Origin of the sequence: Streptomyces sp. NPDC006512 (assembly GCF_040611935.1) — a bacterium.
GTDB lineage: Bacteria > Actinomycetota > Actinomycetes > Streptomycetales > Streptomycetaceae > Streptomyces.
Genome location: NZ_JBEXPG010000021.1, coordinates 1 through 115,343, shown reverse-complemented (window position 1 = coordinate 115,343; position 115,343 = coordinate 1). Strand labels below are relative to the sequence as shown.

Annotated in this window: 84 protein-coding genes, 3 pseudogenes and 3 riboswitches (1 of these 90 running past the window's edge); of the genes and pseudogenes, 42 read left to right on the top strand and 45 right to left on the bottom strand. The window is 72.7% G+C overall.

Annotated features, from left to right (window positions below; all coding sequences use genetic code 11):
• Positions 1 to 380, bottom strand: partial view of a DeoR/GlpR family DNA-binding transcription regulator gene (locus ABZZ17_RS16950; protein WP_356876632.1) — the 5' portion only. 376 nt of this gene lie to the left of the window's left edge; only the first 380 of its 756 coding nucleotides appear in the window; it begins with the start codon at positions 378 to 380; its stop codon lies beyond the left edge, outside the window.
• A gap of 72 nt (positions 381 to 452) precedes the next feature.
• On the opposite strand from ABZZ17_RS16950, the gene ABZZ17_RS16945 reads away from it, so the two are divergent.
• The 5 genes from ABZZ17_RS16945 (at position 453) to ABZZ17_RS16925 (ending at position 7,297) form a co-directional block, all read left to right on the top strand.
• Positions 453 to 1,688, top strand: coding sequence for an MFS transporter (locus ABZZ17_RS16945; protein WP_356876630.1), 1,236 nt, complete (start codon positions 453 to 455; stop codon positions 1,686 to 1,688).
• Positions 1,689 to 1,712: 24 nt separating this feature from the next.
• Entirely contained in the window at positions 1,713 to 5,009 is a 3,297-nt protein-coding gene (locus ABZZ17_RS16940) for an amidohydrolase family protein (RefSeq protein ID WP_356876628.1), read from the top strand.
• A gap of 27 nt (positions 5,010 to 5,036) precedes the next feature.
• Positions 5,037 to 5,669: an SRPBCC family protein gene (locus ABZZ17_RS16935; protein WP_356876626.1), complete on the top strand. Its 633-nt coding sequence runs from the start codon at positions 5,037 to 5,039 to the stop codon at positions 5,667 to 5,669.
• A gap of 223 nt (positions 5,670 to 5,892) precedes the next feature.
• Positions 5,893 to 6,423, top strand: coding sequence for an RICIN domain-containing protein (locus tag ABZZ17_RS16930; protein ID WP_356876624.1), 531 nt, complete (start codon positions 5,893 to 5,895; stop codon positions 6,421 to 6,423).
• Positions 6,424 to 6,580: 157 nt separating this feature from the next.
• Positions 6,581 to 7,297 (top strand): intradiol ring-cleavage dioxygenase, encoded by a 717-nt coding sequence (locus ABZZ17_RS16925; protein WP_356876622.1) that lies wholly within the window; start codon positions 6,581 to 6,583, stop codon positions 7,295 to 7,297.
• Here the strand turns inward: ABZZ17_RS16925 and ABZZ17_RS16920 are convergent.
• The 3 genes from ABZZ17_RS16920 to ABZZ17_RS16910 all read right to left on the bottom strand — a co-directional run bounded on the left by ABZZ17_RS16920 (position 7,276) and on the right by ABZZ17_RS16910 (position 10,429).
• The gene (locus tag ABZZ17_RS16920; RefSeq protein WP_356876620.1) at positions 7,276 to 8,580 is read right to left on the bottom strand and encodes an MFS transporter; all 1,305 of its coding nucleotides are present in this window, start codon (positions 8,578 to 8,580) and stop codon (positions 7,276 to 7,278) included. The two genes, ABZZ17_RS16925 and ABZZ17_RS16920, sit on opposite strands and share 22 nt — an antisense overlap.
• The gene (locus ABZZ17_RS16915; RefSeq protein WP_356876618.1) at positions 8,580 to 9,737 is read right to left on the bottom strand and encodes a PLP-dependent cysteine synthase family protein; all 1,158 of its coding nucleotides are present in this window, start codon (positions 9,735 to 9,737) and stop codon (positions 8,580 to 8,582) included. Before ABZZ17_RS16915 ends, ABZZ17_RS16920 begins: the two co-directional genes overlap by 1 nt.
• Before the next feature lie 284 nt (positions 9,738 to 10,021).
• Positions 10,022 to 10,429, bottom strand: a complete 408-nt coding sequence (locus ABZZ17_RS16910; RefSeq protein WP_356876616.1) for a hypothetical protein — start codon at positions 10,427 to 10,429, stop codon at positions 10,022 to 10,024.
• A 276-nt stretch (positions 10,430 to 10,705) separates the two neighbouring features.
• Between ABZZ17_RS16910 and ABZZ17_RS16905 the strand changes: the two genes are divergently transcribed.
• Positions 10,706 to 11,974 (top strand): MFS transporter, encoded by a 1,269-nt coding sequence (locus ABZZ17_RS16905; RefSeq protein WP_356876614.1) that lies wholly within the window; start codon positions 10,706 to 10,708, stop codon positions 11,972 to 11,974.
• A gap of 16 nt (positions 11,975 to 11,990) precedes the next feature.
• Here the strand turns inward: ABZZ17_RS16905 and ABZZ17_RS16900 are convergent, their stop codons facing one another.
• From ABZZ17_RS16900 to ABZZ17_RS16880, 5 genes are all read right to left on the bottom strand, one after another.
• Positions 11,991 to 13,361 (bottom strand): YcaO-like family protein, encoded by a 1,371-nt coding sequence (locus tag ABZZ17_RS16900; protein ID WP_356876612.1) that lies wholly within the window; start codon positions 13,359 to 13,361, stop codon positions 11,991 to 11,993.
• The gene (locus ABZZ17_RS16895; RefSeq protein ID WP_356876610.1) at positions 13,361 to 13,513 is read right to left on the bottom strand and encodes a hypothetical protein; all 153 of its coding nucleotides are present in this window, start codon (positions 13,511 to 13,513) and stop codon (positions 13,361 to 13,363) included. The genes ABZZ17_RS16900 and ABZZ17_RS16895 overlap by 1 nt, the downstream gene beginning before the upstream one ends.
• On the bottom strand, positions 13,510 to 14,826 hold the full coding sequence (locus tag ABZZ17_RS16890) for an MFS transporter (RefSeq protein ID WP_356876608.1): 1,317 nt from the start codon (positions 14,824 to 14,826) through the stop codon (positions 13,510 to 13,512). The genes ABZZ17_RS16895 and ABZZ17_RS16890 overlap by 4 nt, the downstream gene beginning before the upstream one ends.
• A 152-nt stretch (positions 14,827 to 14,978) precedes the next feature.
• Positions 14,979 to 16,898, bottom strand: a complete 1,920-nt coding sequence (locus ABZZ17_RS16885; RefSeq protein WP_356876606.1) for a helix-turn-helix domain-containing protein — start codon at positions 16,896 to 16,898, stop codon at positions 14,979 to 14,981.
• 16 nt (positions 16,899 to 16,914) lie between these two features.
• Positions 16,915 to 18,288 carry an MFS transporter gene (locus tag ABZZ17_RS16880; RefSeq protein ID WP_356876604.1) on the bottom strand — a complete coding sequence of 458 codons (1,374 nt, stop codon included), beginning with the start codon at positions 18,286 to 18,288 and terminating at the stop codon, positions 16,915 to 16,917.
• Positions 18,289 to 19,040: 752 nt separating this feature from the next.
• Here ABZZ17_RS16880 and ABZZ17_RS16875 point away from each other — a divergent pair.
• Positions 19,041 to 19,253, top strand: a complete 213-nt coding sequence (locus ABZZ17_RS16875) for a hypothetical protein (protein ID WP_356876602.1) — start codon at positions 19,041 to 19,043, stop codon at positions 19,251 to 19,253.
• A gap of 133 nt (positions 19,254 to 19,386) precedes the next feature.
• Here the strand turns inward: ABZZ17_RS16875 and ABZZ17_RS16870 are convergent, their stop codons facing one another.
• Positions 19,387 to 20,238 (bottom strand): GNAT family N-acetyltransferase, encoded by an 852-nt coding sequence (locus ABZZ17_RS16870; RefSeq protein WP_356876600.1) that lies wholly within the window; start codon positions 20,236 to 20,238, stop codon positions 19,387 to 19,389.
• Positions 20,239 to 20,547: 309 nt separating this feature from the next.
• Here ABZZ17_RS16870 and ABZZ17_RS16865 point away from each other — a divergent pair, with 309 nt between their 5' ends.
• Entirely contained in the window at positions 20,548 to 21,351 is an 804-nt protein-coding gene (locus ABZZ17_RS16865) for a class I SAM-dependent methyltransferase (protein ID WP_356876598.1), read from the top strand.
• A 304-nt stretch (positions 21,352 to 21,655) separates the two neighbouring features.
• Here the strand turns inward: ABZZ17_RS16865 and ABZZ17_RS16860 are convergent, their stop codons facing one another.
• Complete coding sequence (locus tag ABZZ17_RS16860) at positions 21,656 to 22,165, bottom strand: hypothetical protein (protein ID WP_356876596.1); 510 nt, start codon at positions 22,163 to 22,165, stop codon at positions 21,656 to 21,658.
• 165 nt (positions 22,166 to 22,330) lie between these two features.
• Here ABZZ17_RS16860 and ABZZ17_RS16855 point away from each other — a divergent pair, with 165 nt between their 5' ends.
• The 4 genes and pseudogenes from ABZZ17_RS16855 to ABZZ17_RS16840 all read left to right on the top strand — a co-directional run bounded on the left by ABZZ17_RS16855 (position 22,331) and on the right by ABZZ17_RS16840 (position 26,183).
• Positions 22,331 to 23,149 (top strand): hypothetical protein, encoded by an 819-nt coding sequence (locus ABZZ17_RS16855; RefSeq protein ID WP_356876594.1) that lies wholly within the window; start codon positions 22,331 to 22,333, stop codon positions 23,147 to 23,149.
• A gap of 51 nt (positions 23,150 to 23,200) precedes the next feature.
• Positions 23,201 to 23,490, top strand: a pseudogene (locus ABZZ17_RS16850) (transposase); the annotation flags it as partial.
• A 183-nt stretch (positions 23,491 to 23,673) separates the two neighbouring features.
• Positions 23,674 to 23,880 (top strand): annotated as a pseudogene (locus tag ABZZ17_RS16845) (transposase family protein); the annotation flags it as partial.
• Positions 23,881 to 24,209: 329 nt separating this feature from the next.
• Positions 24,210 to 26,183, top strand: coding sequence for a restriction endonuclease (locus ABZZ17_RS16840; protein WP_356876592.1), 1,974 nt, complete (start codon positions 24,210 to 24,212; stop codon positions 26,181 to 26,183).
• Between the two features lie 78 nt (positions 26,184 to 26,261).
• On the opposite strand, the pseudogene ABZZ17_RS16835 reads toward ABZZ17_RS16840, so the two are convergent.
• Positions 26,262 to 26,565: pseudogene (locus tag ABZZ17_RS16835) on the bottom strand (transposase family protein); the annotation flags it as partial.
• A 1,167-nt stretch (positions 26,566 to 27,732) separates the two neighbouring features.
• Here ABZZ17_RS16835 and ABZZ17_RS16830 point away from each other — a divergent pair.
• A complete protein-coding gene (locus ABZZ17_RS16830) occupies positions 27,733 to 28,116 on the top strand; it encodes a hypothetical protein (RefSeq protein WP_356876590.1) in 384 nt (127 codons plus the stop codon).
• A gap of 430 nt (positions 28,117 to 28,546) precedes the next feature.
• On the opposite strand, the gene ABZZ17_RS16825 is transcribed toward ABZZ17_RS16830, so the two are convergent.
• Positions 28,547 to 28,870, bottom strand: a complete 324-nt coding sequence (locus ABZZ17_RS16825; protein WP_356876588.1) for a hypothetical protein — start codon at positions 28,868 to 28,870, stop codon at positions 28,547 to 28,549.
• Between the two features lie 120 nt (positions 28,871 to 28,990).
• Here ABZZ17_RS16825 and tsaD point away from each other — a divergent pair, with 120 nt between their 5' ends.
• Positions 28,991 to 30,031: a tRNA (adenosine(37)-N6)-threonylcarbamoyltransferase complex transferase subunit TsaD gene (gene tsaD, locus ABZZ17_RS16820; RefSeq protein WP_356876684.1), complete on the top strand. Its 1,041-nt coding sequence runs from the start codon at positions 28,991 to 28,993 to the stop codon at positions 30,029 to 30,031.
• A gap of 7 nt (positions 30,032 to 30,038) precedes the next feature.
• Here tsaD and ABZZ17_RS16815 read toward each other — a convergent pair whose 3' ends face one another.
• From ABZZ17_RS16815 to ABZZ17_RS16770, 10 genes are all read right to left on the bottom strand, one after another.
• Positions 30,039 to 30,845: an ABC transporter ATP-binding protein gene (locus ABZZ17_RS16815; RefSeq protein ID WP_356876682.1), complete on the bottom strand. Its 807-nt coding sequence runs from the start codon at positions 30,843 to 30,845 to the stop codon at positions 30,039 to 30,041.
• Between the two features lie 11 nt (positions 30,846 to 30,856).
• Positions 30,857 to 31,894 (bottom strand): iron ABC transporter permease, encoded by a 1,038-nt coding sequence (locus tag ABZZ17_RS16810; RefSeq protein ID WP_356876680.1) that lies wholly within the window; start codon positions 31,892 to 31,894, stop codon positions 30,857 to 30,859.
• Between the two features lie 56 nt (positions 31,895 to 31,950).
• A complete protein-coding gene (locus tag ABZZ17_RS16805) occupies positions 31,951 to 32,940 on the bottom strand; it encodes an ABC transporter substrate-binding protein (RefSeq protein WP_356876586.1) in 990 nt (329 codons plus the stop codon).
• A gap of 270 nt (positions 32,941 to 33,210) precedes the next feature.
• Positions 33,211 to 33,342, bottom strand: a complete 132-nt coding sequence (locus tag ABZZ17_RS16800; protein ID WP_356876584.1) for a hypothetical protein — start codon at positions 33,340 to 33,342, stop codon at positions 33,211 to 33,213.
• 66 nt (positions 33,343 to 33,408) lie between these two features.
• Positions 33,409 to 33,629: riboswitch (cobalamin riboswitch) on the bottom strand.
• A gap of 158 nt (positions 33,630 to 33,787) precedes the next feature.
• A complete protein-coding gene (locus tag ABZZ17_RS16795; protein ID WP_356876582.1) occupies positions 33,788 to 34,369 on the bottom strand; it encodes a TMEM165/GDT1 family protein in 582 nt (193 codons plus the stop codon).
• Between the two features lie 213 nt (positions 34,370 to 34,582).
• Positions 34,583 to 35,428 (bottom strand): ECF transporter S component, encoded by an 846-nt coding sequence (locus tag ABZZ17_RS16790; RefSeq protein WP_356876580.1) that lies wholly within the window; start codon positions 35,426 to 35,428, stop codon positions 34,583 to 34,585.
• Positions 35,425 to 37,083, bottom strand: a complete 1,659-nt coding sequence (locus ABZZ17_RS16785) for an ATP-binding cassette domain-containing protein (RefSeq protein WP_356876578.1) — start codon at positions 37,081 to 37,083, stop codon at positions 35,425 to 35,427. Before ABZZ17_RS16785 ends, ABZZ17_RS16790 begins: the two co-directional genes overlap by 4 nt.
• Positions 37,080 to 38,264, bottom strand: coding sequence for an energy-coupling factor transporter transmembrane component T (locus tag ABZZ17_RS16780; RefSeq protein ID WP_356876576.1), 1,185 nt, complete (start codon positions 38,262 to 38,264; stop codon positions 37,080 to 37,082). The genes ABZZ17_RS16785 and ABZZ17_RS16780 overlap by 4 nt, the downstream gene beginning before the upstream one ends.
• Positions 38,265 to 38,268: 4 nt before the next feature.
• Positions 38,269 to 39,246, bottom strand: coding sequence for a hypothetical protein (locus tag ABZZ17_RS16775; RefSeq protein WP_356876574.1), 978 nt, complete (start codon positions 39,244 to 39,246; stop codon positions 38,269 to 38,271).
• Positions 39,243 to 42,404: a prenyltransferase/squalene oxidase repeat-containing protein gene (locus ABZZ17_RS16770; protein ID WP_356876572.1), complete on the bottom strand. Its 3,162-nt coding sequence runs from the start codon at positions 42,402 to 42,404 to the stop codon at positions 39,243 to 39,245. The genes ABZZ17_RS16775 and ABZZ17_RS16770 overlap by 4 nt, the downstream gene beginning before the upstream one ends.
• 132 nt (positions 42,405 to 42,536) lie before the next feature.
• Positions 42,537 to 42,606: riboswitch (cobalamin riboswitch) on the bottom strand.
• A gap of 162 nt (positions 42,607 to 42,768) precedes the next feature.
• Positions 42,769 to 42,844, top strand: a riboswitch (cobalamin riboswitch).
• A gap of 146 nt (positions 42,845 to 42,990) precedes the next feature.
• Here ABZZ17_RS16770 and ABZZ17_RS16765 point away from each other — a divergent pair.
• On the top strand, positions 42,991 to 44,403 hold the full coding sequence (locus tag ABZZ17_RS16765) for a hypothetical protein (protein ID WP_356876570.1): 1,413 nt from the start codon (positions 42,991 to 42,993) through the stop codon (positions 44,401 to 44,403).
• A 61-nt stretch (positions 44,404 to 44,464) separates the two neighbouring features.
• Here ABZZ17_RS16765 and ABZZ17_RS16760 read toward each other — a convergent pair whose 3' ends face one another.
• Positions 44,465 to 45,730: an MFS transporter gene (locus ABZZ17_RS16760; protein WP_356876568.1), complete on the bottom strand. Its 1,266-nt coding sequence runs from the start codon at positions 45,728 to 45,730 to the stop codon at positions 44,465 to 44,467.
• Positions 45,731 to 45,880: 150 nt separating this feature from the next.
• Between ABZZ17_RS16760 and ABZZ17_RS16755 the strand changes: the two genes are divergently transcribed.
• The 11 genes from ABZZ17_RS16755 (at position 45,881) to ABZZ17_RS16705 (ending at position 56,260) form a co-directional block, all read left to right on the top strand.
• Entirely contained in the window at positions 45,881 to 46,918 is a 1,038-nt protein-coding gene (locus tag ABZZ17_RS16755; protein ID WP_356876566.1) for an ABC transporter substrate-binding protein, read from the top strand.
• Positions 46,908 to 48,053, top strand: a complete 1,146-nt coding sequence (locus ABZZ17_RS16750; RefSeq protein WP_356876564.1) for an iron ABC transporter permease — start codon at positions 46,908 to 46,910, stop codon at positions 48,051 to 48,053. The genes ABZZ17_RS16755 and ABZZ17_RS16750 overlap by 11 nt, the downstream gene beginning before the upstream one ends.
• A complete protein-coding gene (locus tag ABZZ17_RS16745) occupies positions 48,050 to 48,847 on the top strand; it encodes an ABC transporter ATP-binding protein (RefSeq protein WP_356876562.1) in 798 nt (265 codons plus the stop codon). The genes ABZZ17_RS16750 and ABZZ17_RS16745 overlap by 4 nt, the downstream gene beginning before the upstream one ends.
• 11 nt (positions 48,848 to 48,858) lie before the next feature.
• Positions 48,859 to 49,701 carry a DUF364 domain-containing protein gene (locus ABZZ17_RS16740; RefSeq protein ID WP_356876560.1) on the top strand — a complete coding sequence of 281 codons (843 nt, stop codon included), beginning with the start codon at positions 48,859 to 48,861 and terminating at the stop codon, positions 49,699 to 49,701.
• Complete coding sequence (locus tag ABZZ17_RS16735) at positions 49,698 to 50,756, top strand: GHMP kinase (RefSeq protein WP_356876558.1); 1,059 nt, start codon at positions 49,698 to 49,700, stop codon at positions 50,754 to 50,756. Before ABZZ17_RS16740 ends, ABZZ17_RS16735 begins: the two co-directional genes overlap by 4 nt.
• Positions 50,677 to 51,753 carry a pyridoxal-phosphate dependent enzyme gene (locus ABZZ17_RS16730; RefSeq protein WP_356876556.1) on the top strand — a complete coding sequence of 359 codons (1,077 nt, stop codon included), beginning with the start codon at positions 50,677 to 50,679 and terminating at the stop codon, positions 51,751 to 51,753. The genes ABZZ17_RS16735 and ABZZ17_RS16730 overlap by 80 nt, the downstream gene beginning before the upstream one ends.
• A 310-nt stretch (positions 51,754 to 52,063) precedes the next feature.
• On the top strand, positions 52,064 to 53,452 hold the full coding sequence (locus ABZZ17_RS16725) for a sensor histidine kinase (RefSeq protein ID WP_356876554.1): 1,389 nt from the start codon (positions 52,064 to 52,066) through the stop codon (positions 53,450 to 53,452).
• Position 53,453: 1 nt separating this feature from the next.
• Entirely contained in the window at positions 53,454 to 53,861 is a 408-nt protein-coding gene (locus ABZZ17_RS16720) for a roadblock/LC7 domain-containing protein (RefSeq protein WP_356876552.1), read from the top strand.
• Entirely contained in the window at positions 53,858 to 54,214 is a 357-nt protein-coding gene (locus ABZZ17_RS16715; RefSeq protein ID WP_356876550.1) for a DUF742 domain-containing protein, read from the top strand. Before ABZZ17_RS16720 ends, ABZZ17_RS16715 begins: the two co-directional genes overlap by 4 nt.
• Positions 54,195 to 54,818 (top strand): ATP/GTP-binding protein, encoded by a 624-nt coding sequence (locus ABZZ17_RS16710; protein WP_356876548.1) that lies wholly within the window; start codon positions 54,195 to 54,197, stop codon positions 54,816 to 54,818. The genes ABZZ17_RS16715 and ABZZ17_RS16710 overlap by 20 nt, the downstream gene beginning before the upstream one ends.
• Positions 54,815 to 56,260: a cytochrome P450 gene (locus ABZZ17_RS16705; protein ID WP_356876546.1), complete on the top strand. Its 1,446-nt coding sequence runs from the start codon at positions 54,815 to 54,817 to the stop codon at positions 56,258 to 56,260. Before ABZZ17_RS16710 ends, ABZZ17_RS16705 begins: the two co-directional genes overlap by 4 nt.
• An 84-nt stretch (positions 56,261 to 56,344) precedes the next feature.
• On the opposite strand, the gene ABZZ17_RS16700 is transcribed toward ABZZ17_RS16705, so the two are convergent.
• Positions 56,345 to 57,376 (bottom strand): hypothetical protein, encoded by a 1,032-nt coding sequence (locus ABZZ17_RS16700; RefSeq protein WP_356876544.1) that lies wholly within the window; start codon positions 57,374 to 57,376, stop codon positions 56,345 to 56,347.
• 392 nt (positions 57,377 to 57,768) lie between these two features.
• Here ABZZ17_RS16700 and ABZZ17_RS16695 point away from each other — a divergent pair, with 392 nt between their 5' ends.
• Positions 57,769 to 59,103 (top strand): hypothetical protein, encoded by a 1,335-nt coding sequence (locus ABZZ17_RS16695; protein WP_356876542.1) that lies wholly within the window; start codon positions 57,769 to 57,771, stop codon positions 59,101 to 59,103.
• A gap of 46 nt (positions 59,104 to 59,149) precedes the next feature.
• Here the strand turns inward: ABZZ17_RS16695 and ABZZ17_RS16690 are convergent, their stop codons facing one another.
• The gene (locus ABZZ17_RS16690; RefSeq protein ID WP_356876540.1) at positions 59,150 to 61,117 is read right to left on the bottom strand and encodes a transglycosylase domain-containing protein; all 1,968 of its coding nucleotides are present in this window, start codon (positions 61,115 to 61,117) and stop codon (positions 59,150 to 59,152) included.
• A gap of 417 nt (positions 61,118 to 61,534) precedes the next feature.
• On the opposite strand from ABZZ17_RS16690, the gene ABZZ17_RS16685 reads away from it, so the two are divergent.
• Positions 61,535 to 62,674: an amidase domain-containing protein gene (locus ABZZ17_RS16685; protein ID WP_356876538.1), complete on the top strand. Its 1,140-nt coding sequence runs from the start codon at positions 61,535 to 61,537 to the stop codon at positions 62,672 to 62,674.
• 75 nt (positions 62,675 to 62,749) lie between these two features.
• On the opposite strand, the gene ABZZ17_RS16680 is transcribed toward ABZZ17_RS16685, so the two are convergent.
• The 10 genes from ABZZ17_RS16680 to ABZZ17_RS16635 all read right to left on the bottom strand — a co-directional run bounded on the left by ABZZ17_RS16680 (position 62,750) and on the right by ABZZ17_RS16635 (position 74,322).
• Positions 62,750 to 63,295 carry a nucleoside 2-deoxyribosyltransferase gene (locus ABZZ17_RS16680; protein ID WP_356876536.1) on the bottom strand — a complete coding sequence of 182 codons (546 nt, stop codon included), beginning with the start codon at positions 63,293 to 63,295 and terminating at the stop codon, positions 62,750 to 62,752.
• Between the two features lie 48 nt (positions 63,296 to 63,343).
• On the bottom strand, positions 63,344 to 64,000 hold the full coding sequence (locus ABZZ17_RS16675) for a class I SAM-dependent methyltransferase (protein WP_356876534.1): 657 nt from the start codon (positions 63,998 to 64,000) through the stop codon (positions 63,344 to 63,346).
• Positions 64,001 to 64,045: 45 nt separating this feature from the next.
• A complete protein-coding gene (locus tag ABZZ17_RS16670; protein ID WP_356876532.1) occupies positions 64,046 to 65,929 on the bottom strand; it encodes a hypothetical protein in 1,884 nt (627 codons plus the stop codon).
• A 109-nt stretch (positions 65,930 to 66,038) separates the two neighbouring features.
• Entirely contained in the window at positions 66,039 to 67,268 is a 1,230-nt protein-coding gene (locus ABZZ17_RS16665) for an MFS transporter (RefSeq protein WP_356876530.1), read from the bottom strand.
• An 83-nt stretch (positions 67,269 to 67,351) separates the two neighbouring features.
• Positions 67,352 to 68,611, bottom strand: coding sequence for an ATP-dependent carboxylate-amine ligase (locus ABZZ17_RS16660; RefSeq protein WP_356876528.1), 1,260 nt, complete (start codon positions 68,609 to 68,611; stop codon positions 67,352 to 67,354).
• Positions 68,608 to 69,789 (bottom strand): DegT/DnrJ/EryC1/StrS family aminotransferase, encoded by a 1,182-nt coding sequence (locus ABZZ17_RS16655; protein WP_356876526.1) that lies wholly within the window; start codon positions 69,787 to 69,789, stop codon positions 68,608 to 68,610. Before ABZZ17_RS16655 ends, ABZZ17_RS16660 begins: the two co-directional genes overlap by 4 nt.
• Complete coding sequence (gene blsG, locus ABZZ17_RS16650) at positions 69,786 to 70,952, bottom strand: arginine 2,3-aminomutase (protein ID WP_356876524.1); 1,167 nt, start codon at positions 70,950 to 70,952, stop codon at positions 69,786 to 69,788. Before blsG ends, ABZZ17_RS16655 begins: the two co-directional genes overlap by 4 nt.
• Positions 70,953 to 71,061: 109 nt before the next feature.
• Positions 71,062 to 72,003, bottom strand: coding sequence for a CGA synthase-related protein (gene blsF, locus ABZZ17_RS16645; RefSeq protein ID WP_356876522.1), 942 nt, complete (start codon positions 72,001 to 72,003; stop codon positions 71,062 to 71,064).
• Positions 71,991 to 72,980 carry a cytosylglucuronate decarboxylase gene (gene blsE / locus ABZZ17_RS16640; protein ID WP_356876520.1) on the bottom strand — a complete coding sequence of 330 codons (990 nt, stop codon included), beginning with the start codon at positions 72,978 to 72,980 and terminating at the stop codon, positions 71,991 to 71,993. Before blsE ends, blsF begins: the two co-directional genes overlap by 13 nt.
• Positions 72,981 to 73,068: 88 nt before the next feature.
• Entirely contained in the window at positions 73,069 to 74,322 is a 1,254-nt protein-coding gene (locus ABZZ17_RS16635) for a hydroxymethylcytosylglucuronate/cytosylglucuronate synthase (protein WP_356876518.1), read from the bottom strand.
• A 338-nt stretch (positions 74,323 to 74,660) separates the two neighbouring features.
• On the opposite strand from ABZZ17_RS16635, the gene ABZZ17_RS16630 reads away from it, so the two are divergent.
• Complete coding sequence (locus ABZZ17_RS16630; protein WP_356876516.1) at positions 74,661 to 76,301, top strand: ATP-binding cassette domain-containing protein; 1,641 nt, start codon at positions 74,661 to 74,663, stop codon at positions 76,299 to 76,301.
• Positions 76,302 to 76,317: 16 nt separating this feature from the next.
• On the opposite strand, the gene ABZZ17_RS16625 is transcribed toward ABZZ17_RS16630, so the two are convergent.
• The 5 genes from ABZZ17_RS16625 to ABZZ17_RS16605 form a co-directional block, all read right to left on the bottom strand.
• On the bottom strand, positions 76,318 to 76,911 hold the full coding sequence (locus ABZZ17_RS16625) for a TetR/AcrR family transcriptional regulator (protein ID WP_356876678.1): 594 nt from the start codon (positions 76,909 to 76,911) through the stop codon (positions 76,318 to 76,320).
• A gap of 173 nt (positions 76,912 to 77,084) precedes the next feature.
• Entirely contained in the window at positions 77,085 to 77,873 is a 789-nt protein-coding gene (locus ABZZ17_RS16620; protein ID WP_356876514.1) for an ABC transporter ATP-binding protein, read from the bottom strand.
• Positions 77,860 to 78,903, bottom strand: coding sequence for an ABC transporter substrate-binding protein (locus tag ABZZ17_RS16615; RefSeq protein ID WP_356876512.1), 1,044 nt, complete (start codon positions 78,901 to 78,903; stop codon positions 77,860 to 77,862). Before ABZZ17_RS16615 ends, ABZZ17_RS16620 begins: the two co-directional genes overlap by 14 nt.
• Positions 78,904 to 78,994: 91 nt before the next feature.
• The gene (locus ABZZ17_RS16610; RefSeq protein WP_356876676.1) at positions 78,995 to 79,783 is read right to left on the bottom strand and encodes an ABC transporter permease; all 789 of its coding nucleotides are present in this window, start codon (positions 79,781 to 79,783) and stop codon (positions 78,995 to 78,997) included.
• A gap of 89 nt (positions 79,784 to 79,872) precedes the next feature.
• Entirely contained in the window at positions 79,873 to 80,988 is a 1,116-nt protein-coding gene (locus tag ABZZ17_RS16605) for an LLM class flavin-dependent oxidoreductase (RefSeq protein WP_356876510.1), read from the bottom strand.
• Positions 80,989 to 81,466: 478 nt separating this feature from the next.
• On the opposite strand from ABZZ17_RS16605, the gene ABZZ17_RS16600 reads away from it, so the two are divergent.
• The 5 genes from ABZZ17_RS16600 to ABZZ17_RS16580 all read left to right on the top strand — a co-directional run bounded on the left by ABZZ17_RS16600 (position 81,467) and on the right by ABZZ17_RS16580 (position 88,998).
• Positions 81,467 to 82,207, top strand: a complete 741-nt coding sequence (locus ABZZ17_RS16600; protein WP_356876508.1) for a carbonic anhydrase — start codon at positions 81,467 to 81,469, stop codon at positions 82,205 to 82,207.
• Between the two features lie 197 nt (positions 82,208 to 82,404).
• On the top strand, positions 82,405 to 83,016 hold the full coding sequence (locus ABZZ17_RS16595; RefSeq protein ID WP_356876674.1) for a CatB-related O-acetyltransferase: 612 nt from the start codon (positions 82,405 to 82,407) through the stop codon (positions 83,014 to 83,016).
• Positions 83,017 to 83,036: 20 nt separating this feature from the next.
• A complete protein-coding gene (locus ABZZ17_RS16590) occupies positions 83,037 to 83,912 on the top strand; it encodes an HAD family hydrolase (RefSeq protein WP_356876506.1) in 876 nt (291 codons plus the stop codon).
• A gap of 151 nt (positions 83,913 to 84,063) precedes the next feature.
• Positions 84,064 to 84,480: a TOBE domain-containing protein gene (locus ABZZ17_RS16585; RefSeq protein WP_356876504.1), complete on the top strand. Its 417-nt coding sequence runs from the start codon at positions 84,064 to 84,066 to the stop codon at positions 84,478 to 84,480.
• 276 nt (positions 84,481 to 84,756) lie between these two features.
• Positions 84,757 to 88,998 (top strand): bifunctional nitrate reductase/sulfite reductase flavoprotein subunit alpha, encoded by a 4,242-nt coding sequence (locus ABZZ17_RS16580; RefSeq protein WP_356876502.1) that lies wholly within the window; start codon positions 84,757 to 84,759, stop codon positions 88,996 to 88,998.
• Here ABZZ17_RS16580 and bla read toward each other — a convergent pair.
• Together bla and ABZZ17_RS16570 are read right to left on the bottom strand one after the other, a co-directional pair.
• A complete protein-coding gene (gene bla / locus ABZZ17_RS16575; protein ID WP_356876500.1) occupies positions 88,995 to 89,918 on the bottom strand; it encodes a class A beta-lactamase in 924 nt (307 codons plus the stop codon). The two genes, ABZZ17_RS16580 and bla, sit on opposite strands and share 4 nt — an antisense overlap.
• A gap of 78 nt (positions 89,919 to 89,996) precedes the next feature.
• Positions 89,997 to 91,490 carry an amino acid decarboxylase gene (locus tag ABZZ17_RS16570; RefSeq protein WP_356876497.1) on the bottom strand — a complete coding sequence of 498 codons (1,494 nt, stop codon included), beginning with the start codon at positions 91,488 to 91,490 and terminating at the stop codon, positions 89,997 to 89,999.
• A 73-nt stretch (positions 91,491 to 91,563) separates the two neighbouring features.
• Here ABZZ17_RS16570 and ABZZ17_RS16565 point away from each other — a divergent pair, with 73 nt between their 5' ends.
• The 4 genes from ABZZ17_RS16565 to ABZZ17_RS16550 all read left to right on the top strand — a co-directional run bounded on the left by ABZZ17_RS16565 (position 91,564) and on the right by ABZZ17_RS16550 (position 97,753).
• Positions 91,564 to 92,484: a LysR family transcriptional regulator gene (locus ABZZ17_RS16565; RefSeq protein ID WP_356876495.1), complete on the top strand. Its 921-nt coding sequence runs from the start codon at positions 91,564 to 91,566 to the stop codon at positions 92,482 to 92,484.
• A 118-nt stretch (positions 92,485 to 92,602) separates the two neighbouring features.
• Positions 92,603 to 93,382: a crotonase/enoyl-CoA hydratase family protein gene (locus tag ABZZ17_RS16560; RefSeq protein ID WP_356876493.1), complete on the top strand. Its 780-nt coding sequence runs from the start codon at positions 92,603 to 92,605 to the stop codon at positions 93,380 to 93,382.
• 471 nt (positions 93,383 to 93,853) lie between these two features.
• Positions 93,854 to 94,612 (top strand): alpha/beta fold hydrolase, encoded by a 759-nt coding sequence (locus tag ABZZ17_RS16555; protein WP_356876491.1) that lies wholly within the window; start codon positions 93,854 to 93,856, stop codon positions 94,610 to 94,612.
• A gap of 249 nt (positions 94,613 to 94,861) precedes the next feature.
• Positions 94,862 to 97,753 carry an AAA family ATPase gene (locus ABZZ17_RS16550; protein WP_356876489.1) on the top strand — a complete coding sequence of 964 codons (2,892 nt, stop codon included), beginning with the start codon at positions 94,862 to 94,864 and terminating at the stop codon, positions 97,751 to 97,753.
• A gap of 54 nt (positions 97,754 to 97,807) precedes the next feature.
• Here ABZZ17_RS16550 and ABZZ17_RS16545 read toward each other — a convergent pair whose 3' ends face one another.
• Together ABZZ17_RS16545 and ABZZ17_RS16540 are read right to left on the bottom strand one after the other, a co-directional pair.
• Positions 97,808 to 98,413 (bottom strand): response regulator transcription factor, encoded by a 606-nt coding sequence (locus ABZZ17_RS16545; protein WP_356876672.1) that lies wholly within the window; start codon positions 98,411 to 98,413, stop codon positions 97,808 to 97,810.
• A gap of 19 nt (positions 98,414 to 98,432) precedes the next feature.
• Positions 98,433 to 99,731, bottom strand: coding sequence for a sensor histidine kinase (locus ABZZ17_RS16540; protein ID WP_356876487.1), 1,299 nt, complete (start codon positions 99,729 to 99,731; stop codon positions 98,433 to 98,435).
• 167 nt (positions 99,732 to 99,898) lie between these two features.
• Here ABZZ17_RS16540 and ABZZ17_RS16535 point away from each other — a divergent pair, with 167 nt between their 5' ends.
• The 4 genes from ABZZ17_RS16535 to ABZZ17_RS16520 all read left to right on the top strand — a co-directional run.
• A complete protein-coding gene (locus tag ABZZ17_RS16535) occupies positions 99,899 to 100,519 on the top strand; it encodes a hypothetical protein (RefSeq protein ID WP_356876485.1) in 621 nt (206 codons plus the stop codon).
• Between the two features lie 67 nt (positions 100,520 to 100,586).
• Positions 100,587 to 101,087, top strand: a complete 501-nt coding sequence (locus tag ABZZ17_RS16530; protein ID WP_356876483.1) for a PH domain-containing protein — start codon at positions 100,587 to 100,589, stop codon at positions 101,085 to 101,087.
• The gene (locus tag ABZZ17_RS16525; protein ID WP_356876481.1) at positions 101,084 to 102,643 is read left to right on the top strand and encodes a PH domain-containing protein; all 1,560 of its coding nucleotides are present in this window, start codon (positions 101,084 to 101,086) and stop codon (positions 102,641 to 102,643) included. Before ABZZ17_RS16530 ends, ABZZ17_RS16525 begins: the two co-directional genes overlap by 4 nt.
• Positions 102,644 to 102,971: 328 nt before the next feature.
• The coding region (locus ABZZ17_RS16520) for a type I polyketide synthase (RefSeq protein ID WP_356876479.1) at positions 102,972 to 115,343 on the top strand (12,372 nt) is incomplete at its 3' end.

Below are 115,343 nucleotides of genomic sequence, written 5' to 3'. Positions count from 1 at the left end.
GCGTTGGCGGCGTGCAGGGACAGCGGGACGACGGTCAGCCGGCGGTCGTGCAGAGCGCGGGCCACCTCCAGACAGGTGGTGCCGCTGTCGAGGACGACGGACTCGCCGTCGGCGATCAGGCCGGCGACCTCGGCGGCGATGCGCCGCTTCGCCTCCGGCCCGTCCTGGGCGCGGAGCGCGAAGGGGACCTCCTCCCCGCGCAGCAGCAGGCTCCGCGCCCCGCCCCGGTACCGCTCCAGCACCCCTTGGTCGGCCAGGGCCTCCAGATCGCGCCGGATCGTCATCTCGGAGGCGCCGGTGAGCTCCGCGAGTTCGGCGACGCTGCGCCGGCCGTTCTCGCGCACGGCCTCGGTGATCTGCCTCAAACGGTCTGTACTCATACCCACATTGAACAACATCGATGTTCGAAAGGCAATGTACGAACATGAATCATGTGCGTTATGTTCGTTCGTATGGAGACATCACTGCGCCGGGCAAGACTGGCCACCTTCGTCTACTTCGCCCTGAACGGCTTCGTCATGGGCATGTGGATCGTGCACATCCCCGCCGTGGAGGCCCGCACCGGCATCGGACACGCCCTGCTCGGCTGGCTCCTGCTGCTCCTCGGAGGCGGAGCCTTCGCCGGAATGCGGCTGGCCGGGCCGCTCACCGACCGGTTCGGCGCCAGGGCCGCCGTACCCGTCAGCGCCGCCCTGTGCGGCGCCGCGCTGGTCCTGCCCGCACTCGCCCGCGACGCCTGGACCCTGGGCGCGGCCCTGTTCGTCCTCGGCTTCGGCAACGGCTGCCTCGACGTCGGCATGAACACCCACGCCGTGCGGGTCGAGCGCGGGTACGGGCGGCCCGTCATGTCCGCCTTCCACGCCGTCTTCTCCATCGGCGGCGTCCTCGCCGCGCTGGCCGGAGCCCTCGCGCTGGGCCGGGGACTCGGCGTCACCGCGGCCCTCACCGCCACCGCCCTCGGCGCTCTCGCCGTCGCCGCCCTGGCCGCTCCCGCGCTGCTGCCCGCTTCCTCCCCCGAGCCCGCCACGGCCACCCCGGAACCGGAGACCACCGCCGGGGCCGGCCGGGGCGCCGCCCCGCGCATCGGGTTCCTGGCCGTCCTCGCCTTCATGCTCATGCTGTGCGAGGGCGTGGCCAACGACTGGAGCGCCCTGCACCTGCGGGACGCCCTCGGCGCCCCCGCCGCCACCGCGGCCCTCGCCTACGGTTCCTTCGCCACCGCCATGACCGTCGGCCGCCTCCTGACCGACCGGCTCGCCGCACGGATCGGACCCGCCGCCGTCCTGCGCCACGGCTGCGCCCTCGCCGCCGCCGGCCTGACCCTGGCCGTGGCCGCGCCCGGCGTCCCGCTCGCCCTGGCCGGCTGGACCCTCTTCGGGGCGGGCCTCGCGGGCTGCGTACCGCAGCTGTTCAGCGCGGCCGGACACGCCGACCCGGACCGCGCCGGCGCCAACGTCTCCCGCGTCGCGGGCCTCGGATACCTGGGCATGCTCGCCGGACCCGCCGTGATCGGGCCGCTCGCCGACCTCGTCTCCCTCGACCTGGCCCTCCTGCTGCCCGTCCTGTTCTGCGCGGCCGCCGCCCTCGCCGCCCGGACCCTCCGCGAGGCCCCGGACCCGGCCCCCGTCCGGACGCCCTTGGCACGCGGGCCGTTGCCGGAACCGGGCCTTGATCGTTCGGATGGCTGACGGGGCGGCCGCCGTACGGACTCCGTGCGGCGCAAGCGGGTGCGCGAGGCGAGCGGAGTGGTCGGGTTGCGGGTCGGACGAAGGACGGTACTCCAGGCGGCTTCGGCGGGCGCCCTGACGGCGCTCCTCGGCCGCTCCCCGGCCGAAGCGGTCCCGGCCCCCGCGCACCCGGCGACGACACCGGCCGCCACGGCACCGGCGGCCCCGGCCGGGGCGGCGGCGGCCCTGGCGGCGGCCGCGCCGCCCGGGTACCGGCTCCGGCTCCGCTTCACCCGGGCCACCAACGGCGCGGCGACCGCCACCGCCGACGGGCGGCACGTCGTGGCCGAGGTGCAGAACGTCCTCTGGTCGCTCCCGCCGGACGGCTCGCCCGCCACCGCCCTCACCCCGCCCGACCTGGAACCGGGCCGCCCCGTGTTCTCCCCGGACGGCCGCCACGTGGCGATGAGCGCCTACCGCGGCGGCGCCTTCCACATCTGGGTGATGCGCGCCGACGGATCCGGTCTGCGCCGGCTCACCGACGGCCCCTTCGACCACCGCGCGCCCGCCTGGTCCCCCGACGGCCGCACCCTCGCCTTCTGCTCCGAACGCGGCGGCGACCCCGTGACGGGCTGCCCGTACCGGATCTGGACCGCGGGCCTCACCGGCGGGCCCCCGCGCCGCCTGACCGGTCTGCCCGGGCAGACCGGGCCCGGCCAGGACGGCGCCTGGGAGGACTTCGACCCCGTCTGGTCGGCGGACGGCACCCGGGTGCTGTTCGTCCGCGCCACCCTCACCGGGGAGACCCTGACCGCCCGCACCCTCGCCTCCGTCGCCGCCGACGCGACCGGCACCGTACGGACCGAACACACCGTGAGCGAGGGCGGCCTGCTCGCCCCGGCGCTCTCCCCGGCCGGGCGCACCGCCTGGCTGTCCGCCGCCCCCGGCCCGCGCAAGGCCGAACTCCACACGCTGTACGTGGACGGCCGCCCCGTCGCCCTCGACGGCGACCTGGCACCCGCGCCCCCGCGCTGGACCGGCGACGACAGCCTCCTGGTCACCCTCGACGGCCGGTTCCGGCTGATCCGCCCCCACCGCGACCCGGTCGGCCGGGAGATCCCCCTCGACGCCACCCTCGAAGTGACCCGGCCCCGCTACCGGGTCAAGGAGTACGTCCTGGAGGCCGAGCGGAACCGTCCGGTGCTCGGCATCCACCTGCCCAGCCTCTCGCCCGACGGCCGCAGCGTCGCCTTCGCCGCCCTGAACGCCCTCTGGGTCGCGCCCGTCACCACGGGAGTCCCGCGCAGGATCGTCCAGGCGCCCGTCACCGCCTACGTCCAGGGGCCGGTGTGGACCCCGGACGGCAGGGCCCTGGTCTACACCGACGACCGCGACGGGCTGAACACCGTACGCCGCCGGGAACTCGCCGACGGCCGCGAAACCGTCCTCGCCCCCGGCGGCCGCGTCTACGGAACCCCCTCCCCGGACGGCGGGCGCCTCGCCGCCCTCGACCTGTCCGGCCGCCTCCTCGTCCGCGACCTCACCACCGGCGCCGAGACCCCGCTGGCAACCGCCCTCGGCGGGGGCGGCCTGCCCGGCCCGCCCAGCTGGTCGCCCGACGGCCGGTACGTCGCCCTCTGCGACCGCAACAGGCTCAACCGGCGCTTCCGCGAGGGCCACAACCTGATCCGGATCGTCGACACCGTCACCGGCGCGGACCGCCTCCACCCGCTCGCTCCGCACGCCTCCCTGTCCGACCGCTACGCCTCCGGCCCCGTCTGGTCGCCCGACGGCCGCTTCCTCGCCTGCGTCGCCGAGTCCGCGCTCTGGCTGCTGCCCGTCACCCCCGACGGCGCCCCCGCCGGACCCGCCCGCCAGGTCACCGAGGAGAGCGCCGACCACCCCTCCTGGTCGGCGGACGGCCGCACCCTCCTCTACCAGAGCGGCGCCCGGCTGCGCCTGCTCACCCTCGACGGAACCGGTACGCCCGCCGGACCGCCCCGGACCGTGCCCGTCTCCCTGAACCACCGCCGCCCCGCGCCCGTCGACACCGTCGTCCACGCCGGACTGCTGTGGGACGGCACCGGCTCCCCGCCCCGCGCCGACGTCGACGTCCTCATCCGGGACGGACGGATCACCGCCGTCGAACCGCACCGGCCGCACCGGTCCGCCCGGCGCGCGGCCCGCAGCGTCGACGCCTCCACCGGCACCGTCCTGCCGGGCCTGTGGGACTCCCACGTCCACCCGTACCCGTACACCTACGGAGCCCGCCAGGGCCTGCTCCACCTCGCCTACGGCGTCACCACCACCGTCTCCCTCGGCGGCTCCGCCCACGAACAGGCCCGGCTCCGTGAGGACATCCGCGCCGGGCTGCTCCGGGCCCCCCGGATGCTGGCCGGCGGGGAACTCCTCGACGGCTCCCGGGTCGCCTACAGCATGGGCCGGGCGCACCGCACCCGGGCCGGACTCGCCCGCTCCCTGGCCCGCGCCGAAGCCCTGGACTGGGACTTCGTCAAAACCTACGTCCGGGCCCCGTACGAGCTGATGGCCGAGGCGGCCCGCTTCGCGCACGAGCGGCTCGGCGTCCTCGCCGGCTCCCACCTGTGCGCCCCCGGCATCCAGAGCGGCCAGGACCTGACGACGCACCTCGTCGCCACCGAACGGGCCGAGCACGGCCACGGCGCGACCTCCCGCGGCCACACCTACCAGGACACCGTGGAGGTCTACGCCCACGGCGCGTTCGACCTCATCGCCACCCCGTTCACGGCCCTGCCGCTGCTCGGCGCCGACCCGGCGACGGCCACCGACCCCAGGGTGACCGCCCTGATGCCGCCCTGGGACGTGGAAGCCGTACGGGCCGCGGCCGCCCGGCCGCCGAGCGCCGAGCAGGACGCCGTTCTGGAACGGGAGGTCGCCGCCTACCGCGCCGTCCTCGCGGGCGGCGGCCGCGTCGTCCTCGGCACCGACGCCCCGCTCACCCCGGTCGGCCTCCACCTCCACCTCTGCCTGCGCGCCCTGCACCGGTACGGCTTCTCCCCGGCCGAGGCCCTCACCACCGCCACCCTCGCCCCGGCCCGCGTGTTCGGCGTCGCGGACCGGCTCGGCACGGTCGAAACCGGCAAGATCGCCGACCTCACCGTCATCGACGGGGACCCCTTCGCCGACTTCGCCGACCTGATCCGCGTACGGTCGGCCGTGCGCGGCGGAACCCTCCACGAACGCGCCGGACTCGAAGGCGCCCGGCACGCCCCGGCCACCGCGGTCCCGTCCGGGGAGGGCTGGGGCGCCGTGCTGGACCAGATGCTCCGCGACGGCTGCTGCCCCGCGCACGACGGCCGGTGACGCGGACCCGCAAGGAAGTGAGCGGACATGACCGAAATCGCTGACGAGATCGAACGGGTGCACCGGGCGGTCGGCTCGCGGCCGGCCGGGACGGAGGAGGCCCGCACGGTGCTGCTGCGCCGCACCTACGGAGCCGGCGTCGCCGACGTCTGGGCCGCGGTGACCTCGCCCGGGCGCATCGGACGGTGGTTCCTGCCGGTGAGCGGAGCGTTCGAGGCCGGCGGCCACTACCAGCTGGAGGGCAACGCCGGGGGCGGGATCCTCGCCTGCGACGCGCCGCGGCGGCTGCGGCTGAGCTGGCTGTTCGGCCCCGAGCCCGGATTCAGCGAGGTCGAGGTACGGCTCGCGGCGGAGGGCTCCGGCCGCACGGCGTTCGAACTGGAGCACGCGGCCGTGGTGCCGGAGGAGTTCTGGGGGCGGTTCGGGCCGGGGGCCGTCGGAGTCGGCTGGGACCTGGCGCTGCTCGGGCTCGGCCGGTACCTCGCGGACGGCGGCGTCGACAGGGCGCGGGCCGAGGCCTGGCAGACCTCGCCCGAGGCCCTGGGGTTCATGACCCGGTCGGGCGAGGCGTGGGGCGCCGCCTACGCGGCCTCCGGCGCGGACCCGGAGGCCGCCGCGGCGGCCACGGCGGCGACCATCGCGTTCTACACGGGCACCTGAGACCTGCGGGCTGCCCCCCCACCACGGACCCGCAGGGTTGTCAACAGCCGCCCGCAGGCACCGGAATGACCGATTCGCTATGTACCGCTAAAGCGCTTCATCGGATGGGATGTGCGGTGAGCACGCCGCGACAGCACGTGCTCGCGTCACCTGCCCCGCCCGGAGCCGGCACCAGCCGCTCCGGGCGCCGGGACGCCGCCCTCACCACCCCGGGAGCAAGCCCATGCGTCTACGCGCCACCCGCGCCGTCACCCTGGCCCTGGTCACCGCCGCGAGCCTCCTCGGTGCCACCGGCGCCGCCGGGGCCGCGGACTCCTCCGCGGCCGCCCTTCCGCCCCAGTACCGGTACACGAACGTCGCGAGCGGCAAGTGCCTCGACGTACGCGGCGGGAACACCGGGAACGGGACCGTCGTCCAGCAGTTCAGCTGCAAGGGGGCCACCAACCAGCTCTTCGAGGAGCGGGTCACCCCGCAGGTCACCCTCAACCTGATCTCGCTCGACAGCCACCGCTGCGTCGACGTCAGGGACGCCACCGGAGCCGACGGCACCGTCCAGATCTGGGACTGCCACGCCGGGTTCAACCAGCAGTGGCTGCCGCTCGCCTTCCCCAACGGCACGATCCAGTTCCAGAACGCCGCCACCGGCCTGTGCCTCCAGGACGTGGGCCAGCCCAGCGGCAGCCGCCGGGAGGTCCGCCAGATGCCGTGCGCGAACGTCTCGACCCAGGCCTGGATCCGCCAGCGCGCCGCCTGACCCGCCGGCTCACGGCGCCGGCACCCTCCGCCCGGCCGCTGGGCCGAAGGCCTGGTTGTTGGTGTCGGTGCCGACGCGGGCGCCGGGCGTCCGGCACGGTGGGCGCAGTGGGCGGCCGTCCGCGTGCGACGGTCCAGGAACGCTGCGAGGGGTTCGCATGGCCGAGTACGACGACACCTCCCGGACCAGCCGCCGCGCGGTGCTGCTGGCCGCCGGTTCCGCGGGGGCGGCCGCGCTGACCGCCGCCTGTACCGGCCCGGCCGGGGTCCGCGGATCCGCCGGTCAGGCCTCGGCCGCCGCGCCCGCGGCCGCCCAGCCGTCGGGCGGCAGCGCCGCCCCCGGGTGCGTGCTCACGGCGGAGGCCGGTGAAGGCCCGTACTACCTCGACCTGGACAAGGTCCGGTCGGACGTCACGGAGGGCCGCAAGGGGGTGCCGTTCCGCCTCGACCTGACGCTGGTCCGCATGTCGGCGGGCTGCCGGCCGCTCGCGGACGCCGCCGTCGACATCTGGCAGGCCGACTCCTCGGGCACCTATTCGACGGGCAAGGCCACCTTCCTGCGCGGGACGCAGATCACCGACGCCACCGGCCGGGCCGTGTTCCGCACGATCGTGCCCGGCTGGTACGCGGGCCTGGCACCGCACATCCACTTCAAGGTGCGTCCCGACGCGGGCGCCGGGACCACCTCGCAGTTCTTCTTCCCCGAGGACCTCCTCCTGAAGGCGTACGCGCTGGCGCCCTACGACCGCCGGCGCGCTCCGAAGCACCCCAACGAGCGCGACGACCGCTACCGGGCCTCCGGAGCCGCCATGACCCTCAAGCCCCTCGCCGACGGCTCCGGGTACCGCGCCGCCTACACCGTCGGGATCGCCTGAACCCGCTCCGGGGGCGCCGGAGTCAGGCGGCCGCCGCGGTGCAGCCCGTACAGCGCGGCGGTGCAGCCGACACCGAGGGCGCACAGCACCAGCCAGGGCAGCGCCGACATCCCGGCGGCCCGCGCGGTGTCCAGCGCGGCGCCCGTGAGGAGGTTGCCGACGGCGATGCCGATGCCGCAGACCGTGTTGTAGAACCCGTAGTGCGTCGCCACGAGACGGTCCCCGCTGAGCCGGACGATGGTGTCCATCTCGAAGGGGTAGGCGATCATCGTGCCCAGCGCCAGCATCAGCGCCGACAGCGCCGGCGGCCCCGCGGCCAGCAGCTTCGCCCCCGTTCCGCCGGCCGGGACGGACACCAGTGAGGCGGCCAGCAGCGGCAGGAAGGCCGCCCCCATCGTGAGCAGCCCCCAGGTCAGCGCGCGGCCCGGCTCCATCCGGGCCTTGCACCACGCGGTGACCCGCGTCTGGAACAGGATCGTGCTCAGCCCCGACACGGCGAACAGGCCCGCCACCGCCGCCGTGCCGAAGCCCCCTCCACCGCCCAGGCGCCGGACCTCCAGGGGGAGGGCCAGGTACACCTGGAAGGTCATCACGTACGAGCCGATCATGGCCAGGGAGAACAGCAGGAACGGCCGGTTGGCGAGGATGCCGCGCCACTGGGCGAGCACCTTCTCGCGCGGGCCGTCCGTCCGGCCGGCGGCGTCGTCGCCCCGCCGGGCGGGCAGGGCCCGGATCTGTACGGCGCCGAGCACGGCGAAGACGGCGGCGGCGGTCAGGCAGGTGACGCGGAACCCGATGCCCGTCAGCACCATCCCCACGAGGGGGCCGAGCAGGATGCCCGCCTGGTAGAAGACGTTGAACAGGGCGAACGCCTCGACCCGGCGCCCGCCCGAGGCCGCGGCGAGGTACGCCCGGGTGGCCGGGTTGAACAGGGCCCCGGCCAGGCCCGTCGCGGCGGAGGCGGCGATCAGCGCGGGGACGGAGCCGACCAGCCCGAGGGTGGCGAAGCCGGCGACGCGCAGCCCGAGCCCCGCGATGATCATCGGCTTGTAGCCGAGGCGGTCGGCCAGCGTCCCGCCGATCAGGAACATCCCCTGCTGGCTGAAGTTGCGCACGCCCAGGATCAGGCCGACCGTCCAGCCGGCCAGCCCGAGCGGCCCCGCCAGATGCGCGGCCAGGTAGGGCATGAGCATGTAGAAGCCGAGGTTGATGGTGAACTGGTTCACCATCAGCAGTTGCACGCAGCGGTCGTACGAGCGGACCTGCGCGAGGGTGCCCGCCATCACGCCCGCTCCTTCGCGCCGGCCGCGCCTGCCGTGCCCGCCGCGCCTGCCGTGCCGTTGGTTCCGGCCGTGCCGTTCGGGCTGCCGAGGGTCAGTGGGTCGACGACGGCCGCGCAGCGCGTCCAGCGGGTGACCTCCCGCTCGTCGGGACGGCCGATCGTGTCGGGTTCGGCGGCGGGAGGGGAGTCCAGCAGGCCGTGCGCGGCGCAGTAGTCGTCGTCGTAGACGCTGCCGAGATAGCGCTGCGGGCCGTCGGGGAAGACCGCCGCGATCCGGGAGCTCACGGGCAGGGAACGGGCCAGCCAGCCGGCGACCAGGGCGACCGCGCCGACGCTCCACCCGCCGGCCGCGTAGTGGGAGGCGGCGAGCCGGCGGCAGGTCCAGACGGCCTCCGCCGGGGCGACCCAGTGCACCTCGGAGAACTGCTCGTAGGCGACGTTGCGCGGATGGATGCTCGAACCGAGGCCGCGCATCAGCCGGTTGCGGGCGGGCTGCCCGAAGATGGTGGAGCCCACGGTGTCCACCCCCACCAGCCGCAGGCCGGGGTACAGCTGCCGCAGGACGCGCGAGATCCCCGCCGAATGACCCCCGGTGCCGACGCTGCACACCAGCACGTCGACGTGCCCGAGCTCGGCGGCGAGTTCGAGGGCCAGCGGGGTGTACGCGGTGGTGTTGTCGGGGTTGTTGTACTGGTCCGGGCACCACGACCCCGGATGGCGCCGCATCAGCTCGGCGACCCGGTCGCGGCGTGCCTGCTGCCAGCCGCCGGCCGGGTGCGGTTCGGCGACGACGTCGACCCGTGCCCCGTACGCGGTCAGCAGGCGGGTCATCGACGGTTCCAGTCCGGGGTCGGTGACCAGGGTGACGGGATGTCCGTAGACCATGCCGGCCAGCGCGAGACCGAGGCCGAGGGTGCCGCTGGTGGACTCGATGATCCGGGCCCGGGGCGCGAGATCGCCCCGGGCGCGGGCCCGTTCCACCATGTGGAGGCCGGGCCGGTCCTTGATGCCGCCGGGGTTGAAGCCTTCGAGCTTCGCCCAGAAACCGCGCCCCGTCCGGGACAGCGGATCCGAGACGCGCAGAAGGGGAGTGTTGCCGACCAGCCCGGACAGGGTGGCACGGCTGGGGGGTGTGATGCCGGTGATGGGGGGATGCATCGTTTCCGCTCTCGTTCGATGGAGCCGGGTGATCGCACGTGCGGGTGCCGTCGCACGGGGCGTTCGGCATGCGGAGTACGGCGTGCCGAGTACGCCCCGACGGGGTGGGCCGGGGCGGCGGAGCCCCGCGCGGGGAGGATCGGGACGGGCGTGCCGGTGACCGCCGCCGGGCGGTCGGCGGGGAGGCCCGGGGAGCCGGGGTGCGGTCGACGCCGCCCGGCGCGGGGCCGGAGGACGGGCGCCGAGGGCCCCGGAGGGCGCGGCTCTGCCGGGGCCGGGGGCGGCTACACCCGCAGGACGGCCGAGGTGACGGGGAGCGCCGGCCCCTGCCGGGCGGGGCCGGATCCGGCACGGTGGTCCGGATGAGCGGCCCGGACGCAGCCGGGATCGGCGTGCGGGGCGGTGGACGCGGCGTCCGACACGGCCCCCTGACGCGGCGGCAGCGGCGCGCACTCGTGCGCCGGATGGGCGGGATCGTGACCGGCGGCGGGCGCCTGCGACGGCACGGCACTGCTGACGGCCTGCGTCACCGACGGGCCGGACGCACCGGAACCCGGATGCGCCGCCCCGCTCTGCGCGGCCGTGCCGTGCGCGCAGAACAGGCCCAGCAGCAGCACGGCCAGAGCGAGCAGGCGCGGCAGGCCCGCCGAAGTGCGGGCCCGCGCGGTGCCGTGCGAGCGGTCCGTGACCATGACGCGATGCTAGCGCTCCCTTCCGTCCGACGGTGGATGTCGATTCGGACATTGGAAAACAGGCCTCTCCGGGGTGAAGGGGCGTCAATTCCTGCCGCGCCGCGCCGGTGGGGGCGGCAGAGCCCGGGTACGGCAACCGGACGTTAAATTCGGCAGGGGTCAGTGCATTCCACGTCAAGGACCGCATATTTCCCGCCAGGAAATGGCGACTCGTGGCTACGGTTCCGATCATGATCTGACTGGAGGAGGAGCCGCGATGATCGCCCTGGTGCGGGAGTGAACAGGTTCAGGACCACTTTCGAGGCCCTGTCCGTACGCAACTTCCGGCTCTTCGCGGGCGGCCAGCTGCTGTCCGTCACCTGCACCTGGATGATGATCGTCGCGCAGGACTGGCTCGTACTGTCCCTCTCCGGAGACTCGGGCACGGCACTGGGCCTGGTCACCGCCCTGCAGTTCACCCCCGTCCTGCTGCTCACCCTCTACGGCGGACGGCTCGCCGACCGGTACGACAAGCGCGTACTGCTCATCTGCGCGAACGCCGCGTCCGGAGTCCTGTCCCTGCTGCTCGCCCTCGCCGTCCTGCTCCCGGGCGCCGAGCTCTGGCACGTCTACCTCTTCGCCCTGGGACTGGGCACCGTCAACGCCGTCGAAGTGCCCGCCCGGCTCTCGTTCGTCAGCGAGATGGTCGGCGCCGAGCTGCTGCCGAACGCGTCCGCCCTGAGCGCCGCCTACTTCAACGCGGCCCGCGTCGTCGGCCCCGCCCTCGCCGGCCTGCTCATCAGCCGCTTCGACACCGGCCCCGTCATCGCGCTCAACGCCGTCAGCTACCTCGCCACCGTACTCAGCCTGCTGGCCATGCGGCCCGGCGAACTCCACCGGGGCGGCGCCCCGCAGCGCGCCACGAAGGTCGCGGACGGACTGGCCTACGTCAGGAGCCGCCCCGACCTGCTGCTGCCCATGGCGCTGGTCGCGGTCGTCGGCATGTTCGGCTTCAACTTCCAGCTCACCCTGCCGCTCCTGGCGAAGACCGTCTTCCACGCCGACTCCGCCGCCTTCGGACTGCTCGCCAGCGCACTCGCCGCGGGCTCCCTGCTCGCCGCCTTCGCCACCACCGCCCGCCGCGGACGGCCCTCCGCCACCCTCGTCGTCGCCTCCGCCATCGCCTTCGGCCTGCTGGAGACCCTCACCGCGTTCGCCCCCACCTTCACCTCCGCACTGGTCCTGCTGGCGGCCACCGGCTTCGCGACGATCACCTTCGCGCAGGCCGCGAACCACCGCATCCAGCTCGGCAGCGATCCCCGCTTCCGCGGCCGCGTCATGGCTCTCTACGCCCTGATCCTGCAAGGCTCCACCCCCGTCGGCGCGCTCCTCCTCGGCTGGCTCGCCGAGCACTGGGGAGCCCGCTCCGGCCTCTACGTCGGCGGGCTGGTCTCCCTGGCCGCGGCGCTCGCGGTCCTGGCCGTCCAGCTGCGCCGCACGGACACCGGCGCGCTCCCGGACGAGGACACCCGCCCGAACCGCCCCGGCGTGCCCGGCCACCGCTGAACCGGCGCCGGGACCCCTACCCGTGCGGCATCGGGAAGGTGTTGAGCCCTTCCTCGTCCAGCGGGCGGCCCCGCCAGCCGAGCCGCACCGCGGCGTCCCGGAGCCTGCCGCCGCCGAGCGGCCGGTACGCGGCGGGCGCCGCCCCGGCGGTCCCGGGCACGAGGACCCGTACGACGTACGTGCCCCGCGCCGCCTCCGCGTCCGACGACAGCGGGACCACGACCACGTCGCGGCCCGCCGCCGCGACCCGGCCGACCAGCTCTCCGGCGCTGCGGTAGGCGGGCGCCGCCGGCTCCTCCCAGCGGCCCTCGGGCAGGTCCCACGCCCAGGGGGCGACCCGGTCGGCGGCCCTGCGGTCCAGGAACAGCTGCTGCTGGCACAGCTGCTCGACGACGTCCGTGCCGTCCGGCCGGTAGTCGTCGAGGTAGCGGCGGTCGCGCCGCCACGCCTTCAGCGGGGACCGGCGGCCCGGAGTTTCCGGCCGGGCCGCAGGGTCGTCCAGCGCCCGGCAGGTGAGCTGGAGCGAGTACGCCTCGGCCAGGGCCTTGGCGGCGGCCTCCGCGAAGCCGGCCCGCACGGCGGATCCGTACGTCAGCCAGCCCTCGTCGGTGCTGCGGACCCCCGCGGCCACGACGGGGACGCCGAACTCGTTGCCGACGGGGACCAGACGGACCTCGAAACCGCGCGGGGCGCCCCGCGTCAGCGCACGCAGCTCCTCCGTGAGGGGCAGCGCGGGCAGGGGATGCGCGTTGGCCCACCACACGGCGGTGGCATCGTGCTCGATGACCTCCTCCAGGCCGGAACGCAGCGCGAAGTCCGCCGAGGGCCCCGCGGCGATGCCGCCGAGGGCGGGGAAGGCGTACAGCGGCTCCGGGCTCAGATGGGGCATGCGCGACCAGGCCGCGTACACCAGGAAGGCGGGTACGCGGACGGGACGGCCGTCGACGGCGGAACGCCCCTCCACCCAGTGCGCGGGGGAGTCCGCCAGGAAGGGCCGGAAGGGGAATCCCGGACGGGCGTACTGGCGCGGCGAGTAGAGGACCAGCTCGCGCGGGTCCAGCGCGGGCACACCACGCCGGACCAGGTCCCGGTGGCTGCCGTACAGCATCCGGGACGGCTCGGGGGCCCGCGCGCCGACGTACCGCTCCACCGCCTCGCCCTCGGCGGCGCGCCGGGCCCGCTCCGGCACGTCCCAGGAGGTCCCGAAGGTCTGCGGGACGTCCGCGGCGCCCGTCACGTCCGAGACGGCCAGGTGCAGCCGGGGCGGAATCCCGCCGGGCCCGGCGAACACCCTCGTCCGGGAGACGAAGGCCGGGGACGGGCCGGAGCCCGGCTCCGGACGGCGGTCACCGTCCGGGCCGGGCCGCGCACCGGGCAGGGCCTGCATCAGGCGGCGTACGCCGCGACGCAGGTGTTGACGACGAACTGCTCCTCCTGCTCCGCCACGTACGCGGCGACGCAGGTGTTCGCGACGAACTGCTCCTCCTGCTCGGAGACGTACGCGGCGACACAGGTGTTGACGGCGAACTGCTGGTTCATTGCGTGATCCTCTCGGGTGACGTGCCCCGGCCGGTTCCGGCGGGGGCGGGCGAGGGCGGCAGGACGCCACCGTCGCCTTCCGGTACGGGTGTTGCCGCACGGAAGTTCTTGTGCCGGCGGACGATCAGCGCGCAGCCCGCGCCCGCGGCGGTCCCGGCGACGGCGCACACCGGCCACAGGGCGCCGGGCCCCCAGTGGTCGAGGAGCCGGCCCCCGCCGGCCGGCCCGACGAACGCCGCGCCCGACCAGGCGGCTCCGTACAGCCCGAGGTAGCGGCCGCGCCGGTGGACGGGCGCGAGTTCGACGGCCACCGCGCCGACCGTCGGGGCGAAGAGCATCTCCCCGAAGGTCCAGACGACGACGGTGAACGCGAAGGCCACCGCACTGTCGGCCACCGCGGTCAGCCCGAACCCGCCCCCCGCCAGCGCACCGCCGACCAGCAGCACCAGGGCCCTGGAGCGGCTCCGCAACAGCCGGGTGAGCGGGATCTGCAGGATGACGATCAGCAGGGCGTTCAGCGACATCAGCAGGCCGAACACGGCCGGAGCGTGCCCGTCCTGGGTCATCACGACGGGCAGCGCCGCGGCCTTCTGCTCGTACACGGCGCCGAAGACGAGAACGAGCACCACGAACAGGACGAAGAGCGGGAAGGACCGGTCGGCGCGCGGTGCCACGGGACCGGAACCCTGCGGCAGCGGGCCGGCCGGGGGCGTGGCCGCCCGCTCGGGGCGGGTCTCGGGGACCTTCACCAGGATCACCACGGCGCACAGCAGGGTGGTCGCGGCGTCGGCCAGGAAGAGCGGCGTGTAGCCGTACCCGACGAGCAGGCCCGCCAGCGCGGCCGACACGGCCGTTCCGGTGTTCACGGCCCAGTAGTTCAGCCCGAACGCCCGCTGCCGGTCCTCGGCCGCGACCACGTCCGCGAGCGCGGCCTGGGCGGCCGGACGTACGGAGGCCGCACCGAGTCCGGCGGCGAGCGCCGCCACGGCGAGCGCCCGGCGGTCCTCGCACAGGCCGAGCGCGGTCATGCTGACGGCGGTGAAGCAGTGCCCCGCGAACATGGTGGCCCGCCGGCCGAGCCGGTCGGCGAGCACCCCGCCGACCGCGGACCCGGCCACGGCGCCGGCACCGAGCAGCGAGACGACGAATCCGGCGTAGGAAAGGGAATGTCCCTGGCCTTCGGTGAGGGAAAGGGCCAGCATCGGTCCGGCGAAAGCGCCGAGCCAATTCACCAGAATGCTCGCCCAGATCCACCAGAACGCCGGAGGCAGTCCGCGCAGGCCGACGGGGAGGAGGAGCGCATTCGATTTCACCGGACTCTCCCCCTGATCGCTGGAACAGATGATCAGATTCATCGATCCGGAGTATTGCGGTCAACGGAACAAGGGTTAAGTCATGTGCCTTTGTCGTCAGGGCGATTACAGGAATGTCAGCCCGGCGTGAACGATCTCCGAGGGAGCTCGGATCAAGGTCCGGGGAAGGGCGGGCGGGCCGACACCTGGTGCAGCCTCAGCGCGAGCTGGAGCTCCAGGGCCCGGTCGGGGGACTGCCAGTCCGGGCCGAGGAGCCGGCCGATGCGGTCCAGGCGCTGGACGACGGTGTTGACGTGCACGTGGAGGGCGTCCTTGGCCCGGGACTGGCTCATTCCGGCGGCGAAATAGACCCGCAGGGTGTGCACGAGGTCGCTGCCGCGCCGCTCGTCGTACTCCAGCAGGGGCCCCAGCGTGCTCCGTACGTATGAGGGCAGGTCGGGGCCTTCGCCCAGGAGCACTCCGAGGAAGCCGAGGCCGGCCAGCGTCCCGCCCTCTCCGGACCGGCCCAGTGCCCGCAGCGCCGACAGGCAGCGCAGGGCCTCCGCGTGCGCGGCGGGCAGCGCGGCCACCTCGCCGTCCGCCGCCGCCGCACCGACGGTCACCGGGCCCCCGACCGCCCGCGCGAGGGCCGCGGCGAGCGACTCGGCTTCGGCACCGGGCTCCTCCGAGGGGGCCAGGAGCACGGCGTGGTCGTGGTGGACGCCCGCCAGCCCCCGCCGCGCACGCGCCTGGTGCGCGGCCGCCGCGAGCAGCCGCGGCCGCGGAGCCGCATCGCTGTGCAGGACGAACAGGGCCCGGGGCCTGCCGAGGTCGACGCCCAGCCGGCGGGCGCGGACGGCCAGGCCCGCCGGATCCGCCGCGGGGCTCAGCAGATCACCGAGGAGCTCGCCGCGTATCCGGTCCTCGGTCTCGGCGACCGAACGGCGCAGGAGCAGCAGCAACGCCGTGACCGTGGCCGCGCGTTCGAACAGGCGCCGCCCGGCGTCGCCGAGGCCCGGCCGGCCGGTGAGGGTGACGCTGCCCAGGACCTCGGGACCGGCGAGCACCGCGCACACCCAGGTGCCGTCCAGCGGTACGGCCCGGCCGCCGGCCCGGGAAGCCGCGACGGCCTCGGCGGGCGCGGGACGGGAACCGGTCCGGGCCCGCGCCAGTTCCGTACCGTCGGCGTCGTGGATGAGGGTGCCGCCGTCGAGGAGCGTGCCGATGGCCGCGGCGACCTCCGCGAGGTCCCCGCCGCGCAGGACGAGCCCGGTCAGCCGGTCGTGGGCCTCCTCGGCCCGGCGCATCGCGTCGCTGTTCTCCTGGATGGTGCGGGAGGCGACGCCCAGTTCGGCGAGGGCACCGCGGGTCTCCTCCAGGAGCCGGGCCCCGTCGATGGCGATCGCCGCGTGATCGGCGAGCGAGGACAGCAGCGCCACCTCGCGGGCGGTGAACTCGCGCGGGCTGCGGTCGGCGGCGAACAGGACACCGATCACCTTCGGCCCGAGCCGCAGCGGCACGCCCAGGATGGCGTGCAGTTCCTCCTCGCCGACGGCTCTGTCGATGGGACGCGTGTGCCGGAAGCGCGGGTCGCTCTGGTAGTTCCCGGTGGCGTACGGGCGGGCGGTCTGGGCGACGAGCCCGCCGAGCCCCTCGCCCATGCCGAGCCGCAGCTGCTGGAACGCGGCCGACACCGAACCGTCGGTGACCCGCATGAACGTGTCGCCCGCGCTCTCGTCGTGGAGCGACAGGTAGGTGACGTCCGTGTGCAGCAGCTGCTTGGCGCGGTGGACGATCGCCCGCAGGACGGAGTCCAGGTCGCGCAGCGCCGCCAGGTCGCCCGCCGTGTCGAACAGCGCGGTCAGCTCCGCCTCACGGGTCCGGTGCTGCGCCAGCGTGCGGTGGATCTCCAGCGCCACGCGCGTGGCGTCCTCCAGGTCGGCCAGCTCCCCGGCGGGAGCACCGGCGGCGCGCGCGGCCGCCACCGGCCGGGCCAGGTGCTCGGCGGGAGCTCCGAGGGCCAGCAGACCGAGCAGGTCCCGTACGCCTGCCCGGGTCCGCGGGCCGTCCGGTTCCGTCACGGGGGTGAGCATACGGCCGGCGGCGGGGTCAGCCGCCGACGGGTGCCGACTCGGGGCGGGCGGCTCCGGCGGTGACGGTGTCCGGCCGGGTCAGGCTGCGGCCCTTGGTCTCCCGGGCCAGCAGCACGGTCACCGTCGTGACCAGCGCCGCCGCGCAGAGGTAGAGGGAGACCGGGAGGGAGGAGTCGTAGTCCTTCAGGAGTTCCACCGCGATGATCGGGGCCAGGGCGCCGCCGATGATGGAGGCGAGCTGCGAGCCCATGGAGGCGCCCGAGTAGCGGACCCGCGTGTCGAACAGCTCGGATATGAAAGCCGCTTGGGGGCCGTACATCGCCCCGTGCAGGAGCAGACCGGCCGTGACCGCGACCGCGATCACCGGGAACGACCTGGTGTCCAGGAGGGCGAAGAAGGCGAACGCCCAGCCGGCCATGCCGACCGATCCGACGAGGGTGACGGCACGGCGTCCGATCCGGTCCGACAGCGCCCCCCACAGCGGGATCGTCACGAAGTGCACGGCGGAGCCGATCAGTACGGCGTTCAGTGCGTCGCCCTTCGGCAGCTGGAGGTGGACGGTGACGTAGACGAGGAGGAACGCCGTCAGGATGTAGTACGAGACGTTCTCGCCCAGCCGGGCGCCGATCGCCGTGAGGATGCCCCGCCGGCCGGTCCGCAGGACCTCGACGACGGGCGGCTTGCGCCGCCGGCCCGCCGCTTCCTCGGCCTCGGCCCGGGCCCGCGCCTCCAGGAACGCGGGCGACTCCGACACCGACACCCGGATCCACAGCCCGATCACCACCAGCACCCCCGACAGCAGGAACGGGACGCGCCAGCCCCAGGCGAGGAACGCCTCGTCCGACTGCACGGCCGCGAGCAGCGCGAGGACGCCGGTCGCGAGCAGGTTCCCGCCGGGGGCACCGGCCTGCGGCCACGAGGCCCAGAACCCGCGGTTCTTGTCGTCGCCGTGCTCGGCCACGAGCAGGACCGCCCCGCCCCATTCGCCGCCCAGCGCGAAGCCCTGCACCAGCCGCAGCACCGTGAGCAGGATCGGCGCGCCGACGCCGATGCTCGCGTGCGTGGGCAGCAGCCCCATCGCGAAGGTGGCCCCGCCCATCATCAGGAGGCTGAGCACCAGCAGCTTCTTGCGGCCGATGCGGTCGCCGTAGTGCCCGAAGACCATCCCGCCCAGCGGGCGGGCGGCGAAGCCGACGGCGTAGGTGAGGAACGCGAGCAGGGTCCCCACGAGGGGGTCACTGGCGGGGAAGAACAGCGTGTTGAAGACGAGCGCGGCGGCGGACCCGTAGAGGAAGAAGTCGTACCACTCGATGGTGGTCCCGATGAGACTGGCGGCGACGATCCGCCGGATTCCGGATGGAGCCTTCGGGTCGGTACCGGTGGAGGTCATGTGCACCACTTCCAGGGTGTCTGCGGGGACGTCGGGTGTGGCCACAACGTAGAAGTCCGCAGGTCAGCGGTATATGTGGCGTGCCATCACAATCAACCCCACCTGAGTGTGCCCGAACACCATATGGCCCGAACCGAACCCCTCGGCCCCCTCCGGAAGCGGGTGGGAAGCCCCTGTCGGAATTGCAGAGTTGCGCCTGTTTTGGGGATGCGGTGCTGACTCCCGTGCTGGTTTGGTGCTGGTTCGCTGTCACCTGAACCCCACGTCAGCACCCCTCGCAACCCACCCCGTGCTGGTTCGGTGCTGGTTACGCAGCGTTGACCACGACCCGTTTGGGTTCGAGACGGCGCAAAACGGATGCGGCAGAGAACCGGAATTCACCTCGCCTCGCAGGTCTGCTTTGTGTTCGGCGTCATTGGGCACGTCCCGGTGTCCGGCCCGAGTGCGGCGGCCGTCCCGGTTACCTAAGCAAGCCACCCTTGCCCGCCACGGCGTACCTGGACCTCGCGGCGGGACCAAGCCCCGACTCTCGCTGGACCGGGCTTCGCGTACGTGGTCCTGCCGATGTTGGGCGAGGACCACGTCGACGAATCAACCGCACAGCACGCACTACCTCTGTCAGAGGCATAGCGATGCTCGGGCCAGAGCCCGCCGCGGTAGACGAAGCCAGCCGGTGCGTTCCCCGGTATGGACCCGTCGCCGGCCCGGTCGGGGGACCCGACGACCTGCTCGCAGCCTCAGCGTTCTCCCACGTGCAGATTGCCGCCTTCGAGCAGGCGCTGGAGTTCACCCTGGACGAGCTGGTGGGATTGCAGTTCTCCTTCTCGTACACCAGCCCTGACGTTCTCGGTGGCCGGCAGGCCGCGTACGAGGCCGACCTGCGTAGCGAGCTCGCCCGCTTCGAGCCCGCTGGGCGGTTCTGCGAGACCCGGCAAACGGTGTGCACGATTGCTACCCGTGGCTAGTGTCCCGCGACGCAAGTTCATCAAAGAAGTTCAACGAGGTTCGGCGTAGGAGTCCCCTGGTGGCAGATGTGTTCGCTGCGGTGCGCGCCATGGGGTCCGCAGGAGTTCTTCGCCGGGGACCCGGCGCGCCACACTAGAAGTCGTACACCGCGAAGTCAGCAATCGGGCGATACCCAATTCGCTGGTAGAGGCCGATACTGGTGGGGTTGGCCAGGTCCGCAAACAGCAGGACCTCCGCCGCGCCCGCGGCGAGAGCGGCCCGGCTCACCTCGACTGTCGCGGCGCCCGCGTAACCGCGGCCGCGTAGGTGGGCCGGGGTATAGACGGGGGCCACCCGGATCTGGCCCGCGACCATGGGGGTCCTGCCCGCCATGGACACGGGGGTGCCGTCCGGGGTTTCCCAGAGCGTGACGCGTTCGTGGGCGATGCGCGTGTCCGCCCACGAGCTGTTGTCCGCAGACGGGGTTCCTCCGATGTCGGTGACGAACTCGCGGTGCCAGAGCATGAGCTGCTCGCGGTCCCGTTCGCCCGCGACTCGCCCCCGGCCCCCAGGGAACGGCTCCGGTGGCGTGAGTGTGCCCAGGCGGTACAGGCGCTCCCGCTCGTGCAGCGTCGGAATCGTGCCCGTGTGCCGCTGCCAAGCCTCGGCGAAGGAGATGGCGGTGTCGTGGTCCGCGTTGACGCCGGGGAGGAGGTGGCCGAGGTCGGCCAGGCGGACGGCGAGGCTGTCGGCCTCTTCGGGGGTGAGGGGGGTGACGGACAGGCGGCGGGGCGGGGTGCGGAGGAAGGTCGCGCGGACCTCGCCCGCCTGCTCCAGTAGGCCGAAGACCGGGGCATCGGGGCCGTACGCGTCCCCGCGTGTACGCAGTGCCTCGGTCACCGTCAGCTGGACGGTGTGCAGGGCGGGACGCGACTGCAGGAAGTCTTCGGCGCGAGCGAGAAAGGCGTCGAGGTTTTCGGTGAGGTGCCAGTCATCCGGACTCATGCCTCATGGTCCCGCGTGCCGTCGGCGTGCGCGCGTGGTTTTCCGCTGAGAGAGGCGCGAACACTTCCGCGGTCAAGGGAGCTTCGCCGCCGCACCTCGCTCGACAACTTCAATGCACTTGCGGCGCAGGACGCTAGGTTCCTTCGCGCCCAATCGCGGGCAACCAGCTTCGGTTCTTTTTGGCCACGGCCCTCATACGGCGCGTCCGGCGCAGGCACGGTGCGGTCATCACCATCCGACAGTCCTGCAATGGCGGCCGCGCCGAATCTGGATGACGCCAGCATCTGCTGGGCTCTACTCTCGCCAGGCATGACGAGCATCGATCCCCGCATCATGGGCTTCTACAGCGAGTACGACGAGGCGGCACGGCTGCACTCCACAGCGACGGGTCGTCTCGAATTCGAGCGGACCCGGGAGTTGTTACGGCGCTACCTCCCGCCACCGCCGGCCCGCGTGCTGGACGTAGGCGGGGGCCCAGGTGCCCATGCCCAGTGGCTTGCCGAAGACGGCTACGAGGTAAACCTGGTGGACCCCGTGCCGAAACATGTCGAGCAGGCCCGCGAGCGGGCGCCGGGATGCGTGGCTACGGAAGGGGACGCGCGTCATTTGGCCTTCACGGCCCGCACCTTCGATGCGGTGCTGCTCCTTGGGCCGCTGTACCACCTGGCGGAGCGCGAGGACCGACTGAAGGCGCTGCGGGAGGCCCGACGGGTTGTGGTGCAGGGTGGTGTCGTGGCGGCTGCGGGGATCTCCCGGTACTCCCTGATGCAGGACTACACGGTTAGCGCTGGCCTGTCCCCGGAGCTGCTGGCCGGCGAGGTCTCGCAGGTGGTTCGTACGGGTTCTTACGACGGCAGTAGGGGTTTCACGGTCGTGCACTTCCACACCGCTGCCGAGCTTTCTCAGGAAGCTGGTGAAGTCGGGCTGCGCGGTGTGCGCGTCCACGGGATCGAAGGGCCGGGATGGGCGTACGTCGTCGCGGCCGGACGTTGCGCGGGCCAGGAAGAGGCAGGAGCGCTGGTTGCGGATGCGATAGCGACGGCCCGTCTCGCCGACGAGCACGGCGTGTTTCACGATGCGTCGGCGCACTTGCTTGTCGTCGGCTCGGTGTGATCTGTGCGCTTCTGTCGGCGAACGGTGAGGGTCGCTTCCATCTGGTCATAGAGCTCTCCGTCCGCGTACCTCTTCCTCGATGGTGCGAACGATCTGGGTCCACGGAGTGCGTCAGTCGCTGAAAAGCGGCCAGTAGTTGTGCGCGTCGGCGCCACTGCGGTACTGGTGCCGGCTACGACCACGTCGTAGCCGGCATCGCGGAGCTCGCGCTCGGCGAGCGATGTCCTCCAGGCGAAGTCGCGGCAGGGAGGGCGCCAGAGAGCTGCAGGATCGAGACTTGCTGAATAGGCGAGCATGACCGTTCTCAGTCTGCCGCGTGCCAAGCGGCGACGAGTGAGTGCACGGAGGGGAAGCGGCTCTCCGGGACTGCGGCGCTGGCCTTCCTGACGACGGTTAGCTGGCGGGGGGTGCCACGCCACTGCTTCTCCTCGTCGCCAGCGTCGAGGAGAAGCCGGAGGGCCCGCCCGAGGATGAATACGGTTGTCCTGGTGTCGATGACCGAACCCCGCACAAACTCTTCTGGGGCCATGAAGCGCCTAGAGCCGGGAAGCCGGTCCGCCTCCAGGGTGAACGGTCCAGCCCTGTACTCGTCCAGGTCACACAACATCATTCTGTGACGCTCGAAGTCGTAGAGCATGCAACCGTCGTAGAAGTCGACGGCCACTAAGCCGGCTTGCTCCACAGCGAGGTGGGCGCTGAGGATGGACTCCAGGGCCGCATGGATCCGCGACAGCGGCAGCCCCCGAAACCTTGCCATCGGGCTGCCTGCAAGGGCATCGTCACGTCCAACCGGCCCAAGGAGCATGAGCACCAACACGGCGAACCTACGCGGTCAAAGCACTGGACGATTCTGACGAACCTGGCTGCCGCCCGGACGGGTCAAGTCTCGGAGGTGACAGGCAAGCACAGTTCGCGTGTCCTTGTGGCAGATTCGGCACAACCGGACGGATCTGCAGCGGTGCTTGGCACCATGCGTCGCGTGACATGGGAAGCAGTAGCGGCTGTAACGTCGGCGGCGACCGCGCTGGTTGCCGTGCCGGTGACCCTGGTTGCCGCGCACTGGGCCCGACGGAGCACGGAGAGGGCGGCCGATGCCGCGATGGTTGCGGGGCTCGGCCAGTCTGAGGCCGCGGTGCGGGCCGCGCGCCTTCAGGGGCGCACAGGTCGGGAGCACGCCTTGGAAAGTGATCGTCGGGCGGCCTGTACCGAGTTCCTTCGAGCGGCGGACCTTCTCGTGCGGACCGTACGGGAGTTACCTGCCAGCCCCCTCGAGGCGCGTAGGGAGGCACTCGACAGAAGGGTCACGGCGCTGATCGAAGCCCGAGCGGGCATCGCCGTTCTCGGGCCGGCGGGCGTGTCGTCCCGGGCCCAGGATGTGCTGGAACAGTGCATGCGATTGGAGAGGATGGCGCTGCGTCGGGCGGTGCTGCGGTCTGCGGTCGACGCGCTGGAGCGTCACTGGTGCCGCCGGTGCAACCCGGAAGTCTGTGAGGATCCGCACCATGGTGCCGCGTTCGTCGCCTGGGACCTTCTGGCGGGTTGGGCACGCCTTGAGGATGAGGAACGATGGGAAAAGCTCGACTTTTTGGAGTGGCTATTGGAAGAGAGCCGCGCCTTCACGGCGGACGAGGTGGCCCAGGTCCTTCAGGTGGCTGAATCCGTGGCGCATTGGGACGAGTTGATGGGCGGCCTGGTACGCGATCCGCTGCTCGAGAGATTCCATGTCGTACGTGACGAGTACGCCGCCGCGGCGCGCGGCTCATTGGCCATCACCCCCAGCTATCGCGTATCTCTTTGATGGATTGCTCAGTTGATCGGTGTGTCCGTCTGATTAGTGATCACCGACGTCATGTGGGGCGGATTGCCCTTCTGATGCCGGCCGATCCGGTCCAAGGCCAGCGGTGGGCCGACTGCCGACGCCCCTCGAGGCCATCGCGTGGAGGTGCCGCACCAACTAGCCCTGGCGGGGCCTGCCCGACGAGCTCTGCTCTTTCGGGACCGCCCAGAAACGGCTGATCGGATGGGACATCGACGGCACCTGGGAGATGATCCTCACCGCCGTTCTGGCAGCTGGCGGACGCCGACGCCGACATCGACTGGACGGTGTCGGCAGACCCCGCGGTTGTCCGAGCCAACCAGCCCACCACAAGCGCACGCAAAGAGGGGCGATCCGCTCCGGCGATTTGCCGATCACGGAGCTCTTTCAGAGTGGCCACTGATCGAGTGACCCTGGCCGAGTCAGGATGAGGACCACAGCGCACAGGGCTCCCGCGCCGTTGAGGGAGGTGCTCCAAGCCTCAACCCATCGGCACAGGAGGCCTGTTGGTCTTCCAACCTGCCGCACTCGACCTGCCTCACGCTCTGGTCGAGTGGGTATCCATGCTCATCGTCACCCGTGAGGGTGACCGACGCTGCAAGCTGCCGCCCCACCAGCGTGCCCTCGTCGGCCTGGTCTACCTTCGTCGGCACGACACGCTCGCACAGATCGCCGCCGGCTTCGGCATATCCGTCGGCACCGCCCACGCCTACCACGTGAGCGGTTGCCTGCCAGGCAGTGCCGACAGGCTGTGACGCATTCAATCCGGATCAGCTGTTGTTCGATCAGTTCTATTTGTCCGAGTGGGAGTTGGGTCTCGGCTGTCAGTGGTGGGCAGTAACGTGCGCGCATGGCGGGAGCCTCTGCCGAATTCACCCGACAGTCAGATGAACGGAACGGCCTTACCAGAATGACTCCGAACCTCTTCAGCGCTACCAGCCAACCGGCCACCGCCCCGAGCGCGCTAACTCTCGGGGCACAGCGCAGCAGGTGGATGCAGCAGGCGTCATCCGCACCGAATCTCCAGTGCGGGAAGGACGAGATGTTCCCGCTCACCCTCGAGCTCGTTCGCCGGATCGGCAATGGTGAGGCCACGGATCTCGACGTCCAGCCGCAGCTTTCGAGTGTGGAGTCGTCGAGGTCCTGGCGGCGGTACTCGTACGCGCTGCGTCCGATGGGGTTGGTCCAGATTCGAAAAGGATTTCTTCAACTGACTTCCGAGGGCTCCGAACTGCTCGCGGACGAGTCGCGCTCACGTCTCGCCTCGTTGATGGCCGAGCGGATCCGGCTGTTCGCCGAGGTGCTCGGGCTCCTCGTGCGCGAGCCGCTGACGGTCGAAGAGGCCAGTGCCGAGTTGGTCGAGTCGTACAACCTTGACTGGACGAGCGTCAATAACGCGCGTCTCCGCATGACCTGGCTCGAAGTCTTGGGGCTGACCGAATGGCTGGGAGAGCGGAAGCAGGGCGCGACCGTTGAAGGACGGTCGCTCTTCGCCACCTGGGACGTCGTGACGCCTTCGGCTCTGACCATGCACGACTCGGGCGAAGCAGTCGAGATTCCCGACACACCGGAGGAGATCGCCGCACTCCTCGCGCACCTGGCCGCGACCGACGGCGCCCAGGAGGCCAGGAACACCTACAACATCTGGGTTCCGAGCCCGAAGGAGGACCCCAACAAGATCGAGAACCTGCGGACGTGCATCGCGGCCGCAGAGGACCAGCTGGAGAAGGAGGCACTGCTGGGCTTCATCGCGGACCGGTTCGGCCTGAAGCGCAGCAGCGTGGACAGCATGCTGCCGTTCATGCGGGCCGCCGGGCTACTTCTGGAGGTTCGCCGCGGGGTGTTCACGGCAACGCCGGCTGCCAAGGCGTGGCTGCGGTCGGGATCGGACATCGACTTCATCCGGATCCTTCACGCGAACATGAAGTTCGTCGGCGAGCTGATCCGTGCGGCGAAGGCCAATGTTCCGAGGAACGACGTGTACCAGGAAGGCATCACGTACGGCTTGAACAAGGACAAGGTACGGTGGCTCACGGCCTTCATGGTCGAATCGGGCCTGCTCATCGAGACGTCCTGGTCGTCGGTCCAGGCCACGGCAACCGGGCTGCGTCTCATCGAGACCCTCCCCCTTGCCGAACCGCACCTGCCGGAGGCCGCCGTGGAGCTGGAGCTGTCTCCGGGCCTGGCGCAAACCACGTCGGGCGCGCTGGGCGAACCGGACAAGCTCTCGCTCATCGTGGAATCGCTGACGCGCTGCTCCGTCGACCCAGGCGCCGACGGCGCGGCATCCGGTGCGGCGTTCGAGGTGTCCATCGAGAGCGCGTTCAGGCACATGGGCTTCCGCGCCCAGCGCATCAGCGGTTCCGGTGACACTGACATCCTCGTGCAGTGGTACGACGGCAACGGGTCGTTGCGGACCGCGATCGTGGACGGAAAGTCGACGTCATCCGGTCGGATCACGCACACCAACGTGAGCGACGTGGCAATCGACATGCACAAGGAGAAGCGCTCCGCGGAGTACGTCGCCATCATCGGCCCCGCCTTCAGTGGCGACACGATCAAGAACATGGCCAAGCGGAAGCAGTGGGCGCTCATCACCGCCGACGAGTTGGGCCAGGTCGTCAGCTCCGCTGATGCCCTCGGCTTGCGACCGGCGGATGTCGGGATGCTGTTCGAGACGCCGGACGGGCTGTCCAGGCTCGCCGGGCTCATCGACACGCGGCAGCGCGAGCTCGACATCCTGTCTCTTGTCATCTCCCGACTCAAGACCGAGTCGGAGACGGAGGAGGCCGTTTCAGCCCGCGATGTCTCGCTAATCGAGCGCGGATCACCGTTGGCGCCGAACATCGACGAACTGCTGGACATTTTCAGGCTGTTCGACCGCCTCGACCTGGACATCGTGCGGAGCATTGAGGACGTGCAGGATCCGCGCTATGCGACCTACCGGATCGGTGACGCGCGATCGGCGGCGAAACGCCTTCGCGCCATCGCGGCTTCGATCGAGAGGGGCCTCTAGGTGTGAATCTGCCGGAGCTCGGTTACACCTGGGTCCGGCCTTCTACTTAAAGGGTGTTGTAGGGGTCTAGCTTGGGCGGTTGCGGGATGAAGCGCCGACCGTGCGGTCGCGGACCGGCACGAGGGTGCCGTTCACGATCCATAACCGCTCAACCCGGGCGTCCGGCTGCGGGGCCAGTTCCAGCGCCAGCAATGGCTCAAGGCGCTGGATGACCCGGCAGACGGTGGCCAGGGAGATCCCGCCAGCGGCGCGAGCTGCCCAGGCTGGTGTGGTAGTAGACGGCCACCAGCAGCACCCGGTCCGCCAACGGCAGACACCACGGCCGGCCCCTGCCAGGGCCGTTGCCGCCCCATTCCTGGATCACCTTCGGCAGCCTCGCGAACGGTCCGCGCGGGGTGGAGCGTGTTTGTGACCGGCAGAAGGCCTTCGAGCCGCGGGCGACGCCGCGAGGTGAAGTTTACTTCCCCGGCCAGATGTGCCTCCCTCGGCTGCTCGGCAAGGTGAGGGCTGCGAGGCCCGACGGGCCGCCGAGGTGGAAGACGTTGCCGGTGCCGGTCACCAGATTGCTCACCGGCGCCGCAGTGAGCAGGGAGTGAACCGCCTCGCCTGCGGGCAGGTCCCACAGGCGCAGACCTGTGCCGCCCGCGGACGCGAGCACAGCCGAGCCCGCTCCGAGGTCGAGGGGAGGGAGGGCCGTGACGGAGTCGCCCGCGGGTCGAGATTCGGCGCGGCAGTGAGAACCAGCCGTCCCGCCGGACATCCTTCCAGAGCCAGATCGCGTCGTAGGAGGCCATGGCAAGGGAGAAGTGCTGCTTCCGAGCGGGCAGTACACACAAAGCGCGGATCCAGGACGGATCGCCGACCGGCTCCTCGCCCAGGAACATTCCGTGCTTGAGGTCCCACAGCAATAGGCTCCCACGCACGGCGGCAGCGAGCCCCCCGTCGGGCAGCACGGTCATGCAGGTGATGTCGACCGACGAGCGATCCGCCGGCAGAGGAAGGTCGTGGGGTCCGGAGTCGCCGTGGAGTCGGAGGCGCCCCCTGCCCGCGGTGATCACCCCAGGCTCTACCCCGTCTGCGAGCTCTGTCGTGCACCAGGCCTGGTACTCGCCGGTGGGAATCTCCCGCACCGTCCTTTCCTGTTCCACGTCCCAGAGGGTGGTGGAGTTCGGGCTCGCCACGGCGAGGACCTGCTCGTCGGGTGAGGGGAACGGGCGTACGCCGCGCACGCCGGCGAACCTATGCGACCTACTGACCGCGCCGCTCGCGGCGTCGAAGAGCGTGACGCGGCTGTCGGCGGCCACTGCCAACAGGCCGTGGCCGCTGCTTGACGGCTGATTGTCGTCCAAGTGGCAGCGACTCCCCGGACGTGCCGGCGGGTGGACGACGCGTCGTCCCGCACGCCCCGGCTTGCCTGCGCCGGCAGTGGGCTGACCGGGAACGGTGAGCCGGATGCCCTCTTTGCCGGCGGTGGCCACGGCCCAGGGTCGCTCGCGTCCCGCGACGCCGGCGATCGGCGGCCGAGCGGCAGGGAATTCCGTACGTCGACGTGGCCGAGTTGGTCGGCTCGGTCGTTCCCGAAGCAGCCGAGGTCACCCTGGACGACGGCATCGACTACCTCATCGCCGACCTCGTCGGCGACGCCTTCTGGCACGATGCGACGCCCTCAGCGGCCCCCGAGCTCTACGCCCTGACGGGCTTCGACCACCACCCCGGCGCCGTCCGTATCTACCTCGACCATGAGGGCCGCACCATCGGCGTCGATCTTCCCCTGTCCGATAACGGAACTCTGCGACCGGTCCGGTGGTGGGCCTCGACCAAGTTCATTGCCCTCCTGTACCCGGACGAGCCGACGCCCCTGGCCGCTCACGAGACCCACGACACCCACGACCCCCGGTGCGAAGCCGTCTACGACCTGACCGGCTGGGCTTGACCTCAATGTGGTCTCGCCGCATAACTACGGTGAGCGAGGAAGGTCGGGGTTGGGGTGCGGTTTCGCAGTGACCGTTCTGGTCGGCCCGCAGGACACCAGGAGGTTCGGGCGGGACCCCGTGCTGGTCATGCAGGCGCCAGATGTAAGAACTAGCAGGTCGCAGCCCTGGTCGGATGAGTTGTCGTACCACTCGATGGTGGTGCCGATCAGGCTCGCGCTGATGATGCGCGCGATGCCCGACCGGGCCGGCGCGGCCGTTGCGGGGGAGACCATGTACACCACTTCCAGGTGCTCGCGGGGACGTTCGTGTCGCCACAACGTAGAAGTCCCCGGAGCGGCCTGATATGTGGCGGGCCCTCACAATCGGCGGGCCGCCCATGTACCCGGCCACCACGCTGCCGGGGGTGTTGGCTCCGCCGCCCGCGACCGGTCAGCCGGCGGGGCCGTCCGGCCGGGCCGGATCCCGCCCCTCGCCGGTGCCGCTGCCCGCCCCGCGTTCGGCGAGCATGCGGGGCAGGTCCTCCTGACGTCGCGCGGAGTTGCTGCCGTCGAGCTGTCCGGCGAAGGCCCGGCGGGCCGCCTCCACGAGGCCGTCCGGGACGTTCGGACGGGCGCGGGCGATCGCCCACAGGGCGCTGTCGGTGTAGTCGTCGAAGCCCTGGCAGCTGCGCAGGCCCTGCCCCGCGAGCGCGGCCGCGAGTGCCCTGTCGAAGTTGTCCCGCAGTTGCCGGGGGCTGGGTCGCCCACTGCGCATGGCCGTCTCCGTCCTCGGGTGGATCCGTCGGTCCCCGTCATGGTCGGGCCACCGAGTACCTTGTTGCAAGGATCTTGCAGGTGCATAACGGATGCGAAAGAGGTTGTGGTGGGCTCTCCTGTGGTGCTGGGCATCGAGTCCTCGTGTGACGAGACCGGGGCCGGGATCGTGTCCGGCGGGCGGCTGCTCGCGCACGTGGTGGCTTCGAGTATGGACGAGCACGCCCGCTTCGGCGGGGTGGTGCCGGAGATCGCCGCCCGCGCGCACGTGCAGGCCTTCAACCCCGTCGTGCGCGAGGCCCTGGAGCAGGCGGGGCTGGGCATCTCGGACGTCGACGCCGTGGCCGTGACCACCGGACCGGGTCTGTCCGGCGCCCTGCAGGTGGGGCTGGCCGGGGCGAAGACCCTCGCCTACGCGGCCGGGGTCCCGCTGTACGGGGTGCACCACCTCGCGGGGCACGTCGCCGCCGACACCCTGGAGCACGGACCGTTGCCGAACCCGTGCATGGTGCTGATCGTGTCGGGCGGCCACACGTCGCTGCTGTTCGTACGGGACCTCGTGCGCGATCCGATCCTGCACCTCGGCGACACCGTGGACGACGCCGCCGGCGAGTGCTTCGACAAGGTGGCCCGGGCCCTCGGCCTGCCCTACCCGGGCGGCCCCGCGATCGACCGGGCGGCCCGCGGGGGCGACGGCCGCGCGGTGGCGTTCCCCCGGCCCCTGACACGCCCGGGTGACGCCCCCTACGCCTTCTCGTTCTCCGGGCTCAAGACCGCCGCCGCGCGCTGGGCCGAGCAGCACCGGATCCGGGGCGAGGACATCCCCCTCGCCGACGGCGCCGCCTCCCTCCAGGAAGCCGTCGCGGACGTACTGACCCGCAAGGCGCTGGCCGCCTGCGCGGAGTACGGGGTGCGGACCCTCGTCGTGGTGGGCGGCGTGGCCGCGAACTCGCGGGTGCGGGCCCTGGCCGAGGAACGGTGCGCCGCCGCCGGGCTCGAGCTGCGGGTGCCGCGGATGACCCTGTGCACCGACAACGGGGCGATGATCGCCGCCGTAGGCGACCTCCTGGTCCGCGCGGGCGCGGACCCCGCGCGGCTCGACGTATCGATCGACCCGTCTGCCCCCCTGGAGTACGCGGCCCTGCACCCCGCCGCCCGCTGACGCGACCTCAGCCGGGACCGGCGGACCCCGGCCGTTCGCGGTCCGGCAGGACGCTGACGAAGGGCACCCCGGTGCGCGGATGCTCGATGACCTCGGCCTCGACCTCGTAGACCTCGGACAGGAGCGGCGCCGTGAGCACCTCCCCGGGACTTCCCGTGACGACGACGCGGCCCCCCGCCATCACGCAGATCCGGTCGCAGAACGCCGCCGCGAGGTTCAGGTCGTGCAGCGCGACGACGGCGGTGACGCCGAGCCGCCGGACGAGCCGCAGGGCGTCCAGCTGGTGGCGCAGGTCCAGGTGGTTGGTCGGCTCGTCCAGGACCATCGTCCCCGTGCGCTGGGCCAGCGCACGGGCGATCAGGACCCGTTGCTTCTCCCCGCCCGACAGCCGGTCGAACGGCGCGTGCGCCAGCGCGCCGACGTGGAGCTCCTCCAGCGAGCGCGTGATGACGTCGCGGTCGTCCGCGTCGTCACCCGCGAAGGCCCGCTTGTGCGGGGTGCGGCCCATGGCCACGACGTCGTACACCGTCAGCTCGAAGTCCCCGGACGTCTCCTGCAGCACGGCCGCCAGCCGCCGGGCGAGCCGCTTGCCCGGCATCCGCCAGACGTCCTCGCCGTCCAGCAGCACCCGGCCCGACGTGGGCCGCAGCGCCCGGTAGAAGGTGCGCAGCAGCGTGGACTTGCCCGCGCCGTTGGGGCCGACCAGGCCCACCACCTCGCCGGGTGCGATCCGCAACGACACCCCGTCGACGAGGGCCTTGCCGTCCACGACGACGCTGACGTCCTCGGCGTCGAGGGAACCGGGCTCACAGATCGGTCGGTTCGTCACCGGGCCGCCTTACGTCGCATCAGCCAGAGGAAGAAGGGACCGCCGACGAGGGCGGTGAGGATGCCGACGGGAATCTCCTCGGGGCTCATGAGCGTACGGGCGGCCAGATCCGCCGAGATCAGGAAGGCCGCCCCCAGCAGCGCGGCGGCGGGCAGCGCCCGCCGGTGGTCGGCGCCCACGAGCAGCCGCACCACGTGCGGCATGATGAGCCCGACGAAGCCGATCTGCCCGCTGACCGCGACGATCGTGCCGATCATCAGGGCGACCAGCGTGAACAGGGCGCCGCGGAAGCGGTGGACGTCCAGCCCCAGCGCCGCGGCGGCCTCCTCCCCGGCCAGCAGGAGGTTGAGCGGACGGCACACACCGAGCAACACGCCCGTCCCCACCAGGACGGCGCCGACCGGGATCCACACCGTCGTCCACGTGGTACCGGCCAGCCCGCCGAGCATCCAGCGCAGCGCGGACTGCGTCTTGTGCGGATCGTTCGAGGTGACGATCAGGAAGCTGGCCAGCGCCGACAGCACCTCGGCCGTGGCCACACCCGCCAGTACCAGCCGCACCGTCGTCATCCGCCCGCCGGAGCGGGCCAGGAAGTACACGGCGACCAGCGCGGCCAGGGCCCCGCAGAACGCGGCGACCGGCAGGGTGAACAGCCCGAACACGCTGAGGTTCAGGACCAGGACGAGCACCGCCCCGACCGAGGCGCCCGAGGACACGCCCAGCAGCATCGGGTCGGCCAGCGGATTGCGGACCAGCGCCTGCAGCGCCATCCCGGCCACCGACAGACCCGCGCCCACCACACCGGCCAGCAGCACCCGGGGCAGCCGGACGTCGACGACGATCGTCTCGCGCACCGGCGTCCACGTCGGCTCGGCGAGGGCCGGGTGCACCCGGTGCAGCAGGATGCTCCACACCTGGTCGGCGGGGACGCTGATCGAACCCGCCGCGATCCCGGCCGTGGCGGCGCAGGCCACCAGGACGCCGAGGAAGGCCAGCACCAGACCGTACGGGAGCCCGGGGCGCCGTACGGGCACGGACGGGCCGGCCTCGCGGAGCGCGGCCCCCTCGGCCACGGGCGCCTTCGCACCGGTCACTGGACGCGGCCCGGATGCAGCTGCTTCGCCAGCGACTCGACGGCCGACGGCATCCGGACGCCGAGCACGGTGGAGGACAGGGGCAGGACCGCGAACCGCTGGTTCTTGATCGCGGGGACGTCCTTCAGCGCCGGGTGGGCGAGCAGGAACTTCTTCTTGTCCTCGACGGACTGGTCGCCGTAGTCGTAGATGACGACGGCCTCGGGGGCGCGCTGCGCCACCTGCTCGAACGAGACGTCGCCGAAGGCCTTGTCGAGATCGGCGAAGAGGTTCTCCCCGCCGGCCAGGCGCATCATCTCGTTGCCGACGCCCTTCCCGCCCGCGGTGAAGGCCGTCTTGTCACCGCTGTCGTACACGAAGAGCTTGACCGGGGTGACGCCGGCGAGGCCGCTCTCCACCTTCCCGAGGGTGGCGTGCAGTGCCGTCAGCCGCTCCTCGGCCCGCTCCGGTACACCGAAGATCTTCCCGAGCGTGCGGATCTCCTCGTCCATCGAGGCCACGTTCACCGGACCGGTGGGGCACTCCTCGCTGTTGAGGTGGGTGTTGATCCCGGCCTTGGTGAAGGCGGCCCGGCCGCGCCCCTCCTTCTCGTCGAACGTCGAGGTCCACCCGCCGTACACGAAGTCGGGCTCGGCCTCCAGGAGCGCCTCGAAGGAGGGGTACTCCTTGGAGAGGACCTTCACGCCGTCGTAGGCGGCCTGGTACTCGGGGAGGATCTTGTCGTCCAGGTAGCCGGTGCCCACCATCGACTTCTCCAGGCCGAGCGCCAGCATGACCTCGGTCGCGTGCTGGTTCAGCGATACCGCGCGCCGCGGCGGGCGCTGGTACGTGGTGGTCACTCCGCAGTTGTTCACCGTGACCGGGAAGCCCTTGGCGGGAGCGCCCGCCGGGGGAGCGGCGGCGGGCGTTCCGCCCCCGCCGCAGCCGGATACGAGCAGGGCCGCGGCGATCGCGGACAGCAGGGACTTCGTGGGGTTGCGGGGCATGGATGGTCCTCTCACCGCGGATGGTTCGGATGTCTCTCGCGCCTCGCCGACGGACGCCCCGCGCCCGCTGCCGCACGCCGGGGCCACCGCAGACGGCTCGCGTCGGGCGGGATCCGGGTGGTGAGGGCTCGCGGGGCTGCGCGGGGTCGCGCGCCGAGGCCCGTGCTCCGGCCGACAGGACGGCACGGCAGTGCCCGGCAGGACGCGACGTCCTGGGGCGGGCGCGACGGGGGGTGCCCGACGGAAGCCGGCAGGGGCTCGGCTCCGGGGCTACGGGGTGGTCGGCTCCGGGGCGGCGAACGCCGACGGGGCGGTGGCCGCACCCGTCACGGGCCCCGAGGCGCCCCGGTACTCGTCCGGGGTCCTGGAAACGCACCTCACGGTGGTGGTCCGGTCAGCCACGTCAACTCTCCTTCGCGAGTCGCGCCAGAAGGCCCCGGGGGTGCCCTCGGGACCACCGCACGGCGCATCGCCGTACGGCCAGCGGGCAGGTCTTCGGACTCGCGGGCGCGCCGCCCACTAGGGCGACACCTACTGGCCGTCGCTTCCCGGACCCGTTCGGGCCCAGTGCTCAATGACGGCGGTCGTTCCCACTCACCGCTGCGGGGCAGTCCCGGATTCCCACCGGGTTCCCTCTTACGACGCGTCCCGCCTGGTGGCAGGGGCGAACCAGCTGTGCCGACAGCCTACCCGTGACCACCCGGTGCCCGGCCCCCTCCGGTCCGGTCCGCCGCCGGGCGACGCCGAACGTGCGGACCACGACGCGAACGCACCCCCGGTGCCGCCCACTTGCGGAGCGGGGGACCGGCTCCTGGCCCGACTCCGGGGGCGGAGGCGGGCCACCGGGTCAGCCGGTGAAGGCCTCGACGAGGGTCCAGACGGCGAGAGCGGCCATGCAGAGCGCACCGATGCGCTGGACGGTCTTCAGCGGCACCTTCTTCGCGATGAACTGCCCTGCCACGAGGGCGAGTGCGGAGACGGACATCAGGGCGAGGGCCGAACCGATCGCGGTGGGGAGCCAGCCGTTGGCGGCGGCCAGGTTGGCGGTGGTGATCTGGGTCAGGTCGCCCCACTCGCTGATGAAGACGGCCGTGAACGCGGTGGTGTAGACGGGCCAGAAACCGGTCACGATCTTGCCGGCGCCGTCTTCCTCGTCGTCGTCCCCGCTGCGGAGCAGCACGAACGCACCGAAGGCGAACAGGGCGGCGGAGACCAGCTTGACGGCCATGTCGGGCAGCAGGGAGAGCAGGCTGCCGGCGCTCACGGCGATGGCGACGTGCACGATGAAGGCGGTCGAGGTGCCGAACCACACGTACAGGGGCCGCATACGGGTGCCCATGGCCAATGAGGCGAACATGGTCTTGTCAGGCAGTTCGGCGAGGAAGATCAGCCCGAAGGCGGTGAGGATCGCCACAGGGTCGAGGGACATTCCGGGGTCTTTCTGCTGGGGCCGGGCCTCAGGCTCCGTCGGCACCCGTGCTGGGCGATGGGAAGAACCACTCGGCCCGGCACAACGAAGCAGCCCACATGGTCATGTGGGCCTGGTCATGCCGTAGCCGAAGGTCTCGTCCGCCCAGAATGCAGGGCCCGGTGGCCGGGATGCCCAAGGACATCCAGTGTGTCGACCAGCGGTATCGCAGGACTACTCCCCTTCGCTCCCACCACTGTAACCCCCCGGCCGGGATCCCCGGTCAGGGGGTTCGAAGCGGACCGGTGCCTGGAAGCGGGCCTTGCGGGCGGCGCGGCGGAACACGGTCAGCACGGCGGGGCCGGCCAGGCAGACGCAGACGAAGTTGGTGACGGCCCGGCCGGTGTCCCAGCCGAGGGAGGTGGCCAGGTCGAAGGCGAGGTACCGCTGGAACTGCTCGGTGAAGGGCAGGCCCGGCAGGTAGGCGACGGAGCTGTTGGGGTCGAGGGAGAACGGCCAGAAGGAGAGGTTCAGGAGGAACCCGAAGAGATACCCGGACATCGATCCGTAGACCGCGAGCATCGCGACCTCCTTGCGGCCCGTGGCCCGGGGGAGGAAGCCGGCGAGCATGCCGACGAAGGCGCAGCCGAACATCTGGTATGGCATCCAGGGCCCCACCCCGCCCGTGATCAGGGCGGAGGCGAACAGGGACGTGCAGCCGAGGGTGAAGCCGAAACCGGGGCCGTACACGCGCCCGGCGAGCACCAGGATGAAGAACACCGTCTCGATGCCGGCCGTGCCCGCGCCGAGCGGGCGGACGGCCGCGTTGACGGCCGACAGGACGCCCAGCATCGCCAGGGCCTTGGAGTTGATGCCGCCCTCGGCGATCTCCGAGATGACCACGCACAGCACGATGACCAGCAGCACGCCGAAGATCAGGGGCGGGGCGTAGTGGGAGCCGAACTTGCCCGGAGCGACGAGGAACGGCCAGAAGAACGCGACGACCCCGAGGAACGCGGCCATGGCGATGACGATCCCGGCCCGCGCGTTGATCCGGATGGCGGCGGCGCGTGCGGTCATGAGGCCGGGTCCGTCTCGTCGGCGGGAAGGGCCGCCGCCACCTGGGCGACCGTGAGGTAGGGGAGGGGGGCGAGGATCTTGGCCGTCTGGGGGGCGAAGACGGGGGAGGCGACGATGACCTCGCTGGTGGGGCCGTCGGCGACGACCTCCCCCTCGGCCATCACGACGACCCGGTCCGCGGCCCGCGCCACGAATTCCACGTCATGGGTGGAGATCACGACCGCCCGCCCTTCGGCGGCGAGGCCGTCCACGATCCGGATGAGCTCGCTCTTGGCGCGGTAGTCGAGTCCGCGGGTGGGTTCGTCGAGGAGCAGGACGCGCGGGGCCGCCGCGAGCTGGATCGCGAGGACCAGGGCGAGCTTCTGGCCCTCGGAGAGGTCGCGGGGGTGGGTGGCGCCGGGGATGCCCGGCGCCAGCCGGTCCAGGATGCTCCGGGCCGACGCGGTGGCCGCCGACGTCACGCCGGACTCGGTGTCGGCCTGGTCGAGCTCCTGCTCGACGGACTCCAGGTAGAGGAGGTCGGTGGGGGTCTGCGGGACCAGGCCGACCAGGCCGCGGGCCGCTGCCGCGGACAGCTTCTGCGGATCCCGCGGCGTGGAACCGGCGGGACCTCCGACGGCCACGGAGCCCGCCTTGCGCGGCCCCGAGCCCTGGAGGGCCCACAGGAGGGAGGACTTCCCCGATCCGTTGCGGCCCATGAGCGCGGTGATCTCGCCGCCGTGCAGGGTCAGGCCGACCTCCCGCACCGCCGGTACGCCGTGGTACGCCACGGTGACGCCGCGAGCCGTGAGGAGCACCGGCCGGCCGGCCGGGGGCGCGGGCCGGACCGGCGGGGGCGTGCGGTCGGTCAGCCGGGTGCGCAGCGGGGCGGCGGCGCGTCGGGCGTCGCGGACGGACAGCGGCAGCGGGGACCAGCCCGCGGTCCGGCCGAGTTCCACGACGGGCGGCGCGATGGAGGACGTACGGAAGATCTCGGCGGGTGCCCCGGAGACGACGAGGCCGTCCCCCGGCAGGTGGATGACGCGGTCGGCGTACTGGACCACTCGCTCCAGCCGGTGCTCGGCGAGCAGGACGGTCACGCCCAGGTCGTGGACGAGGCGGGTGACGGCGGCCAGGACCTCCTCGGCCGCGGTGGGGTCCAGCGCCGAGGTCGGCTCGTCCAGGACCAGGACGCGCGGATGGGCGGTCAGCACGGAGCCGATGGCCACCCGCTGCTGCTGGCCACCGGAGAGCTCGTGCAGGGCGCGGTGGCGCAGGTCGGCCAGCCCGAGCAGATCGAGGGTCTCCTCGACGCGCTTGCGCATCGTGGCCGGCGGCACCGCCAACTGCTCCATCGCGTACGCGAGTTCCTCCTCGACGGTGTCGGTGACGAAGCCGTCGAGCGGGTCCTGGCCCACGACCCCGACGACGTCGGCGAGTTCACGGGGCGGGTGCCGGGCGGTGTCACGTCCGTCGACGAGGACGCGGCCGGACAGGGTGCCGCCGGTGAAGTGCGGGACGAGGCCGTTGACGGCGCCGAGCAGGGTGGACTTGCCGACGCCGGTGTGGCCGACGACGAGGCACAGCTCGCCCTCCTCGACGGTCAGGTCCACGTCGCGGAGAACGGGTCCGGCCGTGTCCTCGTACTGGACGGTGACCTGGTCGAAGGTGATCACTTGGGTTCCTCGGTGCGCTGTGCGGGTACGGCCGCCCGGGCGGGCGGGCTCGGGGGCGGTGCCAGGAACCCGGCGGTGCCCGCGAGGAGGACCGCGGCCGCGGGTACGAGCGGCAGGGTGGGCCAACTGAGCGGATAGATGGAGGGGTTGAGCTCGGCGGCGTTGAAGCCGACGTTCGTGAACAGCAGGACGGCGGAGAGGACCCCGCATCCGGCGACGGCCCATTCGGCGAAGCGCCAGGGATCGGGGCGGTACGTGGTCCGGGTGACGCGGCGCCCGCCCAGGCGCAGGCCGGCGAAGCACAGCAGCGCGCCCGCGCCCATGGCGGGCAGGCCGAGCAGCTTGGGGGCGGTGGCGTCGAGGAGGCCGTACGCCCCGGCGCACAGTCCGCACATGCCGAGCAGCATGAGGGCGCCGGTGGCGCGGCGGGAGCGGCGGGTGGCCGTGCCGGCGCGGCCGTAGCCGCGGGAGTCCATGGCGGCGGCCAGGCGCAGCGAGCGCTCCAGGGCGTCTTCGAGTACGGGGACGACGATCCCGCGCAGGGCCCGGAGGCCCTTGGAGCGGCCGGCCCGCAGCCGCTTGGCGCGGTGCACGCGCTGGACGCTCTGCACCAGTTGGGGCGCGACGCTGATGGACACGGTGACGGCGACGCCCAGCTCGTAGAGGGCTCCGGGCAGGATCCGCAGGGCCCGTTTGGGGTTGGCGAGGGTGTTGGCGGCGCCGATGCAGCACAGCATGCAGGCCAGGCGCAGCCCGTCGGTCGCGGCGGAGAGCAGCGCCTCCAGGGAGACGGGGCCGCCGAGCTGGATCCCGGCGTACCAGTCGGGGGTGGGGATGTGGGGGAGCGAGAACAGGAAGTGGTCGCGCGGGGTGATGCCGGTGGCGAAGACGGCACGGAAGAGCACCCGGATCGCGACGACGGTGAGGGCGAGGTAGAGGTAGTACTTGAAGCCGCGGGCCCAGGGGGCTTCGGTGCGGCGCATGGTGATGACGTAGCCGAGGACCGCGAGGACGAGGAAGAGCAGCAGCGGGTTGTTGGTGCGGCTGACGGCGGTGGCGAGGGCGAGCGCCCAGATCCACCAGGCGACCGGGTGCAGGGTGCGGGGCAGACGGCGGCCGCCCGCGTCCGGCGCGGGGCCGGATACGGGCGGCTTGGCCGCGGCCGTGGTGGTGCGTGACACGCGGCTACTCCGTACGACGGCGGCGCTTGGCCGCGTACACGGCGGCGGCGCCGATCAGCAGCACCAGCGCTCCCGTGGCGACGGCGGGCAGGTACGAGCCGGCGTCGTGCTCCGCGTCGGCGGCGGGCGCCGCGTCGACGACCTGGGGACCGGGGGCGGGCGCGGCGGCCGCTGCCGGAGCCGAGGGGGTCGGCGACGGCGAGGGCGTGCCGGTCGCGGTGGGCGGGGGCGGGGCGCTCTCGGAGGCCGTCGGCGAAGGGCTCTCCGCGGTCGGCGGGGCCGGTGTCGGGGTCGGGGACGGAACCGTCCGGGCGGCCGGCGGATCGGCCGGCGGCGGGTTCTCCGGCCTGGGGCCCGTGTTGACGTCCGGGGGCAGGGGTGCCGCCGTGCGGGTGTCCTTCGGCACCGGCCGGCTGCCGCCGGCCGGCTGGGCGTTCTTGGCGCGCAGCTGGTCGGGCGTCACCCTCGGACGCCCCTCGGTGCCCTCGATGTTCGTGCCGCCGAAGACCCACAGGTCGACGCTGCCGGGCTTCGGCTTGTAGAGCATGGCGCCGAGCTGGCTGTACTCCCAGGTGTTCTGGCCGGGGTTCGCGTGCCAGTACGACCAGTAGGCGGAGGCGGGCGGGGTCAGGACGCAGTCGTCCTGCTGCGGGGTCGGGTACTGCCGGCCGCCCTGGTGGCCGCTGTAGCCGATGCGGCAGATGAACGCGGGGCCGTCGTGGCCGGTGCCGGTGGTGGCCCAGCCGCCCTGGTTGAGGAGTTCGTAGCCGGTGGTGGGCGTCGTACCGCACGAGCGGTAGACGGGGCCGCCCCAGTGGCTGAAGTCCACGGCGAGGACGACGCCGGAGGAGGTGGTGCACTGGCCCATCGGCTGCGGGGCCGCCCCGGCCGGGGCCGCGGTGGCGGCGAGGGCCGCCACCGTCAGCCCGAGCGCGGCGGCCGCACGGGCCAGGGCGCGCGGCAGTACGCGGTTGCCGTTCACGCGCGGCCTCCGGTGGTTCCGCTGCGGCGCTTCGCGGCGCGGGTGACGCCCCAGCCCCCGAGGACCAGGACCACGGCCGCGGCGGCGAGGCCGCCGACCTGGGCGCCGGTGGAGGCGAGGACGCCGCCCGGGGCGGGGGCCGGGGCGGAGCCCGAGCCCGAGCCCGAGCCGCCGGCCGTTCCGCCGGAGGTACCTGTTCCGCCGGAGGTGTTCGTTCCGCCCGAGATGCTGGTTCCGCCCGAGGTGTTCGTCCCTCCGGAGGTGTTCGTCCCGCCGGTCGAGCCCGTCCCGGCGGTCTCCTCGCCCGGGGTCACGATCACGGGACCGGAGGAAGAACCGGAGGACGAGCCGGCCGTGCTTCCTGTGGTTCCGCCAGTGCCGCCGGTGGTGCTTCCCGTAGTGCCGCCGGTGCCACCGGTGGTGCCGCCCGTGGTTCCGCCAGTGCCACCAGTGGTTCCGCCAGTGCCGCCGGTCGTTCCGCCGGTCGTGCCGCCCGTGGTGCTGGGGACGGGCTCGGGGGTGGTGCCGTCGAGACTGCGGGTCAGGGTGCCGAAGGAGATGCCGGTGGTGCCGCTGATGGCCTGGGTGGAGGCGCGGACGTCGGAACCGGGCTGGCTGTCCTTGGCGACGTTGAAGCCGCCGTCGGTGTTCTGCTGGCTCGCGAGGAACGCGCGGGCCTTGGAGATCTCGGCCCCGTACTTCCGCGCGTCCAGCGAGAGACCCTGGATCGCGAGGGCGGCGGAGTTGACGGAGTTCCCGGACGCACCCTTGAAACCGCCGTCCTCCTTCTGCTGCGCCGCGAGCCAGGCCAGTGCCTTGTCCACGGCCCGCTGCGAGTCGGCGTCGGGCAACAGGTCCACGGTCATGGCGGCCATGGCGGTCGAGTCGACCTCGGTGGCGCTGGGTTCGCCGATCAGGCTGACCCAGCCGCCGGAGGGGTCCTGGAGGCTCTTGAGGTAGGCCATCGGCTCGGCCGCGGCCGCCGTCTCACCGGCGCGGATCTGCGCCATGATGCCGAGCGACTGCTTGAAGACGGAGGTGGCGTACGCGTAGTTGCCCTTCGCCGCGCACTCCTGGCGAGTCGAGGTCTTGGCCTGGCAGGTGATCTTGGAGAGCGAGGCGATCAGGTCCTGGCCGCCGAAGTTCCGGGGATCGCGGCCCACGGCCTCGGCGAGCACGGCCACCTTGCCGATCGAGCCGCCGCTCGCGTACTTCGTGCCGATGAGGGTCCAGTCGTGGATGCCCCGGTTCTGGCCGTCCCGGCCGCCCTTGTCGAGGAAGTCGACGATGTTGCGCAGCGTCGCGTCGTCCCCGCCGGTGGCCGCGAGGGCGTAGGCGCCGTCGATGGTCATGCCGTAGTCGGCACGGCGCCCGCCCGGCTCGCTCTCGTAGAAGCGGCCCTGGATCAGGCGTGCGGGGCCGGTGAGGTACGTCACGCCCTTCTTGACGTCCGGTCCCTCACCCGGCGGGACCGGCGGGGTGGGGCCGGTGGGCGTGGGCGTGGGCTTGGGTTCGGTCGGCGTCGGCGTCGGCGTCGGCGTCGGGGTCGGGGTCGGGGTCGGCGTCGGGGTCGGCGTCGGCGTGGGGGTAGGCGTGGGTGTCGGCGTCGGGTCGGTCTTGCCGGTGGTCAGCGCGACCAGGTCGCTCTTCGCCCCCGCCACGACGACGGGGGTGGTGCCGAACACGCGCGATTCGGTGTCGTCCTCCTCGAAGCCGAAGCCGCCCTCGGGGAACTGGTGCCGGGACAGCCAGGAGGTGCCGGCGTCCGCGTGGCCGGTGTCGCCGAGCGCCCGCAGGGCCTGCGCGGCCCAGCCGGTGGAGTTCGGGCTGCCCGTGGTCATGTACGCGGCGGAGGGCCAGGAGCCGGTCGCCAGCTGGGACTTCTTGAGGTAGGCGCGGGCCTTCTCGACGGCGGCGTCGTGGCCGCCGGCCCGCTTGAGGGCCAGGGTGATCAGGCCGGTGGAGGCGGCGTCGCTGTCGCACCAGCCGCCGGAGCGGATGAGGATGCCGGTGAAGCCGCCGTCCTCGCACTGGAGGCCGGTCAGCCGGTTCACGGCGTCGGCGGGGGGCGTCACGCCGCCGTTCAGCAGGGCGATCACGGCCATCGCCTGGGCATCGGACTGGCCCGTCGTGCGGAAGTCACCCTTGGTGAGGCAGCCTTCGACGGTGTCCCCGTCACCGATGTCCCTGGGGCAGACGTACTTGACCAGGTCCCCGAGCAGGTCGTGCCCGCCGAAGGCGCGGGGGTCCTTCCCCGTGGCCTCGGCGACGAGTGCCAGCCGGGCGGCGGCGGTGGCGTCGGGGATCCCGTCCTTGCCCGCCGGGTAGGCGTACGCGTCCGTCTCCGCGGGCGTGGCGAGGAAGTCGGCCGCCTTCCGGGCCGCCGGGTTCTTCCTGTCGGCGGCGGCCAGCGCGTACACGACCTCGGTGGTGAGGAAGTGGTTCGGGGTGGTGGAGCCCTCGTCGACGACGCGCTCCCCGTCCGTCAGCTTCCCGGTGAGCCAGCGGGTGGCGGCGGCCACGTCGACCCCGCCCGGGGGCACCGTCGGAGGTCCGGTCGGACCGGTCGGGTCCGGCGAGGGGGAACCGCCTCCGGCGCGCACGTCGTCGGGGGAGAAGGAGGGTTTGCCCGAGGTGCCGCCGATGTCCGTGCCGCCGAACACCCAGGCGTCGACGTCACCGGGCTTCGGGGTGCGCGACATGGCGCCGAGGGGGCTGTAGGTCCAGCTCTTCTGACCGGGCGAGGCGATCCAGTACGACCAGTAGGCGGTGGCCTGCGGGGTGAGGACGCAGTCCTCCTTGTCCGGAGTGGGGTACTCCGTACCGGTGTTGAAGGAGCCGGTGCCTATCCGGCAGATGAACCCGTCACCGTCGTGGACGGTGCCCTTGGTGGTGAAGCCCCCCGTGTGCAGGAGCTCGTACCCGGTCGTCGGGGTGGTGTCGCAGCCGCGCTCGACCTTGCCGCCGAAGGGGCCGAAGTCCACTGCGACGACTGCGCCGTTGGCCGCGGTGCACTGGTCGAGCGGATCTGCGTTCGCGGACGAGGGAACCGTGACGAAGGCCACTCCCGACCCGAGCGTCAGGAAGGCCGCGGTCACGAGGGAGAAGAACCGCCGTCTCGTTCCCGACTGCCGTTTCGCCTGCTGTTCGGTCCCCACCGCGGCCCCTCGTCTCTGCCGGGCGGCTGCGCACGTGGCGAGGAACCCCCGCACGGCTCTCGGGCCATGGGGAGGCTGCGACGACCACACCGCAATCCGCGACGGCGTTCTTCGTACTGTGACCCGGCCCCAGGCAATCCGGCTCGCCCGGACGTACCGGGCCTACGGTTGCGGGTCAGCGCCGGAATTCGACCGGCTTCCCCTGGTGCTGAGCAGTTATCAGCCGGAGTGCAACACGGATCCCGACGACGCGTCAAGGTGGCATGAGTCTCAGCCGACCGATCCTGGACCGCCGCGGTCCGCCCCCGGAAGCGGAGGCTGGCGGTCCCCTGACCGCTCGGGTAGCGTCCTGGGCTGCCACATGGGGGAATCCGGTGCGATGCCGGAGCTGACGCGCAGCGGTGTGGAACGGCGGGGGCCGTTTCCGAGCCCGAATGCCCATACGGCGATGCACCACAGGAAGCCGTACCACGCGTTCCGGACGGCGGTTCCCCGGCCTTGCCCTGCCGTGCCCCGAGCTCCGTGCGCGGTGACGCGCGGCGTGAGCGGGGAGGGACCGGCGTCCGCCGATTTCCAGGAGCAGGCCATGTCCCGTCCCCGTACCTCCCGCCGCCTCGCGCTGGCGGTGCCCGCCGCGCTCGGCGCCTTCGCCCTCACCGCGCTGCCCGCGTCCGCGACCTCGTCGCCCGCGCAGATCTCCACGTCCAAGACGAACGGTGTCGCCTACCTCAAGTCGCTCCAGGCGGCGGACGGTTCATATGCCGGCTCCGGACTGTCCAACGAGTGGGCGTTCACCGCCTTCGCCGCGGCCGGTACGGCCGTCGTCGACGTGGCGCCGGGCGGGGACACGACGAAGAACGCCCGGACCGTCTACCGCAACCTGCTGTCCACGGCGGGCTGGCCCTCCGGCGCACCGGTGGTCACCGACTACGAGCGCGCCGCCCTGAACGCGTACGCCGCCGGCATCGACCCGGCCCGCGTCTCGGCCTCCCGCAACCTCGTGGCGCACGTCTACTCCTACTGGCAGACGGCCGAGGCGGGCTACTTCGGTCCGTCCGGGAACTTCAACGGCACCGTTTTCGCGGCCCTTTCGCTCGGCGGAGCCAAGACGCAGGCCGGCGGCGCCCGCGTCCCGCAGGCCCTGACCGACTCGATGGTCACGCGCATCCGCGCCAACCAGCACGTGGACGGCGGCTGGACCTACAACAAGGCCGAGGGCAACCCCACCGTCCTGAACTCCGCGAGCGACGTCGACATGACCGGCGCCGCGATGGCCGCGCTCTGCGTCTCCGGCGTCCCGAACACCGACGCCGACGTCGTCCAGGCCAAGAACTTCCTGAAGAGCAAGCTCGTCGCCAACTCCGGTGCCTTCAACTCCCTTTACGGCGTCAACACCAGCTCCAACGGCTGGGGCGTCGCCGGCCTCAACGCCTGCGGCATCAACCCGCAGACCGGGGACTTCCTCACCGCCAACGGCAAGACCCCGATCGACTTCCTGATCGCCAACCAGTACAACCCGGCGGGCGGCTTCAAGTACAAGCCGTCCGACACCGGCCCGACCGCCTACGCCTCCATCGACGCGCTGCGCGGCGTCGTCGGCGGCGGCTTCACCGCCGCCCCGCCGGTCCCGGTCACCCCCGGCGCCCCGCAGTGGGTCGCCCAGTCGACGTTCACCGCGGGCACCGCCACCAAGCTGGCGCTGACCGTCGACGACGGCGCCGGCAACCTCAAGGTGTGCTCGGTGGCGTTCACGCCGACCGGGACGACCACCACCCTCGGCGACGTCCTGGCCGCCGCCACCAGCGCCGCCACCCCGTCGGGCTGCGTCACGGGCGTGACGCCCTCGTCGGGCACCGGCACGATCACCGCCGTCAACGGCAAGGCCAACAGCGGCGCGAACACCTGGAAGGTCAGCGTCGACGGCTCGGCCTTCGCCGGCGCCCTGCGCGAGAAGGTCATCAACGTGGGCGACACCATCGCTCTGCGCTGGGGCGCCTGACCCCGGCGGGCGGGCGGCCCCGGCACGGGGCCACCCGCCCGTGGCGCGGCGGCCGCCGCGGTCAGTCCGTCGGCGCCGGGGCCGCCCGCGCGAAGTGGCGGGCGGTGGGCACGAGCGCCGCGGCGGCCGGTACGAGGAAGCAGGCGGCGGCGCACACGGCGAGTACGGCGGTGACCCCGAACGCGTCGATGGCCGGGGCGATCAGGGCCAGGCCGACCGGCGCCAGACCGTAGGACACCAGGAAGTCCAGCGAGGAGACGCGGGCGAGTTTGTCCGGGGCGGCCTCCCGCTGTGTCGCCGTGAACCAGGGCACGTTGAACAGCTCGATGCCGATCCCCGCCACCGCGTACGCGGCGACGACCACGACGGGGTGCACGGGCAGCACGAGGCTCAACGGTGCGAAACCGTACGCGGCCAGACCGGCGAAGGCGGCCCAGCCCTGGGAACGCGGGCGCAGGCGGGCGATGATCAGGGCCCCGCCCAGCGCGCCCACCGTGTAGGCGGTCATGGCGGCGGCCAGCACCCACTCGGTGCCGTAGCGGTCCCGGCTGATCAGGGGCAGCGCGACGCTGGTGGCGGAGTACCCGAGGCCGATGACCGCGACGAGGGCCCCGAGCCCGGCGAGGAACCAGGGGTGGCGGCGCGCCTCGCGCACCCCCTCCAGGAACTCGGCGCGGAATCCGGCGCGCGGCGCGGGCCCGGCGGCCGGGTCCGCCGCGGTGGCGGCCCCCTTGCCGGGGACGAGCGCGGCGACCAGCCAGAGCACGCCGATGCCGAGCAGCAGCGTCCGGATGTCGAGGAAGGCCGCGAGCAGCGCGGTCAGGGCGGGGCCGGCGAGCGTGGAGCCGCGTACCGCCAGGGTCAGGGCGGCGTTGGCCTGCTGACGGCGCCCGGGCTCGACGGTTTCGGCGGTGAGCGCCTGGAACGCCGGGCGGCAGGCCCCCTGTCCGGCGCCCGCGAGCGCGGCGGCGGCCGTCATCAGGACCAGTGAGCGGCCGAGTCCGGCGGCGAGGAGGGGCGCGGCGACCGCCGCCGCGAGGGCCGACCAGAGGACGACCGCGCGGCGGGAGTGCCGGTCGGCCAGCACGCCGCCGACGGAGACGGCGGCGAGGAAGCCGGCGGTGCGGGCGGCGAGGACCAGGCCGAGTCCGGCGGCGCCGAGGTCGCGGTGCAGTACGGCGAGCCCGAGGACGAAGGGCAGGGCCCAGGTCGCGAGACCGGAGGCGGTGGTGCCGGCCCACAGGCGCAGGAACGAGGGGTCGCGGAGGACCGAACGGGGCTGTGGTGTACCGGACTTGGCCGGTATCGGTGCGGGTGTGGTGGTCACGGTGTGGCTGCTCCTCGGAGACGGGGTGCGGTGCGGCGGCGGACACCCCGGGGGTCGTTAATGAAAATGATTACCGTTACAGTACCCTTCGAATCGCTGCACTCCTGCCCGGTGCACGACAACGCCCACGCCCACAGACCGGAGAACCCCATGCGCCACCCCGTCCGCCTCGGCATCGCCCTGACCGTCGCCCTCGCCACCGCGGGCTGCTCCGCCGCCGCCTCCGGCGAAGGCCCCGGCCCGGACTCCGCACCCGCCGCCCGCGCCTCTGCCGAGGCGGCCTCCGTCACCAGCTGCGGCCGGCGGCTCTCCTTCGCCGGACCGCCCGAGCGGACCGTCACCCTGGACCAGACCTCGACCGAGACCCTCCTCGAACTCGGGCTCCAGGACCGGATGGCGGGAACCGCCAACCTCAAGACCAAGGTCCCCGCCCCGTACGAGGCCGCGTACGCCAAGATCCCGGTCATCGCCCCCAAGATCGCCACCGGTGAACAGCTGCGCACCGCCACACCCGACTTCGTCGTCGCCGGATCCACGGACCTCTTCGCCAAGGACCGGGCCGGCACCCGCGAGGAGCTGGACACCCTCAAGGTCCCCACCTTCGTCAGCGCAGTGGACTGCCCGCAGCAGAACCCGCCCGGCACGACCCCCTTCGAGCTCCTCTTCTCCGACTACGAGAACCTCGGCAAGGTCTTCGGCGCCGAGGAGCGGGCCGGCAGGCTGGCCGCCGACCAGCGCGCCGCGGTCGCCAGGGCCGGGGAGAACGCCGCGAAGGTTCCCCGGGGCGCGGACCAGCCGACCGTGGTCTACCTCTACTCCGTCTTCAACGGCATGCCCTACGTCGCCGGCCGGACCGGCCTGCCCAGCGAGATGAGCCGGATCGTCGGCGCGAAGAACGCCTTCGACGACGTCGAGGAGGACTGGCCGGAGGTCTCCTGGGAGGAAGTCGCCGAACGCGACCCCGACTTCATCGTCATCGGCGACCTGTCGGAGCGCGGCCGCCCCGGCGACAGCGCCGCCGAGAAGCGCGCCACGATGACCGGTCACCCGGTGATCTCGAAGCTGGCCGCGGTCCGCGACAACAAGATCCTCGAAGTGCCCGGCATCGAGCTGGACCCCTCGGTCCGCTCCGTACACGCCCTGGGTCTGCTGGCCGACGGCATGAAGGACCTCGGGCATGTCCGCTGACCCGCCCACCCGGAGGGGACCGGCGGACCTCCTGCTCCCGACGGCCCGCGGGCGCACGGCCGCGGGGGACTCCCCCCGGCCCGTGCCCGCCGGATCCGCCCGTACGGACGGGCGCCCCGGCCGGTCCGCGGCAGCCCGGACGGCCCTCTTCCTCCTCGCCGCGGCGGCCCTGGCGGGCTCGGTGGCGGCCGCCGCGCGCATCGGCACCGCCGATGTGGGCTGGAGCGGGCTCGCCCGCGTCCTCGGTACCCATCTCGGCCTGGACGTGGCGCCGTTGCCGCCCCTGCTGGACTCCCTCATCTGGGACCTGCGGCTGCCGCGCGTCCTGATGGCCGCCCTCGTCGGCGCCTCGCTCGCCGTGTGCGGCACCGTGCTCCAGGCGGTCACCCGCAACGCCCTGGCCGACCCCTACCTGCTCGGAGTCTCCTCGGGCGCGTCGGCGGGAGCCGTCACCGTCGTCGTCCTCGGGGTCGGCGCGAGCACCCTCGGCGTCACCGGCGGCGCGCTCGCCGGCGCGCTGCTCTCCTTCGGACTCCTCCTGCTGCTCCTGCGGCGCACCGGGCTGGACTCGGTCCGCATCGTCCTCACCGGTGTCGTCGTCGGCCAGCTGTTCACCGCGCTGACCTCGCTCGTCCTGATGGCCTCCGCGGACGCCGACACCACGCGGGCCGTCACCCACTGGCTGCTGGGCTCGATGGCACCGGCCCGCTGGGACACCGTCGTCGTCTGCGCGGTCGTCACCCCGCTGGGGCTGGCGGCGGCGTGGCTCTGCTCGAACGCCCTCGACGGGCTCGCCTTCGGCACCGACACCGCCGCGTCGCTGGGGATCGGCGTACGGCACACCAGGACCCTGCTGCTGGTGGTCACGGCCGCGCTGACCGCGGTGGCGGTGGCCACCGTCGGGGCCATCGGCTTCGTCGGGCTGATCGTCCCCCACGGCGTGAGGTTCCTCGTCGGGCCGCTGCACCGCGTGCTGCTGCCCCACGCGGCGCTCGCGGGCGCGGTGTTCCTGGTGTGGACGGACGCGCTGGCCAGGATCGCCTTCGCCCCCCGCGAGGTACCCGTCGGCGTGATCACCGCCCTGCTCGGCGTACCGCTCTTCCTCCTCGTCCTGCGCAGGAGGGGTGAGCTGTGAGGATCACCGCGGAAGAACTGAGCTGGTCGGTCGCGGGCACGCCGGTCGTACGCGCGGTCAGCGCGGACATCGCCCCCGGCGAGACCGTCGGACTGCTCGGCCCCAACGGCTCGGGCAAGTCCTCGCTCCTGCGCTGCCTGGCCGGGCTGCGGCCACCCGACTCGGGCACGGTCCGGTACGACGGCGAGTCCGTACGTCACTGGAGCGCGCGCCGCATCGCCCGCCACGTCGCCTTCGTCGAACAGGACTCGGGCCCCGACAGCGATCTGCGCGTCGCCGAAGTCGTGGGCCTGGGGCGGACCCCGTTCCGCGACCGCTGGCGCGGAGCCGACGCCACCGACCGGGCGGTGATCACCGCCGCACTGGAACGCGTCGGACTCACCGCGCTCGCCGGCCGCTCCTGGAAGGCGCTCTCGGGCGGCGAACGGCAGCGTGCCCACATCGCCCGCGCCCTGGCCCAACAACCGTACGGGCTCCTCCTCGACGAACCCACCAACCACCTCGACGTCAGACACCAGCTGGAGCTGATGGAGCTGCTGACCGCCACCGGACAGACCGTCCTGGTCGCGCTGCACGACCTGTCGCTCGCCGCCCGGTACTGCGACCGGCTGCTGCTCCTGCACCACGGCCGCCTCATCGCCTCCGGCACCCCCGCCGCCGTCCTGACGGCCGAACGCCTCGCCGAGGTCTTCGAGGTGGACGCCGAACTCACCACCGACGCCCTCGGACACCCCGCGGTCACCTACCGCGGGCCGCTCGGCCCCCCGCTCCCCGCACCCCGACCCGCTCCGTGAAGAGGAACGCCATGACCCGCACACATCCCGCCCCCGCCCGGACCGTCGACGGCCTCCTCGAAGCCGTCCTCGCGGGCGAACACGGCCCGCTCCCCTCCACGCTCGTCGCGACCAGCGTGTTCTGGATCCACCACGGCACCCGCCTGGCCGGCGGCGACACCACCTACCTCAACCAGTACGTCCTGGTCCGCCTCGGCGGCTCCTTCGGCGGCTGCGCCTTCGAAGCCGGCGAGACCGACCCCTCCGTCTGCCGCGACTCCTCCGGCACCCCGCTCGACGTCCTGCTCCGCGAGGCCCCCCGGCCGCTGCGGATCGCCGCCCTCGACGCCTACCTCAGCGAGACCCGCCCCCACCGCCTGGCCGGCGAGGCGGGCGACGCCGAACCCGTCACCCTGCCCGCCGGGACCCCGGAAGTACGGGCCAAGGCCCGCGACGCCGCCATCGCCGGCCTCCTGGACATCGAGGAGGGCGCGAAGGTCGGCCTCATCGGCGTCGTCAACCCGCTCGTCGCGGCGATCCGCCGACGCGGCGGCGAACCCCTGCCCTGCGACTTCAACCTCAAGGCCACCCAGTGGGGCGACCCCGTCACCGACGACATGCACCAGGTACTGGAGACCGCCGAAGCCGTCGTGGCCACCGGGATGACCCTGAGCAACGGCTCGTTCGACACCATCCTCGAACGCTGCCGGAGCCGGGACGTCCCGCTGATCGTCTACGCACAGTCCGGCAGCGCCGTCGCCCGCGCCTTCCTCGGCTCGGGCGTGACCGCCCTGTCCGCGGAACCCTTCCCCTTCTCCCAGTTCAGCGCCGAGGAGACGACCCTGTACCGCTACCGGACGGCGGGCGGCGCGTGATCCCCGCCGGCCGCCCGACGGCAGCCGCCGCCGGTGACCTCCCCACCGGCACCGGCCACGCGCCCTGCCACCACGGCGAGCTCCTCCAGGGCGTCTTCCTCGACGGCGACGGACGCCGGTGCGCCGGCCTGGTCACCCTCCCCATGGCCGGCCCCGGCAGCAGCGCCGAGTTCCTCCGCCGGCCCGGGACGGAGCCCGGGGCGCTCACCGTCCGGCCGGCCGGCCGGACGAAAGCCGCGCGGGCCGCCGCGCTCGCGGTGGCGCACTGCGCGGAGCGCACCGGTCAGCCGCCCTGCGGCGGGGAGCTGCGGCTCACCGGTGACGTCCCGGTGGGCCTGGGCATGGGCAGCTCCACCAGCGACGTCATCGCCACCGTGCGCGCGGTCGCGGACTCCTACGGCCGCCGGCTCGCCCCCGACACGATCGCCCGGCTGGCCGTGCGGGCGGAGCTGGCCAGCGATCCGCTGATGCTCGACGCCCGCCCGGCCCTGTTCGCCCAGCGGGAGGGCCGGGTCCTGGAGGTCCTCGGCCCGGCCCTGCCCCCGCTGGTCGTGGTGGGCTGCGCCCTGGGCGGCGGCGCGCCCGTGGACACCCTGTCCCTGCCCGTGCGGCCGCCCGCCGAGACCGCCGACGACGACGTGCGGGCCTACGAGCGGCTGCGCACGCTGCTGCGGCGGGCCGTGGCCACCGGCGACGTACCGCTGCTCGGCGAGGTCGCCACCGCCAGCGCGTGGCGCGGCCGGCAGGCGCTCGGCCACCCCGAGTTCGACGCACTCACCTCGATCGCCCGCCGGGCCGGAGCGGTGGGCGTGCAGATCGCGCACAGCGGTTCGGTGGCGGGCGTGCTCTTCGACCCGGCGGCGCCGGGCCTGCGGTACCGCGTGCGCAGCTGTCTGCGCGCCCTGGATTCCCACGGCATCCCCGCCACCCGCACCTTCACCACCTCCACCTCGACCTCGACCAAGGAGATCCCCGATGGACCAGCACGTGGCGGAGGCCGTCGGCCGGCCGGACCTGATACGTCTCGACGACCGGCTCGTCTGCCTGCGCTTTGAGACGATGAAGGTGGTCTCCGCGCTCGCCGCGGTCCGCCACCTGCTGGAGACCGGTGCGGTACGGCGCGGGGACACCCTGCTCGACAGCTCCAGCGGCATCTACGCGTACGCCCTCGCCCTGGCCTGCCACCGGCACGGCATGCGGTGTCACATCGTCGGCTCCACGACGGTGGACCACACGCTGCGCACCCAACTCGCCGTGCTCGGGGCGACGCTGGAGCAGATGGCGCCCTGCGCCGACCTCAAACTCGACCAGAAGCGGCGCGTCGAGCGGGTCCACGAGATCCTCACCGCACACCCCGAGTACCACTGGATGCGGCAGTACCACGACGACATCCACTACCTCGGGTACCGCGCGGTCGCCGACCGGATCAGGGAGGCGACCGGCGCGGACGGACTCACCGTCGTCGGCGGCGTCGGATCGGGGGCCTCCACCGGCGCCCTCGCCCGCTACCTGCGGGGCGGCCCCGCGCACCCCGAGGGCCCGGCCGACGTCCAACTCGTCGGCGTCCAGCCCTACGGCAGCGTCACCTTCGGCGCGGAACACGTTCCCGACCCCGAGATCATCATCGCCGGGATCGGCAGCTCCATCCCCTTCGGGAACGTCTCCCACGAGCTGTACGACACCCTGCACTGGATCTCCTTCGACGCCGCGCTGGCCGGCGGCGTCGACCTGCTGCGGCGGCACGCGGTCTTCGCGGGCCTGTCGGCCGGAGCCGCCTACCTCGCCGCCCGCCACGAACGCGACCGCGCCCCCGGGCGGACGGTCCTCTTCATCGCCGCCGACACCGGACACCGCTACGTCGACACCGTCTACGCCCGGCACCGCGAGGCCGCGCGGATCGCGGACCTCGCCCCGCACGAGGTGTCCGACCAGAGCCGGCTGGCCCTGCCGTGGTCCCGGATGCCCTGGAACCGCGCCCCGGGGCGGCTCCCGGGCACGGCCACGGGCCATGACGAGCAGGCGCCAGAATCTGATCGGTTCATTGCATCTTAGGGGCGGCGACTGGTCGTTTTATGGGCCCGGAATGACCGGTGCAGGCTGTCCTTAACGCAAGGTCACATGGCGAACCCGAACTGACTATGCTCCCCGAGTGTTGCGCTGCGCTCACAGCGAGTCATGGACGCTGGGTGCGCGCGGACGGGGCGCCTTTCGGCGCATCGCATCACCTCAGTCCGCTCATTTCAGACTGTATGGGGACCCCCTGATGGTTCGTGCAGGTGCAATTTCCAGACGCCGGCCAACTGCGGTTGCCCGGGTATGGCTGCTCCCTCCCGGAGTTCTGGCCGGAGCTTCCGCCATAGCGTTGCTCCTGTCACCCGCACAGATATGGACAACGGTCGCCTGGTGCGGACTGGCCGCGGTCGTCCTGACGGCCGTCACCTCGGCCGAGACGGCGCGCCGGTTGCAGTCGGCGCAGGCGGCCCGCCACGCGCAGGCCAATGCCGAGGCGTACGAGTACCACGCGCGGCGCGAGGCCGCGTTGCTCGGTCGCCTGGCCGATCAGCGGGCCACCACCGTCTGGCTCGCCGAAGAGCTGCTCCCCGCGGCCGTCGCCCGTCTCCAGAAGGGCGATCCCGCCTCGGACATCCTCCAGGCCGTCAGCTTCGGGAACCACCTCGACGACGAGTTCACGGAAGCGCTCAGGGGAGCACTGCAAAAGCTCCTGGAGGCCGTGGAGGCCGAGGAGTACACACGGGACTCCTCCCAGCGGGCACTCGTGGCGGTCGCGCGCCGGGTCCAGGCGATCGTGCACCAGCTCGCCAAGGACCTCCACGCCATGCAGATCCTCCACGGTACGGACGTCGTCGTGTCCCGGGGCCTCCAGGACATCGACCACCGCAACGCGCTGATCGGGCGCCTCGCGGCCAGCATCGCGGTCCTGGGCGACGCCCGCCCCGGACGCCAGTGGTCGAAGCCGATCCCGCTCTACGACGTCCTGCGCGGGGCCATGTCACGCATCGTGGACTACCCCCGCGTGAAGCTGCAGGCGGTGGCCGAGGTGGCCGTGATCGGCCCGGGCGCCGAACCGCTCATCCACCTGCTCGCCGAACTGCTCGACAACGCCACGACGTTCTCGCCGCCGCACACCCCGGTGGAGGTCACCGCCAGCGAGGTGCCCTCCGGCATCGCGATCGAGATCGAGGACCGCGGGGTCGGACTCACCGAAGAGGTCCGGCAGCACGTCGAACGCGTCATGGCGCAGTCGGCGTCGGGCATCCAGCTGTCGGGCCTCGGCGAGGTCACCCAGCTCGGACTCCCCGTCGTCAGCCGGCTGGCGCGCGAGCACGGCTGCGAGGTCGACCTGCGCACCTCCGCCTACGGCGGCGTACGGGCCGTCGTACTCGTTCCCAGGCGCCTGATCACCACGGTGCCGCAGCCCGTCGTGCGGGTCCAGGAGCCCGGCCGCAGGAGGCGCGCGGGCGGTCCGGTCCTGCCCCGCCCGACGCCGGTGCGCAACGTCGTCCCGGACCCCGTCGAGGTCAGGCAGACCGTCAACGGACTGCCGCAACGACGACGGGAGTCGCCCGTCCCGAAGCCGGTCGTACTGGCGACCCCCACGCCCCCCGCCGCTCCGGCCTCCCGGGGCAATTCCCGCCAGCCGGGTCTGATGTGGGAGGCGTTCAACGGCGAGAAGCGATCCCTCGCCGACCCTTCCACTCCACACAGCGAGCCGTCAGATGAGGTCGAGTAACATGCAGCCACTGCCGAACATGGACTGGATGCTCAAGGAGCTCGTGGGCGGCGTCCCGTACGTGCGACACGTGGTCGTCCTGTCGTCGGACGGCCTGTCCATCGGACAGGCGAACACGGCGCCCGACACCGCCGACGCGATCGCCGCGGCCTGCTCCGGCATCCAGAGCCTGGCGAGGGCCATCGCGCAGATGTTCCCGCACGGGGACGGCTCCACGCGGATGGTCGGGATCGAGGCCGACGGCGGGTACTTCTCCCTGATGGCCGCCGGACCCGGCGCCTACCTCGCGGTGCTGGCCGACGAGGAGGTGGACGCCGGACTCCTGGGCGACCGCATGCGCACGTTGGTGGTCAGGATCGGCCAGCACATGACGAGCCCGCCTCGTGAGGACGTCGGGCAGGCGATGTGACATCAGAGAACCAGGACCCATGGGATGAAGGCACCCCCGTTCCGCTCTACGTCATTACCGGCGGCCCGGGCTCCGCGGCCAAGACCTTCGACCTGGTCACCCTCATCGCGTCGAGGTCCGAGCCCGAGCCGGCGATGCAGCCCGAGCAGGCCGCCATCCTCTCCATGTGCACGTACCCGCTCTCGGTGGCCGAGCTGTCGGCGTACCTCAGCCTCCCGTTCAGCGTCGTCACCGTGCTGCTGTCCAAGCTCGTCGAGGACGAGCGGCTGGAGGCCATCGCACCCGTGCCCGTGGAGGCATACCCCGAACGCGGCCTGCTGGAGGCGGTGATCCATGGACTACGCAAGCTCTGACGCACTGGAGGCCGGCCCGCGCGACCCCGACGTGCTCCTGCCCCACGGCGCCAGGGGAATCAAGGTCGTGATCGTCGGAGGCTTCGGAGTCGGCAAGACGACCATGGTGGGGGCGGTGAGCGAGATCCCGCCCCTCACCACCGAGGAGACCATGACGCAGGCAGGCGTCGGGATCGACCACAACCCCGGCGCCGAAGGCAAGAACACCACCACCGTCGCGATGGACTTCGGGCGGATCAGCATCAACCAGGAGCTGATCCTGTACCTGTTCGGGACCCCGGGACAAGAACGCTTCTGGTTCCTGTGGAACGGCATCTTCGAAGGCGCGCTCGGCGCCGTGGTCCTCGTCGACACCCGCCGGATCGAAGTCTGCTTCGAGGTCATCACCCGTCTCGAAGACCGCCGCGTCCCGTTCGTCGTGGCCGTCAACACCTTCCCGGAAGCCCCGCAGTACCCCGTACCGGACCTGCGCACAGCTCTGGCCCTCAGCGAATCCGTGCCCATCATCACCTGTGACGCACGGGACCGGGCGTCCTGCCGCGACGCCCTGCTCTCGCTGATGGTCTACCTGTGCACCCTCGCCGCCGCCCAGGAGACCGCATGACCGTTCCACCCGCCGAACACGCCACCGCGCAGCCCGGGCCGGTCCCGCCCCCGGGCTGCCCGGCCCACACCGCCACGGGCACCGGCGGAGCCACCCGCCTCTACGGCGCCGCCGCCGCGACGGACCCCATGGGCCTGTACGAGGAACTGCGGGCCGCCCACGGCCCGGTAGCGCCCGTCCTGCTCGACGGCGACGTGCGCGCCTGGCTCGTCCTCGGGTACCTGGAGAACCGCGACGTGGCCAGCCGCCCCACCCAGTTCTCCCGCGACCCCCGCGTCTGGCACGGCTGGCGGAGCGGGGAGATCGACCCCGCCACGTCCCCGCTCGTACCGATGATCGGCTGGCGTCCCGACTGCGTCTGCGCGGACGGGGAGGAACACCAGCGCCTGCGCGGCGCGGTCACGGCCGGCCTCAGCCAGTTCGACCACCGCGGGGTCCGCCGGCACATCACCCGCTTCGCCCACCAGGTGATCGACACCTTCTGCGAGCGCGGCGAGGCCGAGCTGGTGGGCCAGTTCACCGAGCACCTGCCCATGCTCACCCTCACCCACCTGCTCGGAATGCCGGACGAGTCCGGACCCAGGCTCGTGCACGCCGCCCGTGACCTCTTCAAGGCCACCGAGACGTCACTCGCCAGCAACGCCTACGTGCTGGAGGCCCTCGCACAGCTCGTCATCGCCAAACGTGCCCGCCCGGGGCACGACATCGCCTCCGCGCTGATGGCGCACCCCGCCAACCTCACGGACGAGGAGGTCCAGCACCACCTGCGCCTCATCCTGCTCGCGGGCTACGAGACGACGGCCAACCTCATGTCCAACGTCCTGCGGATGGTCGTCACCGACCCGCGGTTCCGCGGCTCGCTGGCCGGCGGCCAGATGACCCTGCCCGAAGCCGTGGAGCAGGTCCTCTGGGACGAGCCGCCGCTGATGGTGTGCCCGGGCCGCTGGGCCAACGGCGACACCGTCCTCGGGGGACAGCAGATCAGGGCGGGGGACATGCTCCTGCTGGGCCTGGCCGCCGGGAACGTCGACAAGGCGATCCGCCCGGACGCGTCGGCGCCGGTGCACCACAACCGTGCGCACCTGTCCTTCAGCGCCGGTACCCACGAATGTCCCGGGCAGGACATCGGCCGCATCATCGCCGACACCGGCATCGACATCCTGCTCACCCGGCTGCCCGACGTGCGCCTCGCCGTGCCCGAGGAGAGCCTCACCTGGCGTTCCTCCACCTGGGCCCGGCACCTGACGGCACTGCCGGTGAGCTTCGCCCCGCGCCATCCCCAGCCCGACGAGGTACCGGCCCCGCTTCCGGCTCCCCCCGCGCAGAGCGGCGGGATGCCGTCGGCTCCGCCGTCGCCGGTGCCCGGCCACGGGGCGGCGCACCGGTCCGGGCCCCGTGTCTCGTGGTGGACGCGCGTCAGGCGGCTCCTGGGCGGGCGGTAGGAGCGGCGGCCGCACCGAACGCCACGGCCGGGGGTGCCGACGGGGCTCCGTCGGCACCCCCCGTCGTGGCCGCCCCCGCCGCCGTCACTGCGGGTAGGGGCCGTCCGCGGAGGCGTAGCGGGGTGCCCCGGTGTACCAGGCGTGGAGGCCGGAGAGGAAGCCGCAGGCCCCCCGGAGCCACGTCTCCAGCTCGGTCCGCTCGTCGTGGTGCAGCCCGGCCTGCCGGACGAGCCGGGGCAGGTCGATCCGCCGGAAGTGCTCGAAGTCCCGCAGGCGGGCGTTCACCAGGTTGAGGGCGGCGGGTACGGCCTCGTGGAGGCCGATGCCCAGGGAGGTGCCGACGACGAGGACGAGGTTGTTGACGTCGTGTTCCTCGTGCACCTCCCGTTCGTAGGAGGCGATGTCGTTCGCCAGGCCCATGAAGTCCATGAAGGCGTCGAGCAGGCCGCGCACGGTCCGGGTGTGCAGTATCCGCTCGGGTATTCGCGCGCCGGTGGACAATTCGACGGAATAGGGAGCGGTATGGGCGGCGAAGCTCTCGCGCCGGAACGGAGCGTAGTCGATCAGGTGGGGAACGTGGCCGCTGCGGCTGTTGGCCAGCTCCTCGACCCCGGCATCGACGTATCTCGCCAGCGCCCGGTTGAACTCGTGCCGCCAGTGCGCCAGCCTCGGGGGGAAGAGGCGTAGTTGCAGGTCGGCGATCCCCCGCTCGACGGCATTCGTCGGCTCAGGCAGCCGGGCGCCGAGCTCCGGCCGGAGGAAGGCGTGCAGCCGGTCGGTGAAGGCCCGCGCACCCGGGAGGTCACCGGTCTGCTTGAAGGCGGAAGCGAAGTAGTCGTCCCAGGCCAGGGCCCAGACGTTGAACCGGTGGTTGAGGCGGAGCTCGGCGAGCGGGGCGTCGGGCAGGGTCCAGGCGGTCAGCTGGTCGACGGTCATGGCGTGGAACTTGGACCGGGTCCATATCGCACGGCGGGCCGACGGCCCCCCGTAGCCGTCCAGCATGCCCATCTCGCGCGCCCAGGACTCGCTCTCCTCGTGCAGGGCGGGCAGGTGCGGATTCACCCGCAGCGGATAGGGCATCCACAGCCGGGGGACCTCGACGGCACGCACCGTCATGGGGACCAGCCTCCTTCACACCTCGCTGTTGGGGGCTCGGGCACGTCTTCGGAGGGCACGTCCTCGGGGTGCACGTCCTCGGGGTGCACGGCAGAGCGATGCGGTACGTTGCGCTTGTCCTCGCCCGTGGTGACGACCGCCCCCTCTCCTGAGGCCGGACGATGCCCGTCCCGTGGCTATGCAAACTTGCCCGTCATGGGCGATCGGCAATCCCACAACCCGCCCTGACCTGCGATCAGAGCGGAACGGAGCTGTCCGGTGCGTGGCTGTGGGTTGGCTGTGAAGCGACGTACGTGAGGGACTCGGGGTACGGGAGGAGTGCCGACAAGTTCTATATTCGTACGAACCATCCGCACGCGGCCGGGCTGCGGGTATCAGGGGGGACGACTGCGATGGCCGACGCCGACACCGGTACCGACACGGCTACGAGGACCCGGACGGAGTCCCGGAGCACCCGCAAAGTACGCAGGCGGGCGCAGAACCGCAGGCGCCTGGGCATCGGCATCGCCGTGATCGCGCTGGGCGGAGCCGCCGCGACCGCGTACGCCTTCACCCTGGGCGGCTCCTCGGGCACCGCCCCGCACGACGCGAAGCTCGCGGCCCCGGGCGGCGCGGCCGGCGAGGCCGCCGCCGCGAAGGGCGCGGAGGAGGCCTGGGACGGCAAGGTCAAGGTGCTGGGGGACGGCTCCACCTCCTACACCGGACCGCAGCCGGGACAGCTCAAGCCCGAGCGGCTGAAGCCCGGCGAGAAGCCGCCGCAGTTCGTGGTGTTCTCCTGGGACGGCGCGCTGGAAGGCGACGACCGCCTCTTCTCGCACTTCCGCCAGGTGGCCCGCGAGAACAAGGCCCACATGACCTTCTTCCTCACGGGCATCTACCTGCTGCCGGAGAGCAAGAAGGCGCTCTACCGCCCACCGCAGCACGACCAGGGGTCGGCCGCCATCTCGTACCCGACGGTCCCCCACGTGAAGTCCACGCTCGGGCAGCTGCGCGGAGCCTGGACCGACGGCAACGAAATCGGGTCACACTTCAACGGGCACTTCTGCGGGCCCAAGGGCGGCGGGGACTGGAGCCCCGCCGAATGGAAGAGCGAGATAGACCAGACGTACTCCTTCGTCAAGAACTGGAAGACCAACACCGGGTTCACCAAGGAGGCGCCCCTGCCCTTCGACCCCGACCGGGAAGTGGTCGGCGGCCGAGCGCCCTGCCTGGAGGGCCAGAAGAACCTCATGGCCGCGATCAAGCCGTACGGCTGGCGCTACGACGCGAGCTCCTCGGGAGACTTCCAGCTGTGGCCGTCCAAGCCGGACGGCATATGGAACTTCCCGCTCCAGCTCCTGCCCTTGCACGGCAAGGAGGTACAGGTGCTGTCCATGGACTTCAACTTCCTCTACAACCAGTCCGGCGACAGCACCCAGGGCGACCCGGCGAAGTTCTCCGGCTGGCAGACGCAGACCCGCATGTCGTACATGAACGGCTTCAACCGGGTCTACAACGGCAGCCGGGCCCCGATGTTCATCGGCAACCACTTCGAGGACTGGAACGGCGGCATCTACATGAAGGCCGTCGAGGACGTGATGAAGGACGTCTGCCCGCGCCAGGACGTCCGCTGCGTCTCGTTCAAGGAACTGGCGGACTGGCTCGACGCACAGGACCCGAAGGTCCTGGCCCAGCTCCGCCTGCTCGACCCCGCGCAGGCACCGGACTGGGCCGCGCTGATCAAGTGACCCGGGCCGCCGGGGCGCACCGCCGCCCCGGCGCACGCCGCCCGGCCTACTTCACGGCCTTCGCGTAGTCGCCCCACAGGCGCACCGCCCGGTCGCTGCCGGGCGTGCCCGGGGCGCTGCCCCCCAGCCCCGTCAGCGGCAGCGGGACCAGGTCGGTCAGCGACATCCGGTAGACCACCACCGCCGTGGACTCCTGCTCGGTGCTGGCCACGAACCAGCCCGCCGTGTTCGCGGCGGTCGTCCCGGTCTTGCCCGCAGTACCGGGGTGCGCCTTGGCCACCGACTTCGCCGATCCTTCGGTGACCGTGGCCCGCAGGGTGTCCGTCACCGCGCGGGCGGTCGCGGCCGTCACGGCCCGGGTCGCCTTCGGCGCGTCGAGCGGCAGCGCGGCGCCGTTCCGGGTGACCGAGCGCACCGAGTAGGGGTCGGTGTGCATGCCGTCGGCGGCGAAGGTCTCGTAGGCGCCGGCCATGCGGATCGCGCTGGGCGTCGAGTTCTCCCCGAGCGCGAACGTGGGGATCCGCGGTCCGAGGCTCGATCCGAGCAGCCCCGAGCGTTCGGCGAAGGCTTCCACCCGGTCGAGCCCGACGTCGAGGCCGAGCTGCAGCATGGGGGTGTTCACGGAGTTCGCGACGGCCTGGCGCAGGGTCACCTGGCCCCAGCTGCGGCCACCGTCGTTGCGCCCCTTGACCACCTTGCCGCCGCGGTCCCAGTACGGGCCGTCAGGCGTCTGCACGGTCACCTGGTCGTTGCCGTCGTACGTGGTGGAGGGGGAGACGGGCGTGCGGTTCTTGCCGCGCGTGCGCAGCACCCCTTCTTCGAGCGCGGCGGCGTAGACGAACGGGGTGAACGCGGTGCCGGCCGGGACCGTCGTGGCGTTCGACTCGTTGAAGCCCTGCTTCAGGTAGTCGGGCCCTCCGTACACGGCCAGCAGCCGCCCGTCGGGGGCGACGCTCGCCGCCCCGATCTTCGCGTGCTTGTCGGTGTCGGGCCGCCGTTCGGCGTCGAATTCCTTCTGCGTCTGCTGGACGGCGGAGGTCAGGGCCGTCATGCGGTCCCGGTCGAAGGTCGTGTAGATCTGGTAGCCGCCGAGGTCGAAGTCGGAGTCCGTGATGCGGCCGGCCTTGACCGTGTAGGCCTTGGCCAGCTCGACCAGATAGCCGGTCTGTGCGCCGGGCGTGCCGCCGAGGGAGGCGCCCGAGGGCTCGGGGAACCGGGTGTAGCCGGCGCGCTCGGCGCGCGTGAGCCGGCCCGTTTCGACCATGCGGTCCAGGATCCAGGACCACCGTTCGACGGCCCGCTCGTGGTTCTCCTTGCCGAGGGCGGGATCGTAGAGCCCGGCGCCCTTGAGGAGGGAGGCCAGGAAGGCGCCCTCGCTCGCGTTGAGCTGCGAGACGTCCTTGCCGTAGTAGGCCTGGGAGGCGCGCTGGATGCCGTAGGTGCCGCGCCCGAACCAGCTGGTGTTGAGGTAGTCCTGGAGGATCTGGTCCTTGCTCCGCTGGTTGTCCAGTTTCACGGCGAGCAGGAGCTCGGTGAACTTCCTGGAGAGGGTGCGGTCCTGGCTCAGGTAGGCGTTCTTCACGTACTGCTGCGTGATCGTGGACCCGCCCTGGGTCTCGCCGCCCGTCACCGCTGCGCCCACGGCGCGCATGACACCGGACGGTGAGACTCCGGGATCCGAGTAGAAGCTGGAGTTCTCGGCCGCGAGCACGGCTCCCTGGACCTTGTCGGGCACCTTGTCCAAGGGCATCTCCTGCCGGCTGACCCAGCCCGTCCGGGCCATCGTGGAGCCGTCGGCCCAGTAGTAGACGTTGTCCTGCTGCGTGGCGAACGAGTTGAGGTCGTCGGGTATGTCCGTGGTCGCGTAGGCGTACGTGACGAAGCCCGTCAGACCCGTGAGCACGTACAGGCCGGCGCCCAGCCACTGGCGCCACGAGGGTATCCACCGGCGCCAGCCGCTGCGGCCCGGTCGCGGGAACTCCGGGCGCAGGCGCCGCAGTTGAGTACGCGCCAAAGCGGCGGCCGGCGCGAGGGCGCCGAGCCGGCCCGCTCCCGCACCCGGGTCGCGGCGCGCCCCGGACTTCCTCCGACGGCCCGGCCCTGCCCCGCCGCCGCCCGCCGGGGCGGCCCGCCTGCGCCGGGATCGCCCTCCTGCGGCGGTGTCCTTCCTGGCCATGTCGAATGCCCCCCTGTGCTGTGCTTTGCCGCCCACCCTAGATGCACTCGCTGTGGGGCCGTCGCGGTGGTGGCCGCATCCCGCCGCGCGCCCGCGGCGCCGGCCCCGGTGACGAAGCGGAGGCGTGCCGCACGGCGCACGGGGCGACTCCCGCCAGTCGGCCGGTGCGGAAGCGGAACGGGATGAGGGGGGCGTCCAGTTGTGCGAAGATTCCGTCCCCCGGTTCGTGCGGACCGGGTGACAAGGGGAAACACAGTGATACCTAAGAGGTTCAGGCCCGCCGCCATCGCGGCCCTGACCGTGGCCCTGGCGTCCGGCAGCATGCTCGCCTACTCCGCGGGTGCGGCCTCCGGGCCCAAGGCGGCCGACCGGGCCACCGCCGACACCTTCGGGCGCATAGCCGACGACGTGCTCTCCCAGCGGACCCAGGCACTGGTCGACGACCAGGCGGGGAAGCAGGGTTCGGGCCCGGCCGGCCAGAAGACCCGCATGACGGCCCAGCTGAAGAAGGACGAGGACGCGGCGCTCCAGTCGCTGCGGTCCCGCAAGACCCGCCTGGCGGAACTCGGTGAGGCGTACACGGGCGCCGACACCCGCGTCGTCGTGGACCGTGCCACGGTCACCGGCGGGAAGGCGACCGTCCAGGTCACCGAGAAGACCACGCTCACGTACAAGAAGCTGCGCGGGGACGAGCCGGACACCACCGACATCGGGACGCGGTACGAGCTGACCCTCACCAGCAAGCGCGGTGGCGGGTGGGAGCTGGTCTCGATCAAGTCGCAGGACAGCGGCCCGGTCGCGGTCAACGAGCCCGTCGCGGCGAAGGTGAAGGTCGTCAAGGACGACGGCAACCAGTACCCGGACGGCACGCCCGCGTCCACCAAGTACCCGGCCCCGGCGAAGCCCAAGGCGAAGACCGGTGGTGCCTACGACTACGCCGCCATGGCGAAGTACGCGGAGAAGTACTGGAGCAACTACAACCCGGCGTACCGGAAGTTCAACGGGTCCGGGGGCGACTGCACCAACTTCATCAGCCAGGCGCTGAAGGCGGGCGGCTGGAAGCCCGTTCCGGGCTCCTCCTCGGACTACCGGAACTGGTGGTACGACGGCACCCGTCAGTCCGACTCCTGGGTCGGCGCGAACGAGTTCGCCTGGTTCACGCTGTCCAACCAGCGGGCCGCGAACCTGGCCAACGTCTACCAGGCGGACATCGGTGACGTCCTGCAAGTGGACTTCAACAAGGACGGGTCCAAGGACCACTCCATGATGGTGACGTACCGCAGCAAGGCCGGAATGCCGTACCTCACCTACCACTCCACCAACACGTACCGGAAGTCGCTCGCGAGCATCATCGCGTCCTACCCGGACGCGGTCTACTACGCGTACCGCACCTGACGGACGCCCCTGAGCCCCTCCCGCCGCGGACCCCCGCGGCGGGAGGGGCCTCCCGTGCTCCGGGGCACCCGGCGGCTACCGGCCGCCGCTGCCCTCCCGCTGCCGCAGGACCGCCAGCTCCACCGCACGGTCGACGGCCGGCAGGCAGGAGGCGATGTCCGTGTGGACCACGTACTCCACCGACGCGACCGTGTGCAGGCCCTGGACCAGGAAGGTGTACTCCCTGTCGCGTTCCAGCAGCAGGACGATCGGCTTGTCGAAGGCGCTGGCCCACCCGATCTCGATGTGGGTGCCCGGGGAGGCCGGATGGCCCGGCAGCGCGACGAAGACGTCGGCCTTGCGGATCTCGTCCTGGTCGAGCCGGGTGCACTGGTCGGGCCGCATCAGCTCCGCACCCCACGCCTCGCGGCGGTGGGCGTTGTGCACGGAGATCCCCTGCGCCTCGAAGTGCTTGATCAGGACGTCGAACGGGGCCCGGGCGTCGGCCGGCATCTCTCCGGTCTCCGGGTCCAGGAGCTGGATGAACGGGCCGGCGAGGAAGACCGAACGGATGCCCAGGTCGGGGCGGGAGTCGCGGGAGTCACGTGAGTCGCGGGAGTCATGGGGCAGGGTGATGGCCATGGGGATACCTCCGGAGCGGCGCGGGTGCGCGGTGTCGGGTGAGGGGGGTCAGTCCTTGAGGAAGCACTGGATGAAGGCGTCGCCGGTGGTGCCGCCGTGCGTGTACTCGGTGGTGTCGTAGGCGACGAAGGGGTGCCGCTCGACCCGGATCGAGCGGAAGTGCGGAAGGTACTGCCAGCGCAGCTCCGGCTTGGTGCTGAAGAACGGGATGAAGACGCCGCCGGGGCGCAGCACCCGGACGACCTCGGGCATGGTCCTGGCCCACAGTCCGGCGTCCGTCCAGACCTCCATGTCGAGGGCGGGGTCGAAGAACATCCCGTCGATGCTCTCCGACGGCAGCTCGAAGATCCGCTCGAAGAAGTCCCCGCGCTCGACGGTGAGGTTGTCGGGGACGCGGGGGTGCCGGGCCCGGAACAGGTCCTCGACCTCCTCGAACAGTTCCAGCACGGTGTGACTGCGGGTCGCGGGGTTCCCGGCGATGCGCAGCGCGGACAGGCCGAGACCCAGCCCCACCTCGTAGAAGTCCTGCCCGTACGCGCAGAGCATGTCGGCACTGGCCCACATCAGGTCCCGCTCCCAGGCCTGCATCGCCTGCTCGCCGCCGATGCTGAGGGTCACTTCGCCGTTCTGCTCGATCAGTTCGACGGTCGGCTTGGGCTTGGGCCGGGACGTGGTGCCGCGGTCGGCGACGCTCTGGCTTTCCATGGTTCTCCTTACGGGGGTGTGAGTGGGGCGGGTACCGGAGGTGGGTCAGGGGGTCCGGGGGACGACGCCGAAGTGGCGGCGGGCCGTGGAGACGGCGAGGTCCTGCACGGCGAACACGGTGAAGTAGTAGGCCTGCGGCGCCGTGCCGGGAGCGAACCGGACCCGGAAGGAGACCTCCTCGGGCCGTCCGCCGGTGAGCCGCACCTTGGTCGTGGCCGGCTCCACGGTCGTGTCCTCCCGCAGGTAGCCCGGGACGAAGAGGCCGAGCCGGACCGGGCCGGTCCGGGCCGCGGTGACCGTGGCCCTGACCTCCAGCACCCCGCCCTGCTCGACCTCGTCCGCGGCGTGGGCGAGCAGCGCGGGGGCGTCCGGGATCCGGAAGGTGACGTCGCCGCACCGCATGCAGACGGCGCACGTGGTGTCCAGGACGTGCGGGAGCAGGCCCCGCCGGGTGAACTCCTGCGCGGGCCGGCCGCAGTGGCAGGTGACCTCCAGGACCTGGGGGTCCAGGCTGCTGCGGTCGCCGAAGTGCGCCGGGTAGTTCATCAGCTCGGTCTCGGGATGGGCCGCGACCTGCTCGGTGATCACGTGGTCCAGGGACTGCAGGTCCGCGGTGAGCGAGGCGTCGATCTGCTCGGGGGACTGGTCGGCGAGATGGGTGGGCCTGGCCACCCAGAGGTCGACCTTCCGGGCCAGTTTGGTCAGCCGGGGCCGGAGCGGGTGGTTGTGCGGCAGCAGGTCCGAGGCGAGGTACGCGGTGAGCCGGCCGCCCACGGTGAGCAGGAGCGGATCGGGCCGGTGGTCCGCCGGAGCGGGGGGCGCCGGGGTGTCCTCCGGTGCCCCCGGCAGTCCGAAGCGCATGAACGCCGGGTAGGGGTGCGAGCCGGCCAGGCTGGCGTTGAGGGTGTCGACCGAGTCCGCGCCGACGAGGGCGCCGTGCATCCAGGCGACGTTCTCCGGCCGGTCGGAGTCGTGCACCGACACGGCCGAGACCACCGTGCGGGCCGGGCCGTCGAGCGCGTTCAGCAGCAGCTGGTACTTCGGGTCGTACAGGGCCAGGTCCGCGAGCGGGCCGCTGTTGCACGCGCTGAGCACCAGCTCCACGGCCTCCACCCGGTTGAGGGGGACCAGCTTGTCCTCCGGCTTGTAGCAGGGCAGGCCGTACGCGCAGCGCGGGCCGAGCAGTCCGGGCACGGCCGGCACCGAGCCGTTGAGACCGCAGATGGTGAACTCGCCGAGGTTGACGCTGTCGTCCTTGCCGTGCCCCTGGAATCCCACCCGCCGCCACCGGGTGCCGAGGATCTCCGCCTGGATGTCCGCACGCTCGAAGTCGCGGTCGTCGAAGACCTGGACGCCGGGCAGCCGGGGCGGCCGGTCGGTGTCGGTGAACAGGCCCAGCGCGTCGACGTCGAGGGCCGGCTCCGCGTACTGCTTGGCCACGTTCCAGCAGACCGAGGCGCCGTCACGGCCGCTCAGCAGCGTCAGTCCGTGCCGCGGGCCGCGGTAGGTCGCCATGAGCAGGGCCCGGACGGGGTCGAGGGTGAGCCGGTCGTAGCTGCCGACGATCAGCAGCGAACCGCCGTGCCGGGCCCGGAACCCCGCGACGTCCGCCAGCTCCTCCTCGCCCACCCACGTCCGGGCGAACGGGCGGGCCAGCTCCGCGGTCCCTTCGGGCAACCGCGCCCCGCCCAGGACGATCCCGGTGTCCAGCGGGTGCGGCTGTCGCAGAGCGCCGTACAGCCGGGCGGCGAGCTCGACGCTCTCCGCCAGATCGGCGCGGTCCTCGGTCGGGACCGGTACCGCCCGGAGCCGCGGGGACTCCAGGAACTCCCGGACGGCTCCCGGGAACGCGCGCACGGTGACCGGACGGAACAGGGGGACCGGACCTGACCCCCGGTCGGGGCGCTGGTCGGTGAGGGCGGCGTTCATGGTGGACCACCTCGTGTTGTCCGCGTCGGGGCGGGAGGGAAGGGGGAGCGGCTGGGAGCGGGGGACGGCGAACGGGCGGGTGGCGGGCCCCGGGTGGCGGCTCCGGCCGTCATGCCACGCACTTCACGGTCGACGCCGCCTGCCGGGTCAGCAACCCCCGGCAGGCGAAGGCCAGCCCGGCGCCGGCCAGCGCGGTCCCGGTCGCCACCGCGAACACCACCCGCGGCCCGAACGGGTCCATCAGCAGCCCGCCGGCCTGCTGGCCCAGGGCGTCGCCCAGGACGGTGGCCAGCGACGCCCAGGTGAACGCCTCCGCCATGGACCGGCCGTCGGCGATACCGCTCACCAGGCTCATCTCGGTGGCCGAGACCAGGGCGATGGGTACGCTGCCCACCGCGAGCGCCACGGCCAGGCCCAGCTGGGAACCGGCGAGCAGCGTCAGCCCGGTGCCGAGGGCGTAGGCCAGCAGCAGCCGCGGCAGGCGCGCCTGGGGTGCGACCTGGGACTGGGACCGGCCGAGCCAGACGGCACCGAGGGCGCTGCCGACCCCCCAGCAGGCGTACACCACGCCCGCACCGCCCGGAGCCCCGTGCCCGTCGACGAAGGCCGGGATCGCCAGCGTCAGCAGGCCGATCGGTACCGCGGAGACGGCCATGATGCCGGTCAGCGCCAGCAGGGCCGGCTCCCGGAGCGGTCCCAGCGGGTGCCGGGACTCCTTCGGAGCGGCCGCCGGGGCGCCCTCGGTGCCGGCCGGCAGCCGGGTGAAGGCGAGACCGAGCGTGCCCAGGCCGCCCACCACCGCGATCACCGTCAACGCCAGGCCCGCCGAGCCGCCCAGCATCAGCGCCGCGAGCATCAGCGGCGCGCCGATCACCAGGACCTCGGTGAGCAGCGCCTCCCACAGGTAGGCCGTCTCGCGTTCCTCCTCCCGGAGCGGCAACCGCGCCCAGAGCGAGCGCATGCAGGCGTTCGCGGGCGGCAGCACCACCCCCGCGACGACCGCCGCCACGGGCTGGGCCCAGCCACCCGGGCGGGTCGCCCACACCAGGACGGCGAGCGCCGCCGGGTAGGCGAGGGCGGTCACGGTCAGCACCGCCGAGCGGCCGCTGCGGTCGAGGCGGCGGGCGATCAGCGGGCTGCCGAGGGCCATCCCCAGCGTGTACAGCGCGGCGACCAGCCCGGCCTGGGCGTAACTGCCGCCCTGCTCACGGACGGTCAGTACGAGGGCCAGCGACATCAGGTAGACGGGCAGCCGGGAGACGACGCTCCACCAGGCCGCCCCGGCCACCCGGGGACGTGTGAGCAGGTCGAGGAAGCGACGGGGCAGGCCGCTGGTCACGTGGTCGGTCTCCGTTCCACGGCCGCACGGGGCGGCCGACTCGGGTGCCGGGCCGCCGTCCGGGCGGGCGGCGGGGGCGGGGATCAGGTGGGGACGGCGCCGGCCTCCAGCGGCGCCGACACCTCGATCGGCGCCGACACCTCGATCGCGAACCGGGCGAGCACCTCCCGCATGCGGCTCTCCACCTCCCCGACCGACGCTCCCACGACGTGGGCGTACCCCGAGGCGTTGTGCGAGGCACGGCGGGCCGTCACCGTGTCTCCGGCGCGGACCTTGAGCACGGCGTCGATGACTCCGGGCATCTCCAGGAGCTCCTCCCGCGAGGTGATCCGCCGGACCAGCCCGGTGCCGGGCAGCGGCAGCAGCAGGTCGCCGGCGCAGCGGCGTTCGCGGTGGCCGAGGTCCGGGCGGCGGCCGAGGTAGACCGCCAGGGTGGCGGCGAACACGTCGAATCCGTACGCGTGGCCGTGGTTGGCGGGGATCTCGCAGCCCGCGAGACGGACGCCGATCTCGCCCGCGTACACCTCGCCGTCGATCAGGAAGAACTCCATGTGCACGTAGCCGTGGTCGATGCCCATCCCGGTCACGATGCGCTGGACGAGGGCCCGCACGTCGACGGGCGGACCCTCGCCGGTGCCGACGCTGATGTTGGCGTTCATCGCGCCGTCGACGATGTCCAGTGGACGGCAGGGCATGGCACTGGGCCAGGCGTCGAGCACCTCGCCGTCGAGGACGAGCGCGCAGACCTCCCACTCGGTGCCTCCGAGGTGCGCCTCCACCATCCAGTCCCGTGCCGCGAGGTCGATTCCGGCGAGGCCGCCCGGCCCGGTGAGCCGGTAGGTGTCCACGCAGGCGAACGAGTCCACCGGTTTGAGGACCACCGGCCAGCCGTGCCGGGCGGCGAACCGCCCGACGTCGGCGCCCGACCGCACCCGGGCGAACTCCGCGGTCCGCAGGCCCAGTTCCCGGAAGCACGCCTTCATGACGGCCTTGTCCCGGACCAGGGACACCTGCTCCTCGGTCAGGTGCGGCAGGCCGGCGAGCGCCGCGAACCGCTGGGACGCGGCCTGCCGGGGCTCCGACGGATTGCAGAACCTGGTCGGCGGCACCGGCAGCCCGGCCGCCCACTCCCGGTACCGCCGGGCCTCCTCGGCCGTGTCGACGCCCTCGCGCACCCAGAAGGCGGGCAGGTGCGCGGTCTCCAGCAGGTAGTCCTCCGGCAGGTCCGGCCGGGTGTCGGCGAACCGCAGCAGGACCAGCCGGCCGGCGAGCTCCCGGGCCGCGTAGCGGGTGAAGGACGACGGCCGGTCGTCCACCATCAGCAGCACCTCCTCGCCGCTCACACCGCCTCCAGTACCTGGCGGACGGCCTTGGCCGCGACGGCCTGCTCCGCCTCCGGGAGCTCCGGGGAGAGCGGCACGCACAGGGTGCGGTCCAGCAGGTCCCTGGTCCGGGCGAAGCCGTCGCGGCTGAGGAGGAGCGGACCTTCGGGCGCGTGGTTCCACGGGAAGCCGTCGCGGTAGAGCGAACGGCGGCCGGTGAGCACCGGATGGTCGGGCAACAGGTACTTTCCGAGCGTCCAGTTGGCGATCCCGGCCGCGGTGAGCGCCGCCACCGCGGCGTCCCGCAGCTCCTTGCTCTCGCACCGGAACCGCAGGCTGACCTTCACGTCGCCGACGGCCCGGGGCCGGACCTCCAGGTCGGGCCGGTCGGGCAGCTCGGCCATGGCGATGGCGTACATCCGCTCCAGCCCGGCGAGCAGCTCGTCGAGGTGCCGGAACTGCTGGCACTGGACGGCCGCGACCTGCTCGCTGGTGACGAAGTTCTCCCCGAAGTGGGCGTCCTGGTCCCACGTCGGATAGTGGCCGGGGATCCGGGCCGATCCGTGGTCGTGGTAGCGGCGCATGGTCGCCCAGGCGCCGTCGTCGTCGGTGACGACCAGCCCGCCCTCGCCCGAGGTGAGGACCTTGTTGTGGTGGAAGCTGAACGTCCCCGCGTAGCCGGCCGTCCCGACGTACCGGCCGTCGGGGAAGCGCGCGCCGAGCGACTGCGCGCAGTCCTCGACCAGGTAGGGCACGCCCGTCGGCAGCGGGGCCACGGTGCCCTCCATATGGGCCGTGATGACCCGCTGGGCGTCCGCCGGCAGCAGCGTCGGGTCCATGGAGAGCGAGTCGTCGGCGTCGACCAGCACCGGGATCAGGCCGCACGACAGCACCGCGCCGGCCACCGCGACGAACGTCACCGCCGGGACGTGCACCAGGTCGCCGACGGCCGGACCGGTGGAGATCAGCGCCAGCCTCAGCGCCTCCGTGCAGTTGTGGACGGCCAGGGCGTGGCCCGCACCCAGGCGTTCGGCCACGGTCCGCTCCAGCCGGGAGGCCATGCTCTCGGTCTCCGTCTGGTACCGGAACAGGACCTGGTGCTCGATCACCTTCCGCAGTTCCGACATGTCGGACCAGTCGAGGTAGTTCGCTCCGTAGGGCAGGAAGCGCTGCCCGAGCCGCTTGTCGAGGGTGCTCATCGCGTACCGGACTCCGTGATCGGCTGCGCCTCACCGTCGACGACCATCTCCTGGCCTCGGTAGTTGCGGAGCAGCAGGCCGTCGGGGGTGGGGGTGAAGGAGGGCTGCGCGATCGGGATCTTGCCGATCCTGGTGGTCAGGACGTACTGGGGGACGCCGAACCCCGTGATGTGTCCCTGGAGGCCGGCCATGATCTCCCACCCCTTCTCCACGGACGTCATGAAGTGCGAGACCCCGGTGACGTTGTCGCAGTGGTAGAGGTAGTACGGCCGGACCCGGATCCGCAGCAGCTCGGTCATCAGGGTCCGCATGGTGGTGACGTCGTCGTTGATCCCGCGCAGCAGCACCGTCTGGTTCCCGACGGGGATCCCGTGCCGCAGCAGGCGGTCCACGGCCGCGGCGGCCTCCGGCGTGATCTCCTTCGGATGGTTGAAGTGCGTGTTCAGCCAGACCGGGTGGTAGCGGGAGAGCATCGAGCAGAGGTCTTCGGTGATCCGCTGTGGCAGCAGCACGGGGAACCTGCTGCCGATCCGGATGATCTCCACGCTGGGGATCGCCCGGAGCCCGGCGACGATCTCCTCCAGCTTGCCGTCCTGGTAGGACAGCGGGTCGCCGCCGGTGAGCAGGACGTCCCGGATCTCGGGGTGGTCGGCGATGTACCGGAGGTCCTCGTCGAAGGAGCCGCCCTCGTCGTCACGGAAGTAGGTGCCGTCGACGTCGGTCGTGTGGAACTTGCGCGTGCAGTGGCGGCAGTAGACCGGGCAGGCCTCGGTGATCAGCATGATCACCCGGTCCGGGTACTTGTGCACCACCCGGTTGGTCTTGCGGTAGTAGGTGTCCCCGACCGGGTCGACCTCAGCACCGGGGAACTCCATCAGCTCGCCGAGAGCCGGAACCGCCTGCTGCCGGACGGGGCAGCCGGGGTCGTCCGCGTCCATCAGGGAGGCGTAGTACGGGGTGACGCTCCAGCGGTACTTGCCCGCCACACCGGCGATCGCCTCCTCCTCGTCGGCGCTCAGGTTGATCCACTGCCTGGCCTTCTCGACGTTGGTGATGCGCCGGCGCATGTGCCAGCGCCAGTCGTCCCAGTCGGTCTCCGGGACCCTGGGGCGGATCAGCTCGGGGCGGGTGGCAGGTGCGGGTTCGCGGAGGGTGTCGGACATGGCGGCTCCAGCACGGCGCGGACGACGTGGGTGAGGTGGGTGAGGTGGCCGGCACCGGCGGGGCCGGACCGGGAGGATGACGGCGCCCGGGGCGGGGCGGGGGCAGGGCTCACAGCGGGGCGAGCGCGAGTTGGCGCAGGACCCGGGCGACCCGCTGCGCCCCGCGCAGGTCGTCCAGGGCGGGGTCGAGCAGGTGCCACGGCCCGGCGGCCCCCGCCGGCGGGGCCCACAGGCCGGGGTCGTCGGGATCGTCGGCCAAGGGCAGCTGCGGCAGGACCCGGCCGAGCTGGTCGGCCAGATCCCGCTGGGCGGGCCCCAGTGCGGGCAGCAGGGCGAGCGGCGCCCTGCGCGCCTGGGCGAGCGCGAGCGCCCCGAGTACCGGCGAGGCCAGGAACACGGCGGCGTCGGCATGGAGGGCGTCGGGGTCCGCGTCGGCGGCCCGGAGCACCCGTACGTCCGGACGCTCCGCCAGGGCGGACCGCAGGAGACCGAGCCCGGTATCGGTGACCACCGTGCAGCTCCCGGTGCGGTGCAGTGCGGCGGCGGCCAGCTCCCGCAGCGCTCCGGCCGCGAAGGCCTCCGCGTCCGCGTCGGGTACGCCCCACAGGGACAGCATCACGAGGGTGCCCGAGCGGCTCCGGCTCAGCCCGGTGCGGCGCGGCGCGAGGACCCCGGTGGACCGTGCGCCGGGGATCGGGTGCCCGGGAGACGGCAGCCATCCCGGCCGGTGGACCCGTCCGAGGGCACGCCCCGGCGGTGCGCCGTCGGCGGCCGGGCCGCAATGGCCCGATCGCAGGTGCACGACCGGAACGCCCAGGTCCAGGAGCCGCTCGGTGGCGGCCACGTCGTCGCAGACCAGCGCCGCGACCGGGGGCGGTTCGAGCGCGGACCAGCCGGTCCGGCGGAGGTCGCCGAGGTGCGCGGCCACCCGGCGCAGGGCGAGGGCCGAGTCCAGCTGGTCCTCGCGGGCGCTCAGCAGCACCCGCGGGCCGGGCCCCGCACGGCCGTCCGGCGCGGCAGCGGCCGCCCGGGCCGGGGTCAGTAGTGCCATGCCCCCACCGCCCCGAGCCGGGCCACGTCGTCGCTGTATCCGGCGGCGGTGGTGGAACAGCCGCTGCACACCTCGGGGCCGTTCTCGCGGAACCAGCCGGCGTGGGAGCGGAACGCCGGGGTGTCGAGCCGGATCACCCCCTGTTCCCGCAGGGGTGCGCCACCGGGCCCGTCGTCGCCCTCGCGGTGGGGGATGCAGCTGCACGCGAACATCCGGCCGAACTTGCCGTCCACGTAGATCACGTCGTCGGCGACGTGGCACACGGGCTCGGCGGCGCGCGGTGTGACGGACCGGGTGAAGTACCGCTCCTGCTCCTGCGGGGTGTCGCCGTAGAAGCGCTTGCCCATCGGCACCAGCAGGGCGGCCGGGTCGGCGTCGTACACCGGATCGCAGACGCTGCGGACGTGATCGGCGTCGGGGTAGGTGATCGTGCGGTCGAGTTTGAGGGCGGACAGCTCCCACTGGCGCACCCCCGCCTCCGTCAGGACCTCCTGCAGACGAGGCACCTCCGTGTAGTTGTGCGGCCCGACCACGGTGTTGACCCTGGGCAGCACGCCGAGCGCGGCGGCGTCCCGCAGGCCCCGCAGCCCGCTGTCGAACATGCCGGGGGAGCGCCGGTAGACGTCGTGGGTGGCGCCCGAGGCGCCGTCGAGGCTGACGATCACCTGGGCCAGGCCGGCCCGGGCCAGGGGGGCGGCCATCCGGGGCAGCAGCGAGCCGTTGGTGATGAGGGACATCTTCATCCCGCCGTCCGTGCCCGCGCGCACCAGCTCCACCACGTCCGGGTGCATCAGCGGTTCGCCCCCGGTGAACCGGACGTAGCCCACGCCGGCTTCCCTGGCCTTGGGCACCAGGTCGTCGAAGTCCTCCAGGGAGAAGCGGAACGTGTCGCGGGAGAGCGCGAACTCGCACATGAAGCAGTCGGCGTTGCAGGCTTCCAGGATCCGGATGAAGAGGTAGCGATCGCGTGTACGCACGGGGACGGAGACCTTCCAGGCGACTCATGGGGCGGGTGGTACGGCGACGGGTGGTCACGGGCGGGCCGCGGCCCGCCGGCCGACCGGGTCAGGCGAGCGGACCGGCCGTGCCCAGGACTCCGAGCAGTGCGTCGGCCACCTGGGCCGCGCCGCCGGTGCCGACCGTGGTCGTGAGCGCGCCCCAGTCCTCGACGCCGGCGGAACGGCGCAGCGCGTCCAGGACGCCGTCGCGCAGGGCGTGGCCGACGGCCTGCCGGCCGTCGCCCCGTGCCGCCGCGGCGATCGCCCCGTAGATCAGCCGGAGGGCGTGGTCCTCGCTCTCGGAGCGGAGGGCCACCGCGTCTTCCTCGACGAGCACCTCCTTGGGCCAGAGGACCCGCAGCGGGGCCCCGAGTGCCCGGCTGTGGTAGCGGCCGTTGAAGATCTGGCTGAGGTTCTGCGGCGGCAGGCAGACGGTGGGGACGTCCAGTCCGCCCGCCTCCAGCAGGGTGGTCAGCCCCGGCGAGGTGAGGAGGACGTCACAGGCGTCCAGCCGTTCCAGGAACGCGCCGTGCCCGAGCGGGCCGGCGGTCGTCCGGGGCGGGGCGGTCGAAGAGTCGACGAGCCGGCCCGCCAGGTCGCGGGGCAGGTTGCCGGCGATGTGCACCTCCTCGATGCCGTGGGCGGCGAGGGCTTCGAGGACGGCCGGGACGACCAGGCGCGGATAGTGCTCCGGATCAGCGAGGTTCGGCGCCCGCAGACCCCCCAGGCTGACCAGCGCCCTGCGGTACGGGCGGCCCGTGTTCCGCCGGGCGCCGCCCTCAGGTGCCGAGGCGCGGGGCCGGGCGATGACCGCCTCGACCCAGCGCAGCTCCCGGGCGTCGGCCAGGACCTCCAGGCACTCGGGCGGCAGCTCGACGCTCTTCTGGGCGCAGTACACCGTCGCGTCCAGCGGCAGTGCGGGCCGGTCGCCCTCGGACCAGAGGAAGGGCAGGCTGTCGACGAAGACCGTGGGCACTCCGGCGGCCAGCAGGGCCTTCGCGGCCGCACCGTCCAGGACGACGACGGCGGCCCGCACCTCCTGTGACCGCACGAACTCCCGGACCGAGGGGCCCAACAGGCCCGGATCGTCCGGCAGGTCGTACCAGCCGTCCACCGCGTGCCCGGCGAGCAGCGGCCGCCCCAGCCCCGACGCGAGCCCGACGAACCGCAGGGGAAGAGCCGACCGGTCCTGTAACGCGGCGAGTACCGCGCTCAGCTTTCCCGAACTTCCCCATCCGAATTCCGCCCCGACGAGGGCGACGGTGACGGGAGCGGACCGCGGCGCGGGGGCCGCGGAGTGCCTGGCGGCAATGGACGGCATGGCTGACTCTCGCATTTCCGTGGAGGATCGGAACGCTGGGAACGAAAGGGGGCGGGCGCCGCGCAGGCATCAGCGAACGCGCAGGCACAGCGCGGCCCGAGGGGAGATCGCTTGGACCACCCCCGAAGCTTCTTTCGACCGCAACCATTCCGTACACAGCTGATTGACGCAAGAAATCGACGCGCCCTTTATACCGGCGGGTGAATAGCCGGATCGGTCGCATAATCATCAACCGCTGCGCGATGATTGAGGAATCGTCGGAACATCGGAAATCCATGGGACGGGTCCGCCGAAAAGGAATGGCCCCACGCGGTGTCCGGCCGCTAGGGTCTCCTCCCATGGGCTACCTCGAAGCCGCCGGCCTCGGTCATGTTCTCGCCGACGGCCGCGAGCTGTTCCACGACGTCTCGTTCCGGGTCCCGTCCGGTCAAACGGTCGCGCTCATCGGCGACAACGGCGCCGGCAAGACCACGCTCCTGCGCATCCTCTCGGGTGAGATCCCGGCGCAGCACGGATCGTTCCGCAGCCAGGGAGCGGTCGCGGTCATGCCGCAGTTCATCGGCAGCCTGCGGGACGACCGCACCGTCCGGGACCTCCTGCTCGCCGTCGCGCCCGCACCGCTGCGGGCCGCGGCCGCCGCCATCGACACGGCCGAGCTGGCGATGATGGAGACGGAGGACGAGCCCACCCAACTCCGGTACGCACAGGCGCTGGTGGACTGGGGCGAGGCCGGAGGCTACGACTACGAGGTGCTCTGGGACACCGTGACGGTTGCCGCGCTCGGCAGCCCGTTCCGGGTCGCCCAGTACCGGGAGGTCTCCACGCTGTCCGGCGGAGAGCAGAAGCGGCTCGTCCTGGAAGCGCTGCTCCGCGGCCCGGCGGAACTGCTGCTGCTGGACGAACCCGACAACTACCTCGACGTACCCGGCAAGCGCTGGCTGGAGGAACAGCTCACGCAGACCCGGCAGGGCGTCCTGCTGATCACCCACGACCGCGAGGTGCTCAGCCGTACGGCCGGCCAGGTCGTGACGCTGGAGGGCGGCACGGCCTGGACCCACGGCGGAGGGTTCGCCACCTGGGCCGAGGCGCGTGAGGCGCGCTGGCAGCGCGCGGCCGAGATGCGTCAGCGCTGGAGCGAGAAGCACGAGCAACTCAAGGAACTGGTGCGGACCTTGCGCCAGCAGTCGTCCATCAGTGACGAGATGGCCTCGCGCTACCACGCGGCCCAGACCCGGCTTTCGAAGTTCGAGGAGGCCGGTCCGCCGCCCGCGCCACCACGCCGGCAGCGGGTCGCACCGGACCTGCGCGGCGGCCGGACGGGCCTGCGCGCGATCACCTGCAAGGACCTCGAACTCAGCGGCCTGATGCGGCCGTTCGACCTGGAGGTGTTCTTCGGCGACCGGGTGTGCGTGCTCGGTTCCAACGGTTCGGGCAAGAGCCACTTCCTGCGCCTGCTGGACGAGGCCGGCGCGGACACGGACCCGACGGTGGCACACACCGGTGACTGCCGTCTGGGCGCACGCGTCCGGCCCGGACTGTTCGCCCAGACGCACCGGCACCCGGAGTGGGCCGGCCGGACCCCGGCCGACATCCTCGGCGCCGGTGAGGGCGATCGCCCCGGGCTGGACCTCCAGGGCGCCATGTCGGCCCTGAGCCGCTACGGCCTGGCGGGCGCCGGCCGCCAGAACTTCGAGACCCTTTCGGGCGGTCAGCAGGCACGCTTCCAGGTCCTGCTGCTGGAACTCGCGGGGGCGACCCTGCTGTTGCTCGACGAACCGACCGACAACCTGGACCTGATCTCGGCCGAGGCGCTGGAGGAGGCCCTGGCCGGTTTCACCGGAACGGTGGTGGCCGTCACCCACGACCGCTGGTTCGCCCGGGTGTTCAGCCGCTTCCTGGTCTTCCGGTCCGACGGCCGGGTGGTGGAGACGGACGAACCGGTCTGGGACGAGGGCCGGGTCAGCCGCGTCCGGGGCTGACCCGCAGGAGACGGGCCTAAGCGTGACTGACGGAGCGCCAGATCCGGTCGGGCAGCGTACGGGCGGCTTCCTCCAGGTCGACGTCACCCACCGTGAGCCAGCGGCGGACGACGGCGACGACCGGACCCATGACGAGGGACTCGATCACGGGGGCGGGCAGCCGCGCGAGTTCGCCGGATTCCTGGTGGGCGTGGATCCAGAGGGCGATCGGTGCCAGCCGGGCCTCCTGGGAGTCGCGGAGCTCTCCGGCACGCGCCATGGTTTCGCGGTCCGCGGTCGCGGAGTGGATGAGGCGGGCCTCGTCCGGACGGCTCCGCGCGAAATCCAGGTAGGCCAGGACCACGGCCCGGATGCCGGAGCGGGCGTCGGCCGCGCCGATCAGCGCCGTTCCCAGGGCGTTCAGGAGCTGGCCCACCGAGCGCAGTGCGAGAGCGGCGAACACCCCGTCGAGACTGCCGAAGTGGTGGTAGATGCTTCCGGAGCTGACCCCGCTGGCCCTCGTGATCGTGCCGAGGGTGAGGCCGGCTTCGCCCGACGCGGCGTAGAGGCCGAGTGCCGCGTCCAGTACCTGCTCGACCGTGGCTTCGCCGCGTTGTTGCTTCGGGCTCATCGTGCAGGCGTCCTCGGTCTCAAGGCGGCTCGTCCGCTCACTCATCGTCACGGACAGCGTAGAACACCCTCCCCACGCACCTCGGGGACGGGTTCCGGGGGCATGCGGTCCGTCCCGCATGCCGCCCGGTCCGCCCGACGGGACGGCCCCCGGGACGCCCTGGGACGGTCGCCTCAGCCGCGCATGGTCTCCGTCAGCCGGCCGCGCAGGCGGGCGAACTCGGGAGCGGCCCGCAGCGCCGAGACGTCCGAGTCCGGGTCGCGGTCCAGGGGCACCGGCAGCTCCGCCACCACCCGGCCGGGCCCGGCGGCCATGACCAGCACCCGGGAGCCCAGCAGGACGGCCTCCTCCGCCGAGTGGGTCACGAACAGCACCGTCGTACCGAGCCGCCCGGCCAAGGTCCGCACCTCCTCCTGGAGCCGCTCCCGGGTCAGCGCGTCGAGCGCGGCGAACGGCTCGTCCATGAGCAGGAGTTCGGGCTCCGCCGCCAGGGCCCGGGCGAGCGCCACCCGCTGCTGCTGACCGCCCGACAGCTCCCACGTGCGCCGGCCCGCCATGCCGGACAGCCCCACCCGCTCCAGGAGCTCCGCGATCCGCCCGCTCCGCTCGGCGCGGGGCACCCCGAGCCGGGCCAGCGCGAAGCCGAGGTTCCCGCCGACCGTGCGCCACGGGAACAGCCGGGGCTGCTGGAACACCACCCCCGCGCCCACACCCGGCCGGGGTGGGGCGCCCCGGACCAGGGCGAGGCCCGAGGCGGGCCGCTCGAAGCCCGCCACCACGCGCAGCAGGCTCGTCTTGCCGCAGCCCGACGGCCCGACCAGGACGACGAACTCACCCGCGCGGATCCGCAGGTCCACCCCTTCGAGCGCCGTCACCGGCTGCTTCGCCGAGCCGTACCGGACCGACACCCCCGCCAGATCGACGACCGCGACCTCCTTACCCGGCACGTCAGTTGGCGGCACGGCCGAGCTCCTCCACCGCGAGCGCCCGTCCGAACACGGCCTCGTCCGGCACCGCGTCGACGGCCTTCTGCCCCTTCAGGAACACGGCGGCGTCGCGCAGGTTCGCCGCCAGCTTGCCGGGGGCGCCCGGCGTGCCCAGGTACTCGGGACCCGTCTGCTCCTTCGCGCTCAGCAGCACCAGTTCGGACAGCTGCCGCTTCGCCTCCGCCGCCGGCAGCCCGAGCTCCGCGCCGATGGACTTCGCGGCCTCGTCCGGAGCGGTGCGCGCCTGCGCGACGGCCTGGTCCTGCGCCTTGATCCAGGCGGTGACCACCTCCGGATGCCTGGCGGCGAACGCGTTCGTGACCACCCCCAGGTCGGCGGTCGGCTTGCCCTGCTTGGCCAGCTCACGGCTGCTGACGAGCACCTTGCCGTCCTTCGTGAGTTCGCTCAGCGTCGGCGTCCACACGTACGCGGCGTCGATGTCCCCGCGCTTCCACGCGGCGAGCGCGTCCTGCGGCTGGAGGTCGATGGTCTGCACGGCCGACGGCTCGACACCGGCGGCGGTCAGCGCGGCGAGCAGCGAGTAGTGGGCGGTCGAACCGAAGGGGGTGGCCACCTTCTTGCCCACCAGTTCCTTCACCGAACCGATCCCGGACTTGGCGACGAGTGCTTCGTTGTCCCCGATCAGGTCGTGGATCCACACCACCTTGTACGGGATGTTCAGCGGGGCGGACAAGCCCTTGGTGACCGGGCTCGACCCGGCCAGGCCCAGGTCCACGGCCCCGGCGATGACGGCCGTGTTGACGTCCCCGCCCGACTCGAACTTCACCCACTTCACGTCGGCTTCGGGGAGGGCCTTCTCCAGTAGCTTCTGGTTCTTCACCACCAGATCGGCGTTGGGTATCGCCTGGTAGGCGATCCGTACGGTGGTCCGCCCGCCGGAGCCGTCGGCCGTGTCCCCGCCACCCCCGCACGCGGCGGTGGCGGAAGCCGTCAGGGTGACGGCCGCGGCGAGCAGGAGGGCGCGGCGGGACAGGGTTCTGGGCATGGACGGTCTCCGGTCTGAGGCGGGGCGGGGCGGGGAAGGGGATGCGGAAGGAAGTGGGGAGAACGGGGGAAGGCGGGGGGAGAGGGTGGGATCAGGCGCGGCCGCGCCACGGGACGGCGAGCCGCTCGACGAGCCGCAGGAGCGCGTCCAGGACGATCCCGGACAGTCCGATGGCGAGGATGCCCGCGATCACCAGCGCGGTCTGGTTGTAGCGCTGCGCGTCGCGGATCATGCCTCCGATGCCGGGTACGCCGTTGATGGTCTCGGCCGCGACGACCGAGGTGTAGGCGACACCGACGGCGATCCGGACGCCCGTGAGGATCTCCGGCAGGGCGGACGGCAGCCGCACCGACAGCAGCAGCGCGACCGGACCCGAACCCAAGGCCCGCGCCGCTTCGACGAGTTGGCCGGGGACCGTGCGGACGGCGGCCGCGGTGGCCGCCGCGATCGGCGGCAGCGCCGCGATCACCAGCAGCCAGATCTTCGGGGCCTCGTCGATGCCGAACCAGATGACCAGCAGCGAGAGGTACGCCAGGGGCGGCAGGGTCCGCAGGAACGTCACCGCGGGTTCCAGCACGACAGCCAGCGGCCGGACCGTACCGATCAGCAGGCCCAGCGGCACCCCGGCCAGCACGGCGTACGCCGAGCCGGTGCCGATCCGGCCGAGGCTCACCCCGAGGTGCTCGATCAGCAGGTGGCCGCCGTAGCCGCGTACCCCGTCGTGCACGGTGGAGGCGAGGACGAACTGCCGCCACACGTCACCGGGCGAGGGCACCAGGACCCGCGGCCACACCTCGGCGGACACCACCGCCTGCCAGGCGGCGAGGAGCACGGCGAGGGCGACGATCCGCAGCGCGCCCCAGCGCAGCGCCTCGCGCAGACGCTCCCGGCGGGGGGATCCGGCCCGGGGCGGATCCGGATCGGGCGGCAGCGGAAGGCTCTCCGGGGCGGCCGCCGTCGTGAGGGCGGTCACGCGGCGGCCGCCCCGGTCAGGGCGCGCAGCCGCGGGGCCACTTCCTCGCCGACCCGGTACGCCTCTTCGAGGTGCGGGTAGCCGGAGAGGACGAACTCGTCGATGCCCAGGGCCCGGTACTCGGCGAGCCGCGCGGCGACCTCGTCGTGCGAGCCGACCAGCGCGGTCCCGGCGCCCTCGCGGACCAGGCCGATGCCGGCCCACAGGTTCGGCGCCACGGTGAGGCGGGCGGCGTCCGCGACCCCGCCGTGCAGCGCGGTCATCCGGGCCTGCCCGGTGGAATCCATGGCGGCGAACCGCTCCTGGCTCGCCCGCACGGCCTCCGGGTCGATCCCGGCGAGGATCCGGTCCGCCTCCGACCAGGCCTCGGCGGCGGTGTCCCGGCTGATGACGTGCAGCCGCAGCCCGAAGCGTACGGTGCGCCCGGCCGCCCGGGCCCGCTCCCTGAGCCGGTCGACGCGCGCGGCGACGGCGGCGGGCGGTTCGCCCCACAGCAGCTGTACGTCGGCGTGCCGGGCGGCGACCTCCTCGGCGGCGGGCGAGGCACCGCCGAAGTACAGCGGTACCGGATGCCGGAGTTCGGGATCGGTGAGCCGGGCGCCCTCGATCCGCAGATGTGCCCCGTCGTGGTCGACGGACTTGCCGTCCAGCAGGTCCCGCAGGACCGACATCACCTCCGCGGTACGGGCGTAGCGGTCGTCATGTCCCAACTGGTCCCCGTAGGCCCGCTGTTCGGCGGGGTCGCCGCCCGTGACCACGTTCAGCGCGATCCGCCCTCCGGCGAACCTGCGGAAGGCGTCGGCCTGTTGGGCGAGCAGGGTGGGACTGGCGAAACCGGCGCGGAACGCGACGAGGAACCCGATGCGGGTGGTGTGCTGCGCGAGGGCGGCGGTGAGGATCCAGGGGTCCACGCAGCCGAGCCCCACGGGCGTCAGCAACGAATGGAATCCGGCCTGCTCGGCGGCACGGGCCACCTGGGCCAGGTAGGGGATGTCGGCGGGCCGCCGCGTGGCGGCCCCGGTACGGCCCTGGACGGCGGTGACGCCGCCGGGATCGCGGCCGTCCCCGCCGGTGGGCAGGAACCAGTGGAGCAGGAGGGGGTTTTCCGGCATGAGAGGACCTCGTCGAGGCAGCGGCGTGACACGTGCCACCGCCGGTGGGGGAGGTGGGCACGTGTGCACGGGCAGGAGGGCGGAAGGCAGGCGGGACGCGGGCGCGGGCAGAACGCGCGCGGTGGCCCGTACGGCGTCAGGAGCGGCGGATCAGCGGATCAACAGCCGTGCGCACGGGGGAAGTCGGCCCGACACAGCATGGTCGACACACGCAGCAGATCTACGTGACGACGCGATACCAGTACGGGGGCCATGGCCACATCCTGTCGGCGTGGCTCGGGCACACGCAACCAGGGTCCGCATATTGGACCATTGCGTTCCGCATTTCGGGACGCCCTGGGCGTCCGTGGCGTTCGGGACGGGGGCGGCACGCGGATGGGTCAAGCCGGTCGTTCCTTGCCCTTGATCTGCCAAAAATCGATCAAAGAAGAGCGCCGGACGACATGTCAGGGGTCCGGTGCATCTAGCTTGTTCCGTTATGACCGCTGATGCCGAACCTCATGGGGGACCGGGGCGCCGCCGGTTCGTCCGGGCCGCGCTGACGGGCGCGGTTGCCGTGGGCGCGGGGCTGGTCGCCGGGTGGCCGACCGGCACGAGCTCCGTCACCGAAGGGCTCAACGGCCCGCGGCCGGCCAGCCCCCAGTCCGCCCTACGGGCGCTCGACGAGGGGAACCAGCGCTGGAGGACCCTGCACGAGCGGCATCCCGACGAGACCATGGCGGTGCGGCAGACGCTCGTCGCCGGACAGCACCCCTTCGCCGTGATCCTCGGCTGCGTCGATTCCCGCGTACCCCCCGAGCTGGTCTTCGACCAGGGGCTCGGCGACCTGCTGACCGTGCGGTCGGCCGGTGAGGTCCTGGACGAGGCGGTCCTGGCGAGCATCGCGTACGGGGTCGTGGAGCTGGGCATTCCCCTCGTCGTGGTCCTGGGACACCAGTCGTGCGGGGCCGTTGCCGCCGCGGTGGGCGCGGACGAGGCCGGAGGGCAGCTGCCGGGCCACTTGCAGTACCTGGTCGATCAGATCCGCCCGGCCATCGACCGTACGCTGACGGGGGCGGGGCGGGCGGACGCCGCGATCACCGCGAACGTCGGGCTGGTGCACGCGCGGCTGACCGCGGAGCCCGTACTGGCCGAGCGGGTCGCGGCCGGGAAGCTGGCCGTCGTCGGGGCCCGGTACGAGCTGACCAGCCAGCGGGTTCACCGCGTCGACTCCCGCTGAACCGAATCCGCCAACCCGGATCCGCCAACCCGGATCCGCCAACCCGGATCCGCCGACCCGGATCCGCTGAGCCGAATCCGCTGAACCGGATCCGCCGACCCGAATCTGCCGACCCGAATCCGCCCGCGCACGCACAGACCGTCTGGAGTGGCTCCGCCGTGAATCCCGATGCCCCCGACTCCTCGGTGCTCCACCCGATGCCCGGCCAGCCGCGCGTCGTGCTCCTGAAGCCGCTGGTGACCTCCCCGCTGATCGAGGTCGGCGCCTACTCCTACTACGACGACCCGGACGATCCCACCGCCTTCGAGACCCGCAACGTGCTCTACCACTACGGCCCGGAGAAACTGGTCATCGGGAAGTTCTGCGCGCTGGGCACCGGCGTCCGGTTCATCATGAACGGTGCCAACCACCGCATGGACGGTCCCTCGACCTTCCCGTTCCCCATCATGGGCGGCGCCTGGGCCGAGCACTTCGACCTCATCACCGGCCTCCCCGGCCGAGGGGACACCGTCGTCGGCAACGACGTCTGGTTCGGTCACGGCGCCACCGTCATGCCCGGAGTCCGCATCGGCCACGGCGCGGTCGTCGCCTCCGGAGCCGTCGTCGTCGACGACGTCCCCGACTACGGCATCGTCCGCGGCAACCCGGCCAAACCGATCCGTACCCGGTACAGCGAGACGGACGTGGCCCGCCTCCTCGCCCTCGCCTGGTGGGACTGGCCGACCGAACACCTGACCCGGCACGTGCGCACCGTCATGTCCGGCAGCGTCGACGCCCTGGAGGCCGTGGCCCCCGCGGGCCCCAGGTGACGGCCGGATACGATCCGATCATGTTCAGCCTTCGCGCCCGCACCGTCGTCTTCGACATCGACGGCACCCTCTGCTTCGACGGCCGGCTCATCGACGCCCGAATCCTCGCGGCGATCGGCACGTGTGAGCGCGCCGGCCACCGCGTGGTCTTCGCGTCCGCGCGCCCCGTACGCGACATGCTGCCCGTCCTGGACGGAGCCTTCCCGTCCGCCACGCTGATCGGCGGGAACGGCAGCCTCGTCTCGGTCGGCGGCGAGGTCCGGGCGCGGGCGGCGTTCGCTCCCGCCGAACTCGCGGCACTGATGGAGGCGGTCGGACGGTACCGGGCGGCCTACCTCGCGGACGGGCCCTGGGACTACGCCTACACCGGCCCCGTGGACCACCCGATCCGGGGCCGGGTCGACCAGGGCAACCTCGCGCGCGGGGTGGACCTCGCGGAGCTTCCCGAGGTCGTGAAGTTCCTCGTGGTCGGCGCGTCGGACATGGCGGAACTCGCGGAGGCCGGCCGTCGGCTCGGGCTGACGGTCAACCACCACCTCGACGAGGCGATCATCGACTTCGCCCCGGGTTCGACGACGAAGTGGGAAGCCCTCACGTCCCTGGGCACCGGCGCGTACGTGGCGTTCGGCAACGACATCAACGACCTCGACCTCCTGCGGAACGCCGAGCGGGCGGTACGCGTCGGGGCGCACCCGAGTCTGGACGGCGTCGCCCACGTCACCGTCGCGGCCGACCCGGAGGCCGTCGCGGCCGAGATCGCCCTGCTGGCCGAGACGGTCCCGCCGGCCGAGGCCGTCCTGCCGTCGGACACCGTCCTGCCGGCCGACACCGGCATGCCGGCCAACGCCCTCCCGCCGGCCGGGACGGTCCTGCGCACCCCTCCCGCACGGGCGTGACGACCGGCGGGACGGAATTGCGGCGCCGGGTGGGCCTTTCGCCTGGCGGATGAGAACGGCTCCACACGGAGCGTGACGACCGGGGCTAGCGTGATCAGTGGGGCGGTCGGCAGGCCGCCTTTCCCCCCGATCAGAGTGAGGCGTTACGTCCATGAGCCTGAGCATCCGCAACCAGATCCCCGGCACCATCACCTCCGTCACGGCCGGTGAGGCCATGTCCACGGTGAAGGTCCGGCTGGCCGGCGGTCAGGACATCACCGCCGCGATCACCACCGACGCCGTCAAGGACCTCGGCTTCGCCGAGGGCACCGCGGTCAAGGCGCTCGTGAAGTCCACCGAGGTCTCCCTCGCGACCGCCCCGGTCGAGGGCATCTCCATCCGCAACCAGATCGCGGGCACCGTCACCGACGTCGCGACCGGTGGCGCCATGGGCTCCGTCAAGGTTTCCGTCGAGGGCGGCGAGCTGACCGCCGCCATCACCAAGGACGCCGTCGAGGCCCTCGGGCTCACCGCCGGCACCTCCGTCGTCGCCCTGATCAAGTCGACCGAGATCTCCCTCTCCCTCTGATCCGGCCGGATCCCAGCCCGAGGGCCCCGCACCAGCCGGTGCGGGGCCCTCGGGCGTGCGCGCCCCCCGTGCGGCCCCTGCGTGCGGTCGACACCGCCTCCGCGCTCACACCACGGGCCACAACGCTGTGCGGGCCGGTTTACACGCCGTGTCCGCAGGACGTGACGGGCCGGAAACGCGCTCTTCCTACGGTCTGGGGCGTGGGACCTTCCCACCCCCGCCGCCGCTCACCCGCCGCGCGCGGGGCGAGGAGCGCGACCTGAGGGAGGGAGCTCGGTGACGACGCCGGACGCGAAGGCGGAGGGCATCCGGACGGTCTGCTCGTACTGCGGTGTCGGCTGCGGCATCGTGCTCGACGTCGGCCGGGACGCCACCACCGGCAGGCGCACCGCCCTGAAGGCCTCCGGGGACAAACGGCACCCGACGAACTCCGGGCGGCTCTGCACGAAGGGCGCGACCAGTGCGGACATGATGGCCGCGCCCGGACGCGCCGCCAAGGCCCTGATCCGCGCCCGGCGCGGCACCGGACCCGCCGAAACGGACGTGGACACGGCGATCGCCACGGTGGCCGGCCGGCTGCGCGCGATCCTCGACGAGCACGGCCCCGACGCCCTCGCCTTCTACGTCTCCGGGCAGATGTCCCTGGAGGCGCAGTACCTGGCGAACAAGCTCGCCAAGGGATTCGTACGCACCAACCAGATCGAGTCCAACTCCCGCCTGTGCATGGCCAGCGCGGGCTCCGGATACAAACTCTCGCTCGGTGCGGACGGACCTCCCGGCTCCTACCGGGACTTCGACCGGGCCGACGTCTTCTTCGTGATCGGCGCGAACATGGCCGACTGCCATCCCATCCTCTTCCTGCGGATGACGGACCGGATCAAGTCCGCCGGAGCGAAACTCATCGTCGTCGACCCGCGGCGCACCGCCACCGCCGACAAGGCCGACCTGTTCCTCCAGATCAAGCCCGGTACGGACCTGGCCCTCCTCAACGGCATCCTCCACCTCCTCGTGGAGAACGGGCACACCGACGAGGCGTTCATCGCCGAATTCACCGAAGGCTGGGAGGAGATGCCCTCCTTCCTCGCCGACCACCCGCCCGCGAGGGTCGCCGAGATCACCGGCATCCCGGAGGCCGACATCCGGCAGGCCGCCCGCTGGATCGGCGAGGCGGGCGAATGGACGAGCTGCTGGACGATGGGGCTCAACCAGTCCACCCACGGCACCTGGAACACCAACGCCCTGGTCAACCTGCACCTCGCCACCGGGGCGATCTGCCGCCCCGGCTCCGGCCCGTTCTCGCTGACCGGCCAGCCGAACGCGATGGGCGGACGCGAGATGGGCTACATGGGCCCTGGCCTGCCCGGCCAGCGCTCCGTCCTCGTGGACGAGGAACGCGCGTTCACCGAGGAGCTGTGGGGCGTCGAAGCGGGAACGCTGCGCACCGAGGTGGGGCGCGGGACGGTGGAGATGTTCGAGCGGCTCACCGCCGGTGACATCAAGGCGTGCTGGATCATCTGCACCAACCCGGTCGCCTCCGTCGCCAACCGCAAGACCGTCATCGCCGGCCTGGAGGCCGCCGAACTGGTCGTCACGCAGGACGTGTTCGCCGAAACCGAGACGAACGCCTACGCCGACGTCGTGCTGCCCGCCACGCTGTGGGCGGAGTCCGACGGGATCATGATCAACTCGGAGCGGAACCTCACCCTCGTCCAGGGCGTCCTCGATCCCCCCGGACAGGCACTGCCCGACTGGCAGCTCATCGCCCGCGTCGCGTGCGAGATGGGCTTCGCCGACGCCTTCACCTACGCGAGCGCCGAGGACGTCTTCGAGGAACTCAAGCGCGCCTGGAACCCGAAGACCGGCTGGGACCTGCGCGGCGTCACCTACCGGCGCCTGCGCGAGACCCCCGTGCAATGGCCGGCCCCGTCCCCGGACGGCGCTGACCGCAACCCCGTCCGCTACCTCAACGACGGCGTGAGCCAGACCCTGCTGGAACGCGCCGACGGGACCAGGCCCCGGCTGGCGTTCCCCACCCCCTCCGGCCGCGCCCGGTTCTTCGCCCGCCCCCACCTGCCCGCCGCGGAACTCCCCGACGACGACTACCCGTTCGTCCTGAACACCGGCCGCCTGCAACACCAGTGGCACACCCTCACCAAGACCGGCAAGATCCCCAAACTGGGCAGGCTCGACCCCGGCCCGTTCGTCGAGCTCCATCCGGACGACGCCGCCGCCATGGAAGCCCGGGACGGGGACCACATCGAGGTCGCCTCCCGGCGCGGCCGCGCCGTCCTGCCCGCCGTCGTCACCGACCGGGTACGCCCGGGGAACTGCTTCGCGCCCTTCCACTGGAACGACCTGTTCGGGGAGTACCTCAGCATCAACGCCGTCACCCACGACGCCGTCGACCCGGTCTCGTTCCAGCCCGGGTTCAAAGCCTGCGCCGTGGCCCTGCGCGTGGTCGCCGCACCCGAACCCGAGGAGACCCGCCCCGTGCCCGCGACCGCAGGCCCCGCCCTCCCGACGCAGCAGCAGGCCACCGGCACGGCCCCGGCCGCGGACGGCGGCGTCGCCACGGCCGTCTCCGCCCTGGCCACCCTCTTCGGCCTGACCGACCTCACCGGTCCGCCGCTGACACAACCGGAGCGCACGTACCTCTCCGGCTACCTGTCCGGCCTCGCCCAGGCCCCGCCCGGCGGCGTCCCGGTACTGCCCGCCACCGCGCCCTTCGCCCCCGGCACGGCCCGGTGGGTGGACGGCGTACTGGCGGGCACTTTCTCCCGTACCGCCCCGCCCGCCGTGCCCGCGGCCGGACCTCCGGCCCCCGCGGCGGTCACGGGCCGGCAGCTGATCGTGCTGTGGGCCTCGCAGACCGGCAACGCCGAGGAGTTCGCCCGCGCCGCGGCCGCCCGCCTCACCGAGGCCGGCCACACCCCGGCCCTGCTCGCCATGGCCGACGCCGACCCCGCCCGGCTCACCGCGGACACCGACCTGCTGATCGTCACCAGTACCTTCGGCGACGGCGACAGCCCCGACAACGGTGCCGGCTTCTGGCAGGGCCTCACCGCCCCCGACGCCGGCCGGCTGGACGGCCTGCGCTACGCGGTACTGGCCTTCGGCGACTCCAGCTACGACGACTTCTGCGGCCACGGCCGCCGCCTCGACGAACGCCTCGCGGAACTCGGCGCCACCCGCCTGCACCCGCGTACCGACTGCGAGCCCGACTACGACGAGCCCGCCGGGCGGTGGCTCGACCGGATCGCCACCGCCCTCACCACGACGGCCGGCCCGCGGCCGGCGCCGGACGCGCAGGACACGGCCCCGACCCCGGCGGCAGCACCGGCCGCCCCGCGCCCCGCAGAGCGGCAGGCCCCCGCCGCCCGCTACACCAAGGTGTCCCCGTTCGCGACGCTCCTGATCGGGAACCGGCTCCTCAGCCTGCCCGGCTCACACAAGGAGACGCGGCAGTTCGCCTTCGACACCCGCGGCGGCGAACTCGCCTACGAGGCCGGAGACGCGCTCGGCGTATGGCCGGCCAACAGCTCCGGACTCGTCTCCGAATGGCTCGCCCTCACCGGCCTCGACCCCGAGGAGCGCATCGCCCTTCCCGACGGCCCCGGCAGCCCCGACAGCTCCGGCATCCCGTTCGGCGAAGCCCTGCGGACCCGCTTCGACATCGCCCGCATCACCCCGGACCTCCTCAGGTTCGTCGTCGCCCGCACCGGCGACCGCGACCTCCAACGGCTGCTGCGCCCGGACAACAAGGGCGAGCTGGCCAAGTGGAGCTGGGGCCGGCAGGCCGCCGACGTCATCGGAACCTTCCCCGTCCGGGCCTCCGCCGACGAATGGGCCGCGGTCCTCAAGCGGCTCCAGCCCCGCCTGTACTCGATCTCCTCCAGCCCGCTCGCGCACCCGGGCGAGGTTCGCCTGACCGTGTCCGTCGTCCGCTACACCAACGGTCTGGGCCGGGACCGCAACGGCGTCTGCTCCACCTACCTCGCGGACTGCGCCGACGACGGGCCGGTCCAGGTGTTCGTCCAGCGCTCCCCGCACTTCCGCCCGCCCGCGGCCCCCACCACACCGATGATCATGGTGGGTCCGGGTACCGGCGTCGCCCCGTTCATCGGGTTCCTGGAGGACCGCCGGGCCAAGGGACACACGGGACCCAACTGGCTGTTCTTCGGCGAGCAGCGCGAAGCCACCGACTTCTACTACCGCCAGGACCTGGAGGACTTCCTGACCTCCGGCCACCTGGACCGCCTCGACGTCGCCTTCTCCCGGGACCAGCGCAACAAGGTCTACGTACAGGACCGGATGCGCGAGCACGGCCCGCGCCTGTGGCGGTGGCTGCGGGACGGCGCCCACTTCTACGTCTGCGGCGACGCCGGCCGCATGGCCAAGGACGTCGACCGGGCCCTGCACGAGATCGTCGCCGTGCAGGGCCGGATGGACGCCGAAGCCGCGGCTGCCCACGTACGCCAGATGGCCGCCGACAAGCGCTACGTCCGCGACGTCTACTAGTGCCCGCCGAACGCCTCGGCCAGCAGCCTCGCGGCATCGGCCACGAGCGCGTCGTCGCGGGGCGCCGTGGCGTCCGGCTTGGTGCTGACCACGGACAGGACGACCGGCGGCCGGTGCGGCGGCCAGGCGATGCCCACGTTGTTGGTGGTGCCGTACGATCCGGTGCCGGTCTTGTCGCCGAGCACCCAGTCGCGGGGCAGGCCGGCCCGGAAACGGGCACCGCTGGTGGTGTTGGCCAGCAGCCACCCGGTCAGTCGTTCCCGGTGTCCGGGGGCCAGCGCGTCGCCGAGCACGAGCCGCGCGTACGTCTGCCCGATCGCGCGGGGGCTGGTGGTGTCGGTCACCCGGGAGGGTTCCGCCGAGTTCAGCGCCGGCTCCCACCGGTCGAGCCGGGTCGTACGGTCCCCCAGCGAGCGGCAGAACCGGGTGACTGCGGTCGGGCCGCCCAGCTCGCGGAGCAGGAGGTTGTCGGCGCAGTTGTCGCTCTGGGCGATGGCCGCGGAACACAGTTCCGCCACGGTCAGGCCGCCGGCGATGTTCTCGGGCCGCCGCGTGATCTCTCCGCCGCCCGCGTCCGTGACGTCCTGCAGGGTGTAGTGGATGCGCCGGGCGAGGTAGGTGCCGTCCCGGTCGAGGTCGCGCATCACGGCCGCCGCGGTGACCGTCTTGAACAGGGAGCACATGGGGAACAGTTCGTCGGCGCGGTGCAGCACCGTCCGGCCCGTGGCCGTGTCGTACGCGTACACCCCCAGCCGGGCGCCGTGCTCGCGTTCCAGTGCGCGCAGCCGCCGCACGACACCGCCCTCGCCCGGCGACGACGCGGCGCGGGCCGTGCCCGCCGGCAGCGCCACGGCCAGGGCCGCTCCGGCTCCCACGGTCAGCAGTGTGCGACGGGACGGGATCGCCCCAGGGGAATTCACGTCAGCCTCTCCTCTTCTGTCCGTCCTGCGTGCTGGTGTGTTCCCCGAGACGCCCGAAGTGATCAACTTGGTTCCGCGTCAGGGCGACACGACGCGCAGACGGGACACGGCGGCGTCCACGGCCCCGCGCACGTGGCCCCCCGGGGCGGCGGCCGTCCGGCGCAGGAACTCGACGGTCTCGGCCGTGATGACCTCGCCGGGCAGCACGTTCGGGATGCCCGGCGGGTACGCGGCCAGCGTGTCGGCGCTGACCCGCCCGACGGCCTCCCGCGCGGGCACCACACGGGCCGGGCTGAGGAACGCCTCGCGGGCCGTGAGCCGGGCCGGGCCCGGACGCGGCAGCGGCAGCGGGGCCGGTCCGGGGGCGCCGGAGCGGGCGAGCGGCGCGGGCAGCCGGTGCAGTGCCTCGACGAAGCGGTCGGTGTCCGGGGCCGACCCGGCACCCAGCACGGCGACGACCGCCGCGTCGGTGGCGACCTCGACCATGACCCGGTGGTCGCGGAACAGCAGCCGCCGGGCCTCGTGCCCCGTGATGCCGCCGGCGCGCGTGCCGATGGCGATCCGCAGCGGATCGGCGGCGGTGACGTCGGGGAACGCGGTGAACCCGTCGCTGACCACCTCGAAGCGGCCCAGCGCCCGCAGCACGCCCCGCACCTTGTCCGCCGCCTCGATCGAGCCGGTGATCCGGTCGGCGCCCGCGACGAGCGCGCGGCGGGCGAGGTCCAGGGAACCGGTCAGCAGGGCGCTCGCGCTGGTCGACTGCACCAGCCGGAAGGCCCGCTCCACGAGCGGTTCCAGCAGGTCCGCGAACGGCCCGTCGCCCAGGTGCAGCATCGCCGACTGCGTCAGGCTCCCGGCCAGCTTGTGCGTACTGGAGGTCACCAGGTCCGCGCCGAGCGACAGCGCCCCCGCGGGCAGCGCGGGATGGAAACCGAAGTGGGAGCCCCACGCCTCGTCGACGATCAGGGGGACCCCGGCGGCGTGCGCGGCGTCGGCGATGGCGCGCACGTCGGCCACCGCCCCGAAGTAGCTCGGGGAGACGATGTACACGGCCGCCGCGTCCGGTGTCCGCGCGAGCACCGCCGCCACGTCGGCGGCCGTCACCCCGTGGGCGATGCCCTGCACGGGGTCGACCGACGGCTGGACGAAGGCGGCGTCCAGCCCGGACAGCACCAGCCCGTCGACGACGCTGGAGTGCACACTGCGCTGCACCACCAGGGTCCGCCCCAGGGCGGGAGCGACCATCGAGGCGATCTGGTTGCCCTGCGAGGCCCCGTTCGTCAGGAACCAGGTGCGCCGCGCCCCCCAGGCCCGGGCGGCCAGGGCCAGCGCCTCGTCCAGCGGGGTGTCCGACCCGAGGTCGATGCCGTCGAGCAGCGGAGGGAAGTCCAGGTCCGTGACCCGGGACCCGAACCAGCCGGCGAGGTCCGAACCGGGGGCGGCCGCGTGCCCGGGCACGTTCAGGCGCAGCCAGTCCCGCCCCGCCTGCGCCAGGAGGGCCTCGGCGTACGGGGCGCGCGCCTGATCGGGAGCGGGGGAGCGGCCGGGGGGAGGGGCGGTTCGCGTCTTCACCCGGCGAGCGTGACACTCCGGCCACCCATCGAGGAAGGGTGGACTTTTCTGTACCCCTCCATACCCTGTCTATATGCTCGAGGTACGTCATCTCCAGGTGCTCCGCTCCATCGCCCAGGAGGGCTCGCTCGCCGGCGCCGCCCGCGCCCTGCACTACAGCCAGCCCACGATCACCCACCACCTGGCCGCCCTGGAGAGCCACTTCGACGCCCGCCTCGTCACGCGCGGCCCGCGCGGCGCCACGCTCACCGAACTCGGCGAAGCACTGCTGCCCCACGCCGAGGCCGTGCTGGAGCGCCTGCGCCACGCCGAACTGGAGGTCCGTGACCTCGCCGAGCGCGGCACCCGCACCCTCCACATCGGCACCTTCCCCACCGCGGGCGCCCTGCTGCTGGCACCAGCCGTCAAACGCCTCCACCAGCAGGGCGTCCACATCTCCCTCACCGAAGGCGAACTCCCCCGGCTGCTGAGGGGACTGCGGGCCCGCGAACTCCAGGCCGCCCTCGTCTTCTCCCAGCCCGGTGACCGCCTCGACCTGGACGACGCCTTCGAACTCCACCCCCTCCTGGCCGATCCGCTCCTCCTCGTCATGCCCCGGGACCACCCCTGCGCGGCCCTGGACCGGGTCCCGCTCACGGCGCTGCGCGACACCGCGTGGGTGGGCGCCGCCGACCCCCACGACCCCTGCGACCGCGTGCTGACCTGGGCCTGCGCCCAGCAGGGCTTCGAACCGGTCCACGCCATGCGCACCGACGACTACGCCGTCGTCCAGGGCCTCGTGGCCGCCGGCACGGGCGTCGCCCTCGTGCCCCGGCTCGCCCTCGGAGCCCCCCACCCCGACCTGGCCGTACGTCCCGTGGCCGGGCCCGAGCTCGCCCGCGAGATCAGCGTCGCCGTCCTCCGCTCCACCGCGGCCCGCAGCGCCCGCGAAGTGGTCTCGGCGCTCCAGGAGCAGGCCGCGCTGGTCACCGGCCGCTGGGCCGGTACGGGCTGAGGCGCGGCCCGCCGGGAAGCCGCCTGCCGTCTCCGCACCCGGGAGCGTCACCCGCGAGTAACGTGACGGCCGGACACGGACACGGGCCCGGTGCGCGGGCGAGCGGGAGGGGTGCGGGGTGGACGAGAAGTCGGCCGTGCGGATCGAGCGGGACGGCCCGGTGTTCACGGTGGTGCTGAGCCGGCCGGAGGTCCGCAACGCCGTCGACGGCCCCACGGCGTCCCAACTGGCCGAGGCGTTCCGTACGTTCGAGGCCGACGACGGCGCGGCCGTCGCCGTGCTCTGGGGCGAGGGCGGGACGTTCTGCGCCGGCGCCGATCTCAAGGCCGTCGGGACCGCACGCGGCAACCAGGTGCTGGAGACCGGGGACGGCCCGATGGGACCCACCCGGATGCGGCTGGGCAAGCCCGTCATCGCGGCGGTCGCGGGACACGCCGTCGCCGGCGGCCTGGAGCTGGCCCTGTGGTGCGACCTGCGGGTCGCGGAGGAGGACGCGGTCTTCGGGGTGTTCTGCCGGCGCTGGGGCGTCCCGCTCGTGGACGGCGGTACGGTGCGGCTGCCGCGACTCATCGGGGAGAGCCGGGCCATGGACATGATCCTCACCGGCCGGGCGGTCGACGCCGCCGAGGCGTACGCCATCGGACTCGCCAACCGGCTGGTGCCGCCGGGCCGGGCCCGCCACGCGGCGGAGGAGCTGGCCCGGCAGATCGCGGGGTTCCCCCAGCTGTGCCTGCGCCACGACCGGCTCTCCGTCCGGGAGCAGCACGGCCTGAGCGAGCCGGAGGCGCTGGCCGTCGAGTTCCGGCACGGCGCGGTTCCGCTCGGGGCCGGCGAGACGCAGTCGGGAGCCGACCGGTTCGCGTCCGGGGCGGGCCGGCACGGTTCGTTCGAGGACTGAACGGGGCTCCCCGCCCGTCGGCCCGAGGCCGGGAGGCGGGGGTGCGACACCAGCCGAAACCCCTAACCGGAACCCCGAACCTGGCCGGAACTTGAGGTTCGCTCAAGGATCGGTAGATGACCGAAAACGGTTGGGTCCGGGGGCCGTTGACGCGCCCGGCCGGTCGGGCGCGGGCGGTCGCGGCGGACCGGGCAGGAGGCCCCGCATTCCCTGATTTCCGGGCCATGGCATGCGATCCGGGCCTGCTTTCCGGTGAGTACCGGACCCTAGGGCATCGGCGTGGAGAACGCCCATCCGGATCCCGGCGAGCGAAGATTTTCGGCCGGGGTAGGGGTGCAATGTAGGGGTACTGACCCCATTGGGGCTCTGCTAAACATGGTGACAACGGAACGCGTGTACGGAAGTGGTGAAAAGGTTCGGACCACCGAACCGGCGGCCGCGTCCGGACCGGAACACGGAGTTTTCATCCCCTTGAGCGATAAACAAAATGCCGACGCCTGGGTCCGCCGCTATCACGCCGCGGACGAAAGCCCGATCCGGCTGGTCTGCCTGCCCCACGCCGGCGGATCCGCCTCCTTCTACTTCCCCATGGCCCAGGCACTCGCCCCGGCCGTGGACGTCCTCTCCGTGCAGTACCCCGGACGCCAAGACCGCCGGCACGAGCCCGGGATCACGGACATCCACGTCTACGCCGACGCGCTGACCAGCGCACTCGTGCCCTGGCTGGACCGGCCCCTGGCCCTGTTCGGCCACAGCATGGGCGCCGTCCTCGCCTTCGAGGTGACGCGCAGGCTGGAACGCGACCACGGCATCAGCCCCGTCCGCGTCTTCGCGTCGGGACGCCGCTCGCCGTCGAGTTTCCGCCACGAAACCGTGCACCTGCGCGATGACGACGGCATCGTGGCCGAAATGCGGGAACTCAGCGGGACCGACGCCTCGATTCTCGGAAACGAGGAGATCCTCCGCATGGTGCTTCCCGCCATTCGGAGCGACTACACCGCGATCGAGAACTACCGGGCCGCGTCCGACGACACGGTGAAGGCCCCCATCACCGTGCTCACCGGCGAGTCCGACCCCCGCACCAGCCGGGAGGAAGCCGAAGCCTGGGAAGGGCACACCAGCGGCGGATTCGACATCCACCGTTTCCCGGGCGGCCATTTCTTCCTGGCCCGGCAACAAGCCCAGATCCTGAAGATCGTCTCCGAGGAGCTCGCGGCGGCCACCCGCTAGGGACACGACCCAGGGACACGACCCAGGCGCACGCCCGCCGCGCCGGCCGCACGACCAACGGCCCGCAGGCGACGAACGGACGAGACGGGTACCGAGGCCGGGCCGGACGCCCTCCCCGCACGGAGGGAACCGGACCCCGCCCGCCCCGGAACCGCCCCGCCCCCGCCCGACGGAGCGCGGGGCGGCGCGAGGAGGCGCGACACAGTGCAGTTCAGGGCAAGTTCAGGCAGCCCGGGGGAAGGAAACGCAGTGGCGGCGACGCTGATCGAGCGTGAAAAGCAGTGGGACACCCTCAACGACCTGCTCGGCAGCGCCCGTCGGGGCCGAGGGCGCGTCGCCGTCATCAGCGGACCGATCGCGGGCGGCAAGACGACGCTGCTGGAACACTTCACCGAAGCGGCCCTCTCCGAAGGGGCACTGGTCCTGGAGGCCGCCGGATCCCGGGCGGAGCGCTACCTGCCCTTCGGCATCCTGCGCCGCCTGCTCGACACGACCGCACCCCTGGACCCCGCGGTCCACGCCGAGACCACCGCACTGCTCGACGGCGCCGGCGCGCAGGCCCTGGAAGCCGGGGACCGGGGGGACGCCGACGGCGCCGTCGAGGCGGGCATGCGGGTCCTGCCCCACGTCTGCGCCGCGCTCCTGCGGATCGCCCGGGAACGCACCCTCGTCATCGCCGTCGACGACGTCCACCACGGGGACGAACTCTCCCGCGCCTTCCTGCTGTGCCTGGCCCGCCGGGTCCGGCAGGCCGGAGTCCTGATCGTCCTCACCGAGGCCGTGCGGCTGCTGCCCGCCCAGCTCGCCTTCCACGCCGAACTGCAACGCCAGCCCAACTGCACCAGCATCCGGCTGCCCCTGCTCAGCGCGGACGGCACCGGACGCCTGCTGGCCGGCCGCTTCTCCACCGCCGCCGCCCAGCGCCTGTCCGCCGACTGCCAGCAGACCACCGGCGGGAACCCGCTGCTGGTCAAGGCCCTGCTGGAGGACGGCCTCGCGGCCCTCGGAGACAGCGAACCGTTCCAGCCGCTCGTCCCCGCCGAGACCTTCGAACGCGCCGTACTGGACTGCCTCCACCGGGGCGACCCCCAGATGCTGGCGGTCGCCCGGGGCATCGCCGTCCTCGGTGACGCCGACCGGCCCGCCCTCCTCAGCCGCATCACCGACGTCCACGTCAAGTCCGCCGAACTGGCCGTCCAGGACCTGGAGCGGTGCGGCGTCATGCGCGACGGCGCCTTCCGCGACACGGCCACCCGCGACGCCGTACTGGCCGCCGCCCCCACCGGGGCCCTGTCCGCGCTCCACCAGCGCGCCGCGCGCCTGCTGCACCAGGACGGAGCGGCCGCCCTCGACGTCGCCCGCCACCTCCTGGCCGCCCGCAAGCAGGTCGAGGACTGGGCGATCCCCGTCCTCCAGCAGGCCGCCGAGTACGCCCTCGTCGAGGACGACCCCGAACTCGCCCTGCGCTGCGGGGAACTGGCCGTCGCCTCCAGCCCCGAAGGACCCCGCCGCACCGCTCTGAAGTCCCGCCTGGTGAGCATCGTCTGGCGCAGCAGCCCGGTCGCCGCCGAGGGCCATCTGCGCCAGCTCTCCCGGGAGTTCGCCGCGGGCCGGCTCACCGACCGGGACCTCCTCCACGCCGTGACCTGCCTCGCCTGGATGGGGGAGGCCCGGCAGGCGGGAGCGGCCGTACGCCGCCTCCAGGACGCCGCCCGGCAGGCCCGCGACACGGGGCAGCCCCTCGCCTACGACCCCGGCACCCTCGCCGCCGCACAGAGCTGGCTCTCGCTCGTCAGCCCCGCGGTCGGGGAGGCGTTCACCACCACCGGCGCGCCGTACGGCACCCGCCCCGCCGCCCCGCGCACACCGGGCGCCGCACCGGCCGACGCCGGCGACACCGCCCCCTACGCCATGCCCGACGACGCCCACGTCCCCGCCGTCGAGGCCATGCGGACCGCGCTGCGCGGCGGGCAGGGCGAAGCGGCCGTCTCCGCGGCCACCCGGGTCCTGCAGCGCTACCACCTCAGCGACCACACCCTCACGCCCCTCGTCTTCGCCGTACTGGCCCTCGTCTACGCGGGCCGCCTCGACCTCGCGCTCACCTGGACCGACCGGCTCCTCGGCGAATGCTCCGCCCGCAACGCGCCCACCTGGCAGGCGGCCCTCGGGGCGGTCCGCGCCGAGGTGGCCCTGCGCCAGGGCGACCTGCCGGGTGCGGCCGCCCAGGCCCGTCAGGCCATGTCCCTGATATCCGTGCAGAGCTGGGGCGTCGGCATCGCGATGCCGCTGGCCATCCTCATCGAGGCCGAGACCCAGATGGGCAACCTCGAAGAGGCGATGGGCCTGCTGGAACAGCCGGTGCCCGACACCATGCTGGAGACCCAGATCGGGCTCCACTACCTGCGGGCCCGGGGCCGCTGCCACCTCGCCGCGGGCCGCTACCACGCCGCCCTGCGCGACTTCCTCACCTGCGGGGAACTGATGCAGGCCTGGGGCATGGACGCCGTGGAGCTCGCGCCGTGGCGGCTCGACGCCGCCGAGGCGTGGCTGGCCATCGGCAACGTCCCGAGGGCCCGCGAGTACGTCGAACAGCAGAAGCAGCGCGAGGCGGGCCCGGCCGGCAGCCGGCCGCGCGGATCCCTGCTGTTCGCACTCGCCCTGACCAGCGGAGACCTCACGTACCGGCTGAAGCGGCTCACCGAAGCCGTGGAACTCCTCGAAGAACACGAGGACCGGCTCCAACTCGCCCGCGCACTAGGGGAGTTGGGCAGCTGCTACCGCGCGGCCGGGGACTTCAACCGGGCCCGGATGCTCGTACGCAAGGCCTGGCACGTCGCCAAGTCCTGCGGGGCGCAGCCGCTGTGCCAGCAGTTCACGCCGGGGCAGGGCGACGGCGAACCCGTCGTCACCGGACGCGAGGCCGAACCGCCCAAGGAGGCCGAGGCGCTGTCCGAGGCCGAGGCGCGCGTGGCGCTCCTCGCGGCCCGCGGTCACACCAACCGGGAGATCGCCACCAAGCTGTACGTGACCGTCTCCACCGTCGAACAGCACCTGACCCGGATCTACCGCAAGCTGAAGGTCAAACGGCGCCGGGACCTGCCCGCGCAGCTGTGGGACCTGAGCCTGCCCGGCATCGCCTGAGCGGGGGTGCCGGGCAGCCGCCCGGCACCCCCGCCCCGGACGGCGGGCCCGGCCTCAGGACAGCAGGCCCCGCTCCAGGGCCGTGATCACCGCCGCCGTGCGGTCGGACACCGACAGCTTCTTGAATGACCTCAGCAGGTGCGTCTTCACCGTCGCCTCGCTGATGAACAGCCGCCGCCCGATGTCCGCGTTGGTCATGCCCTGCCTGACCAGCTGGAGCACCTCGCGCTCCCGCTCGGACAGCACCGGCGTCTCCACCACCCGCGCCCGGAACAGCTTCGGTGCCAGCGACGGCGTCAGCACCGTCTCCCCGCGCGCCGCCGCCTTCACCGCGTTGACGAGCTCCTCACGGGAGCTGCCCTTCAGCAGGTAGCCCGCCGCGCCCGCCTCCACCGCGCGCAGGATGTCGGCGTCGTCCTCGTACGTGGTCACGATGACCACCTTGGTACGCGGCGACTCCCGCAGGATGTGCCCGGTCGCGGCCACCCCGTCCATACCGCCCATCCGCAGGTCGAGCAGGACGATGTCGGGCTTCAGCCGGGCGGCCTGCAGCACCGCTTCCTCACCGGAACCGGCCTGCCCCACCACCGTGATGCCCGCGTCGAGCTCCAGCATGGCGCTCAGGCCCTCCCGGACCACCGGATGGTCGTCGACCAGCATCACCCCGATCGGTCCGCGCTCACTCACCGGCCGACTCCCCTGCCACGGGGCCCAGCGGCACCGTCACCTCGATGACCGTGCCCGCCCCAGGGCTGCTGCTGACCTCTGCCATTCCGCCGATCTCCTCCACCCGGGCGCGCATCCCGCGCAGCCCGAAACCGTTCCGTTCGCCGTCCGGCCCGCCGTCCCGCACCTCGTCCGGGCCGTCCTGCGGCTCCGGGAGGTCCGTACGGAAGCCCGCGCCGTCATCGCGGACCACGAGCCGTACCGCGTCCGGCGCGTACGCCACCAGCACCTCCACCCTACGGGCGTGCCGCGCGTGCTTGCGCACGTTGGCGAAGGCCTCCTGCGCCGAGCGGAGCAGCACCACGCTGACCGCCATCGGCAGCGGCCGTTCCGCACCCCGGGCCGTGCACCGCACGGTGAGCCCCGTCTCCTCCATCAGCAGGTCGGCCTGCCGGCGTACGGCCTGCACCAGCGAGCTCTCCCGGAGCGCCGGCGGGGTGAGCGCGGAGACGAACCCGCGGGCCTCGGCCAGGCTGTCCTGGGCGACCCGCCCGGCCAGCCCGAGGCGGCTGCGCGCCCGCTCGGGGTTGTCCACCACCTCCGACTCCGCCGCCTGCACCAGGCTGATGATGCTGGTCAGGCTCTGCGCCAGGGTGTCGTGGATCTCCCGGGCGAGGCGTTCGCGCTCGGCCGAGATGCCGGCCTGGTGCGACAGCCGGGCCTCGCGCTCCCGGCTGCGCCGCAGTTCGTTGATCAGCTCGCCCCGGTCGGCGCTCTGCCGCACCACCCGGGTGATCCACACGCCGAGCAGCACCGACAGGGCGATGCCCAGCAGGGAGATGGGCAGCACCCCCAGGATGTGGGGGTCGAACTCCCCGCCCCGCAGCCACACCACCGTCACCGGCCACAGGTTGGCCAGGACCACCAGCACGATCGCGGGCGGCATCGACAGGCTCATCATGAGCATGGGGACGACCGCGAACAGCGCGAAGGAACCCGCGAAGTCGAGCAGACTGGACGACCCGAACAGCACGAAGAGCCCGACGGAGAACACGATGTTCCGCCGGCCCGTCGTCCGGTGGATCATCAGCCTGCGGCCGAGACCCGCGTACCAGGGCACGATCAGCGTCAGCGCGCCGATGGCGAACGCCCGGTGCACCTGGTCCTCGTCGGAGGTGAAGAGCAGGATGACGGTGACGAGGTAGGAGATCGCGAAGTAGCCGTCCCACAGACCGAACCAGCGGCTCCCCGAGTCGGGGCCGTAGTTCGCGGCCGACCGCGGAACCTCCCCCTCCTGTGTGTGTATGTGCACGTGACCAGTCCTACCACGACTCGAGCCCGTGTCCGTCGATCGGTTGACAGCCGGTCCCACCGATCAGTCGGCACCGGGGTCCGCCCACCCGCCCTACTTTGGACACAGCGGCGAGGAGAGCCGCGAGAAGGATTCCGAAGGAAGCGGGAAAGGGCGGGTTCGGGCACGTGGGTCAGTTCACGACGGCACTCATCACCAGCGGATCGCTCCTGGCCGTCATCCTCGCGACCGACTCCGGCAACCGGCGCATCACCCCCCTGAGGATCGCCGCCCCCACACTGGTGGCCGTCCTCGTCATCGGAGTCTGCGTACACTCCTTCCCGACGGCCGGCAACGACACGTCGCTGCACCTCGCCGGCATCGGCGCGGGGGGCATCTGCGGACTCGTCGCGGGCTCCCTGCTCTCCGCACACCGGGACCCTGCGGGGGACATCCGCAGCACCGGCGGACCGGGCCACGCGGCCGTCTGGGTCCTCCTCCTCGGAGCCCAGATCCTCTTCGCCTACGGCTGCGAGCACTGGTTCGGTGCCCGCATGACCCGGTTCACCACCGACTACCAGCTCAGTGGCAGCGAGGTCCTCGTGAGCTCGCTCGCCCTGACGTCGCTGTCGATGGTCTTGGCCCGGACGGCGGTCCTGCTGTCCAGGCTCCGCGCCGTACGGGCCGCGACGGCACCCGCCACCGACGTACCCGACACCGACCCACCGGCCCCCGGCCGGAACGGCGGGCGGCCGGACGGCGGAGCCCGGCGGACGGCGAACAGCGCAAGGGCGACGGGCGGGGAGTGAACCGACAGTGATGCGACACGAGTTGACCGGCGAAGACGCGACATCGTTCAGGAACCAGGGTGAGGCAGTGCCAGACAACGAAGAACTGAGGCTCCGTCCGCCTCGCAACCGGGTCGAGAGCCGGGCGATCGGCTGGTGGACCCTCCAGTCCTCCCTGTTCGCCCTCCCGCTCCCGCTCGTGTTCGGGGTGCTCTACCTCACCATCCCGCCGGCGCGGTTCGTCTTCGGCTGGCTCTTCCTCGCCGCCCTCGTCCCCGGGCTCCTCTACATGGGCATCATGCCCATCTGGCGCTACCGGGTGCACCGCTGGGAGACCACCGACGAGGCCGTCTACGCCGCCTCCGGATGGCTCTGGCAGCGGTGGCGGGTCGTCCCCCTCTCCCGCATCCAGACCGTCGACATGCTCCGCGGCCCCCTCCAGCAGATGTTCAGGCTCTCCGGCGTCACCGTCACCAGCGCCTCCTCCGCCGGCGCCGTGAAGATCAAGGGACTCGACCACCGGATCGCCACCGAACTCGTCGAACACCTCACCAGGTCCACCCAGGCCGTACCGGGAGACGCGACGTGACGGCCGACACCGCGGTACGCAGCCACGGGAACCCCGCCCCGGACGACGCCTGGGGCCGGCTCAACCCACGCCTCTTCCTCGTCAACCTGAGCGTCGTGGCCACCCCGCTGGCCATGTTCGCCGCCACCTCCCTCATCAACGGCGGCGAGTTCAACCTCCAGGTCCTGATCACCCTCGGCTCGTTCCTCATCACCTGCCTCGTCATCGCCGGCATCAGCCTGATGCGGCTCATCACCACCCGGTACCGCATCACCGAGGACCGGATGGAGGTGCACAAGGGCAAGTTCTTCCGCAGCCAGCGCTCGGTGCCCGTCGACCGCATCCGCAGCGTCGACCTCACCGCCAACCCCCTCCACCGCCTCTTCGGCCTCACCTCCCTGAAGATCGGCACCGGCGACCAGGGCTCCACCGACGGAGGCCTCTCCCTGGACGGCCTCAGCGTCCGCGACGCCACCGCGCTCCGCGGCCGGCTGACCGAACTCCGCCGGACCCGCCGCGGCCTGACGCACACCACCGACGACACCGATGCCGCCATAGCCGAACTCGACTGGGCGTGGCTGCGGTACGCACCCCTCACCCTCTGGGGCGTCGGCGGTGTCTTCATCGCCGTCGGCAGCACCTACCGCACCCTGCACGAGCTGAAGATCGACCCGCTGGAACTCGGCATCGTCAAGGACATCGAGGCCCGCTTCGGCTCCGTACCGCTCTGGTACGGCCTGCTGGTCACCCTCGCCGTCATCATCCTGATCGGTGTCCTCGGATCGACGGCCACCTTCATCGAGGGCTGGGGCGGCTACCGCCTCGACCGCGAAGAAGCCGGCATGCTCCGCGTCCGCCGCGGCCTCCTCATCACCCGCTCCGTCAGCATCGAGGAACAACGGCTGCGCGGCGCCGAAGTGGCCGAACCGCTGCTGCTGCGCTGGGCCGGAGGCGCCCGCGTCAAGGCCGTCGCCAGCGGCCTCGGCGACGCCGACGAGAACAGCAGCCGCAGCCGCCTCACCCCGCCCGTACCGATGGCCGTGGCCCGCCGGATCGCCGCGGACGTCCTGGGCGAAACCACCTCCCCGACGGTCGAAGCCACCCTCGCACCGCACCCCCGCGCCGCCCTGCGCCGCAGGATCAACCGCGCCCTGATCTGGACCGTCCTGATCGCCGCCCCCTTCGTCGGCCTCGGCCTGTGGCTCACGCCCGCACTCGTCCACACCGGCTGGATCACCGCCCTGATCCTGCTGCCCGCGGGCCTGGCCCTCGCCCACGACGCCTACCGCAACCTCGGCCACGCCCTCCACGGCCGCTACCTGGTCACCCGCGCGGGCACCTTCACCCGCCGCACCGTCGCCTTCCACCGGGACGGCGTCATCGGCTGGTCGATCACCCGCTCCGTCTTCCAGCGCCGCGCGGACCTGCTCACCCTGGGCGCCGCCACCGCCTCCGGCAACGGCGTCTACAAGATCCGCGACGTACGCGTCTCGGACGGCCTCGCCCTCGCCGAAGAGGCCGTACCCGGCATCCTCGCCCCGTTCATCGAACGGACCCCGCGCACCACCCCCCGATAGACCAACTGGCGAACCCCCGGGAAGCGGAGGGACGGTCCTGACGACCGTCCCTCCGCTTCTGTTCGCCCGCCCGGTTGGCCGCCCCGTTGGCCGGCCGCCCGCCCGCCCCGCCCGCCGGAATTCGGCAGACAAAAGCCCCCGTAATTGTTGCCATCGCGCGCACCCCGAGGGCATAGTGATTCAATCGCGCCCGCAGAATCAGGACGCATTCCCCACAGCCCCTCACCTAGGGGTCCATAGGGGATTGTTAGGGGTTTCTGCGGCAGCCCCCCCGTGCCAAGGTCATCTCTGGTCTTAGGTTTCTCTGCACGGAGTGATGGAGCGCGCGATGTTGAACGAGTCCCAGGATTTCGCAGCCGAAACCGACGGCTCCTCCCAGGCCGGCGGAATCCAGGACCGCACCGCCGGCGCCGCCCCCACCGACACCCCCGACGGGTGGCGCGAGCGCCTGGCCGGCCTCACCGAGAACGAACAGCGCACCGCACTCCTCGACTGGGTCGCCGCACTGGTCACCGCGGCCCTGCGCGACGCCGCACCCGCCACCCTCGACCCGGACCGCTCCTTCCTCGACCTGGGCTTCGACTCGCTCGCCGCCGTCGACCTGCACGCCCGGCTCGTCGCCGGCACCGGCCTGCGCCTTCCCGTCACCCTGGCCTTCGACCACCCCACCCCCACCCGCCTCGCCCACCGCGTCCACGCCCTGCTCCTGGGCCTGACCACCCCGGCCGAGGAACCCGTCGCAGCCGCCGTCAGCAGCGACGAACCGATCGCCATCGTCGGCATAGGCTGCCGGTTCCCCGGCGACGTACATTCCCCCGAAGCCCTCTGGGACCTCGTCGCCACCGGCACCGACGCCATTTCCGCATTCCCCACCGGACGCGGCTGGAACCTCGACTCCCTTTACGACCCCGACCCCGACCGGGCCGGCACCACCTACGCCCGCGAAGGCGGATTCCTCCACGACGCCGACCAATTCGACGCCGCGTTCTTCGGAATATCCCCGCGCGAAGCACTCGCCATGGACCCCCAGCAGCGCATCCTCCTGGAAACCTCCTGGGAAGCATTCGACCGGGCCGGCATCACCCCCACCGGACTCCGCGGCGACCGCGTCGGCGTATTCGTCGGCGCCGAAACCCAGGAATACGGCCCCCGCCTCGAAGAAGCCACCGACGGATTCGAGGGCTACCTCGTCACCGGCAACGCCGCGAGCGTCGCCTCCGGCCGCATCGCCTACACCTTCGGCTTCGAAGGCCCCACCGTCACCGTCGACACGGCCTGCTCCTCCTCACTCGCCGCACTGCACCTCGCCGTCCAGGCCCTGCGCAGCGGCGAATGCACCCTCGCCCTCGCCGGCGGCATCGCGATCATGGCGAGCCCCGGCTCGTTCGTCTCCTTCAGCCGCCAGCGCGGCCTCGCCCCCGACGGCCGCTGCAAGCCCTTCGCCGCCGCCGCCGACGGAACCGCCTGGGGCGAAGGCGCCGGCATGCTCCTCGTCGAACGGCTCTCCGACGCACGCGCCAACGGCCACCGCGTCCTCGCCGTCGTCCGCGGCACCGCCATCAACCAGGACGGCGCCAGCAACGGCCTGACCGCCCCCAGCGGCCCCGCCCAGCAGCGCGTCATCCGCCAGGCACTCGCCAACGCCGGCCTGACGCCCGCCGACGTGGACGCGGTCGAAGCACACGGCACGGGCACCACCCTCGGCGACCCGATCGAAGCACAGGCCCTCCTCGCCACGTACGGCCAGGACCGGCCGCAGGACCGGCCGCTGTGGCTGGGCTCCCTGAAGTCGAACATCGGCCACACCCAGGCCGCCGCCGGCGTCGCCGGCATCATCAAGATGGTCATGGCCATGCAGCACGAGGTGCTGCCCCGCACCCTGCACGTCGACGCCCCGACCCCCCACGTCGACTGGGAGGCCGGAGCCGTCTCCCTCCTCACCGAAGCCGTCGACTGGCCGGCGTCCCCCACCCCGCGCCGCGCGGGCATCTCCTCCTTCGGCATGAGCGGCACCAACGCCCACGCCATCATCGAAGAACCCCCGGCCGAAGACCGCCAGGACGACACGGCCGCCCTGCCCGACACGGACCTGCCCGGCTACGAAACCGGACCGCTGCCCTGGACCCTCTCCGCCAAGACCCCCGAAGCCCTGCGCGCCGCCGCCCGCCGCCTCGGCGACTGGCTCGACACCCACCCGCACACCACCCCCCACGACATCGGCCACTCCCTCGCCGTCACCCGGGACCGCTTCGAACAGCGGGCCGTCGTCCTCGGCCAGGACCGCACCGCCCTCCAGCACGCCCTGCACGCCCTCGCCGACGGAGCCGACACACCCGCCGTCATCCACGGCACCCCCACCGCCGGACGCCTCGCCGTCCTCTTCACCGGCCAGGGCAGCCAACGCCTCGGCATGGGCCGCGAACTGTACGACACCTACCCGGTGTTCGCCGACGCCCTCGACAACGCCTCCTGGTACCTCGACGAACAACTCGAACACCCCCTCCTCGACGTCCTGTTCGCCGACGACGACACCCCCGAAGCCGCCCTCCTCCACCAGACCGCCTACACCCAGCCCGCACTGTTCGCCCTGGAGGTGGCACTCTTCCGGCTCGTCGAGTCCTGGGGCGTACGGCCCGCATTCGTCGCCGGCCACTCCGTGGGCGAGATCGCCGCCGCGCACATCGCCGGCGTGTTCACGCTGGAGGACGCGTGCGCACTGGTCGCCGCACGCGGCCGGCTCATGCAGGCCCTGCCCGCCGGTGGCGTCATGACCGCCGTACAGGCGTCGGAGGACGAGGTCCTGCCGCTGCTCACCGACCGGGTGAGCATCGCCGCCGTCAACGGCCCGACGTCCGTCGTGGTGGCCGGCGACGAGGACGCCGTGGCCGCAGTCGCCCGGGAACTCGAAACCCGGGGCCGCAAGACCAAGCGGCTGACGGTCAGCCATGCCTTCCACTCGCCCCACATGGACGCCATGCTGGCCGAGTTCCGCCGGGTCGCGCAGGTCGTGGAGTACGGCACGCCCACCCTGCCCGTCGTCTCCCTCCTCACCGGCACCACGGCCACCGCCGCCGAACTCGCCACCCCCGAACACTGGGTCCGCCACGTCCGCGACGCCGTACGGTTCCTCGACGGCGTACGCACCCTCCGCACACGCGGAGCCGACTCCTTCCTCGAACTCGGCCCCGACCCCGTCCTCACGGCCATGGCACAGGACTGCCTGAGCACCGACCCGCAGCCCACCACCCCGCCCGTGTTCACCGCCGCGCTGCGCTCCGGCCGCCCCGAGGCCGCCACGCTCGTCGACGCCGTCGCGCGGATGTTCGTCCGCGGCGTGGACGTGGACTGGGCCCCCTTCTTCGCCGGCACGGGCGCCGCACGGGTCGAACTGCCGACGTACGCCTTCCAGCGGCAGCGGTACTGGATGAACGCCCGCACCCCGGCCGCAGAGTCGGCCACGACACCCGCACACCACACCGACCCCGCCGACAGCGAGTTCTGGGACGCGGTCGAACACCAGGACGTGGCCGCCCTCGCCGCCACCCTCGAACTGGACGCGTCCGGCGAACAGCCGCTGAGCGAGGTCGTCCCCGCCCTCTCGGCGTGGCGCCGCCGCGTACGGACCCAGTCGGAGATCGACGGCTGGCGCTACCGGGTGTCGTGGACCCCGCTCACGGATGTCACCGCCTCGGGTGCGCGACTGTCCGGGGCGTGGCTGGTCGTGTCCCCGGCCGGGGTGGACGACGTGGCCGTCGTGGACGCCCTGGCCGGCTGTGGTGCCGAGGTTCGACGGGTGGCCGTCGAGCCGGGTACGGATCGTGCGGGGCTGGCCGAGCTGCTGGTGGCTGCCGGTTCGGTGGCGGGTGTGGTGTCTCTGCTGGCCTTGGATGAGGCCGCTGGGGTTGTGGCGTCGGCTGTTCTGGTGCAGGCGTTGGGTGATGCCGGGGTGGAGGCGCCGTTGTGGTGCCTGACGCGTGGTGCGGTGAGTGTGGGCCGGTCGGATCGTCTGGTGTCTGCGGTGCAGGCTCAGGTGTGGGGTCTGGGCCGGGTTGCGGCTCTGGAGGCTCCCGGCCGGTGGGGTGGTCTGGTCGATCTGCCTGAGGTGTGGGACGGGCGGGCCATGGCTCGTCTGGTCGGGGTGCTGGGGGGTTCTGCCGCTGGTGAGGATCAGGTCGCTGTTCGTTCTTCCGGTGTGTTCGGGCGTCGTCTGGTCCGTGCGGCCGGGGCCTCCGGCTCCTGGGTGCCGTCGGGGACGGTGCTGGTGACCGGTGGTACGGGTGCGCTGGGTGGTCGGGTGGCTCGTTGGCTGGCCGGGGCTGGGGCCGAGCGGCTGGTGCTGACCAGCCGCCGGGGCTCGGAGGCTCCTGGTGCTGCCGAGCTGGTGGCGGAGCTGGCTGGGCAGGGTGTGGAGGTGTCGGTCGTCGCTTGTGACGTCTCCGACCGTGATGCCCTGCGGACGCTGCTGGCCGCCGAGGCCGCCGGGCTCACGGCGGTCGTGCACACGGCTGGTGTGCTGGATGACGGTGTGCTCGACGCGTTGACGCCGGAGCGGTTCGAGAGCGTGCTGCGGGCGAAGGCGACGTCCGCTCTCAATCTGCACGAGCTGACCGTTGAACTGGGCATCGAGTTGTCGGCGTTCGTGTTGTTCTCGTCGATGAGCGGGACGGTTGGTGCGGCTGGTCAGGCCAACTACGCTGCCGCGAACGCCTATCTGGATGCGCTGGCTGAGCAGCGGCGTGCCGCCGGGCTGGCCGCGACCTCGCTCGCGTGGGGTCCGTGGGCCGAGGGCGGCATGGCCGCTGACGAGGCGATGGACGCGCGGATGCGGCGCGAAGGCGTGCCGCCGATGGCCCCCGACGCCGCGATCGCCGCGCTCGTACAGGCCGTTGGCGCCGACGCCGCCGCCCTGACCGTCGCGGACATCAGCTGGGACCGGTTCGCGACCGTCGTGGCGGCCGGCCGCCGCAACCCGTCGGTCGCCGACCTCGCCACCACCGGCGGGTCCGGACACGACACCCCGGCCGCCGGTCACGGGACCGTGGTGACGGGTGCCGACGTCGCGGGCGCCGCGTTCGCGAAGCTGGCCGAGCTCCCGCGGGCCGAGCAGGAGCGGGAGCTCCTCAGCCTGGTGCGGACGCACGTCGCCGCCGTCCTCGGACACGACGGCTCGGACTCCGTCGGTGCCGAACGCGCCTTCAAGGAGCTCGGCTTCGACTCCCTGACCGCCGTCGACCTGCGCAACCGCCTCGGCGCGGCCACCGCGCTGCGCCTCCCCACCACCCTCGTGTACGACTACCCGACCTCGTCGGCCCTCGCGGAATTCCTGCGCGGGGAACTGGTGGGCCGTGCGCCGGCAGCGGACGCATCAACCCGCGCGGCGGTCGCCGACGACGACGATCCGATCGCGATCGTCGCGATGACCTGCCGTTTCCCCGGCGGCGTACAGAGCCCCGAAGCACTCTGGCAGCTGCTCGCGCAGGGCACGGACGCCGTCGCCGGGTTCCCGTCGGACCGCGGCTGGGACCTGGACCGCCTCTACGACGCGGACCCGGCCCGGCCCGGCACCTCGTACACGCGCGAAGGCGGCTTCCTGTACGACGTCGCGGACTTCGACGCCGACTTCTTCGGGATCTCGCCGCGCGAGGCCCTGGCCATGGACCCGCAGCAGCGGCTCCTCCTGGAGACCTCGTGGGAGGCGTTCGAGCGGGCGGGCATCGACCCCTCGTCGCTGCGCGGCAGCCGGGCCGGTGTCTTCGTCGGAACCAACGGCCAGGACTACCTCTCCCTGGTCGCGGGCGAAGCCGACGGCCTCGAAGGCCATGTGGCCACGGGCAACGCGGCGAGCGTCGTCTCCGGTCGCCTCTCCTACGTCTTCGGGCTCGAAGGGCCGGCGATCACGGTCGACACGGCCTGCTCGTCGTCGCTCGTCGCCCTCCACCTGGCGGTACAGGCGCTGCGGCAGGGCGAATGCTCCATGGCGCTCGCCGGTGGCGTGACCGTCATGTCCACCCCCGATGCCTTCATCGACTTCAGCCGTCAGCGGGGACTGGCGGAGGACGGCCGGATCAAGGCCTTCGCCGCCGGCGCGGACGGTACGGGCTGGGGTGAGGGTGTCGGCATGCTGCTCGTGGAGCGGCTGTCGGACGCCCGCCGCAACGGACACCCGGTCCTGGCGGTGGTGCGGGGTTCTGCGATCAACCAGGACGGTGCGAGCAACGGCCTGACGGCTCCGAACGGTCCGTCGCAGCAGCGGGTCATCCGCCAGGCCCTGGCGAGTGCCGGGCTGTCGGCCGCCGAGGTGGACGCGGTGGAGGCGCACGGTACGGGCACGCGGCTCGGGGACCCGATCGAGGCGCAGGCGTTGCTGGCGACGTACGGGCAGGAGCGGCCGGAGGACCAGCCGCTGCTGCTGGGTTCCGTGAAGTCGAACATCGGGCACACGCAGGCCGCGGCCGGTGTCGCCGGGATCATCAAGATGGTCATGGCGATGCGGGAGGGGGTGCTTCCGCAGACGCTTCACGTGGACGAGCCGACCCCGCACGTGGACTGGTCGGCGGGGGAGATCGCTCTGCTGACCGAGCAGCGTGCCTGGCCGGAGACCGGCCGTCCGCGACGGGCCGGCATCTCCTCGTTCGGCCTGAGTGGCACCAACGCCCACACGATCATCGAAGAGGCCCCGCTCGCGGACGAGGCGACGGCACCGGGTCACGACCGCGGTGCCGGTGCCGGTGCCGGTGCTCCGGTCCTGCCGTTCGTCGTCACCGGTAAGAACGCCGCCGCCGTGCGAGCCCAGGCCGAGCAGCTCGTCGCGTGGCTGGCCGAGAACCCGCAGGCCGCTACCGCCGACATCGCGTACGCGCTCGCCGCCGGACGCTCCACGTTCGAAACACGGGCCGTTCTCGTCGCGGAAGCGACGAACCGTGATGCGCTGACGGCCGGCCTGCGCGGCCTCACCGCCGGCGAGCAGGTGCCGGGGCTGGTCCAGGACACCGTCTCGGGCGGCGGGCTGGCCTTCCTGTTCACGGGACAGGGCAGCCAGCGGCTGGGGATGGGTCGCGAACTCCACGACACCTACCCGGTGTTCGCGGACACGCTGGACGCGGTCTGCGCCCGGATGGACGCCCACCTCGAACTGCCCCTGAAGGACGTACTTTTCGCCGCGCCTGACTCGGACCTGCTGGACGAGACGGGGTTCACCCAGCCCGCGCTGTTCGCCGTCGAGGTGGCGTTGTTCCGGCTCGTGGAGAGCTGGGGCGTGAAGCCGGACTTCCTGTCCGGGCATTCGATCGGTGAGATCACGGCCGCGCACGTGGCGGGTGTGCTGACCCTCGACGACGCGTGTGCGCTGGTCGCGGCCCGTGGACGCCTGATGCAGGAGCTGCCCGCCGGTGGCGCGATGGTCGCGCTGGAGGCCTCCGAGGACGAGGTCCTGCCGCTGCTGACCGACCGGGTGAGCATCGCCGCGGTCAACGGGCCGACGTCGGTCGTGGTCGCCGGCGACGAGGACGCCGTGAGCACGGTCGTGGACTCGTTCACCGACCGCAAAACCAAGCGGCTGACCGTGAGCCACGCCTTCCACTCCCCGCACATGGACGGGATGCTGGACGGCTTCCGCCGAGTGGTGGAGGGGCTCTCCTTCTCGGCCCCGACCCTTCCGGTGGTGTCGAACCTGACCGGTGCGCTGGTGTCGGACGAGATGGCGTCCGCGGACTTCTGGGTGCGGCACGTCCGCGAGGCGGTGCGGTTCCTCGACGGCATGCGCGCCCTGGAGGCAGCGGGGGTCACGACGTACCTCGAACTCGGCCCTGGTGGCGTGCTCTCGGCGATGGGCCAGCAGTGCGTGACGGGCGAAGGCGCCGTGTTCGTGCCGGCCCTGCGCAGTGACCGTTCCGAGGCGGAGACGGTCGTCACCGCTCTTGCCGTGGCGCATGTGCGGGGCGTGGAGACGGACTGGAGTTCCTTCTTCAGTTCCGTCTCCGAGGGCGCGGGCGTCGGGCGGGTGCAGCTGCCGACGTACGCCTTCCAGCGACAGCGCTTCTGGCCGGAGACGAACCTGTCTCACGGCGCCCCTGTCGCCGCCCCGGCGGTCGACGCGGTGGACGCCCGGTTCTGGGAAGCGGTGGAGCGCGGCGACCTCACGTCCCTGCTGGCCGAACTGGAGGTGGCCGACGACGCCCGCTTCAGCGAGCTCGTCCCCGCCCTGTCGGCATGGCGCCGGCAGAGCCAGGAGCAGGCGCAGGCCGACGGCTGGCGCTACCGGGTGTCGTGGAAGCCGCTCACGGCGGCGTCGACGCCGTCCGGCGTACTGGGTGGCGAGTGGGCCGTCGTCGTTCCGGCCACGGGGGAGGACGACCCGCAGACCGCAGCCGTGGTGGATGCGCTGGCCGGGCGCGGTGTGGAAGTTCGGCTCGTCGTGGTCGAGCCCGGCGCCGATCGTGCCGCGCTGGCCGGACTGCTCACCGGGGCGCGAGCCGTCTCCGGTGTGGTGTCCCTTCTTGCGCTGGACGAGTCCGCTGGGGTCGTGGCGACGGCTGGTTTGGTGCAGGCGTTGGGTGATGCCGGGGTGGAGGCGCCGTTGTGGTGCCTGACGCGTGGTGCGGTGAGTGTGGGCCGGTCCGACCGTCTGGTGTCCGCGGTGCAGGCCCAGGTGTGGGGGCTGGGCCGGGTTGCGGCTCTGGAGGCGCCTGGGCGTTGGGGTGGTCTGGTCGACCTGCCTGAGGTGTGGGATGAGCGGGCCATGGGCCGTCTGGTCGGGGTCCTGGCCGGCGGTTCTGGTGAGGATCAGGTCGCTGTTCGTTCTTCCGGTGTGTTCGGGCGTCGTCTGGTCCGGGCTGCCGGCGGTTCCGGCTCCTGGGCGCCGTCGGGGACGGTGCTGGTGACCGGTGGTACGGGTGCGCTGGGTGGTCGGGTGGCTCGTTGGCTGGCCGGGGCGGGTGCGGAGCGGCTGGTGCTGACCAGCCGCCGGGGCGCTGATGCTCCTGGTGCTGCCGAGCTGGTCGCGGAGCTGGCCGGGCAGGGTGTGGACGTGTCGGTCGTCGCTTGCGACGTCTCCGACCGGGATGCCCTGCGGACGTTGCTCGCGGCCGAAGCCACCGGGCTCACGGCGGTCGTGCACACGGCTGGTGTGCTGGACGACGGTGTGCTCGACGCGTTGACGCCGGAGCGGTTCGAGAGTGTGCTGCGGGCGAAGGCGACGCCCGCCCTGAACCTGCACGAGCTGACCGTCGAGCTGGGTATCGAGCTCTCCGCGTTCGTGCTGTTCTCGTCGATGAGCGGGACGGTCGGCGCGGCCGGACAGGCCAACTACGCCGCCGCCAACGCCTATTTGGATGCTCTGGCTGAGCAGCGGCGGGCCGCCGGGCTGGCCGCGACCTCGCTCGCGTGGGGGCCTTGGGCCGAGGGCGGCATGGCCGCCGACGAGGCGCTGGACGCCCGGATGCGCCGGGACGGTGTGCCCCCCATGGACGCGCAGCCGGCGATCCGTGCTCTCCGGCAGGCCGTTGGCGCCGACGACGGCTCCCTCACCATCGCCGACGTCGAATGGGAGCAGTACCTCTCCGGCCACACGGCCGTGCGCCCCAGCGAACTGTTCAGCGAGCTCGCCGAGGTACGCGCGATGCGTGCCGCGACATCCGCCCACACCCCGGCGGCCCCCTACGCGGACCGCCTGGGCACCCTCTCCGGCCGGCTGGCCGGGCTCGCGCCCGCCGAGCAGGCGCGCGAACTGCTCGCCCTGGTCCGTATGCACGTCGCCGCCGTCCTCGGGCACGGCAGCGCGGACGCGGTGGGCGCCGAACGGGCCTTCAAGGAGCTCGGCTTCGACTCCCTGACGGCCGTCGAGCTGCGCAACCGCCTGAGTGCGGCGACCGAACTGCGCCTGCCCGTCACCCTCGTCTACGACTACCCGACGTCCGCCGCGCTGGCCGGGCACCTCCGTGAGGAACTCGTCGGCAGTGTTCCCGTATCCGGTGCCATGCTGCCCGTCGCCGCGGCCGTCGACGGTGACCCGATCGCCATCGTGGCGATGAGCTGCCGCTTCCCCGGCGGCATCACGTCCCCCGAGGACCTGTGGCAGCTGCTCGCACGCGGTACGGACGCGGGAGCCGGGTTCCCGTCGGACCGCGGCTGGAACCTGGACCGCCTCTACAGCCCCGACCCCGACCAGCCCGGTACCTCGTACACCCGCGAAGGCGGATTCGTCACCGGAGCAGCGGAGTTCGACGCCGGCTTCTTCGGGATCTCGCCGCGCGAGGCCCTGGCGATGGACCCGCAGCAGCGGCTCCTCCTGGAGACGTCCTGGGAGGCGTTCGAGCGGGCCGGCATCGACCCGTCGTCGATGCGCGGCAGCCGGGCGGGTGTCTTCGTCGGCACCAACGGCCAGGACTACCTCTCCCTCGTCACCCGCGAACAGGACGGCCTCGAAGGCCACGTCGGCACGGGCAACGCGGGCAGCGTCATGTCCGGGCGAGTCTCGTACGTGTTCGGGCTCGAGGGCCCGGCGGTCACGGTCGACACGGCCTGCTCCTCGTCCCTGGTCGCGCTGCACTGGGCGATCCAGGCGCTGCGGGGCGGCGAGTGCGACATGGCACTGGCCGGCGGTGTCACCGTGATGTCGACGCCGGAGAACTTCATCGACTTCAGCCGTCAGCGGGGTCTGGCGGAGGACGGCCGGATCAAGGCGTTCGCCGCAGCGGCCGACGGTACGGGATGGGGTGAGGGCATTGGCATGCTGCTCGTGGAGCGGCTGTCGGACGCCCGCCGTAATGGGCATCCGGTGCTGGCGGTGGTGCGGGGTTCGGCGGTCAACCAGGACGGTGCGAGCAACGGTCTGACGGCTCCGAACGGTCCGTCGCAGCAGCGGGTCATCCGGGCCGCTCTCGCGAGTGCCGGGCTGTCGGCCGCCGAGGTGGACGCGGTGGAGGCGCACGGCACGGGTACCCGGCTCGGGGATCCGATCGAGGCGCAGGCGCTGCTGGCGACGTACGGGCAGGAGCGGCCGGAGGACCGGCCGCTGCTGCTGGGCTCGGTGAAGTCGAACATCGGTCACACGCAGGCCGCGGCCGGTGTCGCCGGGATCATCAAGATGGTCATGGCGATGCGGGAGGGGGTGCTTCCGCAGACGCTTCACGTGGACGAGCCGACCCCGCACGTGGACTGGTCGGCGGGGGAGATCGCCCTGCTGACCGAGCAGCGTGCCTGGCCGGAGACGGGCCGTCCGCGACGGGCTGGCATCTCCTCGTTCGGCATCAGTGGCACCAACGCCCACACGATCATCGAGCAGGCACCGGACGCCGAACCGTCGGCGGAGGCCGCCGCGCGGCCGACCGCACGACCGGCGCGCGTGCTCCCGTACCTCCTCTCGGGCAAGACCCGCGAAGCGCTCCGAGTCCAAGCAGCAGCCCTCAGCGCCCACTTGGACGCCGCCGAGAAGCGGGGAGAGGACCCGCTCGACGTGGCCTACTCCCTCGCCACGAGCCGCGCGCACCTCGACCACCGGGCGGCCGCCGTCCTGACCGTCGACCACACCACCCCGGACCTTCAGGAGCTGCGGGAGGCCCTGACCCGGCTCGCCACCGGCGAGTCCGCGCCCCGGACCACCACCGGCACGGCCGGTGAAGGCGGCACCGCCTTCCTGTTCACCGGTCAGGGCAGTCAGCGCATCGGGATGGGCCGTGAACTGTACGACGCCCACCCGGTGTTCGCGGACGCACTGGACGAGGTCTGCGCACACCTGGACGCGGTGCTCGACAGGCCGCTCAAGGAGGTGCTGTTCGGATCCGACGCTGATCGGCTGAACGAGACGGAGTACGCGCAGCCGGCGTTGTTCGCCGTCGAGGTCGCCCTGTTCCGTCTGGTGACGTCGTGGGGTGTGCGGCCGGACTTCCTGTCGGGTCATTCGGTCGGTGAGATCGCGGCCGCGCATGTGGCCGGGGTGTTCTCGCTGGACGACGCGTGCACGCTGGTCGCGGCGCGTGGTCGACTGATGCAGGCGCTGCCGACCGGTGGTGTGATGGTGGCGGTGGAGGCGTCGGAGGACGAGGTCCTGCCGCTGCTGACCGGCCGGGTGAGCATTGCCGCGGTCAACGGCCCGCGGTCGGTGGTCGTCGCCGGTGACGAGGACGCGGTGACCTCGGTCGCGGAGTCCTTCCCGGGCCGCAAGACGAAGCGGCTGGCGGTCAGCCACGCGTTCCATTCGCCGCACATGGACGGCATGTTGGACGACTTCCGCCAGGTCGTGGAAGGGCTTTCGTTCTCGGCGCCGCACGTTCCGGTGGTGTCGAACCTGACCGGTGCGCTGGTGTCGGACGAGATGGGTTCGGCGGAGTTCTGGGTCCGGCACGTCCGCGAGGCCGTGCGGTTCCTCGACGGTGTGCGCGCCCTTGAGGCCGCCGGCGTGACGACGTACGTCGAACTCGGCCCGGACGGGGTGCTGTCCGCGCTCGCTCAGGACTGCGTCGAGCAGGACGCCGCCTTCATCCCCGTCCTGCGTACCGGTCGTTCGGAGGACGAGTCCCTCGTCACCGGCCTCGTCCAGGTCCACGCCCGCGGAGTCACCGTCGACTGGGCGGCATTCTTCGCTGGTTCGGGTGCCCGTCGTGTCGATTTGCCGACGTACGCGTTCCAGCGGCAGCGGTACTGGCCCGGCGCGGCCGCGTTCGCCACGGGGGATCCGGAGGCGATCGGGCTCGGTGACGCGGGT

Bases quoted from the DNA above. Each gene is read 5' to 3' on its own strand.
- ABZZ17_RS16945 (WP_356876630.1), top strand. From the start codon at position 453: ATGGAGACATCACTGCGCCGGGCAAGACTGGCCACCTTCGTCTACTTC.
- ABZZ17_RS16935 (WP_356876626.1), top strand. From the start codon at position 5,037: ATGACCGAAATCGCTGACGAGATCGAACGGGTGCACCGGGCGGTCGGC.
- ABZZ17_RS16930 (WP_356876624.1), top strand. From the start codon at position 5,893: ATGCGTCTACGCGCCACCCGCGCCGTCACCCTGGCCCTGGTCACCGCC.
- ABZZ17_RS16925 (WP_356876622.1), top strand. From the start codon at position 6,581: ATGGCCGAGTACGACGACACCTCCCGGACCAGCCGCCGCGCGGTGCTG.
- ABZZ17_RS16920 (WP_356876620.1), bottom strand. From the start codon at position 8,580: ATGGCGGGCACCCTCGCGCAGGTCCGCTCGTACGACCGCTGCGTGCAA.
- ABZZ17_RS16915 (WP_356876618.1), bottom strand. From the start codon at position 9,737: ATGCATCCCCCCATCACCGGCATCACACCCCCCAGCCGTGCCACCCTG.
- ABZZ17_RS16910 (WP_356876616.1), bottom strand. From the start codon at position 10,429: ATGGTCACGGACCGCTCGCACGGCACCGCGCGGGCCCGCACTTCGGCG.
- ABZZ17_RS16900 (WP_356876612.1), bottom strand. From the start codon at position 13,361: ATGCAGGCCCTGCCCGGTGCGCGGCCCGGCCCGGACGGTGACCGCCGT.
- ABZZ17_RS16895 (WP_356876610.1), bottom strand. From the start codon at position 13,513: ATGAACCAGCAGTTCGCCGTCAACACCTGTGTCGCCGCGTACGTCTCC.
- ABZZ17_RS16885 (WP_356876606.1), bottom strand. From the start codon at position 16,898: ATGCTCACCCCCGTGACGGAACCGGACGGCCCGCGGACCCGGGCAGGC.
- ABZZ17_RS16880 (WP_356876604.1), bottom strand. From the start codon at position 18,288: ATGACCTCCACCGGTACCGACCCGAAGGCTCCATCCGGAATCCGGCGG.
- ABZZ17_RS16870 (WP_356876600.1), bottom strand. From the start codon at position 20,238: ATGAGTCCGGATGACTGGCACCTCACCGAAAACCTCGACGCCTTTCTC.
- ABZZ17_RS16865 (WP_356876598.1), top strand. From the start codon at position 20,548: ATGACGAGCATCGATCCCCGCATCATGGGCTTCTACAGCGAGTACGAC.
- ABZZ17_RS16840 (WP_356876592.1), top strand. From the start codon at position 24,210: ATGTTCCCGCTCACCCTCGAGCTCGTTCGCCGGATCGGCAATGGTGAG.
- ABZZ17_RS16825 (WP_356876588.1), bottom strand. From the start codon at position 28,870: ATGCGCAGTGGGCGACCCAGCCCCCGGCAACTGCGGGACAACTTCGAC.
- ABZZ17_RS16805 (WP_356876586.1), bottom strand. From the start codon at position 32,940: ATGCCCCGCAACCCCACGAAGTCCCTGCTGTCCGCGATCGCCGCGGCC.
- ABZZ17_RS16795 (WP_356876582.1), bottom strand. From the start codon at position 34,369: ATGTCCCTCGACCCTGTGGCGATCCTCACCGCCTTCGGGCTGATCTTC.
- ABZZ17_RS16790 (WP_356876580.1), bottom strand. From the start codon at position 35,428: ATGACCGCACGCGCCGCCGCCATCCGGATCAACGCGCGGGCCGGGATC.
- ABZZ17_RS16765 (WP_356876570.1), top strand. From the start codon at position 42,991: ATGTCCCGTCCCCGTACCTCCCGCCGCCTCGCGCTGGCGGTGCCCGCC.
- ABZZ17_RS16755 (WP_356876566.1), top strand. From the start codon at position 45,881: ATGCGCCACCCCGTCCGCCTCGGCATCGCCCTGACCGTCGCCCTCGCC.
- ABZZ17_RS16750 (WP_356876564.1), top strand. From the start codon at position 46,908: ATGTCCGCTGACCCGCCCACCCGGAGGGGACCGGCGGACCTCCTGCTC.
- ABZZ17_RS16740 (WP_356876560.1), top strand. From the start codon at position 48,859: ATGACCCGCACACATCCCGCCCCCGCCCGGACCGTCGACGGCCTCCTC.
- ABZZ17_RS16730 (WP_356876556.1), top strand. From the start codon at position 50,677: ATGGACCAGCACGTGGCGGAGGCCGTCGGCCGGCCGGACCTGATACGT.
- ABZZ17_RS16720 (WP_356876552.1), top strand. From the start codon at position 53,454: ATGCAGCCACTGCCGAACATGGACTGGATGCTCAAGGAGCTCGTGGGC.
- ABZZ17_RS16710 (WP_356876548.1), top strand. From the start codon at position 54,195: ATGGACTACGCAAGCTCTGACGCACTGGAGGCCGGCCCGCGCGACCCC.
- ABZZ17_RS16705 (WP_356876546.1), top strand. From the start codon at position 54,815: ATGACCGTTCCACCCGCCGAACACGCCACCGCGCAGCCCGGGCCGGTC.
- ABZZ17_RS16700 (WP_356876544.1), bottom strand. From the start codon at position 57,376: ATGACGGTGCGTGCCGTCGAGGTCCCCCGGCTGTGGATGCCCTATCCG.
- ABZZ17_RS16695 (WP_356876542.1), top strand. From the start codon at position 57,769: ATGGCCGACGCCGACACCGGTACCGACACGGCTACGAGGACCCGGACG.
- ABZZ17_RS16680 (WP_356876536.1), bottom strand. From the start codon at position 63,295: ATGGCCATCACCCTGCCCCATGACTCCCGCGACTCACGTGACTCCCGC.
- ABZZ17_RS16675 (WP_356876534.1), bottom strand. From the start codon at position 64,000: ATGGAAAGCCAGAGCGTCGCCGACCGCGGCACCACGTCCCGGCCCAAG.
- ABZZ17_RS16670 (WP_356876532.1), bottom strand. From the start codon at position 65,929: ATGAACGCCGCCCTCACCGACCAGCGCCCCGACCGGGGGTCAGGTCCG.
- ABZZ17_RS16655 (WP_356876526.1), bottom strand. From the start codon at position 69,789: ATGAGCACCCTCGACAAGCGGCTCGGGCAGCGCTTCCTGCCCTACGGA.
- blsG (WP_356876524.1), bottom strand. From the start codon at position 70,952: ATGTCCGACACCCTCCGCGAACCCGCACCTGCCACCCGCCCCGAGCTG.
- blsF (WP_356876522.1), bottom strand. From the start codon at position 72,003: ATGGCACTACTGACCCCGGCCCGGGCGGCCGCTGCCGCGCCGGACGGC.
- ABZZ17_RS16635 (WP_356876518.1), bottom strand. From the start codon at position 74,322: ATGCCGTCCATTGCCGCCAGGCACTCCGCGGCCCCCGCGCCGCGGTCC.
- ABZZ17_RS16630 (WP_356876516.1), top strand. From the start codon at position 74,661: ATGGGCTACCTCGAAGCCGCCGGCCTCGGTCATGTTCTCGCCGACGGC.
- ABZZ17_RS16625 (WP_356876678.1), bottom strand. From the start codon at position 76,911: ATGAGCCCGAAGCAACAACGCGGCGAAGCCACGGTCGAGCAGGTACTG.
- ABZZ17_RS16615 (WP_356876512.1), bottom strand. From the start codon at position 78,903: ATGCCCAGAACCCTGTCCCGCCGCGCCCTCCTGCTCGCCGCGGCCGTC.
- ABZZ17_RS16605 (WP_356876510.1), bottom strand. From the start codon at position 80,988: ATGCCGGAAAACCCCCTCCTGCTCCACTGGTTCCTGCCCACCGGCGGG.
- ABZZ17_RS16600 (WP_356876508.1), top strand. From the start codon at position 81,467: ATGACCGCTGATGCCGAACCTCATGGGGGACCGGGGCGCCGCCGGTTC.
- ABZZ17_RS16595 (WP_356876674.1), top strand. From the start codon at position 82,405: ATGCCCGGCCAGCCGCGCGTCGTGCTCCTGAAGCCGCTGGTGACCTCC.
- ABZZ17_RS16590 (WP_356876506.1), top strand. From the start codon at position 83,037: ATGTTCAGCCTTCGCGCCCGCACCGTCGTCTTCGACATCGACGGCACC.
- ABZZ17_RS16585 (WP_356876504.1), top strand. From the start codon at position 84,064: ATGAGCCTGAGCATCCGCAACCAGATCCCCGGCACCATCACCTCCGTC.
- ABZZ17_RS16565 (WP_356876495.1), top strand. From the start codon at position 91,564: ATGCTCGAGGTACGTCATCTCCAGGTGCTCCGCTCCATCGCCCAGGAG.
- ABZZ17_RS16545 (WP_356876672.1), bottom strand. From the start codon at position 98,413: ATGCTGGTCGACGACCATCCGGTGGTCCGGGAGGGCCTGAGCGCCATG.